This window comes from Pseudomonas sp. PAMC 29040 (genome assembly GCF_003994535.1).
In the GTDB taxonomy this organism is placed as follows: domain Bacteria; phylum Pseudomonadota; class Gammaproteobacteria; order Pseudomonadales; family Pseudomonadaceae; genus Aquipseudomonas; species Aquipseudomonas paraversuta.
This window is the reverse complement of the sequence record NZ_RZAA01000002.1, coordinates 403,701-519,043: the sequence shown is the minus strand read 5'-3', so window position 1 is coordinate 519,043 and position 115,343 is coordinate 403,701. Positions and strand designations below refer to the sequence as shown.

Here is a 115,343-nt window from a genome sequence, read left to right as displayed (position 1 = left end):
CGTTAGCAAGATCCCGTGACTGCCAATGGCAGGTTCAACTCGACCAGCAAGCCGTCAATTTTCGCAGCGAGGCCGAGGCTCGCGCCTTTGTGGACAAGCTGCAGTCCCGCCTGCAAGCCCCCCATGTACTGCCCGCACCTTTGGCGGGCTGATTCAGACCGGCTCTTGAGCGGCGATCCGGGCGCTATAGACACGCCGGGTCGCCATCCCGATAGCCACCGCCAAGACCCCGCACAAGGTGATCACCATCGCCATTGGCAGCGCCGTGCCATCGTGCAACACGCCGACCAATGAAGCTGCGGCTGCGGCCACACTGAACTGCAAACAGCCGAGCATGGCCGAAGCACTGCCGGCCCGCGCGCCCTGCCCGCTCATGGCGCAGGCAGAAGCGTTGGGGATGATGCAGCCCAGGCTGGCAATACAGATAAACAACGGGATCAGCAACGGCCACAGCTGCTCTGTGTGCAAGGCACTAATGCCCAGCAACACCAGACCGGCCGCCAGATAAACCCATACCGTACGCGCCAGCAAAAAGGCCGGCCCGCGTCTGGCCAGCAACCGGGCATTGACCTGCGCCACCAAAATAAAGCCCGCGGCATTGCTGCCAAACAGCCAGCCGTAATGCTCTGCCGGTACGCCGTAGAGTTTGATAAATACGAAAGGTGAACCCGCAATGTAGGCAAACATCCCGGCCATCGCGATCCCGCCGGTGAGTGCATGCCCCAGGAATTCACGGTCCTTGAGCAGGCGGCCATATTGACGCAAGGCCCCCGACAAAGGCTGGCGCGGCACATTGGCGGGCAGGCTTTCCGGCAGACCCAGCGCCACGGCCACGGCCGCCAGAGCACTGAACACCGTCAACACGATAAAGATCGACTGCCAGCCATGCAGATTGACCAGCAGACCACCGAGCATCGGCGCCAGAATCGGTGCCAGCCCCATTACCAGCATCAGTTGCGAAAACACCTTGGCCGAACCTACCGCGTCGCATTTATCACTGACAATCGCCCGCGATAGCACCATGCCCGCGCAACCGCCCAGCGCCTGAACGAATCGGGCACCAATCAACCATTCCAGGGTGGGGGCAAATGCACAGGCCAGGGAGGCCGCAGTGAACAGGCCGACACCCACCAGCAGCGGAATGCGTCGACCAAAACGGTCTGCGATCGGCCCATAGGCCAGCTGGCCGATGGACAAGCCCAGGAAGTAAACCGCCAGCGTTAGCTGGATATGTTGTTCATCTGTTGCAAAAGCCTGTGCCATCGCCGGGAAGCCCGGCAGATAGAAGTCGATTGCCAAAGGACCGAAGGCGCTCAGGGCGCCTAAAATCAGGATTGTTCTAAAGTTCATCAGGTATCCAAATCGAGCTGCGGTTGGCGCAGCCCGATAGTCTAGCTGTGGTTACAGAACTTGAACATAACGATAGCCAGCTAGCTAATAAACTAGACTGACCCAAGCGTTGCAGGCGCCACTGCGCGCCAGCAGAGGGCCTGCATTAATGGGCGGTACGCGCCTCGAATCCGGCATTGGTAATGGCGTCGATGATTTCCAGTGACGGCAGCACGCTCTCGACTTTTACGGTCTTGGTCTCCAGATCGACCTCAACTTTCGAATTCGGATCGATCCGCTGAATGGCGTTGGTTACCCCACGCACACAGCCACCACAGGTCATTCCGTCTACTTTGAATGTTTGCAAGATAATTGCTCCTTGGTTTGAGAGGCCTGCAGCTTTCACCTTCCCACCATGGCAAGGTCAAGCCCCGTGTTGCTATCGCGCGCTGGCAATCTGTCCCCCGCTCGGCCAAGCTGCAGCCATGGGATTTAACACAGGATACTTAGCCATGCGCTGGTCCGCTTTGAGCCTAGTCAGCCTTTTGGGTCTTGTCAGTGTGCCGCTATGGGCACATGCCGATCAGGACTACGGGGTTTTGATCATCTCCCGTGAGCGCCTTGAAGTACCGACCAGCTGCGAAGTCGGGGTGTATATAGATGACCAGTTGGCAGGGCGTTTGTTTCAGGAACAAACCCTGGCGTTCAATCTGCCGCCAGCCACTGTGGGTATCCGCCTCAAGCTTTTACCGGGCCAGGCGCCGGGCTGCTTGCCGGGCATGCTGGTACCGCCGGCCCAGCAATTCTCTTTAAAAGCCGGGGATGTGCGCAAATACCGCATCGCCCTGGGCAAGGACGGCATGTACCTCAAGCCCGCCAGGCTGGAATACTGATTGCGGTGCACACCCGGGAATCTTGAGTAATGAGGCGAGCGTCATGAATATAGGCCAGGCCGCAAGGCACAGTGGCTTGAGTGCCAAGATGATTCGTTATTACGAGTCCATCGGGCTGCTCAAACCCGCGAACCGCAGCGATAGCGGATACCGTCTTTACAGCGACGATGACCTGCACACACTGGCGTTTATCAAACGCTCCCGTGATCTGGGCTTTTCACTGGATGAGGTCGGCAAACTGCTGGCCCTCTGGCAAGACCGCCAGCGCGCCAGCGGCGATGTTAAAGCCCTGGCCCGTCAGCACATTGATGAGTTGAATCAAAAAATCCGCGAGCTGACCAGCCTGCGCGACACCTTGCATGAGCTGGTCGAAAGCTGCCAGGGCGACCACCGCCCCGACTGCCCGATCCTCAAGGATCTGGAATCGGGCGCCTGTTGTACTCACTGAAAACAGCCAGCCCCGGTGGGAGACGCCGCTGTTGCTCCCGTCGCCAGTAATCCGGGCACCGAGATAGTACGGCTCAAAACACTGTCATCAGCACTTTGCCGATCATCATGACGCTGACCAGCGCGCAGAGCACTGCAAACCCTTGCTGCATCAGGCGCTCGGAGACCTTCGGCGCAATCATCCGTCCGGCGATCATCCCGCCAAGGGTCGCACCGATAAACAGCGCCGCATCCCCCGAAAGACTGAAGCCCTGATACAACAGATGCCCCACAGTGCCCAGCGACACCAGCGCCACGACCATCAGCGACGTAGCAACAATGCCGTGCATAGGTACATCACTGAATTTCCGGAAGGCCGGGACAATCAAAAAACCGCCGCCTACCCCCAGCAATCCGGTGAGCCAGCCCGACACCGCACCAATGGCGGCCAGGGTGGTGGAGCACTTTACATCCCACTCCAGTCGCCCGGTGGAAGGGTTCACCCGACAGTTCTTGTGAGGCGCAGCCTCAGCCACGTGGGCGCAATCCGTTCTGGCCTGCATGAACATGCGCCCACTGACGAATACCATTACACAACCAAACATCGCCATCAGCGCGGTGCCCGGCAACAGCTTGGCCAGGTGCAGTCCGAACGGGGACGCCAGCCAGCCGGCACTTGCCATCAGCCCGGCCGCCTTGTAACGCACCAGCCCCTTGCGCAGACCGTCCAGCGCGCCCACTGCCGCCGCAATACCCACGGCCAGCAGCGCCACCGGAGTCGCCTCGAGCAGAGACCAGCCCAGGCCCAGCGTCAGCGCCGGGATGGCCAGAATCCCCCCGCCTGCTCCCGTCAGCCCGAGCAACAAGCCCACCAGCACACCCAACACGATGATCAACATAATCTGGCTCAGTCCGCCTTGCAGTCAGTGAACCACTCGCGCCCCTTGAGCATGCCGTTCCAGTAGAACCAGGGGAGCAAGGTTGCCTTCAGCAACCAGGCCGACTTGCGGGCCACCGTCGGGTCCAGCGGGAACGTCGGCAGCAGTTTGCCGCCATAACCGAACTCGGCCAGAATCACTTTGCCTTTTTCCACCGTCAGCGGGCAGGAACCGTAGCCATCGTAGCGCTTGGACAAGACGGCCCCATTGCGCAAGGCGATCAGGTTGTCAGCCACTACCACCACCTGTTTGCGGGCTGCTGCGGCAGTCTTGGCATTGGATGTGCCGCATACATCACCCAGGGCGAATATGTCTGGATAACGCGGATGCTGCAGGGTCGCCGGGTCGGTCTCAAACCAGCCGGCTTTATCCGCCAGCTCACTGCGCCGGATAACATCGGGGGCCTGTTGCGGTGGCACCACATGCAGCATGTCGAACTTCTTCTCGACCCGTGTCACGTTGCCGTCTGCGCCCGTCACATCAAACCAGGCGGTCCTGTTCGGGCCATCGACCTTGACCAGATTGGACTGAAAGGCCAATTGGGCGTTGTAGGCTTCAACGTATTTCATCAGCGCCGGGACAAACGCCGGGACGCCGAACAGCGCTGCTCCCGCCAGATTGAATTGCACCTCGATCGAATCCAGCACCCCCTGTTTACGCCAATGATCACAGGACAGGTACATGGCTTTTTGCGGAGCACCGGCACACTTGATCGGCATGCCCGGCTGGGTAAACAGCGCTTTGCCGCCACGCAGGGTGCGCACCAGTTCCCAGGTGTAAGGCGCCAGATCGTGGCGATAATTGGAGGTGACCGCGTTTTTGCCCAAAGTCTCTTCCAGGCCCTCGATGTTCTCCCAGGCCAACTGCAACCCGGGGCACACGATCAATTGCTGATAGCCAAGCTCGGAGCCATCACTGAGCAACACCACCTTGCGTTGCGGGGCAAAAGCGCTCAGTGACGCTTTAATCCATACAACCTGTTTGGGCATCACTGTCGCGGTGGGGCGAACCGTGTCCTTGACCTCGTAGGCACCACCGCCGACCAGTGTCCACGCTGGCTGATAATAGTGCTCGGTATTGGGCTCGATCACCGCGATGCGCAGGGACGAGTCGCGCTTCAACAGGCTTGCCGACACCGAGATGCCCGCCGAGCCACCGCCGACCACAACCACGTCGTACTGCTTGATTTCCGGGGTACCCAGAGTGGCCGCTTGATAGAGCTTCGAAGAGCGGTTACCGGTGCGACAGTAGGCCAGAACAGGGGTTGCCAGTTCGCCAAGCAGATGCTGCAACTGCTGCGCTTGCTCCGGTGTTGCGCCAGTGGTCTGTACCGGCAGGTAAACAAAACTCAGGCCCAGGGCTTCGGCGGCTTGCTGCATCGAAGTGTGCCCGGGTTGTTCTGGCCCGCCTTCATGATCCGGCCGGTTGCAGATCACACTGCGAAACCCCAGCGCGGCTAAAGTATGGAGATCAGACTGCTCGATCTGACCCGTCACAGAAAATGACTCGTCGATTCGCTTGATGCTTTGCTCCATTGAGCACTCCAGGCACAACAAAAATGAATGGAATAGGCAGGTGAGTAACCGTCACTTTTTAAGCGCTTGCCCACAGTACAAGCCTGACAGGGTTTGCATCACCGAGACCACTTCGAAGCTGGCGAGCGAGTAGAAAATATACTTCCCCATGCGACGGGTATTGACCATGCCTTCATCACGCAACACCCCGAGTTGCTGCGACAGCGTTGGCTGCCTGATGCCCGTCAGCGCCTCAAGCTCGCCGACATTGCGTTCGCCCTGGGTCAGTTGGCAAAGCAGCAGCAGCCGGTCTTCGTTGGCCAGGGCTTTGAGTAGCGTGCAGGCTTTGGACGCAGAGTCGCGCAGAAGTCCGATTTCTTCGCTGGTTAGCTGAGCAGACATGGAAAGCTCCGGGACGTGATGATCGACAGTCTACGACCCGATAATATATGTTTCAATATATTGAGTATTTACTGATCCATGGGAGGACCTTCATGCACACCGAAATTCAAGGTTTCTTCGACGCCGTAACGTCGACCGTGAGCTACGTGGTCTATGAGGCTGACGGTGGCGAGTGCGCAATCATTGACCCGGTACTCGACTACGATGCCGCTGCCGGGCGTATCAGCACGACAGGCGCCGACACGATCGCCGCCTTCGTCCAGGCCCATGACCTGAAGGTGCAGTGGTTGCTGGAGACTCACGCCCATGCCGATCATCTGTCTGCCAGCGCCTACCTCAAGCGTACCCTGGGAGGCCGGATCGGCATCGGCGCGCCGATCACCCAGGTCCAGAGTGTGTTCCGTGACATCTACAACCTTGAGCCGGCATTCAAACTGGACGGTTCGCAGTTCGACCATTTGTTCCAGCCCGATGAGGAGTTCCGCATTGGCCGCCTGCACGTACGGGCACTGCACGTTCCGGGGCACACCCCGGCCGACATGGCCTATCAGGTAGAACACAGCAACCTGTTTGTGGGCGACACCCTGTTCATGCCCGATGTCGGCACCGCCCGCTGCGACTTCCCCGGGGGCGATGCGCAACAGTTGTATCAATCGATCAGGCGGTTGCTGGCTCTGGCGCCAGAGACCCGACTATTCATGTGTCATGACTACCCGCCGGCAGGACGCGAAGCCACATGGTCAACCACCGTCGGCGAACAGCGCGCCAGCAATATCCATGTCAACGACAGCGTTGATCTGGCGGGTTTCGTCGACATGCGTACCGCCCGCGACGCCACGCTCGGGGTTCCGGCACTCTTGATTCCGGCCATTCAGATCAACATTCGGGCCGGTAACCTGCCGCCCGCCGATGACAGCGGTTTGTGCAGTCTGAAGATTCCCCTGAACCGGTTTTAAACCAGCCCGCCCCCTCATCCGCTCCTGCGGGGTTTGGGCCGCGCCCATAAAAAATCCGGCCTGGGCCGGATTTTTTATTCATCGAATTACTGCATCCAGGGTGGAGGCGGCTCTTCGGCTTTGCTCGGTGGCGCATCGTCCGCAGCACGTACGGCCTGACGGAACGCTTCGTCCAGACGAGCAGCTTCAATCTCGCGCATCACACCGCCAACATCGGCCAGCTCGTCCGGCTCGTCAAACTCACCGGTCAGCACGCTGCCCGGGTGCAACGTAGCCGCTTCGTAAAGCGCCCACATTTCCTTGGCGTACTTGGTGGTCTTGAGCTCCGGGGCAAAACGTCCGAAGTAGGAAGCCATGTTGCCCACGTCACGCTCCAGCATGCTGAACGCGTGGTTGTTGCCCGCAGCATCGACCGCTTGCGGCAGGTCGATGATCACCGGCCCGGTAGGCGTCAGCAATACGTTGAATTCGGACAAGTCACCGTGGACCAGACCGGTGCACAACATCAGCACTATCTGTTGAATCAGAAACCCGTGGAACTCGCGGGCCTGATCCGGCTCCAGCACCACGTCATTCAGACGCGGCGCAGCATCACCGTACTCATCGGCCACCAGCTCCATCAACAGCACGCCTTCCAGGAAGTCGTACGGCTTGGGAACCCGGACTCCGGCACCCGCCAAACGGAACAGTGCTGCCACTTCGGCATTCTGCCAGGCATCTTCGGTTTCTTTACGACCGAACTTCGAGCCCTTGGCCATCGCTCGGGCCTGACGGCTGTTGCGAACCTTGCGACCCTCCTGATATTCGGCGGCCTGGCGAAAACTACGTTTGTTAGCCTCCTTATAAACCTTGGCGCATCGCAGCTCATTGCCGCAGCGGACTACGTACACAGCTGCTTCTTTGCCACTCATGAGTGGGCGCAGCACCTCGTCGATCAGACCGTCTTCGATCAGGGGTTCTAAGCGTTTTGGAGTCTTCATCAGCTTTTATTGTGGGTCCTTTATTACCAAACACGCGAATGTCACTCGTTATACGGCAATCCACTCACCACGGGGAGAGGGGGGCCGTGTTAAGAGTCGCTTGTGTGCACTCCATGTGCCAACAAATCCGGAAAGTCGCTTCCTGCGCCAGCCGTCCCGAATGATAGACGAGCGCAAACTTTAGAGCATCGTCTAATCCAACCAGCGGTCGTGCCGCCCTCGCCGGGAGCGTTTTGTCCTTTGCAGGAGCATCCCGCATAACAAGCGAATCAATGCCTGAACAACTCGCCCGGGGTAAAGCCGAACATTTTTTTGAATGCAGCAATAAAGGCCGACGTCGAGTCATAGCCACAGGACAACGCGGCGCCCGTCACACTGCCACCCTCCTCCAGCACCCTGAGCGAGGACAGCAAACGCATGCGCTGACGCCAACGGCGAAAACTCATCCCGGTTTCACGGGCAAACAAACGCATCAGGGTTTTCTGCGAAGTTCCCAGGCGCTCAGCCCACAGGCTCAGGCTGACCTCGGCATCCGGGCATGCGATCAGCTCATTGCACAGGCCCAGCAACCGCACATGCCGGGGCAATGGCAGCGAGAAGCCGACCTGATTCAAGGCCGCCAGTTGATCAAGCAACACCTGCACCAGGCGCTGCTCGGGGCTGCCGCCTTCGGGGTACTCCACCGGCAACTCGCAGAAGTGCTTGATCAACTCCCGGGCCAGCGGCGTTACCTCCAGGACCCGGCAATGCTCAGGCGCCCACAGGCAATCCTGCCGGCGTATATACAGACTGCGCATTTCAGCCCGGGTCGAGGTGACTACCTCATGCTCCAGCCCTGCCGGTATCCAGATCCCCCACTGCGGCGGGGCAAAGAAACTGCCTTCATCCGTGTGCACCCCCAGCACGCCACTGATCGCGTACGAAAACTGCACCCAGTCATGCCGGTGACGCGGCGTCCATGAACCTGCCCCCAGACTTTCGGCACGGGCATACAGCGGCCGCGGCAAAACATCGAGCACCGGAATGGCACGCTGGGCGCTAGCTTGTCCGTTTGGCGGCATTGGTTGGCCTTATATCGCAAGACGTCAGATAAATCCGACGTTAGGCTAAGTCATCATTTCTTACAATATCGCGGTGCCCGGAATGCCTGTGCTCAAACATCTCAAACGAATGTTCACCGACTGGTTTCTGTGCGGGATGCTGCTAGCGACATTTCTGGCCTATGTATTCCCCCATTTCGGCAGCACCGGCGGCGCCATGCATGCCGAGTGGGTGATCAATATCGGCGTGTTCCTGGTGTTTTTCCTGCACGGGGTCAATCTGTCCAGTGAACAGATCAGCCACGGCCTGAAAAACATTCGCCTGCACTTCATGGTGCAAGGCTTCACCTTTATTGCCTTTCCGCTGATCTGGGTGGTGGCCAACAAACTGTTGGGCGCCCATATCCCGCCCTTGCTGATGCTGGGGTTCTTCTACCTGTGCGCGTTGCCCTCGACCATTTCATCCTCCGTGGCACTCACCGGGAGCGCGGGCGGCAACGTGCCGGCAGCGATTCTCAATGCCAGCCTGTCCAGCGTTCTGGGGATATTCCTGACCCCGTTACTGGTCAGCTTTGTGGTCGGCAGCGGCGCCGGCGGGATCGATCTGGGCTCAACCTTGCTCGATCTGTGCGCCATGCTGTTATTGCCACTGGTATTGGGCCAACTACTGCGCCCGCTGATTGGACGCTTCTTCGCCCGCCACAAGCGCTATACCAACATCGCCGACAAAGTGGTGATTCTGCTGCTGGTGTACGCCGCGTTCTGCAACTCGATGGTCTCCGGCATGTGGCAACAACAGGGTACTTCGGTGATATTCAGCGCCCTGGCCGGCAGTGCGCTATTGCTCGCAGTTATCCTGTGGCTGACCACCCGCACCGCTCGGGCCCTGAAATTCAGCACTGCAGATGAAATTGCCGCCGTGTTCTGCGCCAGCAAAAAATCCCTGGCCGCCGGCGCCCCCATGGCAGCGCTGATCTTTGGAGCCAACCCGGGGCTGGGCCTGATTCTGCTGCCGATCATGATCTACCACCCGCTGCAACTGATCGTCTGCTCGGTGATGGCTGAAAGCTACGCCACCCGTAACCGAGAACAAGCCGCCGCTCAAAACCAGGCCATCGCGCCCGCCCGCTAACCTGCACAATGCTCCGGGAGCTGGCTTGCCAGCTCCACTGGGTTCGGCTCAGCGCTCAATAATTGCCGTCACCCCCTGGCCGCCTGCGGCGCAAATCGAGATCAGGCCCCGGCCTTTGCCGGCGGTGGCGAGCAGCTTGGACATGTTGGTGAGGATCCGTCCGCCCGTCGCGGCAAACGGATGCCCCGCTGCCAGTGAACTGCCCTTGACGTTGAGCTTGCTGCGATCAATAGAACCCAGCGGGGCATCAAGGCCAAGCCGGGTTTTGCAATAGTCTGCGTCTTCCCAGGCCTTCAGGGTACAGAGCACCTGTGCCGCAAAGGCCTCATGAATTTCGTAGTAGTCAAAGTCCTGCAATGTCAGACCATTGCGCGCCAGCAGTCGTGGGACGGCATACACCGGGGCCATCAGCAAACCCTCCGCGCCATGCACAAAATCCACCGCTGCCGTTTCGCCGTCGCGAAAATACGCCAGAATCGGCAGACCACGTGCCCGGGCCCACTCTTCACTGGCCAATAACACCACAGAAGCGCCGTCGGTCAGCGGTGTTGAGTTGCCGGCCGTCAGCGTGCCCTTGGCGCTTCGCTCGAATACCGGTTTAAGGGCCGCCAGCTTCTCCAGGGTCAAGTCCGGACGCAGATTGTTATCGCGGCTCAAGCCCAGAAACGGCGTGATCAAATCGTCTTCCCAGCCCGCGTGATAGGCCGCCGTCAATGCCTGGTGACTGTGCAGGGCCAGCTCATCCTGCTCGATGCGGGGGATGTTCCAGGTTTGCGCCATCAGCTCGCAGTGCTGGCCCATCGACAGCCCGGTACGCGGTTCACCGTTACGCGGAAACTCGGGCTTCAAAAAGTGCGGCCGTAATTGCAGCAAGGTTTTGAACTTGTCCACAGGTGCCTTGGTGCGATTGAACTGCAGCAGCCATTTACGCAGCCCGTCATTCAGGCCGATCGGCGCGTCAGATGTGGTGTCGACGCCACCGGCAATCGCGCATTCGATCTGCCCCAAGGCAATTTTATTGGCCACCAGCAATGCAGCTTCAAGGCCCGTGCCGCAGGCCTGCTGCACGTCATAGGCCGGGGTTTGCGGCGACAGCCGGGAGCCCAGCACGCACTCGCGGGTCAGGCTGAAGTCGCGGGAATCCTTGAGCACCGCCCCGGCCACCACCTCCCCCATCCGTAGCCCGTGCAAGCTGTACCGCTCGATCAGACCCTCCAGAGCGGCGGTCAGCATGTCCTGATTACTGGCATTCGCATAAGGCCCATTGGAACGGGCAAACGGGATTCGGTTACCGCCAATAATGGCTACACGACGCAGACTCATACGATTCACCCTATTCTCTTACGGTCAATGTTCGTAACAAGCGTAGGTCTTATCGCTGATAACGAACGACCCACCCGTGTTTGTGGTCAACCCTTTGAACCCAATCTGTCGGAGAGTGTTCCATGTCAGACCGTTATATCGACTTCGTCAACTCATCCCTCGGCCAGCGTCTGGTCGGCGCGTTGGGGCTGCCGTCACCGGTGCGACTGGAACGCTGGCAGGCTGGACGGCTACGCCCCATCGAGGGGCCGCTCTTGATTGGCGGCGGTAGCCTGGCCGCAGAGGTCAACAGCTTTGCTTCCAAGCTGACCGACGCTGTATTCAGTTACGGGCCTGACCCCCTGGTCGCCACACCCTGGATTCCAGGTACCGGCCCCAAACTCAAGGCGGTGGTGTTCGACGCCAGCGAGCTCTTGCACACCGACCAACTCAAACAGTTGCGCGAGTTCTTTCAGCCCTTGCTGCGCAGCCTTGAGCACAGTGCCCATCTGCTTATTTTGGGCCGGGCGCCTGAAACATTGAGCGATCCATTCGCTGCCAGTGCCCAGCGCGCCCTTGAAGGCTTCAGTCGCTCACTGGCCAAGGAATTGCGCAACGGCGGCACCTTGCAGCTGCTGTATGTCGGCCAGGGTGCCGAAGACCAGCTTGAAGGCGCCCTGCGGTTCTTCCTGTCACCCAAAAGTGCTTATGTCAGCGGTCAGGTCATACGCCTTGGCACCTGCGCCACCCGGGTTCAGGACTGGACCCGGCCGCTGGCAGGACGCAAGGCACTGGTCACCGGCGCCGCCCGTGGCATTGGCGCGTCCATTGCCGAAACCCTGGCCAGGGACGGCGCCGAAGTGATCCTGCTGGATGTACCACCGGCCAAGACTGACCTCGACGCCTTGGCTGCACGCCTGGACGGACGCAGTATCACTCTGGATATATGTGCCGCTGACGCCGCCGCCCAACTTATCCAGCAGTTGCCGGACGGCATCGACATCGTGGTGCATAACGCCGGCATCACCCGTGACAAAACCCTGGCCAACATGACCCCCGAATTCTGGGACGCAGTGCTCGCGGTCAACCTCAACGCACCGCAAGTGCTGACCAAAGCCCTGCTCGACAGCGGCACCCTGCGCGATAACGGCCGGGTCATTTTGCTCGCCTCCATCAGCGGCATTGCCGGCAATCGCGGCCAGACCAACTACGCCGCCAGCAAAGCCGGGCTGATTGGCCTGGCGCAGGCCTGGGCGCCGCTGCTGAGTGAGCGCGGCATCAGCATCAATGCCGTGGCGCCGGGGTTTATCGAAACCCAAATGACCGCCCACATTCCGTTTGCCCTGCGCGAAGCAGGCCGGCGCATGAGCTCGCTGGGCCAGGGTGGCCTGCCCCAGGACGTTGCCGAAGCCGTAGCCTGGCTCAGCCAGCCGGGTTCGGGGGCCGTCAGCGGGCAAGCGCTGCGGGTATGCGGTCAAAGTATTCTGGGGGCATAAACCATGAGCGTGAATTGGCTGGATCTCGGTAACCCGCCGCATTTACCCGCGCTGTACGCCCATGCGGCGGCCAAACGTAAAATCACCGGCAACACCCTGCCAGAACAGGGTTTGCGCTGCTGGGTAGAGGTCCAGGCCAAACCGCTGGCCGCGTTCCGTGACATCTGCGCACTGGCGCCAGGGCCGCTGCTGCCGCCGACCTACCCCCATGTTCTGGCGTTCGGTCTGCAAATGCAGTTGCTGACCGACAAGAGCTTTCCCTTCCCCCTGCTGGGCTTGATTCACCTGACCAATCGCATTCGCGTGTTGCGCCCGATGGGCGGGGTAACGCAATTGCGCATCGGGGTATTTGTCCACAACCTGCAAAAACACGCCAAGGGCGCCACCTTCGATGTGGTCACCCAGGTTGACGACTTGATCGGGCCATTGTGGGAGGCCGACAGCACCTTGCTGTGCAAAGGCGTCGAGCTGCCGGGCGACGTAGCTCAACCCGGTGCACAGCAGCCGGTGGCGATGAACGAACTGACCCGCTGGTTCGCCCCGGCCAATATCGGCCGCCGCTATGCCAGGGTCTCGGGCGACTACAACCCCATTCACCTGAGTGCCGCCAGCGCCAGACTGTTCGGCCTTCCCAGCGCCATCGCCCATGGTTTGTGGCTCGAGGCCCGGGCCCTGGCGGCCCTCGACTCGCACCTGCCCAAGGCCAACGTCGAGATCAGCGTGGCCTTCAAAAAACCGGTACGTCTGCCCAGTGAAGTGATCCTGCTCAGTAGCGCGGCGGGCTCCAGCGGCGACTTCCAGCTCAACGGCCACGGCGATCTGCTGCACATGTCCGGCAACTGGCGGCCGATCAGCTAGCGCCCACAGGGTATAGCCACCGGCTAGTAGCGCCTTTCACTTGCGCCAACTTCTGTTCGGCCGCAAGCTTTGCGCCTTCTGGAGAGCACACCCTCGATGAACCTCGACGAACTGACCAAACGCCTGCACCGCATCCGCGATAACAATCACTGGAAACAGTTCCACAGCCCGAAAAACCTGGCCATGGCGGCCAGTGTTGAAATGGCCGAGCTGGTGGAGATTTTTCAGTGGCTGAGTGAAGACCAATCGCGCCAGCTCCCCGCCGACCAACTGGCCCACGCCGGGCAGGAGGTGGGGGACATCGTGCTGTACTTGCTGTTGCTGTGCAGCGAACTCGGACTGGACATGAACGAAGTGGTGCGCAACAAACTGGCCGACAGCGAAAGGCGTTTCAGCAAATGAGTGACCGTCACTTCGATCAACTGGCGACCCGCTTCGCCGAAAAAATCTACGGTGGCGCCAAGGGTGCCATTCGTCTGGCCGTACTTCAGGCCGATCTTACAGAGTCACTGCCCGCCCGCCCCCTGCGCGTGCTGGATATCGGCGCCGGGCTGGGCCATATGTCGCTATGGCTGGCCCAGCAGGGGCACGACGTAACCCTGGCCGAGCCGGCAGCGCCCATGCTCGAAGGTGCGCGCCAGCGCTTTGCCGACGCGGGCCAGAACGGCACGTTCATTCAGGCGCCGTGGCAAGAGCTGCTGGGCCAGCTGACCGAGCCTTACGACCTGGTGTTGTGTCATGCGGTGCTGGAATGGCTGGCCGAACCCCACGCCATTCTGCCCGTACTGCACCAGCTCACGGCCAGGGACGGCTGGCTGTCGCTGGCGTTCTACAACCGCGACGCGCTGATCTATCGCAACCTGCTCAAAGGCCACTTCCGCAAAATGCGCAAGAACGATATGGCCGGCGAAAAACAAAGCCTCACCCCGCAACAACCCCTGGACCCACGGGAACTGGCCACTGCGCTCGAAGGCTTGTGGCAGGTCGAAACCCAAAGCGGTGTGCGGGTATTTCACGACTACATGCCCGTGGAGTTCCAGGCCCGCGCCGAGCTGCAAGCGCTGGTAGAAATGGAGCTGGCCCACCGTCGCCACCCAGCCTTTGCCGGGTTGGGACGTTATCTGCATTGGGTGTGCCGCCCGGTTTGAACCGCCCGTTCGGGAGAACAACATGTATCGCCGTTTCGCCTTAGTTGTCTTGAGCCTCGGGCTGGTGGCTTGCCAGAGCCCGAACCCTTATACCCCGAGTGCACTGCCAATGCCGCCCGCTCCGGCCCAGACAGCCAACACCCTGGACTTGAGCGCCTACCCTGCGCCGCCACGGGATTACGGGCGCTATCAAAGCTGGGCCTGGCTCAATGGCCGCCTGCCGGCCGGCACGGCCTGGGCTGACCCGGCACAAATCGCCGAGGCGGTGAATAACGCCCTCGACCAGCGCGGCTTGCGCCCTGCCCAGCCGGGTCGCCCGGCAGACTTGTGGGTGAGCGCTGATTTACATACAGAAAAACGTCTGCGTCAGGTGCAGGACGACTATGGTTATGGAGCCGGTTACGGCAACAGTTATGGCCGTTACGGCAATCAGTACGGGATGTACAACTCGTTCCCCGTGGTACGCACCTACGAAGTTGAAGTCATGGTGGTGCGACTCAATTTCTACGACGGCAAAACCGGTCAACCCGTATGGAGTTCAAGTGCAGAAACCAGCAGCAAAGGCAGCCTGAGCGAACGTAGTGACGCCCTGCGCGAATCACTGAAAAAGGCAGTGCAGGCTTACCCACCTCAGTAAGTTTGAATGTTGAAGCGGAGATATCATCATGCTACGTCGCATTGCACTATTGGGCCTGGCCCTGCTGCTCAGCGCCTGCGAGTCCATGCAGGTCACCAGCGACTACAACCCTTCTGTCGATTTTGCCAGGTTTCAGACCTGGGCCTGGAAAGACCCGGCGCTGCAATACCAGCCCAATAGCCTGATGCTAAAAAGCGACCTGACCGAGCAACGGATCATGCAGGCCGTGAGCAGTGGCCTCGACCAGCGTGGCCTGCGCCCTGTGACGGCGGGCAACAAGCCGGACCTGCTGGTGCAAACCTATCTGATCGTGGCCAACCGCCAGGAACAAATTGTCACCAACTACGGCTATGGCGGCCCATGGGGCGGACCTTGGGGCTATGCCGGTGGCCCGTGGGAAGGTTACTGGGGCGCACCGATGTACAACGAAACCCGTAATGTGGTTTATCAGGTGGGCACCCTGCAAATCGACTTGATCGATGCCAAAGACGGCAGACTGGTATGGCGTGGCAGCGCAGAAAAAATCGTCGACAACAGCCCGACCCCTGCCGAGCGCAGCGCTGCCATCCATGAAGCGGTGAATAAAATTCTCGGCAACTATCCGCCCAAGTAAGGTTTGAGGCGTATCATTAATAACTTGCTCGCGATGTATACAAGTAAGAATGGATTAATACTTTCGCGAGCAAGTTAGCTGCTACACGTTTTATCTCTTCAGATATCAATGACTTTTGCACAGTTGTTCACATCACTCATATAAAACTGGCAACTGGCCAGCGCTTCGTCGACTTTTTGGCTACACTCGGTAAACTTTGGAGAGTTAGCGCTGGACCATGTTCCAGTATCAGGAGTGCTCGATGTCTCCCCGTCTAAGTGGTATCCGTTTTTCTGGCCCCCGACAGCAGCGCGGCGCAATCGGCTTGATGGCCGTAGTCGTCCTCGGCATGGTGCTGATTTTCATGTTGTTGGTGGTCGACAGCGGACGGCTTTACCTGGAGCAACGCAAATTGCAACGGGTGGCGGACATGGCGGTGCTGGAGACAATCAGCCGGGGAGGCTCGTGCGTAACCGGTACCGCACTGACCTACGCCAAGGACAGTGCAACCCGCAACAGCTTTATACCCGGGGCTGTTCAGCAAGTAAGCACCACCTGCGGCACCCTGGTGACGGGAAGCGACAACCTGCGCACTTTCAAGGCAGACAACAGCCAAACCGAGGCCATCCGCGTTATCGCCACCACCACCGTCCCCACCAGTGTCGCCGGCGGGTTGTGGAGCATGTTTTCCACGGGCAAGTTTAATTTCGATACCCATTTAACTGCGAGTGCAGTGGGGGCTGCACCAAAGGGGTTACTGGCTCAACTTACGATTCGCAGCACTGCCGTTAACATTGACTCTGCAAAATCCCAGGTACTTAACGCACTATGGGGCGGGCTGCTGGGAGGCTCGCTCAATCTAAGCGCTGCGGGCTGGCAAGGTCTGGTCGACAGCAAGATCAACTTGCTGAGTTATCTGGATCAGTTAGCCATTGATTTAAACATCAATGCCGGCAGTTATACCGATGTCTTGAACACTAAAATACAACTCACAAAACTTATCGACACGGCCATTAAAGTGCTGACGCTTAATGGCAATACCACCAGTGTGGCCGTTGACGGGCTCCTCGGACTTAAAGCTGCGGTGGGCAGTATTCAGGTCAAACTGGCCGATATATTGAAACTGCAAACGGGTACAAGTGGCGCGGGGCTGGACACCAACTTGAATGTCTTCCAGTTAGTAGAGGCTTTTGTCCAGCTCGCCAACATCAATAATGGCGTAGTGGCTACCGTCCCGCTGAACGTTCCGGGCGTGATCAATGGCGTGGTGAAATTAAAAGTCATCGAGCCACCTCAGCTTTCAGCCATTGGTGATCCGGCAAAGGCCAAGGCCAACCCTACCGATCCTGCGTCCCGGATCTACGTGCGTACTGCACAACTGCGGGCGGGGGTAAGCATCAGCCTGCCAGTGCTCGATACCCCGGCAGTCGCGTACGTTCTCAATAACCTGGTCGGCCCCCTGACCAATACGCTGAACAGTTTACTAAGCCTCAATCTGGCTGCCACCCTTGAGTCGGTCCTGTGCCTGGTGATACTTCCTTGCAAGCAAACCGACCTCAAAGTACTTCCTGCCTCCAAGATCGACATTATCCTTGAGCTCGCCAGCGCCAACTCCTATGTCACTGATTACTCATGCCCCAGTACGACCACAAAAAGCCTGACTGTCGCGAACAATGCAGCCCTGGTAAAGGTCAAGTTCGGAAGTATTGACATGACCAATGCCTTCTCTTCAACCGGCGATGTCACCATCAAGCCATTGCCCATCGTTGATATTGGTTCCGTCACCTGCTCGGGGCTGGTTCTATTCAAAGTATGCGACCCTAAAACCCGGGTACCTTTTTATGGTGGCGGGATTGGTCTAATGGTAGACACCAGTATTGGCAGCCTTACCGCTCCCTACCAGACCCATACTTACAATCAACCACCCGAAGTAAAACAGGAGCCGCTTTTTTTCACCGTAGAAGCAAAAGATCTGGTGGGCACGCTTAAAACCACGCTGCAAGGTATAAAGCTGGCGGTCTATAAACCCACAGGCACCAGCGCCCTGGGCAATCTGCTCGTGGGTATCGGCAATATATTGAACGGTTTAATTACGGCCATCAGTAATATCATCGGTACTTTGCTTAGCCCGATTGTCGACCCGCTTTTAAACAACATCCTTAATGTGCTGGGGATAACCATCGACAAGGTCGACATTGGCGCCAACCTCTCCTGCGGCCAGGGCGGACGCGCCCAACTGGTGCTCTGACCCGCAACACCTGTAGCCGCTACGGGAAACAAAGATGCGATGGGCAACCAAGCCCATCACATCTTCTGTCACACCTCGTCAGCGGCGGCTGGCCTCTAGCCTTCTGACACCGGCAACTCTACGCAAAACCGGGCCCCGGTTGCGCTGTTGCTCACGCTCAACCGCCCGCCCATGTTGTCGATAATGCCGTAGCTCACCGACAAGCCCAGGCCAGTGCCAATGCCGACGGGCTTGGTGGTAAAGAACGGTTCGAAGATGCGCTCCAGCAAACGCGGGTCGATACCGTCGCCGTTATCCTGGACCCAAAGGCGTACATGGCTGCTGTCTGCTTCGGCGCTCAGGGTTATCAGGGGCTGGAAGTCGTGGTCCGTCTCGCGTTTGCTCAACAAGGCGTCACGCCCATTGACCAGCAGGTTGATCAGCACTTGCTCCAGCTGATCAGCGTGGCCGCGCACCTGCACGCTACACACCAGCTCTTCAGTGCGAACTTCGACCCCTTTGCTACGCAGGCCTTCGCCCAGCAGGGCCAAAGTGCCTTCCAGTGCCTGCACCGGGTTGAATACTTGCTGCTCGATTTCGGAGCGCCGGCCGAATACCCGCATATGGTCCACCACCCGCGCAGCACGCTGGATTTGCGAATCGATGCGGGTGAGTTTTTCCGTCAGGTAATCAATCTGCACATCGCCGTTACCCAGGCGCTTGAGCACGTTGACGATCGCCATGCGCATCACATTCAGCGGCTGGTTGATCTCATGGGCCAGGCCGGTGGCCATTTCGCCGAGGGTGGCCATCTTCGCGCCATGGGTCAGTTGCTGTTGCGAGCGCCGTACTTCGGTGTTGTCGCGACCTACCGCCTGGATTTCGAGCAACTGGCCCTGGGCATCGAACACCCCGCGATCCGACCAGACCCACCACGCGTGTTCACGCCCGGGCAGTTGCAGGCTGATTTCAGCCGTGCTGACCGGAAACTCCGGGCTCAAGCTGGCAATCCGCCGGGCAAACAACTGACGCTGCTCCGATGAGAGCCAATCCCCCAGGCTGATCCCCGGCAATTGCTCCGGGGTGCATTCCAGATAAGTGGCCAGTGGCCGGTTGCCGAAAGTCAGGGTCAGGTCCGGCAAGTAGCGGCAAATCATCGCCGGGGAATCTTCGACCAGTATCCGGTAACGCTCCTCGCTGTGCTTGACCCGATCGGCCGCTTCGGTGGTCTCGGTGATATCCAGCCATAAACCCACCGCCTCGACGGGCAGCCCCAGGTCATCGCGTAATAGTTTGGCCTCATCCAGCAACCAGTGATACTCGCCACTGCGGTCGCGCAGGCGATAGCGGCTGCGGCTGCTGCCTTGGCGCAGCAGCTGGCGGGTACGTTCAAAATACTGCTCGCGGTCGTCGGGGTGAATCTTCTCGATCAAGGCGCCGCCTGCGCAGTCGTCCAGACTCCAGCCCAGCAAAGGCTGCAAGCTGTCGCTGAAGAAAGCGGGGAGCAAGGCGCCTTCGTCGTAGCGCTGTACGTAAATCACCGCGGGCGAGCTGGCAATCAGGTTGTCCAGTCGCGCATGGGCGGCAGCGGCTTGCAGTTGCTGGTTTTTAATGTCGCTGATATCGAGCATGTAACCCACTATGCGCCGACCTGCGCCAGCCCCCAGCACCTGGCCCTGTATCCGGTACCACCGCGCAGGCTGCCCGCCCTGGGGTTGATGCACCCGCGCGCACAACAGCAATGCTTTGCCGTGCTCCAGCAGCGCATTGAAACCGCTGCTGATTTCATCCCGGTCCGCTGGGTGAAACAGCGCCAGCCACGCCTCGCGGGTCAATGCCGCAGGCTCCAGCTCGGGCAACAGACTGGCGCTCAATTGTGCTGCCAGCTGAATCTGCCGGGAAGGCTGCAACCACTCCCACCAGCCCGTACCCAGCAGCTCTTGCAGCGCGACCATGCGCTCCTGTTGCGCAGTGTGCTGCTGATCGCGCAGACGGTCCTGCAAAGGCCCGGCCATCGCCGCACACACCAGCAACCAGTCGCTGTCACTCATCAACCGGCGCTGCTGCGCCGCCGGGTAAAAACCCAGCAGCAACCAAACAGACTGCCCGCGTTGATCACGGTATGGCACCAACAAACCGTCGGCATTGCCAAACAGGCTGTTGAGCAAAGGGGTACGGCTCCTCTCAAGATCCGCATTTATGTGCCGGGGCGCTGTTGCGTCAAGATCATCGAGAACCTCGCCAACGGTCTGCCCGGACGTCCACAACAGCGGCGCATCAAAAGCGTGATAAGCACTGTAAAGACGCCAGCCGAGGGCGGTATCACTGCGCACGGCCAGCGCCACGCAGGGCACACGCCACTGCTGGGCCACACACCGCAGGGCTTCATGGATCACTTCAGGCAGGCGGGCAGCGCTGCACTGGCGCAGCTGCTGAGTGATGCTGAGGGCCAGTTGCATGCATTGTTCGCGGCTGCCGGCTTGCTGACTGTGGCGCCGTAAATCGCTGATATCCAGCAACTGCAACAGCCAGTGATCGCCCTGGGGCTGCACCCAGCCCCGGGTGTTCAGCACGTTCAGGCCCGGCCCTTGAAAGTCCAGATCAAGGCTGTGCCCGGTCCAGTCTGCCGGCACACCTTCAAGGGCCTGAGTGCTGCCCGGCACCAGATAGTCCAGCAACAGACGCGGCGTTCCTTCACCTGTAGCCAGCCCCAGGCCAAAGCGCTGCAGACCATGGGCGTCAATCACCCGCCCCTGCGGATCGAGCACCAGCTGTATGCCAGCATCGGTTCGCCACTGCAGGCCAGGGGATTCGGGCGCCTGCTCGCCGAAGCCGCCGAGCAGGCGCCCGAAGAATCGTTCACCGTGAATCAAAATTTCATACTCGATGTCACCGTCAAGGAGCTCGGCAGATCAGGTACGGTAATAGTTCCAAATTTAAGTACCGGCATGATGCTGCGCAACGCAACGGACGGCAGACTGACAGTCGCAGTCAGTACCCCTTTGGTGGCGTCATAAGTTGCAGTTTTGACCAGGCTTGTAGCCACGGTTTTAGGGACCCAGCTCAGTTTGTCGTTCAGCACGCTGGTGGCCAATGCCTCAACTGTGGATTTATAAGTCGCCGCCGTCAGCGAAGGATCGACCGCCACACTGCGGCGCACCGCCTCGGCGGTGGCGTTATTGAATGACTGCATCAGCAACAACGGCAAGCTGTAACTTAGTACGCCATAAAGCACCGCAAAAAAAACAACAAATACCAGCGCGAACTCAATGGCAGCGGCGCCTTTTTGTTTTTTAGGAAGGCCTGTTTTCATGACTGCGTCCACCCTGTCAATCTAAAGTAATATCATCATAGAATCATTGGTAAAAAGGGATGTTAATTACGTGATCCATTTATCCGTTGTGTTTGTTTGGTTCTTCGCCTGCGCCACCCAAGACCTTATCCAGCGCCAGATTGCCAATATCCTGACCTTTGGGGGTGCGGCGCTGGCGTTGTTGTATCTGCTCTGGACGGGTAGCACCTGGCTTGGCGCCAGCGCCGGTGAAGGCGGCTGGGCGCTATTGATCGCTTTGTTACTGACACTTCCCGGCTATGCCCTGAACAAGCTGGGCGCCGGTGATGTAAAGCTGCTGATTGCCCTGGCACTGGCAACCGACCGTCTGACAATTTTAGGTACCGTGATCGGCGCCAGTTTATGTACTGCCCTGTGGTGGCTGCTAGCGTCAAAAATTCTGCCTGTTGTGAATCAACGATTTAAGTCAGACGCCAATAACGACAAAACCGCACTGTCAAAAAAACTTCCGTACGCACCCTTCTTGTTAGGTGGTTTCACCCTGACAGTGATGTTACTGCCATCGTCAGTTTGAGGGATTAACACCTTGTACATAGTCGTAAAGTAGGTCTACGTTTAAACCAGACACCTCAAGCGGGTGCCCAAGATGTCGCTGCAAGATGTCCATGATTGGTTTACCAGGATGGAGAACCGTGTGAAAACACCAACGTTCAAAATAAAAATACTCGTCGTCGATGATGAACCATTAATTGTCGAAGAGCTATGCGAGTTCCTGGAAAGCAGCGGCTATGGTTGCGTACCTTGCCAATCCAGTCGTGATGCCATAAGTGCTTTCACCGCCGACTCGAATATCAACCTGGTGCTGTGCGACTTGCACATGCCCGACATGGATGGAATCGAACTCACTCAACACTTGCAAAAAGTTGCCGGAAAACAGCGCGCCTTTGAAAGCATTTTATTGACTGGTCGTTCAGATAAAAAAGACGTGATCAAAGCGCTGCGTATTGGCATCGCCGATTACTATCAAAAGCCCGTCGATCTAAGTGAGTTACTTGAAGGTATTCAGCGTCAGGAAGAAATTCTTCGCGAACAGCACAAGAGTTACCAGTTGGGGCATCTGAACCAGAAGTTGCAATATCTGGCCGAGTCCATCGACGACCTCTATCAAGATATGGCAGCAGCTCGCCGCCCCTCCCAAATAACGTCTCCATCTTCGGGCGACAGTTCCGGGGTTCAGATCCCCTCCATTTTCAAACAACTGTCGCCACGCCAACTGGACGTTGCCAAGCTGGTGAGCAAAGGCCAGACCAACTACCAGATCGCCTGTGATCTGGGCATTACCGAAAACACCGTAAAACTCTACGTGTCGCAAGTGCTGCGCCTGACCCACATGAACAACCGCACCCAGCTGGCCCTTGCCCTGTCCCCCAACTCCTCCGGCCAACACCATCGGCAGATGGTTGACGGCTGATCAGTTATCCAGGCTATGCCCCCCTGTCCCGCACTGGATGGAACAGGGGCCTGAACCACATTGATCAATCCGACTTGCCGCTACCGCCTTCATCCTGTTTGTAATACTCAGGAATAGGGTGGGTGTAGCTGTCCAGCCAGCGTTGCAGGCTGAGCTCGCGCTCTTGCGGGGTGGCTGTCTGGGGGATCGGTGACTGGGCCCGGCCACTGACCTGAAGCTGCAGCCAGTTTTCGGTGTCCTGCTGGGCTCTGGACACAGGTCCCGGCCCGATGGCAAAGGCGCCAAGCGGCAGCACGGCCAACAACACACCGACTCGAATATAAAGACTCATGGCACACCTCCAACGCATTATTTGATCGCAGCCACTTGATTGCTGGCTGTCTTGGCTTGGGTTTTCAGGGCTTGCGCCCTGGCCTGGGCATCACCCACTTGCGCAGGGGTCAATTCGGCACGGTTCGCAAGTTCTGCGGCCTGGTTCCACTGATCCTGATAAATCAGCAAGGTCACCAGGTTCAGCGCCGCCAGCGAATCCGTCTGCTTGAGCTCCAGAGCAGTCAAAAACTCAAAGCGCGCTTCGTCTAGGCGCAGTTGATTGAGATACACCACCCCCAGATCGTTACGCACCTTGTCATCGGTCGGTGCCATGCGTGCCGCACGCTCCAGATAAGTGGTCGCCAGCGCGTTATCACCCCGCCCTGCTGCCAGCTGACCCAGGCCATGCTCACCTTCGGCGGCCAGACAGGAGCCCAGCAGCCCGCGATACAAAGGCTCGGCTTCACTGCGACCCAGTTGCCGGTAGATTCTGGCCTTGCGCAGTTGCACCTGGGCGTAACGCTCCGGCAGACCTTGCAGATTGGCCAGGCTGGCGTGCAGCTTGCCCTCCTTGGCCATGTCGTCGGCCAGGCTCATCGACAGTTCCTGATCATCACTCAACTTGGCGCAACTGCTGCCGGTCAGACTCGACCACGGCGAATTACCCTGCCCCCCTGTCGCACAACCGCCCAACATCAGCAGCGCACACGCGGCAATGACAGCTTTCATACTCATACTCCTGATCAAGAGGTAAAGGCCCTTGCGATAGCCATCAAACTCGGCCCGGCCAATACAATCATCAGCGCCGGAAACAGAAACACCATCATGACCACCGACATCTTGGCCGACATTTTCGAGATGTATTCCTCCAGACTCGTCATGCGCCGGTCATCGAGCAGCTCTTTAAGCGCCTGCAACGATTTCATCGCGCCGCCGCCCTGTTGAATCAATTGCTGCAGGATCACGCAGGTGTCGTTGAATTCGTCCACATCCAGCAAGGCTGCGGTTTTGTTGAGCTCCTGGCTCAACTCCAGGCCCGAGTCCACCCTGGCCAGCATCACCCGCAACTCTGCAGTAAGCACCGGCAGCAATTGCCGCCCCTCCAGGCTCAACACCCGCAGCGCCTGCTCGACTGCCATGCCGGATTCAAACAGGATGCGCAGTAACGGAATGAAGGTTGAAACCTCCACCGCCACTTCTTGCTGCCGCTTTTTCGCCACGTAGGCCAACATTCGCTTGGGAATCAGATACCCCAGGGCAAGCGCAAACAGCAGTACAAGCATCAGATTTCCCGAACCGGGAAAGAACAATTCATGCCCCAGAAAGATCAGCCCGGCAAAGGCAACCGGAGTACCGATCTGGAACGCGGCAAACAATGACCGCTGGCTGGCGGTGCGCCAGCCCACGCGGTTGAGCAGGACCTGGGTTTCGCTGTCCATCGAAACCGAGCGCTGGCCAAACTTGCTGCTGCCCACTGCCCGCATCCACAGGCTGAGTTTGCCGGGACCGGTCCTGTCACCCTCCAGACGCTGCATCACCCGCTGCTGGCTCAGCCGCTCCTGGATCACATGGTTAATTACCAGCCCCAGAGCGCCGATCAATAAAATCAAACAAATCAGCAAGGCCATGTCATACGCTCCGCACCATGCGCCACAGTCCCAGGCTACCGATAGCCTGCATTGCAAAGGCGGTGAGCAGCATGTGCTGACCGCTCGGATCCTGCCACACCTTGGTCAGGTAACTGGGGTTGGTGATCATGAAATAGCCCCCCACCAACAGTGGCAACACCGCCAGAACCACTGCCGTGATGCGGGTTTCACCGGTCAGGGCCTTGAGTTTACGGGCACCTTGTTCACGCTCACGAATCAGCACAATCAGGTTTTCCAGCAACTCACTGGCGCTGCCGCCGTAGCGATGGTTGACCTTCAATCCGAGGGCAAACATGCGAAATTCATTGCGTTCATACAGCTCGGCAAAATCCTCCACCGCATCGGGCAGACTCACCCCCAGGTGCACGTTGCGCGCCACCCGGCTGATGGCGCTTTTAAGCGGATCATTCGACGCCTCAATCGCGTGCAGCACCGCATCGGACAAGGTGCGGCCCGCCTTCAGGCTGCGCACACAGTGATCAAGTAACTGCGGCAATTGTTCGACCATGCGCCGCACCCGACGGTGGTATCGCCAGCTGACATAGAGTTTTAAAAGCAACGGCGGCAGCAGCAGCAACAGGAGGAAAAACCCCCAGCCGCCCATCAGCCCGGCCAACACTGCGACAGCGCCCCATATCGCCAACCACAACCCCAGACGTTCCGAAGGACGGCCCATACCGGCCTGCAAAAAGGCCCGGTCCAGCCATGCCACACTCAGAGGTGTTTCCAGCGGTCGCGGCTGGCCCTCACCCAAGCGGTCCAGCACCCTGTTGGTTGCCGGGTCTCGCAATGCGCGGTAGACCAGCGTCAATGACATCACGAACATCAAAAAGCTGATCAGAAAAAGTATCAAGGCCGGGATCATGGGCGCGCCTCAGCCGTTTGCATTCAAAATGGGGTCACGACGCAATTTGTCACCTGCCGGGTTCAAGGCTTCGCGCATAAAGCCAAAACCGGTGCGTTTATCCAGCCGGAACAGGGTGTTGGTGACATAAACATCGTCACGTACCCCGACCACTTCCAGTACCTCACTGACGCAGCGCCGGCCATCCGGCATGCGGGTCAGTTGAATGATCACGTCCAGCGCGGCACAGATCATCTGACGCAAGGTTTTTTCCGCCACCGTACGCCCAGTGAGACCCACCAGGGTTTCCAGGCGCAGCAACGCATCTTGTGCGGTGTTGGCGTGCACAGTACTCATGGAACCGTCGTGACCGGTGTTCATCGCGGTCAGTACGTCGAGCACTTCAACACCCCGAATTTCGCCAAGGATGATGCGGTCCGGGCGCATCCGCAGGGCGTTGCGGATCAGGTCGCTGGATTTGACTTCACCGTGGCCTTCAGCATTTGGCGGCCGGGTTTCAAGACGCACCACATGGGGATGGCCGAGCTGCAACTCCGCCACGTCTTCGATGGTGACCAGACGTTCGTGGGGGTTGATCAACTGGCTCAGAATATTGAGCAGCGTGGTTTTACCGGTGCCGGTACCGCCGCTGATCAAGATGTTGCAGCGCTTGCCTACCGCTTCCTGGAAAAACTCGTAGATCGGCTGATCAATGGTCTGCATCGCCACCAGGTCGCTGCTTTTGAGCATGTCCTTGCGAAATTTCCGGATCGACAGGCAAGGGCCGTCCAAAGCAATGGGCGGAATGATGGCGTTGACCCGGCTGCCGTCAGGCATGCGCGCATCGACCATCGGCGAGGACTCGTCAAGGCGCCGGCCCAGCGGCGCCAGAATGCGCTGCATCACCCGCTCGACGTGATGATCGTCGATAAAGCGCAGATCACTTTGACTGAGCAACCCCTCGCGTTCGACAAACACCCGGTGCGGTCCGTTGACCAGAATCTCGGTCACCGCCGGGTCACGCAGCAGCACTTCCAGGGGACCGAAACCGGTCAGTTCGTCGACGATTTCTTCAGCCAGGCGTTCCATCTCGTAACGGGAAATGGCCAGATGCAGGCGCAACACGTATTCAGCGACCCGCTCGGTGACAAACTGCGACAGGACCTGGCGTGAATCTTCCAGCAGGTTCTTCCCGGTCTCCTCGATGGCATCAATGATATAGCGATGCAGTACCAGCTTCAGACCGTCATGGTCCGCACGCCCGTCCTTGTACAGGCCCGAGCCGAACAACTGTTCCCCGGTCATTTCGGCCCCCACAGGCGGTTGAGCCAACTAGCGGATTTGGCCGGTGACTTGCCCGGCAGTTGCGAACGCCTGGCCAGCCGCTCACCGAGTTTTTGCAGACCCTGGCTCAGGGCTTCCCGCGGGCCCAGCTCAAACAGAGTGATGCCCTGGTTTTTCGCATTGATCCGTAATTCGGGACTCGCCGGTAATGTGGCCAGTACTGGCAAGCCAAAGCTTTTGGCCAGTGCATCGGCATCGGGAGCCACGCCACGCATATAGCGGTCGACCAGTAACCCCGCATGTTCAAGCTTCATGCCCTTGGTGCGCCAGACACCCAGTACCTCCAGGTTACGCCGGCAATCGAGTACGTTTTGATCGGTGTAAAACAGCAACTTGTCGCAATGGCTGACAAAGGTGCGCAGTGCTTCGCTGTCAGGCTGGCCCGTCAGATTGACCACGATATGCTGGAAGTGCTGCCGCAAGGCGCTGAGCAACATATACAACTCGGCGGCGCTGGTCTGCTCCAGAGGCTCGTCGTTGTCGCTGTGCACCAGGATTCGCAAGCCTTCCGGGGTTTTGGTAAATGCACTGTCGATCAAGGTGCTGTCCAGGCGGCGTAGATGACGCAGGGCATCCCCAAAGAAAAACGAGCTCTCAAGGCTCAACTGCGTCAGGCCATCGCCACGGGGCACCCCAAGATCGAGGAACAGGGTTTTTTGATCATGCTTTTGCACCACCAACCCCAGGTGGCAGGCGAGCAATGCACCGTCGGCATTGCATTGGGCACTGAACAGTACGGTCAGCCCCCCAAGCTCCGTGTTCGGAGTGACTGGCGGCAAGCGCTTGCTCAAGCGCCGTACCAGCCCGGCCACTTCACTGGAGCGCGAACCGTAGGCAACAAAGTCCCGCGCCCCGGCACGCATGGCATTGAGCACCAACTGGTTATCCATGCCATCGCCCAGGGCAACCACGGCCAGCATCGGCTTGGCTTCCAGCAGGCCCTCGATCAAGGCGCACTGAGACACGACTTTCTCGCGGTCCAGTCCTACAAAAACCAGGCCGGCGAAAGTGACATCAATCAATGCCAGCAACTCATCGAGACTGCTGGTGCCTGCGCCCACGACCTGGCCAAGTGGCGCCAGGGCGCCCTGCAGCCATTCAAGATCGGTATTGCTGCGCGTCAGCGCGAGAAAGGTCTGGCTCAGGCTTTGGCTCATTGTGACAACCCGCTACGGGTATTGAATTTACCGTTCTCAAGGAAATACAGGCGGTACCAGTTAGGGTCGTAGTTACGCAGCTTTTCGCCGGGCATGGCTGGCAATTGCGCATTCACGGCAAGCGGCTGGACCAGATGCGGGGTCACAATCATCAACAGTTCTTTTTCTTCACTGCTGGTGTTGGAGTCGCGGAAAAATGCACCCAGGATGGGGATATCCCCCAGCCCCGGGAATTTGTTCACTTGGGCACTGTTACGCGAACTGATCAGGCCGCTGATCACAAAGCTCTCGCCATCGGCCAGGGAAATACTGGTGTCGGTGCGGCGAACGTTAAGACCCGGTACTAATGTGCCGGCGATATTCACCGCATTGGTGTAGTCCAACTCACTCACTTCGGGTGCGACTTTGAGCATGATGCGGTCACGTCCGACCACGGTCGGGGTCAACGTCAGGCGGATACCGAATTCCTTGTACTCAATCGACACGTTGTCGCTGCCGCTGCTCGGGACCGGGATAGGCACTTCGCCACCCGCGAGGAAGGTTGCACTCTGACCGCTTAACGCCACCAGGCTCGGACGCGCCAGGGTGTAGGCAAAACCGCTGCCCTCCAGCGCGTTAATCATCGCCTTGACCCGGCCACCGCCGAAGCCGATGTTGAAATACTTGCCGTTAGCCACCGGGCCGCCGGTAATGATGTTTTCCGCACTGGAGATAAACGAACCGGGCGAGCCAAACAAAAAGTCTTTACCCATGCCAAAGATCTGGGTGCTGGCTTCCTGCATTTTGGTGCGATTGACTTCGACAAAGCGAATATCGGTCTGTACCTGGCTGGGCAGGGTCGGATCTGCCGAAGGCGGCAACGAAGCGCTGGTATAGCCGGTGGCGGCTTTGCCCTTGACGAACACCATGCTCTGACGCGGCGCCTTGGAGCAGGCGGTCCAGACCATCAGGCTGGTGGTTCCCGGCGCAACACCGGTGAGCAAAAAGGCGTTGCTGCCATTGGCGAGCACATCAGCCACGGCCGGGTCACCTACCGCAATACGGGTAATACTGACCGGCGAGTCCAGCGCTTGCTGGGCCCCCTGGGCCACTTCCAGTACCGAGGGTAACTGGCCGAGTGCAGCGCAATTATTTGAAGCAGCCAGTGCCATTTCAAATGGCAGGCTGCTTAAGATCAGCGTCCAGAAAGCTCGTTTGTACAGCGGAACGCAACGGTATCTCATGCTGGGCTTCCCTTGCAGATCATATTTTTATTGAGCGGGCCGTTGGGTGTTCTGACTGCCGCGAATGATTTCAATACCGCGCTCGCGCTGGGCCACGGGGTTACCTGCAACAGGTGCTCGCACCGGGCTGGCCATGGCTAACTGGTTAAACCGGTACAGGCTGCGCTTGGCGTTCTCAATATTGCTGGGCGACTCCTGCTGCCCTGCCCAGTACTTGCTCAAGCGCTTTTCCTCGGCGCTGCGTACGGCCAGACGCAAGGTGCCTGCCTGAGTGGCAAGCATCAGTTGATTGATCAAGGGTTCTGGAACCGCCAGCACCGCGGTGCGCGCAGTGGCACGGCGTTGCGCTTGCTTGAGGGCTTCTTCGGCATTCAGCGGTGGACTGGCCAGTTGGCCATCGTTGGTCAGGCCCAACTCATCGCCCACGCTCAACACCCGTACGGCTGGCAGGACGATTTGCGCGGACTGTTGCGGATTGGCGGTGTCCTCACGCAAAAAAAGCAGGATATCGACGTAATCACCCGGGGTTAACTGCCCTCCCGCGCCGGTCACTTCATCAATGGCCACGGCCAGTGCACGCTCATCAGGGCGAATCATGCGAGCCAGGGGCCCGCCCACTTCAAAACTCTGCTTGCTCAACCAGGTGCCCGCAGCAAGCGCTCGCCACGGGGTAAGGCCCACAGCCTGATCGATAGACGTCAGGCTGCCAACGGGCGCAGTCTGAAGTTTTTCCAGGGTCAGATCTTCGGCCGTCAAGGCCACATGGGGGGGAACATCACGGGCTAACACCACCACTGGCTGGCGGGTTGTATCCTCAACTGCGGCAACCTTCTGCTCGACCAGCTGGGTCACCGGCACTTCGGCAACCGGCTGCTGACGAGTCAATACCAGCCCCCAATAACCGGCCGCGATGGCACCGATAAACAAAATGGCCGCCAATACCAGACTGCGTCGATTGTTCATTAATAAACTCCCTTTACAACTGCACACCGCAGGTCAAAAATAAATCATTCGCAATCAGGCAGCCGAACCCAATAACGCTGTTTGAACCATTTCGCTATTTGAACGTAGCGCAGGCAAAGCAAAATGCCATTACCGGCTTTAAAAATCTCTATTTAATTGCGAATAGTTTGATTTACCACACATTTTCAGCGCTCTCATTTGGATTAATACTTTATGATTAGTGCTTTTTTACAGTTGCTTGAAAGTTATTTATTGCCAATGCTGTACTGGCAGATGGAAATCACGCAACTTTGAAGTTAAGCGGTGCCCGATCGGTGCACTAAGGAGATATCAGATGTTTTTAAATACTGTTCTGAAAGTGTACGTGCCGACCCAACTTTTCGTGGCGCGCCAGGTCAAATTATTTGCCCAACGCACCGAGGGCGCTTCAGGTATTGAATACGCACTTATCGCGGGCATGGTCGCCGTGGCAATCATCACCTTCGTCACGCCTATCAAAACGGCAGTGACATCGATCTTCCAGGCTATCTCTACTGAACTGACTTCTGTCGCCGGCTAAAGAGTGTGAGTCTTTCTTCTTCCCGCCAACAGCTTCTCCTAGTGGATGACGAAGAAGATGCACTGCTGGAGTTGACCGAACTGCTAGAGGGCGAGGGCTTTTGTTGCTATACCGCAACATCAGTCAAACTCGCCCTTTTGCAGTTGACCCGACATCCGGACATTGCGCTGGTCATCACCGACCTGCGCATGCCGGAAGAGAGCGGTATTGAACTGATCAAACGTCTGCGTGAACACACTTCGCGCCAGCACTTACCGGTGATTGTCATTTCCGGACATGCCGACATGGACGACGTAAGCGACCTGTTACGTTTGCAGGTACTGGATCTGTTCCGTAAACCCATCTACCACGTGCGCCTGCTCGACACCCTCGACAACCTCTTCCCGAAGCTCTAGCCGGCTGCGGCCTGCTGTGGCTCCTTGCCCAAAAATCTGTGGTTGTCTGATTGGCCACGGTTTGTGTATGTCACTCATACTCTTTGCAGCACAGACAATGCAGCTCACTCTAGTGAGCTGCATTGCCCACTGGTCAGCGGGCATTTAATGTCCATGCACCTGGAACGCCTGGATTCGAAAGCGCTCTGCTCTGATGTCAGAGATACATTTCATTGATCCAGACATCACAACCCCACAGGATTTCATAAACAATCTGTCACTTGGTATTAACGCCTTATATAACAAACTCCACAAAACCAAACACAGGCATGAAAACAAATAAGATATATAAAATAAAAAGCCCCGCGAACAGGGTTTCTCACTAAAGTTATTACACTATTTAATATACTTTAGCTTCTTCCAGGCATTCTCCCGAATCTTGTAACCTCGGGCGTTTTGCATAAACAGCCCCGCCGCCCCTCGTATTTCCCCCATAGCCGCAGCCCTTGTTGCTCGCATCACTGCACCACGCTGAACTCAACGCGCGCGGTTTGTCCGCTTTGGTCAAGCACGCTCAGCTCATAACGGCCCACGTGTTCAAGTGTGGTGTTGAGCGCCGCCTGATGCTCGCTGTCCCCCAAGGGTGCGCCATTGAGGAACCACCAGCGCCGACCGTCGCCACCCAGGGCAGAAACGCTGAGCCGCAGCGCAGCCTGACTTGCTGCTGGACGTCGCAGCCGGTCGCCATCGCGAACCCCTGCAATCGACAGCTCTGTCACCGAGCTCAAGGGCGGCGGCGGGCATTGCGTCGAGGCCATCGGCAGCCGTGCTTCACGCCGCTCAATGCGGGGCAACCAAGGCTCAAGCGGTGCTGGCCAGAGCGCCACTTCGCGCATCTGCGCGGTGCTGCATTGCGGGCCGACCCGCAAGCCCCGGGCATCGACCCAGATTTTCTCCCGCAACCCCACGCCCAACGGCTGATCGGCGGCGAGCAACGTCGGCGGCGTGGTGTGATCCAGGGTCCAGGCAAAGCGCTGACGCCGGCAATCGGGGTCCCTTTTGCTCAATGGCTGGCCCTGCGGCCAGCAAATAGCGGCCACTGCGACTGTATCCGGCACCGGCTCCACGGGGGTAACAATGCCGCGCTGGCTGTCGCGATTGCTCAGCACATCGTGGACTTGCAACATCAATGGCGCCGCCGACGCCAGGCCAAACTGTCCGGGCACCGGCGTGCCATCCGGACGCCCGACCCATACCCCGATCAAGTAACGCGGCCCGACCCCAATGGCCAGCGCATCACGAAAGCCATAGCTGGTGCCGGTCTTCCAGGCCAGCGACGGACGCTGTACCAGTTCGGCATGGGGGTCGCGATCCGGTCGCGCTTGCCCGCTGAGAATGCGCCGGATGATCCACGCCGAGCCGGGGGACAGCATGCGCCGCTCGCGCAGTTCATCCTGGGGCTGCAACCGCAGACGGGCGCTTTTGCCGCCACGGGCCAGTGCGCTATAGCCGCTCACCAGGTCCTCCAGACGGCTCCCGGCGCCGCCCAGAATCAGCGCCAGACTGGGCTCGGCCAACGCCGGCAGGCTCAGCGGCACGCCGCCGTTGCGCATGTCTGCGGCAAAGCGTTTGGGCCCATAGGCCTCAAGCAACTGCACCGCCGGCAGGTTCAGCGACAGGGCTAACGCCGAGCTGGCCGATACCGGGCCACTGAACCCCATGGAAAAGTTGCCCGGCCGGTAATCGCCATAACGCCGGGGTACATCCTGCAACAGAGACTCGGAGTGAATCAGCCCGGCGTCCATCGCCATGCCGTACAGGAACGGCTTGAGCGTGGAGCCTGGCGAGCGCATGGCGCTGATCATGTCGACATGGCCAAAGCGTCGCGCATCGTTGATATCGACCGAGCCCAGATAGGCCCGCACGGCCATGTTGCCGGTTTCGACAACCACAATGGCGGCCGAGGTGTGCTCGGGCAAACGGGCGCGCCAGCCCAGGAGCAAGTCTTCAAGGCGACGCTGCAAACTGGCGTCAATGGTGGTACGAATCAGCGGCGGGCTATGGGGCCGGTTTAGCCGTCGTGCCAGCAGCGGGGCCAGACTCGGTTCCAGCCGCGGGGCCAACAACAGAGGTTCTTCAAGCGCCTCGTTGACCGCCGACTGTGGCCACACCTGATACTCGGCCAGACGCCGCAGTACCTTGTCCCGCGCCACTTGCGCCCGCCCCGGGTGACGGTCGGGACGCAGCCGGCTGGGCGCCTGGGGCAGCACCGCCAGCAGCGCCGCCTCGGAGCGCGTTAGCTGCTGCGGCGATTTGCCAAGGTAAGCCCAACTGGCCGCGGCCACCCCTTGCAGCGTGCCGCCGAAGGGCGCGCGGTTGAGGTACAGATTGAGGATCTGATCCTTGGACAGATGCCATTCCAGCTGTGCCGTGCGCCACAACTGCCGATACTTGCCAAGCAAGGTGCGCTCATGGGGATCGAGCAGGCGTGCCACTTGCATCGACAGAGTGCTGCCCCCCGACAACACCCGGCCACCGCTGAGGTTTTGCCAGACGGCGCGGCCCAGCGCCAGCGGATTGACCCCCGGATGCTGATAAAACCAGCGGTCTTCGTAGGTCAGCAACGCCTCGAGGTAATACGCCGACACCTCCCCCGTCTGCACCGGGTAACGCCACACCCCATCGGCGTCGGCAAAACGCCACAGGGGCGTGCCGTCTTCGGCCAGCACCACACGGGCCAGGCCATCTTCAGGCAAGGGCAACGGCCAGATCCGGTCTGCCAGCCACAGCAACGCGCACACCAGCACCACGCTGGCGATGCTCCAGCCCAGTATTTTTCCAGTTCTAGAACCCACTAACATTCACTCGCTACGCAACTTTGCATCATGACTGGTTGCCCAATGGGTATCTCTGGCACAGTTGCCATCTTATTGATCGGGACATACCCATGCACGTCGAAAGCTTTGTTGGAAACCTGGGCCTGTGGCTAGGTACTTTTGTCCGTTTTATCGTAGAGAGCCTGAACGGCCTGTTCACTGCCATCACCCAGGCTGGCAGTAACTTCATCGACGGCATGGCTCGCGCGCTGGGCATGGACACATCGATCGTGAGCATTGCCGTGCTGGTGATCGGCCTGCTGTTTTTGTACAGCGCCGTACGCGCGTTCATGCGTGCCTCGATCATTGCCGGGGTGATCTGGTTACTGCTGGGGTTGTGGGTGCTGAGCTGGATTATCAGCTAAGTACCCAACCCTTGTAGGAGCAGCCGGTCGACGCTCGATGGCCTCGCGATCTTTTGATCTTGAAAAGCTCGCGAGGCAATCGAGCGTCGACCGGCTGCTCCTACAGGTCAGGTCAGGGTCAGCGGCCCTTGATCACCATCTCCCCCGGGGTCTCGCCCACGGCTTGCCAGTTGGGGCGATACATCGACTCCACTTGCGGCGGCGGTACCCGGTAGGTGCCCGGGGTCACGGCGCGGGCCAGGTACAACAGGTGCGTGGTGCCGGAACCTTCCAGCTTCAGCGCAGCCACGTAGCGATCATCCCGATACTCCTGATGTTGCACATTGGCGTTCTGCATCGACTCGCGCCATTGCTTGACCTGGGTACTGGCATTTTCAAGACTCGCGGCACTTTGCCCAAGGTTCTGGTTTTCCAGCTCCAGACCCGCAGGCAGCAAATCCACCACCAGCGCGTCCGGTACCTGCTGCTTGGCCGTCACCGCCAGATGCACCAGCACCAGATCGCCACTTGCCAGGCTGTCGATATTCAACGGCTCGCCATTCATGCCCAGGTAGTCGCGACGAATGCTCATGTTCTCGCCACCCGCCAGCGGCGCCTGCTGTGGATAACCGGAAATCGTCAGCTGTTGATAAACCGCTTCGCTACCTTCATTGCGCAGGGTCAGCGGCGTGTCCAGCAACGCCCCGTCCAGCTTGAGCCCCGGCTGGCTGTTGTTCAGCTCTCGAGTCTGGCTACCGCTGGCCAGCGTGGCCGTCCAGCTGGCTTCAGGTTTGCCCAGCAAATTACGTCCCGCCAGGAACAGAGAATTACTCTCCTGAGTCGACAACCATTGGCTGGCCGCCAGTTGATCTGACAAATCAAACAAGCGCTGTTCACGCTGGCCGCCGAGCAGATTGTTCTCTTCCAGCAGCGCCAGTATCAGCGCCTGATCACGCAGCGGACTGCCATAATCCCCCAACCACTGATCGCCCTTACGGGTGGCCGCCAGACCGGCCAGCAACGCCTGATCGGCCCGCGGCTGATCGCCCATCTTCTGCAGGGCAATGGACAGTTGCACCAGCGGCAACCCGGATCGGGCATCGCTGCGCCGTTCAAAGATGCCGCGTAACGCCCCCAATGGCGCCTGTTGGCTGCGGGCCAGAACCAGCGCGGCATAGGCTTGCACCGCAAAGCGGGTGTGATCGAGGTTGTCGCTGTAATCCGCCTCGATCAGGTTGCGCTCCTGCACGTAACGCAGCAGGCGCTCGCTGGCTTTTTTCAAGGCTTCAGCCGGCACCGCGTAGCCCTGGTCCCGGGCACGCAGCAGGAAGTCGGTGACGTAAGCGCTCAGCCAGTACTCTTCTTCACCGTCAGCCCCCCACAAACCAAAGCTGCCGTTAAAACGCTGCATCCCCAGCAGGCGCTCGATACCGAGTTCGATCTTGCGCTTGCGATCGGCATCCGGTTCGCCTTCAAGGCCCAGCCGCTTGAGCAACGCCGCATCTGCATACAGCGCCGGGTACAGGCCGCTGGTGGTTTGCTCCGAGCAGCCATACGGGTACGCCTTGAGTGCGCGGATTTGCTCACCCAGGTTCAGCGGCGGCCGGCTCGACAAACTCAGCAAGGCTTCACGCCCCGCCGGTTCAAAGGCTTGCAGCGCATCTTCCGGCAGGCTCCAGGGCTGATCCTTGAGTACCGCGCGGTAATGCTTGAGCATCGCCGGGTACGCCGGGCGAATACCCAGGGTCCATTCGCGGGTGAACGGCGCCAGTGTTTCCCCTGGCAGTTCGAGGCCATTGACCGTGACCTTGACCGCTCCGGTGCCGAAACCGCCCAGGGCCTTGACCGGGATCTGCAAGGTGCTGCGCTGGCCGGGGCTCAAGGTGACAGGTTGCGCGGCAGTGCCCGACAGGCTCAATTGGCCCCGGGTCTCGAGTTTGACCTCAAGTGTCTGCGGCTTGTCGGTGAGGTTGGACAGGTCCAGCGCTAACCGGGTCTCATCCCCCGGGGCCAGAAAGCGTGGCGCCGCCAGCTCTGCCACCAGGGGTGCGGCGACCACGGTTTTACCTTCGGCCATGCCGTAGCTGTCATCGCTCCAGACTTGCGCCATCAGGCGCAGTTCGCCGTTAAAGTCGGGAATATTGACGCTGACTTCACCTTCACCCTGCTCATTCAGGGTCACGGGTACGCTTTGCAACGCCACGATGTTCACGCTGGTGGCTGGCCGCTTGCCGCCTTTGGCCAGCGCCGCATCACCGCCGAACGCCAGGCTGGCCAGACGGCCCTGCCCGGCCTCGATCAGCTGCCCGTAAATATCCAGCTGATCCGCGCCGTAGGCCTTGCGCCCGAACAGGCTGGTGTAGGGATCAGGGGTCGGGTAGCCGGTGATATTCAGCACCCCCACGTCCACCGCTGCCAGCAGTACATGGGCCTGTTCGGGAATGCTGCCATCGGCGTTTCTGGCGGTAAATTTCACGCTCAACGGCTGCTTGGGACGCATTTTTTCGGGCGCATCAAGGGTCAGCGCCAACTTGCGCGCCGTGCGGTCGAGCGGCAGATGCAGCACGCCCACGGCCCGCTTGGGAGTGATATTGGTCTTGCGCTCGCCCGGGCGGATAACCAGCGCGCTCACGTACAGATCGTGACGGGCCCACTTCGGATCGAGTTTGATATCGAAGGTTTTGCCTTCGGCCGGCACCTCGATTTCTTCCCACCACAGCGGGCCATCACTGCCTTCAAGCAGCAGGTAACCCTTACCGGCTGCGGGCGGCGTAACCGTTACCCTGGCGGTGTCACCATCGGCATAGGCGGCCTTGTCCAGCGCCAGCTTGACCTGATCGGGGCGCACGGCGCCGCCTTCGGCATTGTCCTGGGCGCGATAACCGGCCCAGAAACGCAAGCTGCTGATCAGCCCGGTTTGCGGGTCTTCAACTTCAACCCGGTATGGGCCCCACTCCACCGGGAAACTGACCTTAGCCGTTTCTCCGGCTTTAACGCTGACGGTTTCCTCGTTGAGATTGAGAAATTTCTCGTTGTAGTGATAGCTCCAGCCGTCGTTGTCCGAGTAGTTCCAGTAGTAATCGCGGCGCTCACGCACCAGCCTTACCTTGAGGTTTTCAGCGGCCAGTTTGTGCCCTTCGCTGTCAGCCACCAGTAACTCGAACTCCGCCGGGCCATCGCCATCGGTTTCAGTGCCGGCAAACAGACCGCGCACCCCCGGCAAGCGCTCGGCGGGCCACACGGGTTGCACCAGACGCCGGGTAATCGGGCGCCCGCCCGACTCCTGCAAACTGGCTTGCACTATCAACTGCAGCGGCGATTTGGCATCGCTCCACTGGCTTTCCAGGCTGATGGTTTCCTGGCCTTCAGCGTTCAGCACGCTTTCGTCCAGCTCCAGATCCTGGGTCAGTTCCGGCTCTGTCACTGAGCCGAACTGATAACCCGGCAAGGCACTGACCGCATCACGCAATGGACGCACATAAACCTGGCCGCTGAGGCGATTGCCTGACGCCGGGGCGCCGTACAAATAACGACCGCTGACTTGAATTTCTGCGGTCTGATCAGGGCGCAGCGGTGCGTCACTGCCCTTGAGTTCCAGCGCCAGGCGCTCGGGCAGGAAGTCTTCAACCTGAAAGTCATACCACAGCGGCTGGCCGTCCCCCAGATCAAAGATCAGTAGCCAGCGCCCGGTCGGCGCCTCCTCGGCCAGTTGCAACGGGTACTGATATAAACCGGAAGCATCGGGCGACCAGACAAACTTGCGGCTGACCTCATTACCCGGACGACGCACCTCGACACTCACCGGCTGCGGCTTGACCGGTCTGCCGTCGCGGTCGCGCAACAAGGCATTGAGCAGCACGGTTTCGCCGGGGCGATACAGATCACGCGGGCCAAACACAAAAAATTGCAGCGGGTGAGCCTGCGGACCGCCAATGTCGAATTCGGCCAGATCCAGCGCCGCGCTGTTCAAACGCAGCAAACTGGTCTGGTCGCCCTGACGCGCCACCAGCACTTCAGCGTCGGACGGCAACGCCAGTTCCGCGTGCCCTTGTTTATCTGTCTTGCCCTGGGCCAGCATCTTGCCCTTGCGGTCAAGCAACTCCAGATCCACATTGGCCAGTGCGCTGCCACCTTCCAGCGCCTGGGTGAACACATCCAGACGCTTCTGATAACGATGTACAGAAAGGCCGATATCGCTGAGGGTGAACAACGTTGCAGGTGTCGAATAGTTGTAACTGCCGGACGCCTTCATCACCGCCAGGTAAACCCCCGGCTGCTGCAAAGGCTTGACCCCGGAAATCGGCAGGATCAACGTCTCACGGGTATTGCGTGCCGGGTTCAGGTCAAAGCGAGCGCTGTAAACCAGATCGGCCATGCTCAGCAGATCCTTGGCGTCGTAGCTTTGCAGGCTGCTGTTGCCGCCCCAGCGGCTAAGAAAGTTCGGTAACGATTCGGGTTTGACCCGGAAGAACTCGACATCCACCTTGTCGACGTTCAACGCGATCACCGGCAAGCCTTCAGCCAGGCGGGTGGGTAACAGGTTGCCACGGCTGGCGAAGCCGACAGTGGGCTGCAAGTCACGGGTTTCCAGGCGGCTGACGTACTCGGCGGCGAGCCTGGTGTCGTTGACACCGCGCAGGCCGGGATCGACGGTAAGGATCAACTTGCGCTGCGGCTCCAGGTGCCGCAAACGCAGTTCCATCAGGTTGTCCGACAGCTCCCAGGCGCCATCGACCTTGCCGGATTTAGCGTCAACCAGATGCAATTTTTCGGCGAAGTTCTGCTCCGGGTCCAGAGGCACCGAAAAACTCACGGACAAGGTGCTGGCGCCGTCCAGTTGTACTTCGGAAACATCCACCACACTCAACTCGCGTCCGGCATAGCGCTCGGCCAGTACCTTGACGTCCGGTTTGGCCGCCTGGACGCTGACAGCCGGTGGCGCCCCGGGCTTGTCGGTTGACGATGAATCACAGGCGCTCAGCAGTGCCAGCGCACAAGCCAGGAACAGTCCTTTGTTAAGCATGGTGTACTCGTTGACTAGGCATTGAAGGGAATGACTATATATCAGCGCGCCATGAACAACTTACGCACCGGTCAGATTGACCGGTAAACGGGCGATTGGTTGCGCTGCCCCATGAGCAACACAAAAACGCTGGGAGCTGGCTCGCCAGCGATGCAGGCGCCCCGGTTTGCCGGGTGTTGATGCCATCGCCGGCAGCCGGCTCCCACGGTGGAACTGCCCTGAACTGAAACCCGGCTCCCACACAAATTCTGCGGCCCCGCTACAATGCACTCCCCCAAGGAGCCTGCATGTCTTCCCTATTAGCTGACTGGCGTGACCGTCCTACCCATCGCCGGGTGTGGGCGCTAGCAGCACCTATGATTTTGTCGAACATCTCGGTGCCGCTGGTTGCGCTGGTCGACAGCACTGTAATCGGCCATTTGCCCCACGCCCATCAACTGGGTGCCGTGGCCGTAGGCGCCAGCCTGTATATCTTTCTGGCCTGGATGATGGGCTTTTTGCGCATGGGCACCACCGGCTTCGCCGCGCAGGCCGCCGGGCGTGACGATGGCACCGCCCTGCGGCAAATCCTGGTGCAAGGCTTGCTGCTCAGTGTGCTGTTGTCGATGCTGCTGGGGGCGATAGCTGTCCCCTTCAGCGGCCTGGCCTTGAGCGTGATGCAACCGTCCGCCGAGTTACATGCCCTGACCCTGGATTTCTTCCATACCCGTCTGTTTGGCCTGCCCGCAGCTTTGGCAAGCTATGCGCTGGTGGGCTGGTTTCTGGGCACGCAAAACGCACGGGCGCCGCTGGCCATTCTGCTGACCACCAACCTGGTCAACATAGCCCTTAACCTGTGGTTTGTCCTCGGTCTGGACTGGGGCGTAGTCGGGTCGGCCCGGGCCTCGGTGATTGCCGAGTGGAGCGGCGCGCTACTCGGCCTGTGGCTGACCCGCGGCGCCCTGGGCAAATTCCCGGGCACGGTCATGTGGGCCGCCTTGCGGGTATGGCACAACTGGAAGCCGCTGCTGGGGGTCAACCGCGACATTTTCATTCGCAGCCTGATGCTGCAACTGGTGTTTTTTTCCATCACCTTGCAGGGCGCCCGGCTGGGGGATGCCACCGTGGCGGCCAATGCGCTGTTGCTCAATGGCTTGCTGCTGGCCGCCCATGCGCTGGATGGCCTGGCCCATGCCGTGGAGGCACTGTGCGGGCATGCCATCGGCGCCCGTGATCGCCTCGCGTTGCGCCGTTCGATGGTGGTTGCATGCGGCTGGTCATTGATGGCCAGTACCGCGTTTGCGCTGCTGTTCCTGTTTGGCGGGCATCTGTTTGTCGAGATGCAAACCGACATTGCCAGCGTGCGGGAAACCGCCTTCCAGTACTTGCCGTATCTGGCGTTGTTGCCGCTGATTGCGGTGTGGAGCTACTTGCTCGACGGGCTGTTTATCGGTGCCACCCGCGCCCGGGAAATGCGCAATGCGATGCTGATCAGCGTCGTTATCGCCTTCCCCGCAGCCTGGGCGCTGCACGGTTATGGCAACCATGGCCTGTGGATAAGTTTTCTGCTGTTTATGATGCTGCGCAGCCTGACCCTGGGGGTGTATGCGTGGAAGATGCAGCGCAAGGATGAGTGGTTTACTCCAAGAGCGTGATCCGGATCAGTGATCACTGACGAACTCGCCAATGTTATCCAGCACCGGGGCCAACCAACGTAACGGACGTGAAAGCGCCGCCACCAGGGTTACGTGGCTGGTGCGCGTGAAATAGAGTTCCTGGACCGGCACCCCGGCGCCCCGCAACGCAGTCGCCAGCCCCCCGGTATTGCGCGTCGGGTTGACCAGCGTGTCCGTCCTGGCGGCCATCAACAAGGTCGGCGGCGCCTGGCGGCTCACGTGCCGCACAGGCTGCGACTCGGGTGGGGAGTCCGGGTAGAAAAATACTGGCCGCACCGCTTCGTCCTTGATCGGCAAAAAGTCATAGGGCCCGGCCAGGCCAATCCATCCGCGCAAACTGGCAGGACTCATGCCTACAGCCCGTAACCATTGCGGATCAAGGGCAAGCATTGCTGCGTTGTACGCCCCGGCGCTGTGGCCCATCAAAAACAGACGCTGCGGGTTGCCGCCATATTGTGCGATGTGTTGATAAGTCCAGCCTGTGGCCTGAGCGCTATCTTGCAGAAACTGCGGATAACGCACCTGTGGATAAAGTCGGTAATCGGCGATAACCGTGGTTATCCCCCGCGAAGCCAATGCTTCACCGACAAACAGGTAATCGCTGCGCGAGCCGCTGTTCCAGCTGCCGCCATAGAAAAAAATCACCACGGGGGCTCCGGGGGCGGGCTGCCTGGGGCGATAGATATCGAGGGCCTGCCGCGGGTCTGCGCCGTAGGCAATATCACGGGTCATGTCGAAGCTGGAGGTGGGGGTCAGGCCGTTGATGATGCGTACCGGCGAGCAGGCGCTGAGCACCCAGCCCATCAGCCCGGCGCAAGCCAGTCCCGCTGCACCCTTGAAGCTGATCGACATGGGGTACGACCTCCGGGCAAAAAAAAACGCTGACCTGCACACATGGCACAGATCAGCGTAGTTCAGTCACCGGAGACCTGGTCGGGCTATCAGTGGCTCGACAGGTACGACGAACGGGTCAGGCCAAGACGCAGTGCATCGAGGTACTGGGTACGCTCTTTGGCACTGATGTTGGCGCTGGCCACTTTGTCGCGGTAGTGGTTCATCAACTCTTCCGGCGACAAGTGCACGTAGCGCAGCATGTCCTCGATAGTGTCGTGGGTCTCGATCCCGGCGTGGTACACGCTGCCGTCGTCGTTCTGGTAGATGTTCACCGAGTCGGTATCACCGAACAGGTTGTGCATGTCACCCAGGATTTCCTGGTAAGCGCCCACCAGGAAGATACCCAGCAAGTAATCCTCGCCTTCATTCAGCCCGTGAACCGGCAGGCTGGTTTCGATGCTCTGCTCGTCCACGTACTGCTTGATCTTGCCGTCGGAGTCGCAGGTCAGGTCTTGCAGTACGGCGCGGCGCAGCGGCTCTTCATCAAGACGGTGCAACGGTAGAATCGGCAGTACCTGGCCAATCGCCCAGGTGTCCGGCAGGCTCTGGAAAACCGAGAAGTTGCAGATGTACTTGTCGGCCAGCTTGTCGTTGAGTTCGTCGAGCACCTGGCGATGGGAACGCTGACGCGCTTTCAACGAGTTGTGCAAACGACGGCACACGGCGAAGTAGCACTGCTCGGCCAGGGCTTTTTCAGCCAGGGTGATTTTGCCGTCGGCGTACTGGGCAGCGATGTCGCTCATGTAGTGCGTGGCGCGCCAGTAGGTTTCGGTGACCATTTCAATATCGGTCGGGCCCAGCAGGTCCACCAGCCATTGCACGGTCTCGGGCAGGATGTCCTTGTTCTCGATTACCGGTACGTCGTCGTTGTGCTTCTCGACGTCGGTCACCTGCACCACCAGCATGGCGTGGTGCGCGGTCAGGGAACGGCCGCTTTCCGAGAAAATGTTCGGGTGCGGCAGGTTTTGCGCATCGCAGAACTCTTTGAGCATGCCTACGACAACGCCGGCATAGTCGTCCATGTCGTAGTTGATCGAGCTGGCGTTGCGCGAGTGCGTGCCGTCGTAATCCACCCCCAGACCGCCGCCCACGTCGATGTGGTCAACCGGCAGGCCGAGGTTGCGCAGTTCGCCGTAGTAGCGGATCGCTTCCTTGAAACCATGCTGGTAGTCCGCCAGGTTGGCGATCTGCGAGCCCATATGGAAGTGCAACAGACGGATGCCCTGATCCAGACCGGCCACCCGGAAGCGCTCAACCACCGACAGCAACTGCGCGGCAGACAAACCGAACTTGGATTTCTCACCGCCGGTGTCAGCCCACTTGCTCGATGCCAGGGACGACAGGCGCACGCGCAGGCCAACCTGTGGCTTGACCTTGAGCGAGGCCGCTTCTTCGATCACCAGGTCTACTTCGGATTCTTTCTCGATCACGATAAACACGTTGTGACCGAGCTTCTGCCCCATAAGCGCCAGACGAATGAACTCGCGGTCCTTGTAACCGTTGCAAACGATGGTGCCACCCTTGGGGGCCAGCGCCAGCACGGCCAGCAGCTCAGGCTTGGAACCTGCTTCAAGGCCGATCGACACGTCTTTGGTGGCGATGATGTTTTCGATCACGGCTTCTTGCTGGTTAACCTTGATCGGGTACAGCGCGGTGTACTTGCTCTGGTATTCCAGACGCTCGATGTTGGCATCGAAAGCGCCGGTCAGCTGACGTACACGGTCTTGCAAAATATCGGGAAAACGCACCAGCAATGGCAAGGACAAGCCACTTTTGCGCAGTTCGTCGACTTGCTCGTACAGATCGATGGGCGAGCTGTTCGGGCCGTTCGGACGTACTTCTACGCGACCGGCTTCATTGATCGCGAAATACCCGGCCCCCCAATGGCGAATCCCGTAAACACTGCGGCTGTCCGCAACTGTCCATTGGCTGCCATCGTCTTTGCGTGTGCGTCGTACGGACATCGAAGTCCCCTATAAAGAAGTCAAATAGCCCAACCTGAAGGCAGGCTGGCGCAGTCTAAAGAGTAAATATGAAGATTAGTCTGCGCAGGGGTAGACCCTGACAACAGCGCGGAGTTTAGAAACCGGTCAGAACAGGCTCTGTGAAAACCATGGCGAGCGACAAAAAGCACTTGGCGGTGGTCTTCACAGAAGCTGCTAGCCGCCGGACTTCTTGGCTTTGAACCCGTGCTTGAGCAGTTCGGCCAACAGCAATTCGACGTGATCGCCCTGGATCTCGATGATGCCGTCTTTCAACGCACCACCGGTGCCACAGCGTTTTTTCAACGTCGTCGCCAAATCCTTGAGCGCGTCTTCCGCCAGCGGCACTCCGGTCACAGTGGTGACTGTCTTGCCGCCACGGCCCTTGCTTTCGCGACGTACGCGAGCAATGCCATCGCCATCGGGGATACGGGTTTGTTTGCAGGTACAGGCGTCCACCGGCTGACGACAGTCCGGACAGTGACGACCTGCGTCGGTGGAAAATACCAGGCCACCAAGGGCGGCGAAGGATGCGGCTTTTTTGGCCACCGGCAATCCTCATATGGAGGACAAAAAATTGGCCGGTGCCTGACACTGTTGCGCCAAGGAGTACCGACCGCGAAGCCCCACTCTGGCAGGGGCAGCGCAACTCAGGCGGGAAAACCGCTTGAGTCTGAAAAAGGTCGCGCAGTGTAACGACAAATGCGCTGCTGCCCAATAGCCAATCGGCGGCAATTTATAAACCAGTCAACCGTAACTTTGCAGGAGCAAGCTTGCTCGCAAGCTTTTAACCTCAACCGCTCGCCCCTACGGCTTGATCTGCGCCAGATAGCGCTTGAGGGCTGCCAGCGAATCCGGGCAAAAAGGCTGTTGCTGACTCAGGCGCAATGCCTCGGCCACCGACATGAAGCAGGCCTGCTGCACCTCTTCAGGCTGCACCTGCAACGGGCCATCCCACACGGCGGAAAAAACGGCGCACCACAGGTGATTTTGTTCGCCTTCGAAGTAAAAGCGTTCATGGGCCGTCAGCGATACGCCGCTCACCCCCAGCTCTTCTGCAAGTTCACGGGCTGCCGACTCGGCGTAGCTCTCATCAACCCCTACCATGCCACCCGCCGCCACATCCCAGAACCCGGGATACAGCGCTTTGCTCAGGGTGCGCTGATGCACGCACAATTCACCGGCAGAGTTGAACAGCAAAATGAAAGTGCCGCGCCCGATCAAGCCCTGCTCACGCAACTGTTGTCGGGGCAAGCCGCCCAGCAGCCGGTCTTGAGGATCAACCCAGGCCACCATTTCGAGATCAGAGGCCGCACGGTGTGCGGCCTCCAGCGCAGAAATCGGCATCACTCAGCCCTGGGACAGCAATTGTCGAAGGTCCATGACCGCCGCGTTGGCGCGGGAAATATAGTTGGCCATGACCAGCGAGTGGTTGGCCAGAACGCCGTAGCCGCTGCCATTGAGGATCATCGGGCTCCAGACCGGCTCCTGGGCCGCCTCCAGTTCACGAATGATCTGACGCACACTGACCGTGGCATTCTTTTTCGCCAGCACGTCAGCGAAGTCGACTTCAATGGCCCGCAGCAGGTGCGACAGGGCCCATGCCTGGCCACGCGCCTCGTAGAACACGTTGTCGATTTGCATCCATGGGGTTTCTTCTATTTCTTCATCAACCACGGGTACCTGGCCGGGTTTCAGGCTTTCGGTCTTCAATGCGCCATTGAGCTTGACCCGGCCGACGCTGGCCGACAAACGCTGCGACAGCGATCCCAGACGAGTACCCACATCGCCCAGCCAGTTGTTCAGGTTATCGGCGCGCGCATAGAACAGGGCGTTCTTCTGGTTGGGATCAGACAAGCGCGCCTGGTAGCGGCTCAGGGAATTGATCCCTTCCTGGTACTCCGACTCGCTGGACGGCAGCATCCAGCTCTTGTTGTCGAAGTTGAAACGCGGTTCGGCCTTGGCCAGATCGGCGTCTTCGGCCGACTGCGATTGCGAACGGGCAAAGTCTTTACGCAAGCCGCGGGTCAGGTCACGCACCTGTACCAGCACGCCATATTCCCAGCTCGGAATATTGTCCAGAAACACGCCCGGCGGAAAACGGTCATTGGACAGATAGCCGCCCGGTTTATTGAGCAGGGTGCCGGCCACGGTTTTAAGGGTTTCAACGGTGGTAAAACCCGGAACCATTTGCTTGCCATCCCTCTCGGCAGCGAGCTGGGCGTTTTGCTGCACCGGGAACAAGTCCGGTTCCTGGCTCCAGTACCAGCCCAGACCCAGGCACACCACGACGAAGATCCCCACCAGCACGGCGATTGAGCGGCTAAACAGAATGCTTGTGAAATAGCCACGCGACGGGGCACGGGTCTCCCTGACCGACTCACGGGCACTGCTGCCCTCACGTTTTTTCCAGTCCAGCATGGCTATATCCTTTCAAATTCCAGGTTCAATCGTTCGACCACAACCCTACCTCATAGTGCCTAGGGTCTGTTGGCGTTTCATTGGCTACAGGCTTTTTAATCACGTCCGGGCCGTGCAGCTAGCAGGCCGGGCCAGTCCGCCCGGCACTATAGAACAAGCACGGACGAGCCATGGTAAATATGGCTGCGCGGCTGTCAATTTCAAGCGGGACAGCCTGATTGGAAACCGGGAGACCGCCTCGGGCCGAGAATCCAGCAATCAAGGCAAATAGCCACTATTTATGCGGAATACCCCCGCCCCGTCACATCGATGTCATACAAACGCCATAACTTCAGGCGCTTCTTACTGCGTAGTAGGCAAAACCCCGCATGCGCCTGAAGCTGCTAACCAACTTGAACACCCTGTTACTGGTCGCCGTATGCCTGGCGCTGGGCGCCACTTTATGGTGGTCGCAGCGGGCGCTGGAGCGTCCGTTCCTGTTGATGGAGCGCTACCTGAGCCTGTCGCAGCTGTTTCAGAATCAAGTTTCGCGCAACATTGAAGACTACCTGGCCAGTGGCGATGCCGTGCGCCTGAGCGAGGCCAACAGCGCGCTGGACAGGCTCCAGACAGCGCTCGACTCACTGCCCCCTGCTCTGGCCCAGGCCTGGCGCCCCAGCCTTGAAGAGCTGAGCCACTTCAGCAACAACCAATTGCTGGCTGCCGGCAAACTGGCCGCAGACCCACAAGCCCTGCTGCTACAGGCTGAGCGCGAGCTGGCCGGCAATCTGGAACAGCTCAGCCAGTATGCCCTGCAGGCCAGCACCCCCGAAGCCCGCCTTTATTCTGCGCCGTTGCTGACTGGCGCCCTGCATCTGGCCAGACTGTCCCTGAGCCGGGACAAACTGGTGAGCAGCGCCCGCAGCGAGCTGGCAGGCGAGGTGGAACGCGAACTCGCCAGCATCCGGGCCCAGGCACAGCAGATCGACGCCATGCCCTTACTGGGAGTAAGCGCGCAAAATACTTCCGGCAACGACGATTTCGCCGCGCTGATGGGGCTGCAAACCGAACCCACGACACAGGCCGAAGATACGGGGATCGGCCTCAAGCGAGAGCTGAACAACCTGCTGAACCGCTACCCCGCCGAACTCAAGCGCACCCAGACCCAAATAGAACAACGGGCCCTGCTCGGCAACAGCACCCACCTGAAACTCAACGCCGTGCAACAGGCAATTGCCGCGCTGGAACCGCAAGTGCGCGCCGAGCACGGGCAGATCCAGAGCGAGGTGAGGCTGATCCAGGGTCTGATGATTGGCCTGATTCTGCTGATCGCACTGCTGATCGACACTCTGCAACGTAGGCTGGCCAAGGTCCTGACCCATTTGACCGGGTCGCTGTCGACCTGGGCCGACGGCGACTTCAGCCGCGACATCCAGCTGGGCAAGACCAATCGCGAGCTGCATGACATTGAGGCGTCGCTCAATCGCCTGCGCCAGTACCTGGTGAATCTGGTGGGCACCCTGCGCCTGAATGCCCAACAGGTCGCCGGCAGCAGCCAGACCCTGGCCGAACTCAGCAACGGCCTGCACGGCGGCGCCGAACGCCAGGCTGTTGATACGGCCCAGATCCGTGACGCACTGGGCGAACTGGAGGCCACCATCACCCAGGTCGCAGGGGATGCCAGCCATGCTGCCGATGCCAGTCGCAGCGCCGGCCTGGCCGTTGCCCAGGGGCAGCGCGTAATAGACCAGAGCCTGACCGGGTTGCGCGCGCTGGTCGGGGAAGTACAAGGCAATGCACAGAGCATCGAACGCCTGGCAGAAGAGTCGGCGACCATTGGCGGGGTCTTGACCGTGATCCGCTCCATCGCCGACCAGACCAACCTGCTGGCACTCAATGCGGCCATTGAGGCCGCCCGTGCTGGAGAAATGGGCCGCGGCTTTGCCGTGGTTGCCGAAGAAGTCCGCTCCCTTGCGCAACGGACCGCAGGCGCCACCAGCGAGATCCAGACCCTGATTGGCGGGCTGCAACTGGCCGCCCGGCAATCGGTTGAGGGCATGCGCGCACAAGTGGAACATGCCCGGGCCACCGCCGAAAAAGCCCAGGACGCTGAAGGCGCGCTGGATGAGATTGTCGATGCGATTACCACTATCTCCGGCACCGCAATGCGCATCGCCGACGTCACCGCACAACAAGGCACGGCTGTGGGGGAGATTCGCAACCACAGTGAGCGCATTCACCAATTGGGCGACGACAACCTGCAACGCATCGCTGTTGCTCGGGACCAGAGCCAGCAATTGCTGGAGCTGGGCGGCAAATTGAACTCAGCCGTGCACAGCTTTCGCCTGTAAAAGCGAGCTTGCTCGCGAGCAAGCTCGCTGCTGCAGGGCATCTCAGCATTCACTCCGCTATCATGCGCCCACGTTTGATTTGCGAGATTCCTATGCGCCGCCTGTTCCTTGTTCTGTGTTTGCTGCTCGCCGTACCGGCCATGGCCGCCGGCCTGCTGGATAACCGGCCCAGCTCTACCCTGGGTGCAATCAATAACAGCAACGACTTTTTACCGGTGCGTGACGCGTTCAGGCTCAACCTGATCGACAGCACGCCCGAGACCATCAAGCTGCGTTTTGTCCCCACCGAAGGCTATTACCTGTATCGCCACAAGTTCGCCTTTAGCACCGAACCCGCCGATATCGCCCTGGCCACGCCACAGTTACCGCCCGGCGAGCAAAAGCACGATGAGTATTTCGGCGACGTCGAGGTCTATCACGGCATTCTTGATGTCGACATCCCGCGCCCGCCCGATGATCAGCGTCCGTTCACCCTGGTGGTCACTTACCAGGGCTGCGCCGACAAGGGTTTGTGTTATCCACCGGAAACCGAACGCCTGAGCATCGGCGGCACCCCGGTGTCGACCGCGACCGGCGACAGTGCCGCACCAGCCATCAATAGCTGGACCTGGCGCGAGCTGGCGCTGTTCTTCCTCGCCGGCCTGGGCCTGACCTTTACCCCCTGCGTGCTGCCGATGCTGCCGATTTTGTCGGGCGTGGTATTGCGTGGCCAGGTGGGCGGGCTGCGCGGCTTTAGCCTGTCACTGGCCTACGTGCTGCCAATGGCCGCCTGCTTTGCACTGCTCGGCGCGCTGATGGGGATGTTCGGCGCACAGCTCAACCTTCAGGCACGCCTGCAATCGGTGTGGGTACTGGCGCCCTTTGCCCTGTTCTTCGCGATTTTTGCCCTGGCCATGTTCGGGGTGTTCGAACTGAAGTTGCCGCAAGCCATCAGCAACCGCCTGGATCGCGTCGCCAACCGCACCCAGGGTGGCTCGCTGTGGGGCGCTGCCGTGCTGGGCGTGGTGTCCAGCCTGCTGGTATCGCCCTGCGTCTCGGCCCCGCTGGCGGGAGCATTGCTCTATATCAGTGCCAGTGGCGATGCCCTGGGCGGCGGTTTGAAACTCTTTGCCCTGGGGCTGGGCATGGGCGCGCCCCTGCTGCTGGTCGCAACCGGCGGTGCGGCCTGGTTACCAAAAAGCGGGCCATGGCTGGTCAGCGTCAAAAACGCCATTGGCGTGCTGTTGCTCGGTTTGGCCATCGCCCTGCTCAGCCGCGTGCTGCCGGGCCCCGTTACCCTGCTGTTGATTGGTCTGCTGGCGGCCGGGGTGAGTCTGTTTCTCGGCACTCTGGAGTTCGGCTACAAAACCCCGCGCCAACGTCTGGCGCAGTTGCTTGGGCTATTTCTACTGGTTTACGCCCTGGCCTGCTGGTACGGCGCCCTCAGCGGTCAAAGCGACCCGTTCAGGCCGCTTGGACACTGGCAGCCTGCGGCATCCGCCGCCGGCCCGGCCCAAAGCAGCAGTGAATGGCAAACCGTCAGCACCGCAGAGGAGCTGGACAAGGTGTTGGCACAAGCCAGTGCCGCCGGCCAGCCGCTGTTGCTGGACTGGTACGCCGACTGGTGTATCAGCTGCAAGGTGATCGAGCACGAGGTCCTGAACAACCCGCAGGTGCTGGACCGGCTCAAAGGCTACCGGCTGGTACGGTTTGACATGACTGCCAGCAATGCCGGGCAGCGCGCCCTGCTCGACCGCTACCAATTGTTCGGCCCTCCGGCACTGATGTTCTTTGGCAAAAACGGCAGTGAAAAAAGTGACTTGCGGGTCATCGGCGAGATCAATGCAGCAGACTTCGCCGAACGTGTCGACAACGCAAATGACCGGATCTAGAGAGCTGGTCACAAACTTTTCGCGAACATCGGTCATCGTGCTGGCTATTGCAGTTAACTGGACAGCGAATCCGCTTTTCGGCATAGTCGCCCGGCATTGATAACTGCACACACATAACAAGGAACAGCAGATGGCGACTTTTCTGGTTCTGCACGGCCCCAACCTGAATTTGCTCGGCACCCGCGAGCCGGGCGTCTACGGCGCTACTACCCTGGCGCAAATCAATCAGGACCTGGAGCAGCGGGCCCGCGATGCCGGTCACCATTTGCTCTATCTGCAAAGTAATGCCGAGTATGAGTTGATCGACCGGATCCACGCTGCCCGCGATGAAGGCGTGGACTTTATCCTGATCAACCCGGCTGCTTTTACCCACACCAGCGTGGCATTACGTGACGCGCTGCTGGCGGTGAGCATCCCATTCATCGAAGTGCATTTATCAAACGTGCACAAACGCGAACCTTTCCGCCATCACTCCTACTTCTCCGACGTTGCGGTAGGTGTGATCTGCGGCCTTGGCGCCAGCGGTTATCGACTGGCCTTGGAGGCCGCCCTGGAACAGCTTGAACTACAAGCTAAACGCCCCTGACCGACCCATTGGGAGTTGACGATTCATGGATATCCGTAAAGTTAAGAAACTGATCGAACTGCTGGAAGAGTCCGGCATCGACGAGCTGGAAATCAAAGAAGGCGAAGAGTCCGTACGCATCAGCCGTCACAGCAAGACTCCTGCTCAACAGTTCTACGCACCAGCGCCAATGCAAGCTCCGGCTGCTGCTCCGGTTGCTGTTGCTCCGGTTGCCACCGTGACCGAAGCACCTGCTGCACCAAAACTGAACGGTTTTGTGGTCAAGTCGCCAATGGTCGGTACTTTCTACCGTACCCCGGCACCTACCTCGCCAGCCTTCGTTGAAGTCGGCCAGACCGTTAAGGTCGGCGACACCATTTGCATCGTTGAAGCGATGAAAATGATGAACCACATCACAGCCGAAAAAGCCGGTGTTATCGAATCCATCCTGGTAGAAAACGGTCAACCGGTTGAGTTCGATCAACCGCTGTTCACCATCGTTTGAACCACGGGGAGCCAACGATGTTGAAGCCTCAGAAGCTGGAAAAAGTCCTGATCGCCAACCGCGGTGAGATCGCCTTGCGCATCCTGCGGGCCTGTAAGGAACTGGGCATCAAGACCGTTGCGGTGTACTCCACCGCCGACAAGGAGCTGATGCACCTGGGCCTGGCAGACGAAACCGTCTGCATCGGTCCGGCACCCGCCAACCTGTCCTACCTGCACATCCCGGCCATCATCGCGGCAGCCGAAGTCACTGGCGCCACGGCGATCCACCCGGGCTACGGCTTTCTGGCTGAAAACGCCGATTTCGCCGAGCAAGTCGAGAAATCCGGCTTCGCCTTTATCGGCCCGAAAGCCGACACCATTCGCCTCATGGGCGACAAGGTATCGGCCAAGCACGCCATGATCGCTGCCGGCGTACCGACTGTTCCGGGTTCTGACGGCCCGTTGCCGGAAGACGAAGCAACAGCCCTGCGCATCGGCCGCGAAGTCGGCTACCCGGTGATCATCAAAGCCGCTGGCGGCGGCGGTGGTCGCGGCATGCGTGTGGTGCACCGCGAAGAAGACCTGATCGAAGCAGCCAAGCAGACCCGCGAAGAAGCAGGCGCCTGGTTCAGCAACCCGATGGTCTACCTCGAAAAATACCTGACCAACCCGCGTCACGTGGAAGTTCAGGTCCTTTCCGATGGCCAGGGTCACGCGATCCACCTGGGCGACCGCGATTGCTCGCTGCAACGCCGTCACCAGAAAGTTCTGGAAGAAGCACCGGCACCGGGTATCGATGAAACTGCTCGTGCAGAGGTTCTGGCGCGCTGCGTCAAGGCCTGCATCGATATCAACTACCGTGGCGCAGGCACCTTCGAGTTCCTGTACGAGAATGGTCGCTTCTACTTCATCGAGATGAACACTCGTGTGCAAGTGGAGCACCCGGTTTCCGAAATGGTCACCGGCATCGACATCCTGAAAGAGATGTTGAGCATCGCGGCAGGCAACAAGCTGTCCTTCACCCAGGATGACGTGAAAATTCACGGTCACTCCCTGGAGTGCCGGATCAACGCTGAGGACCCGGCGACATTCATGCCGAGCCCTGGTCTGGTCAAGCATTTCCACGCACCGGGCGGCAATGGCGTTCGCGTCGATTCGCACCTGTACAGCGGCTACAAGGTTCCGTCCAACTACGACTCCCTGATCGGCAAGCTGATCACCTGGGGCTCGACCCGTGACGAAGCCATGGCCCGCATGCGCAATGCGCTGGACGAAATCGTGGTCGACGGGATTAAAACCAACATCCCGCTGCACCGCGACCTGGTGAATGACGAAGGCTTCTGCAAAGGCGGCGTCAACATTCACTACCTGGAACACAAACTGGCCAAGCAGTAAGTTTGATTCCAGATCAACCAGGCCGCCTTCGGGCGGCCTGGTCGTTTCTGCAACCTACCCACGCTTTGCGGGAGCTGGCTTGCCAGCGATTGTCCCGTCGCCAGCATCGCCGGCAAGCCAGCTCCCTGTGGCGATGTACGACGAGGGCTTTTCATCGTTTTTTGATTACCCGCACCGCCCTCGCTCGCGTAAACTGGCGCGCTTCTCGCAGCCCACCGGTTGCACACTCCTATTTTTCAAAGGTGCCCGCCATGCCTTGGCTGCAAGTACGCCTCGCCATCAGCCCGGAACAAGCCGAAACCTACGAAGACGCGTTCCTCGAAGTCGGCGCCGTATCGGTAACGTTCATGGATGCCGAAGATCAGCCGATCTTCGAACCTGAACTCAACACCACCCCGTTGTGGTCCCACACCCATTTGCTGGCACTGTTCGAAGGCGGCACCGAAGCCGACCTCGTTCTGTCCCATCTGGAACTGCTGACCGGCTCGCCCCTGCCCGAGCACCATGCCGAAGTCATCGAAGACCAGGACTGGGAACGCAGCTGGATGGACAACTTCCATCCGATGCGCTTCGGTCAGCGCCTGTGGATCGTCCCGAGCTGGCACGCCGCGCCGGAACCGGACGCCGTGAACCTGCTGCTGGATCCGGGCCTGGCCTTTGGTACCGGCACCCACCCGACTACCGCACTGTGCCTGGAATGGCTCGATGGTCAGGACCTGAAGGACTGCAGCGTGCTGGACTTCGGTTGCGGCTCGGGGATTCTGGCAATCGCCGCCCTGTTGCTGGGGGCCAGACAGGCCATCGGCACCGACATCGACGTACAGGCGCTGGAAGCCTCGCGCGATAACGCCGGGCGCAACAATGTCGCCGCAGAGCTGTTCCCGCTGTACCTGCCCGAAGACCTGCCACAGGTTCAGGCCGACGTGGTGGTTGCCAACATCCTGGCCGGCCCCCTGGTCTCCCTGGCCCCGCAGCTGTCGAGCCTGGTCAAACCGGGCGGTCGCCTGGCGCTGTCGGGCATCCTCGCCGAACAGGGCGAAGAAGTCGCCGCAGCCTACGCCGCAGACTTTGATCTTGACCCGATCGCCAATCGCGATGGCTGGGTGCGCATCAGTGGCCGTCGCCGCTAGAGCCTGTTGACCTTTGGTTGCGGCCGCGACGCGGCTCGCAATCAAACGGGTACAGCCCCTACAATGCACGCCTGCCCAATCCGGATGGCCACATGAGCGATAGCTTCGTTACCCAGTGTCCACACTGCCAGACCAATTTTCGCGTCAACCACGCCCAACTGAGCGCGGCTCGCGGCGTTGTGCGCTGTGGCGCCTGCCTGCAAGTGTTCAATGCTGCACAGCAACTGCTGAACAAACGCACTGAAAATGAACAACTGCCGACAGTAACGACCCCTGATGTTGCAGAACCCGAGGTCATCGAGCCGCCTGCCGGGCCCAAGCCCGTCAGCCCGGAACACTGGCAAGCAGCCGAACTCGATCTCGACCATCTGGATCTGGATGAAGAACTGGCCCGGCTCGAAGAGCGTGAGATCCAGCCCAGCAAAAGCTTTGGCCAGCCCCACAAGGCAAAAGACAGCTCACTGAGTGCCCGCCGCGACAGCCCGGACGCCGAAGAAAGCCAATGGGCAGACAGCCTGTTCAGCGATTCGGCGGCCGAACGCGCCGAAACCTCAGCGCTCGCCAGCAAAGCCGCAGAGAAGCTCAGCGAACCCGCCTCAACGGGGCGCACCGAGCCGTCATTATCACTGGACCTCGACGAGCCGGATGAAACGCCGCCGCTCAAGCTTTCGCTGGACGATGAGCTCGAGCCGGGACTGACCGGCGAACACCTGAGCGCGAGCGATGATGACGACGACGAGCCCCCTGAGCCGTTGCGCCTGAGCAAGCGCAGGCGCAACGAACCAAGAGTGCGTGAAGACGCACTGCTGGATCTGGTCGACGACCCGCTGCAGCTGGACTGGCAAAAACGCCGTACACCATGGGGCAAACGCCTGCTTTGGGTCTTGCTGATACTGCTGGCCGGCGCGGCACTGGCCGGCCAATATATTGCCAATCATTTCGATGAACTGGCCCGACAGGATCAATACCGCCCGATCTTCCAGCAACTGTGCCCGCATCTCGGCTGCACAGTGCCGTCCAGGGTCGATATAGACCGAATCAAAAGCAGCAATCTGGTGGTACGCAGCCATCCCGAGTTCGCCGGAGCGCTGGTGGTAGACGCCATCCTCTACAACCGCGCGCCGTTCTCCCAGCCTTTCCCGCTGCTGGAGCTGCGGTTCGCCGACCTGCACGGCAAAATGATCGCCAGTCGCCGTTTCAAGCCCGGCGAATACCTGATCGGTGATCTGGCCAAGGCCGAAATGCCGCCACAGACACCTATCCACATTGCCCTGGACATTCTCGATCCAGGCCCGAAAGCCGTGAACTACAGCCTGAGCTTTCATTCCCCGGAATGAGCGCGTGGCGCTTTTAGCTGCAAGAGGCAAGTTAGAAGTGAAATGCTGATTTGCTGTGTATTGCAGCTTGTCGCTTGAGGCTTGTGGCCAGCCTTCGGCTCCAATTGTTCAAAATTCATCCAATTGCGTCTTTATCCGGTCATCGAGAGCGGGTATCATGCCAACCCTTTTTCGAACTCCCAAGATCCGGCCCCACAACAGGGAAGTCCTATGTCGGCGGTACGCATCGGCCCATATACATTGCACAACGGTTTGATCCTCGCCCCTATGGCGGGCGTCACCGATCAACCTTTTCGTCAGCTTTGCCGACGGATGGGCGCGGGACTGGTTGTCTCGGAAATGGTCACCAGCGACATGAGTCTCTGGAATAGCCGCAAGTCACGCTTGCGCATGATTCACGACGGTGATCCCGAGCCCCGCTCGGTACAGATTGCCGGCGGTGACGCGCAAATGCTGGCAGATGCCGCCAGGGCCAATGTGGAACTGGGCGCGCAGATTATTGATATCAACATGGGATGCCCGGCAAAAAAGGTCTGCAACAAGGCCGCGGGCTCCGCGCTACTGAAAGACGAAGCATTGGTGACCGAGATCCTGCAGGCCGTCGTGGCTGCGGTTGATGTGCCGGTCACCCTGAAGATCCGCACCGGCTGGGACCGGGACAACAAAAACGGTCTGACCGTGGCGAAAATTGCCGAACAGGCCGGAATTGCTGCTCTGGCGGTGCACGGCAGAACCCGCGCCGACCTGTACACCGGTGAAGCCGAATACGACACCATCGCCGCGATCAAGCAGGCGGTGTCGATACCGGTATTTGCCAACGGCGACATAGATTCACCCCACAAGGCCCGGCACGTGCTGCAAGCGACCGGGGCTGACGGACTGTTGATTGGCAGGGCGGCCCAAGGGCGGCCCTGGATTTTCCGCGAAGTTGATCACTTTCTGCGTACCGGGCAACTCCTGCCGGCACCACAGATGAGCGAAGTGGAACGTATTCTGCTAGAGCATTTGGCTGCACTGCACACCTTCTATGGGGAGGTATTGGGGGTACGTATTGCCCGCAAGCATGTCGGCTGGTATCTCGCAACCTTGCCGGGCGCCAAGGAGTTTCGCGCCCACTTCAATCGTTTAGAAGATACGGAAGCACAATGCGCCAACGTTCAGGCGTTTTTCGCCGAACGACACAAGAGCCTGGGGACAGGGGACGAAGGATGGGTGGCCGCATGACGATGATGACCGAGACATTAGTGAGTGGAACAACGCCCGTGAGCGACAACGTCAACCTGAAACAGCACCTCAATACACCGAGCGAAGAAGGTCAGACCCTTCGTGGCAGTGTCGAAAAGGCGCTGCACAATTACTTCGCCCACCTGGAGGGCGCTGAAGTCACGGACGTGTACAACCTGGTACTTTCCGAAGTCGAGGCCCCGCTGCTCGAGTGCGTCATGAACTACGTCAAGGGCAACCAGACCAAGGCCTCAGAGCTGCTGGGACTTAATCGCGGCACCTTGCGCAAAAAACTCAAGCAGTACGATCTGCTGTAAGCATTCAATCAAACCTGAAAGGCGTCCCGGTAAAACGGGTCGCCTTTTTTGCTGACTCCTTTGCTTTTGATGGAAATCGAGATGACCGATCAGACTACCCGCCTGCCGATCCGCCGCGCTTTAATCAGCGTTTCCGATAAAACCGGAATCCTTGATTTCGCCCGTGAACTGGAAGCCCTCGGCGTCGAGATCCTCTCCACCGGCGGTACGTTCAAGCTGCTGCAAGACAACGGCGTAGCCGCTGTCGAAGTTGCGGACTACACCGGCTTTGCGGAAATGATGGACGGGCGGGTGAAAACCCTGCACCCGAAAATCCACGGCGGCATCCTGGGCCGTCGCGGCATCGATGACGACATCATGAACGAGCACGGCATCAAGCCGATCGATCTGGTAGCCGTAAACCTCTACCCCTTCGAAGCAACCATCAACAAGCCAGGCTGCGACCTGCCGACCGCCATCGAGAACATCGATATCGGCGGCCCGACCATGGTCCGTTCGGCAGCAAAAAACCACAAAGACGTAGCGATCGTGGTCAATGCCAGCGATTACGCCAACGTGCTGGAAAACCTCAAGGCCGGTGGCCTGACCTACGCCCAGCGTTTCGACCTGATGCTCAAGGCGTTCGAACACACCGCCGCCTACGACGGCATGATCGCCAACTACCTGGGCACCGTTAACCAGACAGCCGAAACCCTGAGCACCGAAGGCCGCAGCCTGTTCCCGCGCACCTTCAACAGCCAGTTCATCAAGGCCCAGGAAATGCGCTACGGCGAGAACCCGCATCAAAGCGCGGCGTTCTACGTAGAAGCCAAGCCGGCCGAAGTCAGCATCGCAACCGCCACCCAGCTGCAAGGCAAAGAGCTGTCGTTCAACAACGTGGCCGACACCGATGCCGCGCTGGAATGCGTAAAAAGCTTTGTCAAACCAGCCTGCGTGATCGTCAAGCACGCCAACCCGTGCGGCGTCGCAGTCAGCCCGGACGCCGAAGGCGGCATCCGTCAGGCCTATGAGCTGGCTTACGCCACTGATACCGAGTCGGCATTCGGCGGCATCATCGCCTTCAACCGCGAGCTGGACGCCGAAACGGCCAAAGCCATCGTCGAGCGTCAGTTCGTTGAAGTGATCATCGCCCCGTCCGTGAGCGAAGAAGCCCGCGCCATCGTGGCCGCCAAAGCCAACGTACGCCTGCTGGCCTGCGGCGAGTGGAGCGCAGACCGCGCACCGGCCTGGGACTTCAAGCGGGTGAATGGCGGCTTGCTGGTACAAAGCCGCGACATCCAGATGATCGGCAGCGAAGACCTGAAACTCGTCACCAAGCGCGCACCGACCGAACAAGAGATCCACGACCTGATCTTTGCCTGGAAAGTCGCCAAGTACGTCAAATCCAACGCCATCGTCTACGCCAAGAACCGTCAGACCATCGGTGTCGGCGCTGGCCAGATGAGCCGCGTAAACTCGGCCCGCATTGCCGCGATCAAGGCCGAGCACGCCGGTTTGCAAGTGCAGGGTTCGGTCATGGCATCCGACGCGTTCTTCCCGTTCCGTGACGGTCTGGACAATGCAGCCAAGGCCGGTATCACTGCGGTGATCCAGCCGGGCGGCTCGATGCGTGACAACGAAGTGATTGCTGCAGCCGACGAAGCCGGGATTGCCATGGTGTTCACCGGTATGCGCCACTTCCGTCACTAACTAGACGTCCCTTTCTGTAGGAACGAGCTGCTCGCGATCTTTTGACTGCTCGCGAGCAAGCTCGCTCCTACAGAGAAACAAAGCGTTTCCCAGAATTCAGCGTCATCCGAGGTTTTTGAAATGAATGTTTTGATCATTGGCAGCGGTGGCCGCGAACACGCACTGGCCTGGAAAGTAGCTCAGGACCCGCGTGTCGCCAAAGTATTCGTTGCCCCGGGCAACGCCGGCACCGCCATTGAAGCCAAGTGCGAGAACGTCGCTATCGACGTGCTGGCCCTTGAGCAACTTGCAGATTTCGCCGAGAAAAATGTCTCGCTGACCATCGTTGGCCCTGAAGTTCCACTGGTAGCCGGTGTGGTCGATCTGTTCCGCGCCCGCGGCCTGGATTGCTTCGGCCCGACTGCCGGCGCTGCCCAGCTCGAAGGCTCCAAGGCTTTCACCAAGGATTTCCTGGCACGCCACAAGATCCCGACCGCCGACTATCAGAACTTCACTGAAATCGAGCCGGCGCTGGCGTACCTGCAAAAAGTCGGCGCCCCTATCGTGATCAAGGCTGACGGCCTGGCAGCAGGCAAAGGCGTAATCGTCGCCATGACCCTGACTGAAGCCGAAGATGCCGTGCGCGACATGCTCGCGGGCAACGCATTCGGCGAAGCCGGTTCGCGCGTCGTTATCGAGGAGTTCCTCGATGGCGAAGAAGCCAGCTTCATCGTGATGGTCGACGGCAAGAACGTGTTGCCGATGGCCACCAGCCAGGACCACAAACGCGTCGGCGATGCCGATACCGGCCCCAACACCGGCGGTATGGGCGCTTACTCCCCGGCGCCAGTGGTCACTGCGCAAGTGCACCAGCGCGTGATGGATCTGGTTATCTGGCCAACCGTGCGCGGCATGGCCGAAGAAGGCAACGTCTACACCGGGTTCCTGTACGCAGGCCTGATGATCGACAAAGCCGGCAACCCGAAAGTCATCGAGTTCAACTGCCGCTTCGGCGATCCGGAAACCCAACCGGTGATGCTGCGCCTGCAATCGAGCTTGGTGCTGCTGGTAGAGGCTGCTCTGGCCCAGGCGCTGGACAAGGTAGAAGCACAATGGGACCCGCGCCCGAGCCTGGGCATCGTCCTGGCTGCAGGCGGCTACCCTGGCGACTACGCCAAGGGTGCAGTGATCCATGGTCTGGATGCTGCAGCCAAACTGGAAGGCAAGGTGTTCCACGCCGGCACCGCCCTCAATGCCGCTGGCGAAGTGGTGACGGCCGGTGGCCGTGTGCTGTGCGCGACCGCTATGGGTGACACCGTTGCAGCAGCTCAAGAACAGGCTTATGCACTGGCCAAAACCATCGAATGGGATGGTTGCTTCTACCGCAACGACATTGGCTACCGGGCCATTGCACGCGAGCGCGGCGAAACCCAGGAATAAGTAACCCATATGGACAGGCAAGGGATCAAACCCTTGCCTAACTATTCCAGCGCCGCGCATAGTTACCATCAGGCTTCAATATACGAAGGGATTTCAGCGTGCGCTGGCTTAGGATCGCCATAGGTATTACCGTCAGTCTACTGACTGCTTTGCTCTATTTAACGCCGGTGCAGGCGGCCCAAGGCAACCTTTGGTCTGTTCTTCTGGACCATAGTGGCGACCTGCAACTGAGCGATGTCAGTTCCCCCCGCTTAAGCAATCAATTCAGCCCAATCGAGCTCGAAGAGCTGACCGCGGCCAACCCCGATGAGGCGTTATGGTTGCGATTCCGGCTGCAGCCCAACAAGCATGAACAGATTTTGCGAGTCTTCGCCCCGGATCTTGCACGTCTTGACCTGTACGTTCTCGACGGCAAAAAACTGATCAGCGAAACCAGCGCCGGCAGTACATTGCCGACGTCCGACAAACCGCTGTCCAGCAGCGACTACCTGCTGCCCTTGCCCCAAAGCTCTCAAGAGCTGGATGTGTATCTGCGCCTGGTTTCGGAGCATCAGCTGCGCCCGCACATTACCCTCGATTCCGCCGTCATACTCGCCGCCAACCAGGGCATGACCCTGCTCTACGGGCTGTTGCTCGGCTGCCTGGCAATGCTGGTGCTGCACAACCTGATCCGCTTTGCTTTCACCCGCTCAGTCAGCAGCCTGTGGCTCGCTGCCTGCGAAGCCTTGCTCCTGATCAGCTCGGCGCTGTTCTTGAATCTGCTGGGTCCCTGGTTTCCCGAGTGGCACAGCGCCCACCCACCCGGGGCCTATCTGGCGCTGATACTGACGGCGCCTTGCGGGTTGATGTTCACCTACAGTTTCTTTGGCGCCCGCAGCGCCCACAGGTTGCAGAAACTGTTGCTGCTCAACACCCTGATTATCTGTATCGGCGGCCTGCTGGTGCTGTTCTTCGACACCCTGCCGTTAAACGTGATGACCTATGGCCTGGTCGGGCTTGCAAGCCTGAGCATCCTGCTGGTCTCGGTTCACCACTTGCAGCAAGGCTACCGCCCTGCCCGCCTGTTCGTGGTGGCCATGATTGTGTTCAACATCGGCACCCTGGTGATTCTCCCGACGCTCCTGGGCCTGACCCTGATCGCGCCCCAGGAGCTGATCCTGGCCTTGATGGCGGTGGTCTGTATCTGCGGCCTGCTGATGAGCATCGCCCTGAGTGAACGCGCTCGCAGCATCGCCGAGGACCAATTCAGCATCAGCCGTGACCTGGCCGCCAGTAACGCCGAAGTGAATGCCAAAGCCGAATTCCTGGCCAAGATCAGCCATGAAATTCGCACCCCGATGAACGGGGTACTGGGCATGACTGAACTGCTGCTGGGGACACCACTGTCGGTCAAACAACGTGACTACGTACAGACCATCCACAGCGCCGGCAATGAACTGCTGACGCTCATTAATGAAATTCTCGATATTTCCAGGCTCGAGTCGGGCCAGATCGAACTGGACGATGTGCAGTTCGACCTCAATGCCCTGATCGAAGACTGCCTGAATATCTTCCGCACCAAAGCCGAACAGCAAAACGTCGAACTCATCAGTTTCATTCAGCCACAGGTCCCGAGGGTCATCAGCGGTGACCCCACGCGCCTGCGCCAGACCCTGCTGAGCCTGCTCGAAAGCGCGCTGAAGAAAACCGTCGAAGGCGAGATATTGATTGTCGTGGCACTGGAAGAGCGCACTCAGCCGCCACGGTTGCGCATCGCCATCCAGGACTCCGGCCAGCCGATGGATGAACAGGAGCGCGAAGCCCTGCTCAGTGCCGAACTGCACAGCAAGAACTTCCTCGCCGCTACCCGCCTGGGCGGTCACCTGGGGCTGGTCATCGCCCGCCAGCTGATCAGCTTGATGGGCGGTGAGTTCGGCATAAAGCCGGGGCAAACCAGGGGCAGCAACCTATGGCTGACCCTGCCCCTGGACCCGCAACACCTCGAGCACCCGACCTCCGACCTGGACAGCCCGCTCAAGGGTGCACGGGTACTGGTGGTCGATGACAACGACACCTGCCGCAAAGTGCTGGTACAGCAATGCTCGGCCTGGGGTTTGAGTGTCAGCGCGGCGGCCTCGGGCAAAGAAGCCCTGGCCCTGTTACGCACCAAGGCGCATCTGCGCGACTACTTCGACATTGTGCTGCTGGACCAGAACATGCCGGGCATGACGGGCATGCAACTGGCGGCCAAGATCAAAGAAGACCCGAGCCTGAACCACGACATCCTGCTGGTGATGCTGACTGGCATCAGCAACGCCCCGAGCAAGATCATTGCCCGCAACTGCGGGATCAAGCGCATTCTGGCCAAACCGGTGGCGGGCTATACCCTGAAAACCACCCTGGCCGATGAACTGACCCAGCGCAACAAAGGCCAGGTCTCGGCGCAGCTCCCGGCCAATGGCCCGCCAACAGCGGTGACGGTGCCTGGCGACTTCCGCATCCTGGTTGCCGAAGACAACAGTATTTCCACCAAGGTCATTCGCGGCATGCTGGGCAAGCTCAATTTGCAGCCCGACACGGCCTGTAACGGCGAAGAGGCCTTGAAGGCCATGAAAGCGCAGCGTTATGACCTGGTATTGATGGATTGCGAAATGCCGGTAATGGACGGCTTCTCGGCCACTGAGCAATTACGCGCCTGGGAAGTCAGCCATCAACGTATCCGCACCCCGGTGGTGGCGTTGACCGCACACATCCTGGAGGAGCACAAAGAACGGGCGCGCCAGGCCGGTATGGACGGACACATGGCCAAGCCGGTCGAGTTGTCGCAACTGCGCGAGCTGGTGGAATATTGGGTGGCGCAACGGGAGTTGCGTGAATCCCAGGCGCAGCATTCCTAGGGCTCAACGCTGGCCGACAGACTGCCGGCGGCCTGATAGACTTTCGTCGCCTTTCTTCGGTGTGAGCTCAGACCATGCTCCATGTATTGTTCAGTGTGTATTTGAAGATGCTGGTGCTCTACAGCCCGTTCTTCGTGCTCTCATGCTTTATTAGCCTGACCCGTGGCTACTCCAACAAAGAGCGCCGTCGTCTCGCCTGGAAAGTGGCGCTGGCCACCTTGATATCCAGCGTCTTGCTCTACCTGTTCGGGCGGGCGATCTTCAGTGTTTTCGGGATTACCGTCGACGCCTTCCGCATCGGCGCCGGCAGCGTGCTGTTCATCTCGGCACTGGGCATGGCCCAGGGCAAATCGGCCGTGCAAACCGACAACGTGCAGCAGGATGTCACCATAGTGCCGCTGACCATTCCGTTGACGGTCGGACCGGGCACCATCGGTGCCCTGCTGGTCATGGGGGTCAGCCAGCCGCACTGGGATGACAAGCTGATGGCGATAGTCAGCATTACCCTGGCCAGCCTGACCGTCGGCGTAGTGTTGTACCTGTCCAACAGGATCGAGCGGATTCTGGGTGACCAGGGCCTGCAGATCGTCAGCCGCCTGATGGGCCTGTTCGTTTGCGCGCTGGCGGCGCAGATCATCTTCACCGGAATCCGCGGGTATCTGGTGCCCTGACCTCCCGCGCCCCGTCAGCGATTACAGAGCATGGCCCCATTGCGGGGCCATGCTGCCTGTCAGGGCTTTTCGCCGTACCAGCGTGGCGTGTACACCCACTGTGTGCCGTCGGCACGCGGGAAGGTGCAGGTGGTAGACGAGCCAATCAGCACCATGGTGCGCATATCCACCTGATCCGCAGTCAACGCGCCCAAAGTGATAGTCCGTAATGTCTGGCCCGGGCGGCCAATGTCGCGCCCCAGCACCACCGGCGTCTGTGGGCTGCGGTGCCGGGCCACGATTTCCAGCGCAACCCCCAGCTGCCAGGGCCGTGAGCGGGAAATCGGGTTGTAGAACGCCAGCGCCAGATCCGCCTCGCAGGCAAGGTCCAGACGCTTTTCGATGATGCTCCACGGCTTGAGGTTGTCCGACAGCGACATCACGCAGAAGTCATGCCCCAATGGCGCACCGGCCTGCGCGGCGGTAGCCAGCGATGCCGAAACCCCGGGCAGGATTTCCAGGTCGACGTTGTGCCACTGCGCATCACCAGACTCATGCAAGGCTTCAAGCACGGCGGCGGCCATGGCAAAAACCCCCGGATCACCCGAAGACACCACCACCACCGAGCGACCACTGGCCGCCAGTTCAAAGGCATGCCGCGCGCGCTGCATTTCTTCACGATTATCGGTGCAGTGCAGCACTTGATCGTCGCGAAACGGTCCGGCCATCCGCACATAGGTTTCGTAACCCAGCACGTCATTGGCCCGCGCCAGTTCGGCCTTGACCGCAGGCACCATCAATTCCGCAGCGCCGGGGCCAAGGCCGATGACTGCCAACCGCCCCCGGGCCCTGCCGATCTGTTGCGGGTCCAGAGGAACCGAAGCGACACCCAGGGCCAAACCACTGCCCGACTCGTGCCAGGCCACAGGTAGCGCCTGCTCCTCGGCACTCACAAAGCGTAGCGGCACAGCCAGCTCAGCCGCCGCCTCACGCAGTTGCAGGCTCGCCATCAAGGTGTCGTCGGCAACGATGCAGGCCAGCGATTGCCAGGCCAGCTTCACTGCATGCAACGCCTCACGGATCCCCTGCGCTGCAACAACGGAGCTGACCCGGGCTACAACATTGCGCGGGTAGATCAGCAGTTCATTGGCCGCGGGTTCACGCTCGGCACTGCTGACGCAGATCGCCAGCCGCGCCTGCGGGTTTTCAGGCAGTTGTGCACCGGCCAGCCAGGGCGCATCGCCTTCGATACGTACCGACTCGCCCGCGAGCAAATCCGAGACAAAGCGTTTGCCCACCTCCAGGTCGCCCAGGGCATAGCCCCTCGGCGGGTTCAGCAGGCAGGTGCCAAAACGCAATTCGCCGCTGGTGGTGATGGCCGGTGCAACCTGCAGACCGGCAGCGATTTCCCGCGCCATGTCATTCACCCCCCCCAGACCTCCCAGCAGCGGAACCACCGCGCTGGCGTCTTCGGCCACGGCCAGCACCGGCGGCTCAGCGCCTTTCTCCAGCAGCAGCGGAGCCAGGGTGCGAATCACAATCCCGGCGGCGCACAGCGCAATAATCGGCGTGTCTTGCTGATACAGCTGGCGCAGGGTCGCGCCAAAATCGCTGTAGCTGCGGTCTGGCGCGTCAACCCGCCCGGCCAGGCCGTAAATCAACGCCTGAGGGTAAAGCTGCTGGATGCGCCGGGCCGTTGCCAGGCTGCCATTGCCCAGAATCACAATGGCCGGGGCCGGGCGACTCAACCTTGCCACCGTTCGCCGGGCACGATGATCAACGAGAAATAAGGCGACGACATCGGCTCCACTTCATTGAGCGGGACGATTTTCTGGTTGCTCATGGTCGCGCGCTCGACGTACAGCGCACGCTCGGCCAGCCCCAGCTCCCCCAGAACCTCGCGCACTTTATGAAAGTTGCGTCCCAGCTTCATGATCACGGCAGCGTCGGCATCGGCCAGACGCCGCTTGAGCTCATCGTGGGGCAGCACCCCCGACAGCACCGACAGGCTCTGATTGCGATACACCAGCGGCACGCCGAGCACCGAAGCGCCGCCCAGCATCGAGCACACCCCCGGCACCACTTGCGCTTCAAAGCGCTCGGCCAGACGGTCATGCAAGTACATGTAGGAGCCATAGAAGAACGGATCGCCTTCGCAGATCACCGCCACATCACGGCCGGCCTGCAAATGCACGGCAACCTCTACGGCCGCCTGATCGTAGAAGTCGCTGATGATTTGTTCATACGACAGCGGTTCGGGCAACACCTCGGTGGTCACCGGGTACACCAGTGGCATCAAGGTTTGCGCGTCTTGCAGGTGCGCTTCGATGATGCCGAACGCGTTGCCTTTTTTGCCTTTGGCCACGAAGTACGCCACCACCGGCGATTCGCGCAGCAGGCGCAAGGCTTTAACGGTAATCAGCTCCGGATCGCCGGGACCGACGCCCAGACCGAGCAAACGTCCAGGTTGAGTCATCATTCGATCTCCGTGGCCAGTGCGTTGACCGCTGCCGCAGCCATCGCGCTACCGCCGCGGCGGCCCTGCATGATCACAAACGGCACGCCACGGCTGTCTGCCGCCAGCATCGCCTTGGATTCTGCTGCCCCGACAAAACCTACCGGGAAGCCCAGAATCAGGGCCGGTTTCGGTGCCCCGGCGTCAATCATCTCCAGCAGGTAAAACAGCGCGGTCGGTGCATTGCCAATCACCACCACGCTGCCTTCCAGATACGGGCGCCACAGTTCCAGGGCCACCGCCGAGCGGGTGTTGCCCTGCTCCAGCGCCATCTCGGCCACGCCTTCTTCCTTGAGCGTGCAAATCACCTGGTTATTGGCAGGTAAACGCGTACGCGTCACACCTTCAAGCACCATGCGTGCATCGCACAGAATCGGCGCGCCGGCGGCCAGCGCATCGCGCCCGGCCTTGCCCGCACCGGGGGAAAAACGCAGGTCTTCGATGGCGTCGACCATGCCGCAGGCGTGAATCACCCGCACTGCGAGTTTTTCCAGGTCTGCCGGGATGCTCTCGAGGTTGGCTTCGGCCCGGATAATGGCGAAGGAGTTGCGATAGATCTCTTGACCATCGCGGATGTAATCAATCATCGGTGTTGCTCCGTTGGCGGGCCTCAAGCCAGGCGCCTGCCGCTTCAATAGTAAGATTGCGCCCATGCAGAACACCGAAACCCGGCTGTTCTGGAGCACGTAAATAGAGGTCGTAATGACCGGGCGCCACGGCCAGCAGAGTGACCGGCGCAATATGGGCTGCCGCACATGAACGCCGGCAACCGGTCAGATGCACATTCAGCGGTTGGCGCAGACCCGCAGCGAGCTGGCGGGCATCCTGTTTGGTGTCCGCCTGGCCTTTCGCGCACGCCTCGGAGCCAGTGCAGGCCACCAGATGTGCCAGCGGCTGCGCCGCCTCACACAACAAACCCAGCGCCTCTAACTGGAGGGTCACAGCTGGCGCATCGCTGGTCTTGATCCCAGGCAGCAACACACTTTGCCAGGGGCTGAACCGCAGGGTGCCGTCACCAGATTCGTCAGCCAGTTGCGCCAGCCCCCGGAGCATGGCGGCATCCAGACGCCCCAGGCCGGGAACCGCGCCGATATACACCCGGCCCTGCTGGCGCTGGGCAAAAGTACCGATATGCCTCACCCCGGGCGCGACACCCCGTGGCCCCACGGCCAGCGGGATCAACCCCACGCCGAGCCGTTGCTGCAACTGCTCGATGAAGTGCTCGACGGCAACTTCCTCAAGCAGATGCCGCATTCTGGTTTGCTCAGGCCGGGCCAGATCGAGAAACAGCAACAGTACCGCCATCACCAGTTCATGGGCCTGTGCCAGCGGCACCGCAGCCAATGCCGGGTTGTGCGCCGGGCAGCCGGCCAGACCGAAGGCCATCACCAACTGACCGTCCAGCTCAATCACCGATAGCCACAGATCGTGCGGGTGCTCCAGCATCACCAGGGCTTCGCCAGCGTCCAGTTGCAGCGCGAACTTGGCTGACAACTCGGCCAGCCGCGGGGTGTTTTGCAGACTGGCAAGCAGCTCTGCGGCCAGCGGCCGGGTATCGATGCGCATCTGCGGGTCGATACCCGCAGACGGGCTCAGCATCAGGTTGCGCACATCGTCACCCGCTGCTGTCGCAGGCCCCAGACCTGCCGCCAGCAAGGGTTCAACCAGAGCCCGATGTTGCGCCCCGACCCCGCGAATCTGCAGGTTGCCACGGTTGGTCGCTTCAATGACGCCACTGGCATAGCGCTGCGCCACATCCGCCACGGCACGGGCCTGCATCGAGGTGATGCAGCCACCATCGAGCTTGACCCGGCAAATCCCGCCGTCCAGCGCCTGCACGATACGTAGCAACCCCGGGCAAGCCGTAGGGCGCACGGGCGTCATGACAGGGAGTTGAGGTGGCAAGGTCAAAGGTCGATCCAGGCAGGCAATGGGCTGTTGCAGGTGGCGCATTATGCCTGCTTTGGGCGACCGCATGAAAAGCTTGCCGGACGGAATACCCGCTGCGGGCACCCTTAAGCAGCATTACCTGCAACTGAGCCCGCCCGCCCGCTTTATGGGCGAGGCGCCGAGAGCCCAAGGCGCGCTATCATGGGCGCCCTGCCGGCGCGTCTTGCAACAGTGCTGGCGGATGGAAAAATCAGCGTTTACCAAGAGGATCGGCATGTCGCCCTGGCTAACAATTGTGGGAATCGGTGAAGACGGCTTCAGCGGCCTGGGCAAAAACGCCCGGCGCGCCCTGCTCAGTGCCGGCAACGTGTTTGGCGGTCCGCGCCAGCTGGACTTGCTGCCCGCCTGCATCCGCGCCGAACGCCAGGCGTGGCCGAGCCCGTTCTCACTGGCACCGGTCCTGGCCTTGCGCGGTACACCGGTGTGCGTGCTGGCCAGCGGCGACCCCATGTGGTTCGGTGTGGGGGCCAGTCTTGCCCGGGTGGTAGCCAGCGATGAAATGCAGGTGCTGTCTGCCCCGTCATCTTTCTCGCTGGCCGCCGCCCGACTGGGCTGGGCCTTGCAGGATGTACTGACGCTGTCGGTGGTGGCGCGGCCTGTCGCCGCGCTCAATGCTCATCTGCACAGCGGCGTGCGCCTGCTGGTGCTGAGCAACGACGCCAGCAGCCCCGCGGCCGTTGCTGCCCTGCTGCGTGAACGCGGCTTTGGCCCGAGCCGCCTGAGGGTACTTGAGCACCTGGGCGGCCCGGCCGAGCGGCGAGTCGAGGCCAGTGCCGATGACTGGAGCGACCCGCCCGTGGCGGCGCTCAACCTGATCGCCATCGACTGCCTGGCCGATACCGACACCCGGCCACTGTCACGAAGCGGCGGGCTGCCCGACAGCGCGTTCCGCCATGACGGCCAACTGACCAAGCGCGATGTACGGGCCATTACCCTGGCCCGCCTGGCGCCGTTGCCGGGGCAGTTGTTGTGGGACGTGGGCGCCGGCAGCGGCTCGATCGGAATCGAATGGATGCGCACTTACCCCAGCTGCCGCACCCTGGCCATCGAAGCCGATGCCGGGCGCCAGCAATTGATCGAACACAACCGCGATGCTCTGGGCGTCCCCGGCCTGCAACTGATCCGCGGCAAGGCTCCGCAAGCCCTTGAAGGGCTGGAGCGCCCGGACGCGGTCTTTATCGGCGGCGGCGTGACCCGCGAAGGGGTGCTCGACACCTGCTGGCAACAGCTCAAACCCGGCGGGCGCCTGGTGGCCAATGCCGTCACCCTGCAAAGCGAAATGCTGCTGATGAGCTGGCGCGAGCGTCACGGTGGCGAACTGACCCGAATCCATATCGCCCAAGCGCAACCGCTGGGGGAATTCGATACCTGGCGTCAGGCCTTGCCGATAACCCTCTTAGACGTGACCAAACCTCTCGATGCGTGACGAAACCGCCGAACAACCCGCGCCGCTGCGCAGCGGCCTGACCACCGGCAGCTGCGCCACAGCCACCAGCCTGGCTGCCGCGCGCCTGCTGCTCAGCGGGGTCAGCCATGACGCCGTCGCCATCACCTTGCCCAAAGGCAAGATCGTCACCATGCGCCTGGAGTTCTGCCGTCTGTGCGATCAGGGGGCCGAAGCCGGCACCATCAAGGATGCCGGGGATGACCCGGATGTAACCCACGGCGCGCTGCTTTACTCCCAAGTGAGTCTCAGGCCGGAACCGGGTATCGGCTTTGTCGCCGGCCTCGGAGTGGGCACCGTGACCCGCCCGGGTCTGGTACTGGCCGTGGGGGAACCGGCGATCAACCCGGTGCCGCGCAAAATGATCACCGAACACCTGCTGCTGCTGGCAGCCGAACTGGGCTACAGCGGCGGCTTTACCGTCACCGTCAACGTCCAGGACGGCGCGGCCCTGGCGTTGAAAACCATGAATCCGCGACTGGGGATCCTGGGTGGTCTGTCGATATTGGGCACCAGCGGCATCGTCCGCCCGTTCTCCTGCGCGGCTTACATCGCCTCGATCCATCAAGGCATCGATGTGGCCAAGACCAACGGCTACCTGCACATCGCCGCCTGCACCGGCAATGCCAGCGAAGACACCATGCGCCGGGTCTACAACCTGCCGGAAATTGCCCTGATCGAAATGGGCGACTTTGTCGGTGCCGTACTCAAGCATCTGCGCAAAGTACCTGTGGATAAGTTGAGCCTCTGCGGCGGCTTCGGAAAAATCAGCAAGCTGGCGGCCGGGCATATGGATTTGCACAGCCGCCACTCCAGTATCGACCTGCCGCAGCTGGCCGAATGGGCCGCCGCCAGCGGTGCCGACAGCGAACTGCAAGAGGCGATCCGCCAGGCCAATACCAGCCAGCAAGCCCTGGCAATGGCCAGTGCTGCGGGCATCGCCCTGGGTGATGCGGTGTGCCAGCACGCCCTCGACTTCGCCCGTAGCGTGGTGCCGGCACAGGTGCAGGTCGAAGTGTTTGCCATCGACCGCCAGGGCGGGATAGTCGGTCACGCCGGAGCCTTTGCATGAAACGAATCCTGTTGCTGGGCGGCGTCACTGAAGCGCTGGCCATGGCCCGTCGCCTGGGGCCGCAACACATTTACAGCCTGGCCGGCGTCGGCCGCGTGCCCGCGGACTTGCCCTGTGAAGTGCGGGTTGGCGGTTATGGCGGCGCCGAAGGGCTGGCACAGTACATACGCCAGCAGCGCATTGATTTGCTGCTCGACGCCACTCACCCCTACGCCGCACAAATCAGCCACAACGCAGTCAGCGCTGCCGCCCTCGCCGGTATCCCGTGCTGGGCCTTGCGCCGCCCGGCCTGGCAGCCCCAGGCCGGAGATAACTGGCGCGAAGTGGCGGACTGGGCCGAACTGGTCGAGGCGCTAAAACCGTTTCAGCGCCCGCTGTTCACCCTGGGCCGCGAGCCGCTTGAGCATTTGCATGAAATCCCCGAAGGACAGTTCTGGACTTTGCGCGCCCTGGACACTTACCCCGGCAATGCCCGTTGCGAAGTGATCGGCGCCCGGGGGCCATTTGTGATCGAAGATGAGCGCACCCTGTTCGCTCAACGCCGCATCGACGTACTGATCAGCAAAAACAGCGGCAGCAGCGCCACTGAGCCCAAGCTCGAAGTCGCCCGCGAACGCGGGACTCCGGTGTTGATTCTCAAACGCCCGCAGTTGCCAGAGGTTGACCGTGCATTTTTGACCGGCGATGAAGTGCTGCAGGCGCTGAAGCGGGAGAGTTATTTGTGAATATGGACCAATGTAGTGCTGTAAAAACCGCATGCTTGCAGCGTTGAAAAAGCTCGCGAGCAAGCTCGCTCCTACAGGGTTTACTGCGCCATTGTGGGAGCCGGCTTGCCGGCGCGCGGCACCTGCATCGCTGGCAAGCCAGCTCCCACAGCGAACGGGTAAGTTTTCAACCCCAGAACCAAGACAGCGTGAACTACACTGACGCGACATTTCGCCACACAGCCTGTGTTTTTACTTACGTCGGTCATTCAGGCTAAATAGCCGCCTTGATGCCATCACTCATGGAATTGTTCATGTCCCGACAACGCTTTGCATTTGCCTGGATCGCCTGCTTCGCAGTGCTGTTCAACATGCTCGCCATGTCGACGGCCGGAGCCATGGGCGGGGCAAGGCAAGAAGCGGGCGAACAGTTCATGTGGAGCAGCTTTTGCACCTCCACCGGCACCAAGATGGTTGCCGTGTCACTGGGCAAGCTTGACGCCGGCGACAGCCGCAAAGACGATCACTCGAACATGCAGCATTGCTGGTGCTGCTCGGGCGCGGCACCGCTGGTGGCTTTGCCGGCGCATATCCCGACTCTGTATTTCGCCGCCATCGAACATGGCCACAGCCAAGTCCCCGACCACCTCAAACGCCCCACCCCGCGCCAGCAATGGCCGAGCCTCAACCCCCGCGCTTCCCCTCTGGCCTGATTCATCCTCGCAACCATTTTGCGTTTGAATCGTTCCGGAGAATTGCCATGTTGAACCTGTCACTGGTCAAGAATGCCCTGATCGCGGCGGCTTTGCTGCTGCCTGCCTGTTTCGCCAACGCCCATGAATACCAAAGCGGCACGCTGCAAATCGCTCATCCGTGGTCCCAGCAGTTACCGCCCAATGCGCCGACCGTGGCCGCGTATTTCGTGATTCACAACACCGGCACCAGCGCCGACCGCCTGGTCAGTGTCGACACCCCCATTGCCGATAAAGCCGAGCTGCATCAGCACGTGATGCAGGGCGACTTGATGAAGATGCAACCGGTGCCCAGCGTCGAGGTTGCCCCCGGCGGCACCGTCACGTTCGCGCCCATGGCGTACCACGTGATGCTGCTCGGCCTCAAAGACCGCAGTCTGCTGCAGGACGGCAAACACTTCCCCATGACCCTGCACTTTGAAAAGGCCGGTGCCATCACGGTTGATGTGAACGTGCAGAAACAGGCGCCGCCCGCCAGCACGGAAGCCATGCACACCCACTAACGGTCACTGATCCCCGTGGGCGCCCCTCGCGCCAGGCACGCCATGTCGCAGATTCGCGGCAGCTGGCTGAGCCTGTTTGCCATGCTGATGATTTTTATCGGCCCGCTGATTTCCCAAGCGGTGCCGATGGATCATCACGCCTCCATGAACATGACGATGCCGATGTCGGCCGGCATGTCGATGCAAGACCACGGCGAGCACGGCAAACCGTCCGCCGATCACCACGCGATTTGGGAAAAGTGCGGCTATTGCACCCTGCTGTTCAGTTGCCCGGCACTGCCCAACGCCCCGACCCTGACCCTCCATACAGCCCCCCCTCCGGGCAACTATCTGGCGGCGACCACCCTGCTGGGCCATGCCCGGCAACCGGTCTTCCCCGGCGCCCGCTCCCGCGCCCCGCCAGCATTCCTTTAAGCACCGACCCCACAAACTCACAGGCCCGCCTGCCAGTGCTGCTTTAGACAGCCGCAGGCCGCTGGCCGTGTTGTATTCGCTTGAATATTGGAATGTTTATGTCCCGCTTTACTGTTGCCGCCCGTTTGCCCCACGCCCAAACGGTATTCCCTTTCGCCCTGAGCGCACTGTGCTGCGCATTGTTCGCACCTGCGGTCATGGCCGACGAACACGCAGAGCACGCCAACGAAATCAGCCCGCTGGTGATCACGGCCATCGCCCCCAGCTCGCCACTGACCATAGTCACCAACCCCAAGGACCCGCGCCAGCCGGTGCCGGCCAGTGACGGTGGCGACTACCTCAAGACCATTCCCGGCTTCGCCCTGGTCCGCAACGGTGGCACCAACGGCGACCCGGTATTGCGCGGCATGTTCGGTTCACGCCTGAACATTCTCACCAACGGCGGCATGATGCTCGGCGCCTGCCCCGGCCGCATGGACGCCCCCACTTCCTACATCTCGCCGGAAACCTACGACCAGCTGACCGTGATCAAGGGCCCGCAAACCGTACTCTGGGGCCCGGGGGCATCGGCCGGCACTATCCTGTTCGAGCGCGAACCGGAGCACTTCGGCGAACTGGGCACCCGGGTCAATGCCAGTGTCCTGGCCGGTTCCAACGGCCGCTTCGACAAGACCGTCGACGCCGCCGCCGGCGGCCCGCTGGGCTACGTGCGGGTGATCGGCAACACCGCGCACGCTGATGACTACAAGGACGGCAACGGCGACACCGTGCCGTCGCGCTATGACAAGTGGAACGGCGATGTAGCACTGGGCTGGACCCCGGACCCGGACACCCTGCTGGAGCTCACTGCCGGCAAGGGCGATGGTCAAGCCCGCTCTGCCGGGCGCGGCATGGACGGCAGCCAGTACCAGCGCGAAAGCCTGGGCCTGCGCTTCGAAAAATCAAATATCGGCGATGTTCTCGACAAGATCGAAGCACAGGTCTACTACAACTATGCCGACCACGTCATGGACAACTACAGCCTGCGCACCCCGTCGGGCACCGGCATGATGAGCGGCCCCATGGCCTCCAACGTCGACCGCCGCACCCTCGGCGCACGGATCAAGGCCACCTGGCACTGGGCCGACTACCAGTTGATCAGCGGTATCGATGCGCAGACCAACGAACACCGCAAACGCTCCGGCATGGGCATCGATACCTATAAGGATCAGAACTGGAGCAAGGACGCCGACTTCCATAACTACGGTGCTTTTGGCGAACTGACCTGGTACGCCGCCGAGCGTGACCGGGTCATTACCGGAGCCCGCCTGGACCGCGCCGCGGCCAAGGATTACCGCGCCCGGATCGGCTCCGGGATGATGAGCAAAGCCAACCCGACCCTGGATAAAACCCGCGCCGACACACTCCCCAGCGGCTTTGTGCGTTACGAACATGATCTGGCCGACAGCCCGGCCACGGTCTATGCCGGCCTGGGTCACGCCGAACGTTTCCCGGATTACTGGGAGCTGTTCTCCCCGACCTCAGGCCCGGCCGGCTCGGTTAACGCTTTCGATGCAATCAAGCCGGAAAAAACCACTCAGCTCGATGTGGGCCTGCAATACAAAACCCGCGATCTCGAAGCCTGGGTCTCGGCCTATGCCGGGGTCGTTCACGATTACATCCTGTTCGACTACGACTCGGGTTCGTCCCGGGCGCAAAACATCAACGCCCGGATCATGGGCGGCGAACTGGGTGCTGCGTATCAGCTGACTGCACACTGGAAAGCCGACGCCACCCTGGCCTACGCCTGGGGCAAGAACACCACGGACGGCAAGGCACTGCCGCAAATGCCACCGCTGGACAGCCGCCTGGGCCTCACTTACAGCCAGGACGACTGGAGTGCCGGGGCCTTGTGGCGGCTGGTGGCACCGCAAGACCGCATCGACCGTAATGCCGGCAATGTGGTCGGCAAGGACTACGACAAGAGCGCCGGTTTTGGCGTGTTCTCGTTGAACGGCGCGTACCGCATCAACAAAAACCTCAAGGTCAGTGCCGGCGTCGACAACCTGCTGGATAAAAACTACAGCGAGCACCTGAACATGGCGGGCAACGCCGGCTACGGCTACCCGGCAAACGACCCGACCCCGATCAACGAGCCGGGGCGCACCTTGTGGACCAAGGTTGATGTGAGCTTCTGACAACAATGGATTGCCCTGTGGGAGCTGGCTTGCCAGCTCCCACAGGGCTCAAGAGAATAATGACCTTGCGGAGCCGCTCCCGATGAGCCGACCAACCCCCTCTTTCTACAACCTGGCCTGGCGCTGGCATTTCTATGCCGGGCTGTTTGTCGCCCCCTTCATGATTCTGCTGGCGCTGACCGGGATCATTTACCTGTTCAAGCCCCAGCTCGATCCCTTGATGTATGACCACCTGCTCAATGTCACCCCCGGCCACCACCGCCTCAGTGCCGACGAGCAACTGCAGCGGGTGCGCCTCGATTATCCACAGGGCCGGATCAGCCAGTACCTGCCTGCGGTCAACCCCGAGCGCAGCGCCCAGTTCGTGGTCAGCAATGACGGGCGCCAGCTCAACGTGTTCATCAACCCGTACAGCGGTGAAGTGCTGGGCGAGCAGGATGCCAGGTTCAACCTGCAAGCCGTGGCCCGGGCGCTACACGGGGAGTTGATGATCGGCACAGTGGGTGACCGGCTGGTGGAACTCGCCGCCGGCTGGGGCGTGGTGCTGGTGGTTTCCGGCCTGTACCTGTGGTGGCCGCGCGGGCAATCGGCCGCCGGAATCTTATGGCCGCGCCTGAGCCGCCGCGGCCGCGTGTTGTGGCGCGACCTGCATGCTGTCACCGGTTTCTGGGGCGCAGCCCTGTTGTTGTTCATGCTGCTCAGCGGCATGACCTGGACCGGCTTGTGGGGCAAGCAATACGCCGACCTGTGGAACCGCTTCCCGGTGGCGATGTGGAATAACGTGCCGCAGTCGGATATTGAGGCCCGCAGCCTCAACACCCCTGCCCGCCAGACCGTACCCTGGGCGATGGAAAACACCCCGCTGCCGGTCTCCGGGGCCCACGCTGAACACATGGCCCATGCCGCCCACGCAAGCAGCCCGGCGGCCCCCGGCATCAGCCTGCAACAGGTGGTTGAAACGGCCACTGCACGCAAGGTCGAACCCGGCTACAGCATCACCTTGCCCACCACCGCCACCGGCGTATTCACCATCGCCGTGTTCGCTGACGACCCGCGCAACGACGCCACCCTGCATATCGATCAATACACCGGCCAGGTGCTGGCCGATGTGCGCTGGGAGCAATACGGCAACGTCGCCCGCGCCACCGAAATGAGCGTGATGCTGCATGAAGGCAAGCTGTTCGGCACCTTCAACCAGATCGTGATTTTGCTGGTGTGCCTGATGATCCTGCTGAGTTCGGTCAGCGCTCTGGTGATCTGGTGGAAACGCCATCCCCAGGGCCGTCTGGGGGTCCCGCCGCTGCGCCACGATTTGCCGACCTGGAAAACCGGGGTGCTGATTATCCTGGCACTGGCCATTGCCTTTCCGTTGGTGGGCGCTTCGCTGATCGCGGTGTGGTTGCTGGATCGCCTGCTGATGATTTTTCGCAAAACGCCACCACTTGAGCTGCGCTCATAAACAACATGAAGCATCCGAGATGCGCGATCTAGAGCCCTGGCTATACTGGCAAGCCAGTATCAAGCAGAAAACTATTGTTACTGTATAACAAAAGCCTTTAAGCTCCATCACCCGCCGCCAGGAGGCAGCGGGGACACCTCTTGAAATAAGCGACTCACTGCCCCGATGAACAAGTACCTTTTTTCCAGCCTCTGTCTGCTGGCGATCAACAGCGCCCACGCGGATGACTCCGCCCCGTCCCTGATGCTGCCGGCCGCGAACATTACCGCGCCGCAAGTCGATGCCGAACACATCGACCTCAAGACTGCCACCAGCGCCGGCTCACGCCTGAACCTCAACAGCCTTGAAACCCCGGCCAGCGTCGAAAGCCTGAGCGGCGAACGGATTCGTGCCCGCGGCGACCGCAGTGTCCAGGACGCGGTGACTCGTACCACCGGTATCACCAACACGGCTACCCCGGGCAACGGCGGCTCGTCGTACTCGGCCCGGGGTTTTGTCGGCCAGGGCTCGGTGATGCAGTTGTATGACGGGATTCGCATGTACAGCGGCGCCGGCACCGTGACCTTCCCGGTGGACGACTGGTCGGTGGAGCGCATCGATGTGCTGCGCGGCCCGGCATCAGTGCTGTACGGCGAAGGCGCGACCGGCGCGGTGATCAACGTGATCCCGAAAAAACCGTTCAGCGGCGAAATCGAAAATCATCTGCGGGTTGGCTACGGCTCCTACGACAGCCAGCAGCAAGCCCTGGACAGCGGCGGCTCGCTGACCGATACCCTGAGCTACCGGTTGAACCTCAACCACATCCAAAGCAATGGCTGGATCGACCACGGTGACTCCGAAAGCACCTTTATCAGTGCCGCCCTGCGCTGGCAGGCCCGGGATGATCTGGCATTTACCCTGAGCCACGACTACGGCGACCAGGAGCCGCAGAACGACTTCGGCGTCCCCCTGATCAATGGCCGTTATCACAAGAGCCTGCGGGACAAGAACTACAACGTGCGCGACGCCAAGCTGCATTACAACGATCAGTGGACGCGCCTGAACAGCGAGTGGCAGATCAACGACGATCTGGTTGCCAGCAACGAACTGTATTACCTCAAGGCCCAGCGTCGCTGGCAAAACGCTGAAAACCATGCCTGGGACCAGGACCGACAAACCTTGATGCGCAGTGGCTACTACAGCATCAAGCACCAGCAGGAACAGGTCGGTGACCGTCAGACGTTCACCCTCGACCACGATCTGTTCGGCCTTGAAAGCAAAACCCTGGTGGGCGCGGACTACAACCGTATCCACTTCGACCTGCACAGCAATGCGCCTTACAAGGATGTAGTGACTGGCGGTACACCGATTGACATGAACCACCCGGATCGCGGCGAGTTCACAAGCAATTCGCCCTACCGCGACCAGTTCAAGACCACCACCCAGCAAGTGTCGCTGTTTGCCGAAAACCGCACGCAACTGAGCGAGCAGCTGTCGCTGGTCACTGGCGTGCGGCGCGACATCGTGCACCTGGACCGCGACGACTTGATCGAAGACACCCGCAGTGATCGCAGCCTCTCGGCCAACAGCTGGAAAGTCGGCCTGGTGTATGAACTGACGCCGGACATGTCGGTGTATGCGCAACAGGCCACCAGCGTCGATGGCGTAGCCGGGCTGATCAGCCTGTACCCCTCCGAGCAAGGCTTTGACATGGCCCGCGCCCGCCAGACCGAAGTCGGTTTCAAGCAAATGTTCTGGGACCAGCGCGGCGAGTGGACCCTGGCCGCGTATCACATCGTCAAAAAGGACTTGCTGACGCCTGATCCGAACAACCCGGGCAACTCGCTGCAAGTCGGTCAGCAATCATCCAACGGCCTTGAGGCCAGCCTCGATCTGCAACTGCCGGACCGCTGGCAGCTGCAGGCCAATGCCGCGTTCGTGCGGGCCGAATACGACAAGTTCGATGACGAAGGCGTGTCCCGCAAAGGCAACCGCCCCACCGACGTACCGCGGCGCACCGCCAACCTGTGGTTGAGCAAAACCATCAGCGATGACCTGAATGCCGGGGCCGGGGTGCGTTATGTGGACTCGCGTTACGCCGACCTTGCCAACACCGTCGTACTGCCGAGTTACACCGTGGTGGACGCCACTGTCAGCTGGAAAGCGCTGCCAAAAACCACCCTGGGCCTGCGCCTGAATAATTTGTTCAACCGCCAGTACGCTGTAAGCCAATACAATGGCGGCCAGCAATGGATCATGGGCGAACCGCGCTCGTTCTTCGTCACGGCGGATTACACCTTTTAAAGCCCCAACCCCTGCAGGAGCGCGCTTGCTCGCGAGCCGTGAAAAAGCTCGCGAGCAACTCGCTCCTGCAGAGATCAGATCAACACCGGAATTTTATGACCCGCCTCACCCTCACTCAACTTGCCTGGACCCCGCTGGGCCACGGCCACTGCCATCACCAGTTCCAACTGCGTGATGCCAATCTGCACGTGGCCGCAGGCGAGTTCGTGGGGCTGATCGGGCCCAACGGCAGCGGTAAAACCAGCCTGCTGCGTTGCGCTTATCGCTTCAGCAAACCCGAGTCGGGCCAGGTTCACCTCGGTGCGCACAACCTCTGGCAGCAATCGCCACGCTGGTGCGCCCAACGCGTCGCCGTGGTGTTGCAGGAATTTCCGGACGCCTTTGGCCTGACCGTCGATGAAGTGGTCGCCATGGGCCGTACCCCCCATAAAGGCCTGTTCGACGGCGATACCGAGGCCGACCGCGAGCTGGCGAAAAAAGCCCTCGAATCCGTTGGCCTGCAGGGCTTCGAAGACCACGCATTCGCCACCCTGTCCGGCGGTGAAAAACAGCGGGTGATTCTGGCCCGGGCCCTGGCCCAGCAACCCGAACTGCTGATCCTCGACGAGCCGACCAATCATCTCGATCCACGCTACCAGCTGGAGCTGCTGCAACTGGTCAAACGCCTGAACATCGGAACCCTGGCCAGCATCCACGACCTCAATCTGGCCGCGGCCTTTTGCGACCGGCTGTACGTGATCGACCACGGCAGGATCATCGCCAGCGGCACCCCGCGCGAGGTGCTGACCGTCGACCTGTTGCGCGACGTGTTTGGCGTCGACGCGCTGATCGACGACCATCCGCTGTCCGGCTACCCGCGCATTACCTGGATAACCCAAGCATGAAACTGATCCGCCTCGCCCTCTGCCTGTGCGCATTGTCCGCTGCCCCATGGGCCCGGGCCGAAGCCAGCAAATACCCGCTGACCATTACCAGCTGCAACCGCGAGGTGACCTTCAACCAGGCACCCGAACACGCAGTCAGCCATGACATCAACATGACGCAAATGATGCTCGCCCTCGGCCTCAAGCCGCGCATGGTCGGCTACAGCGGCATCAGTGGCTGGAAGGCGGTGACGCCCGGGATGAAGGTGATTCTCGATGGCCTGCCGGAGCTGGCGAGCAAGTACCCCTCGGTGGAAACCCTGCTCAACGCCAACGTCGACTTCTTCTTTGCCGGCTGGGATTACGGCATGCGCGTCGGCGGCGACCTCACGCCGCAAACCCTGACCCCGCTGGGCATTAACGTGTACGAGCTGACCGAGTCCTGCGCCTTCGTGATGAAGCGCCCACCCGCCAGCATGGAAGACACTTACAACGACCTGCGCAACCTGGGCAAAATTTTTGACGTGCAAGACCGCGCCAACACGCTGATCGCTCAGATGCAGGAAAAAGTCGCCACCGTGCAAAAGAACCTGCCCGGGGCAAAGCCACGGGTATTCCTGTACGACAGCGGTGAAGACCGTGCCATGACCTCGGGCAAGCTGGGCATTCCCCACGCACTGATCGAAGCCGCAGGCGGCAACGACATCCTCAGTGATATCGACGCCAGCTGGACCCGTATCAACTGGGAGACCGTGGTCGAGCGCAACCCTGAAGTGATCGTCATCGTCGATTACAGCGAAGTCAGCGCCGAACAAAAACAGCGCTTCCTCGAAACCAGCCCGGCCCTGCAATCGGTCGACGCGATTCGCAACAAACGCTTCATCGTCATCCCTTACGTGCAAGCCACCCCCGGCATCGACAACGTGCTGGCCATCGAAACCCTGGCCAAAGGTTTCCACCCCCAATGATGACTCGCCGCTACGCCCTGCTGCTGGCCTGTCTCGGCGCCCTGCTGCTGGTGTCGTGCGTGATTTCCCTGGGCTTCGGCCCGGCGCGGGTGCCGGTGGACGTGGTGTGGCACATATTGCTCAACAAACTGTTCGGTATCGGTGAGGTCAGCTGGAGCGCCGGGCAGGAACATATCGTGTGGCTGATCCGCGTGCCGCGCATGCTGCTCGGGGCGCTGGTGGGTGCCGGGCTGGCATTGATCGGCGCGGTGCTGCAAGCCGTGACCCGTAACCCGCTGGCTGACCCGCACCTGCTGGGCGTGACCAGCGGTGCCACACTGGGGGCGGTGATTGTGGTGCTGCACGTGGGCCAGATCGTCGGCCTGCTGACCTTGCCCATCGCGGCCTTTATCGGTGCGTTGCTGAGCATGGTTCTGGTGCTGGCCATCGCCAGCCGCCAGGGCCGCCTGGACAGTGACCGGTTGCTGCTGTGCGGGGTGGCCGTGTCGTTCGTGATGATGGCCATCGCCAATACCCTGCTGTTTCTGGGCGACCATCGCGCCAGCTCCGCCGTACTGTTCTGGATGCTCGGCGGGCTGGGGCTGGCGCGCTGGGAACTGCTACTGGTGCCCAGCACTGTGGTGCTGCTGGGGCTGGTACTGCTGCTGGGCATGGCCCGCCCGCTCAACGCCTTGATGGCGGGCGAGCAAACCGCCGTCACCCTGGGCCTGAACGCACGCAATGTGCGGCTCAAGGTGTTTTTGATCGCCTCCCTGATGACCGGAGTGCTGGTGGCTATCAGCGGCTCGATCGGCTTTGTCGGGCTGATGATTCCGCACATTGCCCGGCGTCTGGTGGGAGCCGAGCACCGGCGTTTGCTGCCGGTGTCAGCACTGCTGGGCAGCGTGTTCCTGGTTTGGGTGGACGTTGCCGCGCGCACCCTGATCGCCCCTGAAGACCTGCCCATCGGGGTGGCCACGGCGGCGATTGGCGGCCTGTTCTTTATAGGGCTGATGCGCAAGCGCTAACCCCCCCTCCCGTAGCACCAACACGGCGCAGGCCGCGCACCAAAACCGCCTTCAGGCGCCGCACTGGTGCGCCGACACCTCAAAATTCGCCCTTGAGCCCCGTTCCAGAGCCTGCGCACCACTTCGGCACAGCCCTTGCTATAGACCTTCCCAGTGTCCCCGTCGACCCATTAGAAAAATCAGACATCTGGAGATCGCCCCATGAAGCGTCGCAGCTTGCTCAAAGCTTTCACCCTCACGGCATCCATTGCCGCCATGGGCATGACCTGGACGGTGCAAGCCGCCGAGACCATCAAGGTGGGGATTTTGCATTCGTTGTCCGGAACCATGGCGATTTCCGAAACGTCGCTCAAGGACATGGCGCTGATGACCATCGACGAGATCAACGCCAAAGGCGGCGTGAACGGCAAGCTGCTCGAAGCGGTGGTGGTCGACCCGGCGTCCAACTGGCCGCTGTTTGCAGAAAAGGGTCGCCAGTTGCTGACCCAGGACAAGGTCGCCGTGGTCTTCGGCTGCTGGACCTCGGTGTCGCGCAAATCGGTGTTGCCGGTATTTGAAGAGCTCAACGGCCTGCTGTTTTACCCGGTGCAATACGAAGGCGAAGAGATGTCGCCCAACGTCTTCTACACCGGCGCCGCACCTAACCAGCAAGCCATTCCGGCGGTCGAGTATTTGATGAGCGAGGACGGCGGCAGCGCCAGGCGCTTCGTGTTGCTGGGCACCGACTACGTGTACCCGCGCACCACCAACAAGATCCTGCGGGCCTTCCTGCATTCCAAAGGTGTGGCCGACAAGGACATCGAAGAGGTCTACACCCCGTTTGGCCACAGCGATTACCAGACCATAGTGTCCAACATCAAAAAATTCTCCGCCGGGGGCAAGACGGCGGTGATCTCCACGGTCAACGGCGACTCCAACGTGCCGTTCTATAAAGAGCTGGCCAACCAGGGCCTGAAGGCCACCGACGTGCCGGTGATTGCATTCTCGGTGGGCGAAGAAGAACTGCGCGGCATCGACACCAAACCGCTGGTGGGCAACCTCGCGGCCTGGAACTACTTTGAGTCGGTGCACAACCCGGTGAACCAGAAGTTTGTCGCCGACTGGAAAGCCTACGCCAAAGCCCACAACCTGCCGGGTGCGGACAAGGCCGTGACCAACGACCCGATGGAAGCCACCTACGTCGGTATCCACATGTGGGCGCAGGCGGCAGAGCAAGCCAAGTCCACCGATGTCGATAAAGTCCGGGAAGCCATGGCCGGCCAGACATTCGCCGCGCCGTCGGGCTACACCCTGACCATGGACAAGACCAACCACCACCTGCACAAGCCGGTGATGATCGGCGAGATCGAAGATAACGGTCAGTTCAACGTGGTGTGGCAGACCAAGGAGCCGATCCGCGCCCAGCCCTGGAGCCCGTATATCCCGGGCAATGACAAAAAGCCGGATTACGCAGTGAAGAGCAACTAAAGCCAATAACACAACCTCTGCAGGAGCGAGCTTGCTCGCTCCTGCAGGAAAAAGGCCCTGTCTATGCCAACTGCCCTTTACCGTTTTATCTTCGCCTGCCTGCTGTTGCTGCCCCCGGGGGCGTACGCCGACGACGCCGGCGACTTCGCAGCGGCCGACAATTCCCGCCAGGCCCAACTGCTGGAAAGCTGGGCGGCACAACCGACAGCTGAACGCGCAGCGCTGATCAACGACCTGCAACAAGGTCAGATCAGCGTCGACGGGCAAAGCAAAACCCTGCGCCTGAATAACCGTTTGCGCGGTTTGATTGAGACCGCCCAGGCCAGTCAGCAATTGCTCGCTCCAGACCCGAAACTGCGTCTGGCGGCCGCCCTGCAACTGCAAAAATCCGCCAAACCGGCACAACTGGCCTTCCTCGACCGGCAACTGGCCGGCGAAACCGACAGTACTGTACATAGCGCCCTGAGCCTGGCACTGGCCAACCTGCAACTGGTGGACCCCGACCCGGCAGTGCGCCTGGCAGCCGTGCGCCTGCTGGGTGAAACCGGCGAACCCCTGGCCCGCACCCGCCTCGAAACCCTGCTGCAGGACGGGGTCGAAACCGACGCCAAGGTACGCATCGCTGCCGAAACCGGCCTGGCCCAGGTCAAACGCAAACTGCTGATCGGTGACTTGCTGGGCCAGGCCTTCAGCGGCTTGTCCCTGGGCTCGATTCTGTTGCTGGCAGCCCTGGGGCTGGCCATCACCTTCGGCCTGCTCGGGGTGATCAACATGGCCCATGGCGAGATGCTGATGCTCGGCGCCTACTCGACCTACTGCGTGCAGTTGCTGTTTCAGCGCTTCGCCCCCGGCGCCATCGAGTTCTACCCGCTGCTGGCGCTGCCCGTGGCGTTCTTTGTCACGGCCTGCGTGGGCATGCTTGTGGAGCGCACCATCATTCGCCACCTCTATGGCCGGCCGCTGGAAACCCTGCTCGCCACCTGGGGCATCAGCCTGATCCTGATTCAATTGGTGCGGGTGCTGTTCGGCGCGCAAAACGTCGAAGTGGCCAACCCGGCCTGGCTCTCGGGCGGGCTGCAAGTGCTGCCCAACCTGGTGCTGCCGTACAACCGCCTGGTGATTATCGTCTTCGCCCTGGCCGTGGTGTTCCTGACCTGGTTGCTGCTGAACAAAACCCGGCTGGGCCTGAACGTGCGTGCGGTCACCCAGAACCGCAACATGGCGGCTTGCTGCGGCGTACCCACCGGCAGGGTCGACATGCTCGCCTTTGGCCTCGGCTCGGGGATTGCCGGGCTCGGCGGGGTGGCCTTGAGTCAGGTTGGCAACGTCGGCCCTGACCTGGGCCAGGGCTACATCATCGACTCGTTCCTGGTGGTGGTGCTGGGCGGTGTCGGCCAACTGGCGGGCACGGTGTACGCGGCCTTCGGCCTGGGCATCGCAAACAAGATTCTTGAACCGCAGATCGGCGCCGTGCTGGGCAAAATCCTGATCCTGGGGCTGATCATTCTGTTTATCCAGAAGCGTCCGCAAGGTCTCTTCGCGCTCAAAGGACGGGTGATCGACTGATGAATCAGCCTCTGCTGCTTACTGCCACGCAAAAGGCCGGGCCGGCCGTGACCGCCACTGTCGGCGGCCTGGTATTACTGGTGCTGCTGGCCCTGCCGCTGCTGTCGCTGCTGCCTGCCGACAGCCCGTTCCAGGTCTCGGCCTATACCCTGACGCTGACGGGCAAGATCCTCTGTTACGCCATCGTTGCCCTGGCGCTGGATCTGGTCTGGGGCTACGCCGGCCTGCTGTCGCTGGGCCACGGCCTGTTCTTCGCCCTGGGCGGCTACGCCATGGGCATGTACCTGATGCGCCAGGCTTCGGGCGATGAGTTACCGGCCTTTATGACCTTTCTGTCCTGGACCGAATTGCCCTGGTACTGGACCGGCACCGAGCATTTCTGGTGGGCCATGTGCCTGGTGGTGCTGGCCCCCGGTTTGCTGGCGCTGGTGTTCGGCTTTTTTGCCTTCCGTTCGCGGATCAAGGGCGTGTATTTCTCGATCATGACCCAGGCCCTGACCTTCGCCGGGATGCTGCTGTTTTTCCGCAACGAGACCGGTTTTGGCGGCAACAACGGCTTCACCAACTTCCGCAGCATTCTGGGGTTTGGCATCACCGAGCCCGGCACCCGCGCGGCACTGTTCTTCGCCACCGTGATGTTGCTGGTGGCCAGCCTGTTTCTCGGCTGGCGCCTGGCGCGCAGTAAATTCGGGCGGGTGCTGACCGCATTGCGCGACGCCGAAAACCGCCTGATGTTTTGCGGCTATGACCCCCGCGGTTTCAAGCTGTTCGTCTGGGTACTCAGTGCTGTTTTATGCGGCCTGGCCGGAGCGTTGTATGTACCGCAAGTGGGCATTATCAACCCCGGGGAAATGTCGCCCACCAACTCCATAGAAGCTGCCGTGTGGGTAGCCCTCGGCGGGCGTGGCACCCTGATCGGCCCGTTGCTGGGCGCGGGCGTGGTCAACGGCATGAAGAGCTGGTTCACCGTAGCCTTCCCCGAGTACTGGCTGTTCTTCCTCGGCGCACTGTTTATCGTCGTGACCCTGTACCTGCCCAAAGGCGTGATCGGCCTGCTGAAGAAAAGGGGCGAACAATGAGAATCACTGCAACGGCGGAATTTATGCTCGAACCCGCATTCGATCCAAACAAGGATGCCGGCAGCAGCCGCGACGCCATAGGTCTGGGCCAGGCTGCGGGAACCGGCCTCAATACCCGCCACGGCACCATCCTGACGCTGGAAGACATCAGCGTCAGCTTTGACGGTTTCAAGGCCCTGAACAACCTCAACCTGTACATAGGCGTCGGCGAGTTGCGCTGCATCATCGGCCCCAATGGCGCAGGCAAGACCACCATGATGGACGTGATCACCGGCAAGACCCGCCCCAGCGAAGGTCAGGCCTGGTTCGGTGAAACCCTGGACCTGCAGCAGATGAGCGAAGTACAGATCGCCCAGTCCGGGATTGGCCGCAAGTTCCAGAAACCCACGGTGTTTGAAGCCCTGAGCGTGTTCGAAAACCTGGAGCTGGCGCAAAAAACCGACAAGTCGGTGTGGGCCAGCCTGCGCGCCAGACTTACGGGCGAGCAAAGGGACCGCATCGCCGAAGTACTGGAGACCATTCGCCTGAGCACCTCGGCCCGGCGCCCGGCGGGGTTGCTGTCCCATGGCCAGAAACAGTTTCTGGAGATCGGCATGCTGCTGGTGCAAGACCCGCAACTGTTACTGCTGGATGAACCGGTGGCGGGCATGACCGATGCCGAAACCGAATTCACCGCCGAGCTGTTCAAAAGCCTGGCCGGCAAACACTCGCTGATGGTGGTGGAACACGACATGGGGTTTGTCGGTTCGATTGCCGACCACGTCACCGTGTTGCACCAGGGCAGCGTTCTGGCGCAAGGCTCGCTGGCACAGGTGCAGGCGGATGAACGGGTGATCGAGGTCTATCTGGGCCGCTAACGCCCCGCTGCAATCGCTGGCAAGCCAGCTCCCACAGGGTATTAGGGGATTCACGATGCTACGAATACAAAATCTGCATCAGTTCTACGGTGGCAGCCACATTCTTCGCGGCCTGTCGTTTGAGGTCAAAGTCGGCGAAGTCACTTGCCTGCTGGGCCGTAACGGCGTGGGCAAGACCACATTGCTCAAGTGCCTGATGGGTTTGCTGGCCGTCAGGGAAGGCAGCGTGACCTGGGAGGACAAGCCCATTACCACGCTCAAGCCCCACCAGCGGGTTCACGCCGGGATCGCTTATGTGCCCCAGGGCCGGGAGATCTTCGGGCGCCTGACGGTGGAGGAAAACCTGTTGATGGGCCTGTCCCGCTTCCCCGGTTCCCAGGCCCGGGAAGTGCCCGAATTTATCTATGAACTGTTCCCGGTGTTGCTGCAAATGAAGCATCGGCGCGGCGGCGATTTGTCCGGCGGCCAGCAGCAACAACTGGCGATCGGCCGCGCGCTTGCCAGCCGCCCGCGCCTGCTGATCCTCGATGAGCCGACCGAAGGGATTCAACCATCGGTGATCAAGGAGATCGGCGCGGTGATCAAGATGCTCGCTGCCCGGGGCGATATGGCCATCCTGCTGGTGGAGCAGTTCTACGACTTTGCCGAAGAACTGGCGGACCAGTATCTGGTGATGTCCAGAGGCGAAATCGTGCAACAGGGCCGTGGTGAAAATATGCAAACAGAGGGTGTGCGTGGACTGGTGACGATTTAGTCTGTAACTCTTTTTGATGAAAAAGCCGACCTATGAACCTGCCTGCCAACCCCGCATTGTTCACCCCCAGCTGGCACGCCGAGCTGGAGCTGGGCTATGGCCGTTTTGGCGACAGTACGCGCCCTACCCAGCGCCGCCATGTCGGTCCGTTGCGGGTGCAGAAGCACCTGTATGCCGAAGGCCCCGAGGTGTGCCAGCACATCATTGTTCACCCACCCGGCGGCATTGCCGGCGGCGACCGGTTGAACATCTGCGCCAGTGTCGGCCCGGATGCCTGGGCGCAACTCACCAGCCCCGGTGCCGCCAAGTGGTATCGCGCGGCCGGCCCGGCGTACCAGAGCCTGACCCTGAACGTGGCCGCCGGTGCGACCCTGGAATGGCTGCCGCAAGAAACCATAGTGTTCAGCGACGCCCGGGCCGAACTGACGACGCGCATTGAGCTTGAAGGCGACGGGCGCCTGTTTTACTGGGACATGGTGGCGCTGGGACGACTGGCCAGCGGTGAGCGTTTTGAGCACGGGCATTTTCAATCACAGCTGGATATTCGCCGTGACGGCCAGTTGCTCTGGCATGAGCGCCAGCGGGTTATCGGCGGCGACGGCTTGCTGGATTCGCCAATCGGACTGGACGGCAACCCGGTGTTCGCGACATTGCTGGTGACCGGGGAAATCAGTGCCGAGCTGTTGCAAACCTGTCGCGACCTGCCCAACCCGGTACGCGGTGACCTGACCCAGCTGCCGGGGTTAGTGGTCGCACGCTGCCTGGCGGTAGAAGCCTTGCAGGCCCGCGCCTGGCTGATCGAGCTGTGGCGCCTGCTGCGCCCGGCATTGTTGGGCCGTGAGGCACTGGCCCCGAGGATCTGGAGTACCTGAGAGCCGTCGCGATTTTTTTGAGGACCTCTGTGGGAGCTGGCTTGCCAGCTCCCACAGAGGTCCTCGACCCATAATCCTTAATTTAACAACGGACCCACCATGGACCTGACCTCACGCGAAAAAGACAAGATGCTTATCTTTACCGCCGGACTGCTGGCCGAGCGACGGCTGGCACGCGGGGTGATGCTTAACTACCCGGAAACCATCGCCTATATATCCGCCGCCCTGCTCGAAGGCGCCCGCGACGGCCGTACCGTCGCCGAGCTGATGCACTACGGCACCACCCTGCTGACCCGCGAACAAGTGATGCAAGGCATTCCGGAAATGATCCCCGACATCCAGATCGAAGCCACTTTCCCGGATGGCACCAAGCTGGTCACCGTCCACCAACCCATCGCCTGAGGCTGCTGCATGTCTTACCTAATTCGTGATGCCGTCGCGGCTGACCTGCCAGCGATTCTCGATATCTACAACGATGCGGTGCTCAACACCCTCGCAATCTGGAACGAGCAAACCGTCGACCTGGCCAATCGTCAGCAATGGCTCGCTGCCCGCCAGGCCCAGGGCTATCCGGTGCTGGTGATAGTCGATGAGCGCAATCTGACTCTGGGTTACGCCTCGTTTGGCGACTGGCGCCCCTTTGAAGGGTTCCGCCATACCGTCGAACATTCGGTGTACGTGCATCCCGAACAACGGGGCAAACGCCTCGGACCGCAATTGCTGGCAGCGCTGATTGAACGTGCCAGAGCGTGCGGCAAGCACGTGATGGTGGCGGCCATCGAGAGCGGCAATGCGGCCTCGATCCATGTGCATAAACAGCTGGGTTTTGTCACCGGCGGGCGCATGCCCCAAGTCGGGATCAAGTTTGGCCGCTGGCTGGACCTGACCTTTATGCAACTGATGCTCAACCCCGGCGCGCTGCCGCCACAGGAGTGCGGCAAATGAATAACGAACAAGTGCTGCAGCTAACCGCCCGCAGCTTTGCCGAATATCGCGACGGGCTGATTACCTTGCTGCTGGATGCAGTGCGCTACGGCGCGTCCGTGGGATTCATGGACGATCTGGACCTGCCCCAGGCCAGCCACTATTTCAACGAAGTACAGGCCCAGCTGGAGCAAGGCACTCTGCTCCTGTGGGTGTTGATTGAAGACGGCCGGGTGCTGGCCAGCGTGCAACTTGCCCTGTGCCAGAAGCGCAACGGGCTCAACCGTGCCGAGGTCCAGAAACTGCTGGTGCTCAACGAAGCCCGGCGCCGTGGTCTGGGCCAGATAATGATCCACGCCCTGGAGCAAGGGGCGCGGGCACAAAAGCGCGGCTTGCTGCACCTGGACACCGAGGCCGGCTCGCCCGCAGAAAACTTCTACAGTGCCCTGGGTTACACCCGGGTCGGCGAGCTACCCAACTATTGCCGCAGCCCCGACGGTCACTACAGCCCTACGGCCATCTACTACAAAACCTTGAGTGAGCCGCAATGATTCCCGGCCAATACCGCATTGCAGCCGGTGACATCGAGCTGAATGTCGGCCGTCGGACCCTGAGCCTCAGCGTGTCCAATCGTGGCGACCGCCCGATCCAGGTGGGTTCGCACTATCACTTTTTCGAAACCAACGATGCCCTGATGTTTAACCGTGCTGACAGCCGTGGCATGCGCCTGAATATCCCGGCGGGCACCGCCGTGCGTTTCGAGCCGGGGCAGACCCGCGAAGTGGAACTGGTGGAACTGGCCGGGCTGCGCCGGGTGTTCGGCTTTGCCGGCCGGGTCATGGGCAATCTGGATTAACCCCAATCCCCTAATCCCCTGTAGGAGCGAGCTTGCTCGCGAGCTTTTTCTCAAGAGCGCTCAAGGGCTCGCGAGCAAGCTCGCTCCTACAGGGGGTTGGGGGATGGTTTATATATTTAGGAACTCACTATGAAAATTTCCCGCCAGGCCTACGCCGACATGTTCGGCCCTACCGTTGGCGACAAGATCCGCTTGGCCGACACCGAGCTGTGGATCGAGGTCGAGCAGGACTTCACCATCTACGGCGAAGAAGTGAAGTTCGGCGGCGGCAAGGTGATCCGCGACGGCATGGGCCAAAGCCAGTTGCTCGCCAGCGAGGTGGTGGACACGCTGATTACCAACGCCCTGATCATCGATCACTGGGGCATCGTCAAAGCCGACGTGGGCCTGAAAAACGGCCGGATCCACGCCATCGGCAAAGCCGGCAACCCGGATATCCAGCCCGGCGTGACCATCGCCATCGGCGCAAGTACTGAAGTGATCGCCGGCGAAGGCATGATCCTCACGGCTGGCGGTATCGACACCCATATCCACTTCATCTGCCCACAACAGATCGAAGAGGCATTGAACAGCGGGGTCACCACCATGATCGGCGGTGGCACCGGCCCGGCCACCGGGACCAATGCCACCACCTGCACCTCGGGGCCGTGGCACATGGCGCGCATGCTGCAGGCCGCCGATGCATTCCCGATGAACATGGGCTTTACCGGCAAGGGCAACGCCAGCCTGCCGCAACCGCTGATCGAGCAGGTCGAAGCCGGGGCCATCGGTCTCAAGCTGCACGAGGACTGGGGCACTACGCCCGCGGCCATCGACAACTGCCTGAACGTGGCCGATCTGTATGACGTGCAAGTGGCAATTCACAGCGACACGCTGAACGAGTCGGGCTTTGTCGAAACCACCCTGGCCGCATTCAAGGGCCGCACCATCCACACCTATCACACCGAAGGCGCGGGTGGCGGCCATGCCCCGGATATCATCAAGGCCTGCGGCCTGAGCAATGTATTGCCCAGCTCGACCAATCCGACCCGGCCGTTTACCCGCAATACCATCGACGAGCACCTCGACATGCTGATGGTCTGCCATCACCTCGACCCGAGCATCGCCGAGGATGTGGCCTTCGCTGAAAGCCGTATCCGTCGTGAAACCATCGCCGCCGAGGACATCCTGCACGACCTCGGCGCGTTTTCGATGATCAGCTCCGACAGCCAGGCCATGGGCCGGGTCGGCGAGGTCATCACCCGTACCTGGCAAACCGCCGACAAGATGAAGAAACAGCGCGGCCCGCTGCCCGAAGACGCACCGGGCAATGACAATTTTCGCGCCAAACGCTACATCGCCAAATACACCATCAACCCGGCGATCACCCACGGTGTCAGCCATGAAGTGGGCTCGATCGAGGTGGGCAAGTGGGCCGACCTGGTGCTCTGGCGACCGGCGTTCTTCGGGGTCAAGCCGACCCTGATTCTCAAGGGCGGGGCGATTGCCTCGAGCCTGATGGGTGATCCGAATGCGTCGATCCCTACCCCGCAGCCGGTGCACTACCGCCCGATGTTTGCCAGCTACGGCGGCTCGCGGCATGCCACCTGCCTGACCTTTATCAGCCAGGCGGCGGCGGATGCCGGGGTACCCGCGGCACTGGGGCTGAAGAAGCAAATCGCGGTGGTCAAAGGCTGTCGCGAAGTGCAGAAAACCGACCTGATTCACAACGGTTACCTGCCCGAAATCGAAGTCGATCCGCAGACCTATCAAGTCAAGGCCGACGGGGTGCTGCTGTGGTGCGAACCCGCTGATGTATTGCCGATGGCACAGCGCTATTTTCTGTTTTGAGGACTGCGGGCAGTTCCCCTGGCTGGCAGGGGACTGTACCGGCAAGCGGTTGTATAGAAAGCTGTCGTTAGGGGCTAAGATGCGACACCTTAATTACTATCGCTCTTGCAGCAGGGTCTGGCTATGCGCCTATCTGAATTCATCGTGCACAACGCTGATCGTATCGTCGATGAATGGGAGCAGTTCGCCGAAACCATCACCCCGGCTGCCGAATCAATGGACAGCGTGGCCCTGCGCGATCATGCCAAGGCCATTCTGCTGGCCGCTGCGCGGGACATGAACACCGCGCAAACCGCCAGCGAACAACAGGCCAAGGCCGAGGGCGAAGGGCCGGAAAAAACCCCGAGCCTGGACGTTGCCGCCGCCAGCCATGGCGAACTGCGCCATACCGTGGGCTTTGATCTGGTGCAGATGACCTCCGAGTTCCGGCACTTGCGCGCCTGCGTGATCCGCTTGTGGGTCGCCAGCCTCGAAACTCTGGAGCTGAGCTACTTGCAGGACATGATCCGGTTCAATGAGGCCATTGATGAGGCGCTGGCCGAATCCACCGAGGCCTACGCCGAGCAGGTCAACCGCTCGCGGGATATCTTCCTGGCGATTCTGGGCCATGACCTGCGCGCGCCGTTGCAAGCGGTGAGCATGTCCACCGAAATGCTGGAACGCAAAATTACCCTGGATGCCAACGCCCTGAATTACGTCAAGGCGATCAAGACCGGGGCGCGCCACATGCAGGCGATGGTCAGTGATCTGCTGGAGTTTGTGCGCAGCCGCCTGGGTACGCAGTTGCCTGTGGAACCCTGCGCCATGAACCTGGCCCAGGCTTGTCAGACCGCACTGGACCAGGCCGGCGCCGGACACCCCAAGTGTGAGCAGAGCTTGCAAGTTAACGGCAATGTTGAAGGCCACTGGGACCCTCGACGCCTCGACCAGTTGCTGCAGAACCTGATCGGCAATGCGTTGCAGCATGGCGCCAGCGAAGGCGCGGTGACCCTGATCCTGAACGGAACTGACGACCACGTGACCCTGCGGGTGCACAACAACGGCACCCCGATTGCAGAGGAGGCGCTGGCCACCCTGTTCGACCCGTTGGTACGCAGCCCGAGCGAAGACATTGGCCACCCGGGCGCATCCACCAGCCTTGGCCTGGGCTTGTTCATCGTCAAGGAAGTGGTAGACGCGCACCATGGCAGCATCGAAGTGTCCTCGACCGAAGCCGAGGGCACGACGTTTACCGTGGTGTTGCCCAAACAGATCTGACAAATAAAAAACCCGTAGGAGCGAGCTTGCCTCGCGAGCTGTATCTGGCGTGCTGCACGCTACTGTGAACAGCTATCTGAAAAGATCGCGAGGCAAGCTCGCTCCTACAGTACGGTCGCGGCTACAGGTCGCCGACAAAGCGGCCCAGTTGCTGCTTGAGCCGCTGGTTCTCGGCCCGTAATTGCTGCACTTCCTCGATCAGGTCCAGCGCCAGTGCGACGCCTTCCCACTCCATCTCCAGGTCGTGGTGCAGCTTGGTCGCACGCTGTGCGATGGCCAGCTCGTAGTCTTCAAAACGCCACACGTCCGGCGTGCGGCCCTGAGGTTCGATAATTCCGTGTTCGACAATCTCTATCACGTAAGTGGCCGGGATGCCGGCCTCTTCGCAGAACCTTTCCATGTCCAGCTGAACGATCAGGGTGCTGCTCATGATCAGTTACTCCATTGGGCTCTCGGATCGAATGCCGATTTGTCGGCCAGGTCTTGCCACAGGGCTTTTGTGGCCTCGTCGCTCTGTTTCGGCATGACCACTTTCAATTGGGCATACAAATCACCACGCTCGCCTTGCTTGTTCGCCAGGCCATGGCCTTTGATGCGCAAGCGTTGACCGCTCTGGCTGTCCGGACGGATGGTCAGGTTGATTTTGCTGGTCAGGGTCGGCACGGCCACTTTGGCCCCCAGAGCAGCTTCCCACGGCGCCACTGGCACCGTGATCACCAGATCATGACCTTCAACATCGAACTTCGGATGCGGAGCAAAGCGGATGATCAGGTACAGATCGCCATTGGCACCGCCACCCACGCCCGGACCGCCCTGCCCTTTAAGGCGGATGCGCTCACCGTCGGTGACACCGGCCGGGATTTTCACGTTAAGGGTCTTGTTGGCGCCGCCAATCTGGAAGCTGATCTGCTTCGATTCGCCGGACAGGGTTTCTTCAAGGAAAATCGGCAGTTCCATTTCTACATCCTGTCCACGACGTCCCGCACTGCGGCCGCTCTGGCCGCCGAAGCCATTACCGCGCGAACCGAAGATCGAGCTGAAAAAGTCTGAAAAATCGCCCTGATCCTCGAAACCACCGCTCGAGTGCCCTTGCCAGCCCGGCGGCCCCTGGAATGGCTGCCCATGTTGACCGTACTTGCGCATTTCATCGTATTCGGCGCGCTTGTCGGCACTTTTCAGGGCTTCATACGCTTCGTTGACGTCCTTGAATTTCTCCTCGGCGTCCTTTTCCTTGCTCACATCCGGGTGATACTTGCGCGCGAGCTTGCGATAAGCGGTCTTGATCGCCTTATCGTCAGCCGTGGGCTCGACACCCAGGATTTTGTAATAGTCTTTGAAGTCCATGTAAGGATCACCATCCGTTATCAATATCGCGCAGCTCGAAGCCACCCAGAATGCTCTGGTTAACCGGCCCGGGGGTTGACCGATCTCAATCCTGTGACTGACCAGCGCTGCAAAAGTTTATCGGCAGCCTTGAGACCGCCAAACCAATGTCTGGAAGTTTGGGGGTGAAGGATAGTCTTTCAAGGGGATTAAAACCTGCGATTTAAAGAATCGTCGCGCTTCGATTCTGCGAGCGTCTGGCATACACTGCGCGGCCGTTTTTTAACCGGAACTCGAAAGACATGAAAAGCGCCACTCCAGCACGTGCCTGCGGCATCGACTTTGGCACGTCCAACTCCACCGTCGGCTGGCTGCGCCCAGGCGTGGAAACCCTCATCGCGCTGGAGGACGACAAGATCACCCTGCCCTCCGTAGTGTTCTTCAACATTGAAGAGCGCCGCCCGGTGTATGGCCGTCTGGCGCTGCATGAGTATCTGGAAGGCTACGAAGGCCGCCTGATGCGCTCGCTCAAGAGCCTGCTGGGTTCCAAGCTGATCAAGCACGACACCAGCGTTTTGGGCACGGCCATGCCGTTCAAGGACCTGTTGGGGCTGTTTATCGCCCAGCTTAAAAAGCGCGCCGAAGCAACCGCGGGCCGTGAATTTGAAGAAGTGGTGCTGGGCCGCCCGGTGTATTTCGTCGATGACGATCCGCTGGCCGACCAGGAAGCCGAAAACACCCTGACCGACGTGGCCCGCGCCATCGGCTTCAAGGAAGTCTCGTTCCAGTACGAGCCCATTGCCGCAGCGTTCGACTATGAGTCGACCATCCAGCGCGAAGAGCTGGTGCTGATTGTCGATATCGGCGGTGGTACCTCCGACTTCTCGCTGGTGCGCCTGTCCCCTGAGCGCCGTGGCATGGACCACCGCCAGGACGACATCCTGGCCACGGGCGGCGTGCACGTGGGCGGTACCGACTTCGACAAGCAACTGAGCCTGCAAGGGGTCATGCCGCTGTTCGGCTACGGTAGCCGGATGAAAAGCGGGGCCTACATGCCCACCAGTCATCACATGAACCTGGCGACCTGGCACACAATCAACTCGGTGTATGCACAGAAAACCCAGATCGCGCTGAACAGCATGCGCTACGACATCGTCGATACCGGCGGGATTGACCGCTTGTTCAAGTTGATCGAACAGCGCGCCGGTCACTGGCTGGCGATGGAAATCGAAGAAACCAAAATCGAACTGACCCACGCCCAGAGCCGTCATGTGCCGCTGGACCGGGTAGAACCGGGGCTAAGTGTCGAACTGAGCCGGGCGCTGTTTGAAGCCTCCATCGACAACCAGCTGGAGCGCATCCGCAACAGCGTGACTGACTTGCTCAGCAGTGCGGGCGTGGGTGTCGAGCAGGTGGATACGGTGTTCTTCACCGGCGGCTCGAGCGGTATTCCGGCGCTGCGCCAGAGCGTCGCGGCCATGCTGCCCAACGCCCATCACGTCGAAGGCAACATCTTCGGCAGCATCGGCAGCGGTTTGGCGATTGAAGCCAAAAAGCGTTACGGCTAAAACCACACCCTTGTCGCTGCCGCAGCCTGCGGCAGCGACTAGGGATTGCGGGTTAGACCAGCTCCATCTGCTTGAGCTCACTCTTCAGATACGCATAGTAAATCGGCCCGGCCACCACCCCCGGCAGGCCGAAGGCTGCCTCGAATACCAGCATCGCCAGCAGTAGCTCCCAGGATTTGGCACTGATCTGGCCGCCAACGATCTTGGCATTGAGGAAGTATTCCAGCTTGTGGATAACGATCAGATAGCCCAGAGCCCCTACCGCGACCCAGATCGACAGGGACAAGCCGACGATGGTGATCAGGGTGTTGGAGATCAGGTTACCTATCACTGGCAGCAGCCCCAGCAGGAAGGTCAGCACAATCAGGGTTTTGGTCAGCGGCAAATGTACGCCGAACAGCGGCAGGATCACCGCCAGAAACACCCCGGTGAACACGGTATTGAGCAGCGCGATTTTGATCTGCGCAAACACGATGTTGCGAAACGCCTGCACCAGCAGGTGCAAACGGTCGAACAGCGCGGCTGACAGGGGCTTGCGACGGCTGACATCCGGGATGCGCTGCAACGCGATGATGGCGCCCAGCACCATGCCAATCAGCAACGTCACGAACATGTGCGCGGCGTCTTTGCCCACCAGTTGCAGATCGCTGAGGTGTTTGTTGCCCCATTCGCCGATCGCCACCCTGAACTCGGCCGCGCTGGCCGGCAGATAGCTGTCCAGAAACGGCGGCAATTGACCCCGCGCCCGGTCGACCACGACCATGAATTTATTCAGCGATGCCCCGGGGTTTTCTGCTTCGTGCAGCAAGAAGCTGATGGCGCCGGCAAAAATCAACGCCAGCACGCTGACCACCAGAGTGCCCAGCAATGCCACCGCCAGCCAGCGCGCCCGGCGCCCGGCGATCAGCCGCTGCAGTTGTGGCGTGAGCATGTTGACCAGTTCGTAAACCAGCAACCCGGCCAGCAGGCTGGGCAACAGGCGCAACGGAAAAACCAGCAACAAGCCGCCAGCGATGATGAGGTAACTGGCGAACAAAATGTGACGCTGAGAAAACGATGGCATACAGCCTCAAAACAAGCAGCGCGAAAGGACAGGCAGTCTGCCAGCCTTCAGCGGGCAGCACTAGAAGTTGTGACGTTGCCCTGCTACCTGCAGGCGCGGCTTGCCCGCGATTGCAGCGGATCTGCAGGCGTCGCGAGCAAGCCCGTTGCTGCCGGGGGCTTTATTTCTTCTTCAGGCAGTCGCTCATAAAAGCTTTGCGTGCATCGCCTTTGAGGGCCTGGGTGCCGGCAGTGGCGTTACAGGTTTTCATTTTTTCCTGCTGAGTCGCAGGGGCCGCCGGGGCGGCTTTAAGGCAAGTGCTCATAAACGCTTTGCGCTCATCGCCCTTGAGGGCCTTGGCACTCGCATCGGCATTGCAGGTGGTCATTTTGTTTTGCTGGGCCGTGGCCGCAAAACCCTGGGAGCACAGCAACAAGCCCATCATCAGCAGAGGAATACGCAGCTTCGTCATGGAGTTTTCTCCTTATGGCCGCACCGAGTGGCAGCGGACTGCTCTGGAGTGTAGACAAACTCTGTTACATCACGCCCCGGGCCTGACGCCGATATTGCTCCGGCGTGCAGCCGGCCTGACGGGCGAACATGGCGATAAACGCCGATGAGGTGCTGTAGCCCAGATCAAAACCCACGTCCTGCACGCTGCGCGAAGACTCCAGCGCTTCAATCGCCGCCAGAAACCGCAGGCGTTGCCGCCACTCGCCGAAGCTCATGCCCAGTTCCCGGACAAACAGTCGCGCCAGGGTCCGCTCGCTGACATGCACCTGAGCGGCCCACTGCCCAAGCGGCCGATTGTCGCCGGGCTGGCTCTGCAGGGCCTCAAGGACCACCTGCAGGCCTGGATGACGGGCGTAAGGCAAATAGCACTGATGCACAGGTGCCTGGCGCAACTGATCGACCAGAACCTGGGCCAGTCTCTTGTCGGACTCGCTTTGGGGAATGTTGATGTCGCGCCGGGCAAAGTCGCTGAGGATGGCTTTGAGAATGTCGCTGATGGCCAGCGTTACCGGAGTCTTGGGCAGGTGCCGGCAATGGACGACATCCAGGTAGACCGAACGATAGACAATCGCCTGCGGGTTATAGGCGCTGTGCTCGGTATGGGGCGGGACCCAGACCGCGTACTGCGGCGGTGACATGAAGCGCTGGCCGTTGACCTCGTAGCGCATCACCCCGTGGGCCACATAGTCCAGCGAGCCCCAGGCATGGACATGGGGCGCAGCATGGCTGTCGGCATCAAATTCGGCATAACGGAAGTACACCGGGGCCGGCAAGCCGTCGAATTCGGGAACGTTGATCAGATTCTTGCGCATGCTGTCTGGATTCAGGGGGAGATTGGCCGGATCGAAGTATAGGCTTGCAGACAGACAGGCGGATAATCGCTGCTCATTAACCCTGTGGTTGTTCCTGATGCAATACGCTTACCCGCTACTGGCCATTTTTATCTGGGCCGGCAATACCGTAATCAACAAACTCGCGGTCGGCGCCATCTTCCCGTCCGAGATCGGCTTCTATCGCTGGCTGCTGGCCGGCCTGCTGTTCACCCCGTTCATGCTCAAACCGGTGATCGCCAACTGGTCGGTGATCCGCCCCAATCTGGGCAAGATCTTTGTCCTCGGCGTGCTGGGCATGGCGATTTATCAAAGCCTGGCCTACTACGCCGCAGCCCGGACTTCGGCCACCAACATGGGGATCATCCTGTCGTTGATGCCGTTGATGGTGCTGGCCATGTCGATCATCAGCCTGGGGCAGCGTCTTACCGCCGGAGCCCTGGTCGGCGCGATCGTATCCTTTGTCGGCGTGCTGGTGGTGGTATCGAGCGGCAGCTTCAGTGCCCTGCTTGACCACGGCCTCAACCTGGGCGACGCGATGATGCTGATTGCCACTCTGGCCTATGCGATCTACAGCACCTTGCTGAAAAAATGGCAGTTGCGCCTGCCGCCCCTGCAGATGCTGTACATGCAGATCCTGGTGGCGATTGTGGTGTTGCTGCCGTTGTACCTGATGTCACCCAAGACCGGCCTTACGGTGCACAACATCGGGCTGGTGCTGTATGCCTGTATTCTGGCCTCCATGCTGGCACCTTTGGCCTGGATGAAAGCCGTCACCGTGCTGGGCCCGAGCCGCACCACGCTGTTCTTCAACCTGTTGCCGCTGATCACGGCGCTGATTGCCGCGGTGGTGCTCAAAGAGCAACTGCATGCTTACCACCTGATTGGTGGCGCACTGACCCTGGCCGGGGTAATCCTCTCGGAACGCTGGACCACGCCCCTGAGAAAGACACCAAAAATCGGATAAAACTTTCTCCTCGCGCTGAACTCACAACTTGTGAACCGATCTTGCCAGCAGAGCAAGGCGGCAACCTGATGAGTAAGGAGATTGAAATGAGCGACATGCAATTAACCGATAAAAAGACCCTGCGCGAACGTGCCCGCAAGAACGTCGAAGAAGGTGCTGTCACTGAAGGCTACAGCGCCAACCGCGAAGAGATCCTTCGCCTGCTCAACGAATCCCTGGCCACCGAGTGGGTGTGCGTGCTGCGCTACAAGCGCCACTACTTCATGGCTACCGGGATCAAGGCCCACGTGGCCGCGCAAGAGTTCCTGGAGCACGCCACCCAGGAGATGGAGCACGCCGACAAACTGGCCGAGCGCATTGTGCAACTGGGTGGCGAACCTGAATTCAACCCCGACCTGCTGTCGAAAAATTCCCACGCCCAGTACGTCGCGGGCAAAAACCTGAAGGAAATGGTTTACGAAGATTTGGTGGCCGAGCGCATTGCGGTCGACAGCTATCGCGAAATCATTCAGTACATCGGCGACAAGGATCCGACCACACGCCGGATTTTCGAAGAAATCCTCGCCCAAGAGGAAGAGCATGCCGATGACATGGCGGATCTGCTCAAAGGGCTGTAAACAGACCCGCAAATGCAAATGCCCGCCCCCATGTGATGAGGGGCGGGCATTTTTTTGTCTGGATCAAGCCGCCAGCACTGGCCTGCAGGAGCGAGCTTGCTGGCGATCTTTTGATCTTAAAAGCTCGCTCCTACAGGGTTTGTGGGGCTACTTCACCGTTTTCGGTACCTTGCCCTGCTGCATCTGTTGCAGCAGCGGTGCGCACTGGTTGGGTTCGCCGCCGCTGGGGGCGATCAACGCCAGCAGACCGGCCGCCGGGCCGGCAATCACGCCCAGCGCCACCATGCCTGCACCGCGCAGTAGCAGCGGTACCGCTTCCACACCCGCCGAAGGGTTGCCAAAGGTGCCTTTTACGTACAGCGGTGAACGCAGCGAAAACAAACGCAAGCCCTTGGACTCGGGGGTGATTTTAAGGTCGAGCTGTTCGGTGGCAAAGTTGGCGGTGCCGTCGATGTAGATGATCGCGTTCTCGGTATCAAACACAAACAACTGCGAAGTGGCCAGACCATCCTTGATCCCGAAGTCCGCCGCCGCACAGTTGATCTTCACGTCTTCGTCGCCGAATATTTTGCCCACCACATAGTTACCGACGTTCAGGCCGGCAATTTCCATAAGGCTGCGGCTGATGGCGCCATCGTTGATGATCATCTTCAAGCCGCCATTGGCCGTGCCCAGTAACTTGGCCACCGAGTTGCCGGTGCCCGACAGCGTGGCATCGCCATTGAGCTCACCAAAGCTGGTTTTCATCGGTTCAAAGGTCGGGAACAGCTGCTTGAGCTTGAAGTTGCGCGCGGTCAATTTGGCCCGCCCCAGCATCGGCGTACTGCGCCCGTTGAGGTTGATTTGCGCATCCAGCTTGCCGCCCGCAACGCCAAAACGCAGTGGTTCGAGTTTCAGCTCGCCATTGTCCAGCACCACATGGGTGTACAGGTCAGTGAACGGCAGCTCGGCACTCTGGACGATGCGCTTGCCGGTGAATTCCACATCGGCATCCATATCGCGCCAGCGTTCAGTGCGGAACTCTTCAACCGGCAACACTTTGCCCGCCGGTTGTTTGCTGTCGCCGCCACGGGCTTTTTGCTTGGCGTTGGAGTCCGCGCCAATCAACGGGGCCAGGTCAGCCATCAGCAATTGATTGGACACCAGTGCGCCGCTCAGCTTGGGCCGTGGCTGGCTGGCGACGTATTTCAGGTTGCCATGAATATCGCTGCTACCGATTTTGCCGTTGAAGTTTTCGTAAGTGAAAACTGCGCCGTCCGGCTCATGCAGTTTGGCAATCAGGTGACCATCGGTTGAGTACGGCGGCGAGTCAGGCAGGGTTACGCCGGTCAGTGGATAAAGGTTGGCCAGGCTGCTGCCTGCCAATTTCAGGCGCAGGTCCAGCGCCCCCAGGTTGAGCGGGTCGGTCAGGGTCCCGGCCAGCGCGACTTTGGTGTCGGCAATGCTGACTTGCGCCTGCAACGGGAAGGGTTTGGCCGCGTCCTGCAAGGCCAGCAGGCCGCCAATTTTGCCGGTGCCGTCGAGGTTCTGGCCGTGGTACTGACCTTTGACCTTCAGCGCGAATGCGTAGTCTTGTGGCGCAGAACCTTTCTCCAGCGCTTTTTTCGCCGCGCTCTGGCCGACGATGTCGCTGAACGGGATGGGTTTGCCCAGCGGATCGATCACTACATCCAGACGGGTTTTGAGGGTCTGGTCATTGAGCGTCACATGGCCCTTGTCGAAACCTATGGCGCCAATGTCCACCTTCCAGTCCGAGGGTTTTTCGTTCGGGTCTTTGGGGTCTAACTTGAATGTCCAGTTCGCCCGGCCATCGGCCAGACGCTCCAGGCTGGCCGATGGCTCGGTCAGGTCGATACGCGGGATATCCACGGTCTGCGTCAGCAGCGCCAGCGGTGAAAGACGCAACTCCACCTTCTTCAGGCCGACCATTTGCGGTTCTTTTGACCACTCGGGATTGCCCAGGCTCAGGTCTTCGGCAATCACATGGGGCCAAGGCACCCAGGCACGCCAGCCACCCTCGTCCGCTTCGCGCTGCCAGCGCACGGCCAGGTTGCCGTTAATGGCAAATGGGCGATGGAGGATGTCAGACACTTTGGTATTGATTGTGGGCTTGATCCGGTTCCAGTCGAAGGTAGCGAGGATCACCACCAGGACCACCACCAGCAGAAGCAAAATACCGCCAATCCAGGCAAGGACTTTACGGGTGCGTGTCATTTAACGGCTCCTTATTACGGCTGAACGTCCCAACTGCGGCGTTTTACAATGGCTGCGACGCTAATAAAAGTACGACTGTCAAAGACTGCCCAAGGTTTAACCGGAGGCCGACTTTCATGAAAAAAACACCCGAAAGCCGCAAGCCAGAGCACTCGCGCCTGAACAATCAATTGTGTTGATTATCACCATTGGCCGTATGAACTTTGATATCGAAGATCCAAGCGTAGCATTGCTTACCTGACTAACTAATTGCCCTGCTACGGAGCACCGATATCATGAAACGCCCATTACTGCTTGGTCTTGGCCTCTCACTGTTGGCCATCAACGCCTTTGCGATGCCCGCCGACGACGAGCAAACCCCCATGGTGCAGCCTGCTTCCAGCAGCTTGAGCCAACCGCTGAATCCTGTGGCTGAAGACGGTGCCCAACGCACCCTGAACCAGCAGAACCGCGTAGCTGAGGACGGTGCACAACGCACTCTCAACCAGCAGAACCCCGTGGCTGAGGACGGCGCACAACGCACTCTGAACCAGCAGAACCGCGTGGCTGAAGATGGCTACGACCGCACTCAACGCCAGAGCAACCTGGTGGCGGAAGGCGGCGCGGATCGTCTTGCCGAAAGGAATCAACGTGCCAGCTAATCAAGTGATTGCAGGAGCCCGACGGCAACTGATTGCTCGCGATCTGTTTACGCAGTAATAGAGCTCGCGAGCAAGCTCGCTCCTGCAGAGTCTCCATTGCAGTTCGACGTCATCAAAGCCGATTTGCTAGAGTGCGCCGCTGTACTTGTCTGGAATACCAGCTCCGATGCTGCCTCGCGCCGAACAGAAGCAACAAACCCGCCTTGCGCTGATGGATGCCGCCCGCCACTTGATGGAATCGGGTCGCGGCTTTGGCAGCCTGAGCCTGCGCGAAGTCGCAAAAACCGCAGGCATAGTGCCCACCGGCTTTTATCGGCACTTCAGCGACATGGACCAACTGGGCCTGGCGCTGGTCAGTGAAGTCGGTCAGACCTTTCGCGAAACCATTCGTCTGGTGCGACACAACGAACTGTTTATGGGCGGTGTGATCAACGCTTCGGTACGGATCTTTCTCGATGTGGTGCAGGCCAACCGCTCGCAGTTTCTGTTTCTGGCCCGCGAGCAATACGGCGGCTCACAGCCAGTGCGCCAGGCTATCGGGGCGCTGCGCGAAGACATCACCTCGGATCTGGCCGCCGACCTCGGGTCCAAGCCCAAGCTGCAGCACTTGAACCACGCAGGCCTTACGGTAATTGCCGATCTGGTGGTTAAAAGTGTGTTCGCGGCCTTGCCCGATGTCATCGATCCGCCCGCCGAGGCGCTCCCCGACTACCTGCAACCCCAGGCAAAAATCAGCCAGCAGCTGCGCTTTATCTTTATCGGGCTCAAGCACTGGCAAGGCCTGGGCAGTACCGAGTAAAGATGCGCACCTTGTTGGTGCGAAATAAAACTCATAGCGCACCATTATCGCTCGCCGCAGCCCCTTTCCCTTCCCAGGATCACTCGCCTTTGTTGTGCAACCCAAGGTTGGCAAGCCCCTTGCTCTGATCAAGGCATTGTCAATTGCAGGAAGCCTACCGATGTTGGTGATTCATCGCAGAGTTCAGCCCCACCCCGTGTGGAGCGCTGAGTTACACCTCAACTTCGAAGCCCGGAGCAAAAGCCGTTTGCGTTGCTTTAGCAGTGACGCCGAGGACGTCGGCCTGTTCCTTGAACGCGGACAACCGCCCCTGCATGACGGCGAATTTCTGCAAGCCCAGGACGGGCGCATCGTGCGGGTGTGTGCCAGCCCCGAAAAGTTGCTGCACGTGACCTGTCTCAATGCCTTTGAGTTGACCCGCGCGGCCTATCACCTGGGCAACCGCCATGTTGCCCTGCAAGTCGGCGATGGCTGGCTGCGCCTGCTCGATGACTACGTACTCAAAGCCATGCTGGAACAATTGGGCGCGCAGACCGAAGCCATTGAGGCGCCGTTCCAACCGGAGCATGGCGCCTACGGCGGCGGTCATCATCATTCCCGCGCAGGCGAAGAAGACTTCAACTACGCCCCGCGCCTGCATCAGTTTGGTGTGCGTTTGTGAGTCCGGCATGGGCGCTGTTGCGCCTGGCCAGCCCACAGCTGCCGATTGGCGGCTACAGCTATTCCCAGGGCCTGGAAATGGCCGTCGAGAATGGCCGGGTATCCAGCCCGGCAACTGCCAGCCGCTGGATCAGCGATCAATTGCTGCTCAATCTGGCGCGCTTCGAGGCTCCGTTGCTGCTCGCCCATTGCCGGGCGGCGGCCGACGAAGACTGGAGTGCCTTGCAGCAGTTTTGCGACGAACACCGCGCCAGTCGTGAAACCCGCGAATTGCATCAGGAAAGCCGGCAAATGGGCTACTCCCTGCAGCAACTTCTGATGGGGTTGCCCGAGCTGGATGAGCCTGCACGGCTATTTCTCACCCAACAAGCCGAGCCGCACCTGGCACTCGGCTGGGCACTGGCTGCCCGGGCCTGGGGCATCAGTGCGTCAGACGCGCTGGCAGCCTGGCTGTGGAGCTGGCTGGAAAACCAATTGGCGGTGCTGATGAAAACCCTGCCGCTGGGCCAGCAGGCCGCTCAACGCATGACCAGCGAGTTATCCCCGGCGCTGCAGCAGGCACAACAACACGCCAGCAACCTCGACTTATCCCGTTTGGGCAGTGCCGCTTTCGGCCTGTCATTGGCGAGCATGGCCCACGAGCGCCAGTACAGCCGTCTGTTTCGTTCCTAGGAGAATGCAATGAACACACAACCTTTGCGGGTCGGCATCGGGGGCCCGGTGGGCTCCGGCAAAACTGCCCTGACCCTGGCCCTGTGCCTGGCACTGCGGGACAAATACAACCTGGCGGTGGTCACCAACGATATTTATACCCGCGAAGATGCCGATTTTCTGGTGCGTAACCAGGCGCTGGCACCGGAGCGGATCATCGGTGTAGAAACCGGCGGCTGCCCGCACACCGCCATTCGTGAAGATGCATCGATCAACCTCGAAGCCGTGGATCAGCTGAACCGGCGCTTCCCCGGGCTGGACCTGATTCTGGTGGAATCGGGTGGGGATAACTTGTCGGCCACCTTCAGCCCGGAACTGTCCGACCTGACGATCTACGTGATCGATGTATCCGCAGGGGACAAGTTGCCGCGCAAGGGTGGACCGGGGATTTGCAAATCCGACTTGCTGGTGATCAATAAAATCGACCTCGCACCGCTGGTGGGCGCATCGCTGGAGCTGATGGACAGTGACACCCGGCGCATGCGCGGGGCAAAGCCCTTTGTGTTCAGCAATCAAAAAACCGGCCACGGCCTGGATACCATCGTGAGGTTTATTGAACGGCAGGGACTGTTGATCTCATAACCCGCGATCTTTTGTGGGCCTGAAGCTTTAAAAGCTCGCGCCTACAGAGTTGGACGTCACGGTGTATCATGTCGCGCAAACGCCCCAGCCGTGACGACGCCTGCCAATGCCCCATGTAGCCAGCTCCGCCTTCCCGCTCGAACTGACCGCCCTGTTTGCGGCGGTACAGCAGCATTTTCGCCAGGTCATTGTGCCGCTCTGGCAAGGCCCCGGCTGGAATGCCGAACTGGAACTGCCCTATGAGGCACTCAGCCCCGAGCACCGGCCACTGACGCCCCAGCGCTATCGCGCCATGGCCTGCGCCCGTCAGCTATATCTATTCGCCAGCTTGATCGATGACCCCGCCTTCCCCGGCGCTGCCGAGCGCGCAGGCAGGTTGTTCCGCTCGCTGCAAAGGCACTTTTACGACGCCGTACACGGCGGCTGGTTTTACAGCATCGACCCCGACGGCGCGCCGCTGGATCAGCGTAAAGACCTGTATACCCACGCCTTTATCATCTTTGCCTGCGCCCATTACTGGGGCAAGGTGCGCGAGCCGGCGGTGGAATCAGTGCTCAATGCCGCGCTGAAAGTCGTCGCCGAGCGCTTCAGCGATGGTAATGGCCTGTACGAAGCCAGCCTCGAGCGGGACTGGTCAACGCTGGACACCGGCCCGCTGCAAAACCCGTTGATGCATCTGGCCGAGGCGTTTCTGGCGACTTTGTCGGTGCGCGACGATGCGCCGGTACACAGCGCATTGCTGGCGCTGGCCGATGGCATGCAACAGCGCTTTATCGAGCCTGTGCATAACGCCTTGCTCGAAAAACCGCTGAGGGCTGTGGATAACTGGTTTGAACCCGGGCATCAGTTTGAGTGGTTCTACTTGCTGGAGTCCTCGCCACTGCTGCGTCAAACAGCCCTGCACGACTCGCTTGCGCTCGCCTTCGACTTTGCCGAACAGGTTGGGGTCGACCCGCAGACCGGGGCGGTCTGCGGCATGCTGGCCCCGGATGGCACCTTGCGCGATGGCACCCAGCGCATCTGGGCCCAGGCCGAGTACCTGCGCGCCCTGACCTTGCGTCCGGCGCCCCTGCCCCGCCTGCAACGCCAGTTGCTGGCGTTGCAGCAGAACTTTTTACATGCCGGTGGCTGGTATGAATGCCGGGATGCGGCAGGCAACGTCAGCCGCCTGGACATGCCGTCGACCACACCGTATCACCTGGCCACCTGCTACAGCGGCCTGGCGCAACTCCTGTAGGAGCGAGCTTGCCTCGCGAATATGTAAAGAGCTCGCGAGGCGAGCTCGCTCCTACAGGGGCAAGGTCAGGCAATCCACTTGCGATCGCCGGTAAAGCTGATGGTCAGCCAGCGCGCACTGTCGGCCGCGCCCAACATGCCTGATATCTCTTCACGAAACCCGTCCAGGGTCTTGATGCTGGTTAGCGGATATCCCGCCGGCAACACGATATGGATCTCGATAAAACGCGCCCTTCCGTGCTTTTGCACATAGGTTTTGTAGCCCTCAAAGCCATGGCGCGCCGACATTTCCTCTAGCACATCCCGCACCTTGTCATCGAGCTTGTCCGGGGCAATACCCAGGACGTCGCGCAATGCCGGGCGCAGGATTTTGAACGCCGGAGCCAGCATGCTGAAAGCCAGCAAAATCAGGATCGCCGGGTCGACATAGGCGGCCCAATGGGCATAACCCTGTTGTTTCAGAATCAGCGCCGTGACAAAACTTATCAACAGCCCCACCGACAGCATCGCGTCCACCAGCCAGCTGATGTTGTCGAACTGGATCAGGCTGGACTTGAGCTTGCGGTTTTTACGCCGGACCCAGAAGTAGTAGGCAAACTCGATTACGGTAAACACCGCCGCGTAGATGATCACCAGGCCCAGCTCAATTTCGCGCCCGCCATTGATAATGCCGAACACGCCATTGAGAAAGGCATAGATCGCAATCAAAAACAGGAAACTGCCTTCGATCAGCAGCACCATGGGCTCAAGGTGCCAGAAGCCGAACTGGAAACGTTCGTTGCTTTCCTTGGCGATCAACTGTGCCGTGATCAGCATCAGTACTTTGATAAAGGTCGCGATCAAAGAGAAGAACCCATCGAACAAGATGGATTGCGAACCCGATATAACACCCGTCACGATGCCGGCGATGGCCACCGCGAACATCAGAACGGTCGATTGTTTGAGCAGTTTCTGCTCACCACTGTTACTCACAAAAACTCCTTTTCAGCCCTGTTGAATACGGCCCCCTCAGGAGGTCGCGGGCAGGCTGCCAGGCGTGAGTTTACTCTGTGGCGTGGCGTTCGATGGCAAAACCGCTCCAGGACTGCGTGACGGGCATCAGTTCAAGGCGATTGATGTTGATGTGGGCCGGCGTATTGAGCACCCAGAAAATCGTCTCGGCGATGTCTTGCGGCTGAATCGGCTCAGCACCCTGGTAGGTGGCGTCATAGCGGGCCTTGTCGCCGCCGAAGCGCACCATCGAGAATTCGCTTTCACACAGACCCGGTTCAACGTTGCTGACCCGCACGCCCGTGCCCTGCAAGTCGCAGCGCAGGTTCAGGGAGAACTGCTTGACGAAGGCTTTGGTGCCGCCATAGACATGGCTGCCGGGGTACGGGTAGCTGCCGGCGATAGAGCCCAGGTTAACGATACCGGCACCGCGGCCGTAGGCAATCAGCCGGGGCAGCAGCAGGCGCGTGGTGTAGAGCAGCCCCTTGATGTTGGTATCGACCATGGTTTCCCAATCGTCGAGGTCGCACTTGGGCGCCGGATCGGTGCCCAGCGCCAGCCCGGCATTGTTGATAAGTCCGCGCAGCTTGCTGAACGACGGTGGCAGATTGGCAATTGCCTCTTCCATCGCCTTGCGATCACGTACATCTACTACCAGGCCATGGACTTCGGTCTGGCTGGACAGCTCTTCGCACAGGGCATCCAGACGCTCTTTACGGCGGCCGGTCAGTACCAGTTTCCAGCCTGCCTGCGCAAACTTGCGAGCGCAGGCCTCACCAAATCCGGAAGTGGCGCCCGTAATAAACAGGGTGGAAGTCATAGCGTTCTCCTTGGCTGGCGGGCATCGGCCGCCGTTGAATAAGACGGGAAGCAGCATGCCCCGGCTGCGATTTGGCGGCAACCCGGCACATGATCCCGGACAAAACCTGTACGAAAAACAACCAACTCCCTGCAGGCCATGCCAGACAAGGGCTGGAGCCATATGCACTCACGTTATCCACAGGCCCGTCCACAGTCTTTGGGGGCAACTCCAAAATGGCCAAAGCCTCTGGCCACAAGGGGTTGAGCGCTGATTGAAGAGTTTTTAGCTTGACCTGGACGCAGGCAACATGCAGACGCCCCAAAAAGGTGCAACCCGGTAAAACCTCTGAGATAGCCAGAGGCCAGTAATTCCGCCGCTCAGGGCATTCCTTCCAGAGTTTAACCACAGACTTATCCACAGGTTGGTTATCGACTAATGACTATGTTTATAACTGAACAAATCTGTTGACAAATCCTGCAGGAAGCCAGGTAAAAAACACTGATCAAAAAACAACCACACCCGTGCAAGCCACGTAAACAAAGGCCTGCAGCCAACTACTCCCACGTTACCCACAGCCACCTCCACAGCAAACGGGGACAAGTCAAAATGATGTTAAAACAGGTATTTAGAGCGGCTTTATGTCGCGCTTTCGCGGGTCTGGAATATTGTTTTCCACAATTTCAAAAGTGCGCTGTTGAAAAACAAAAAGCCCCTGGAAAGGGGCTGCGAAAATTGCAGGAGCGAGCTGGCTCGCGAGATTTGCAAAGCGCTCGCTCCTGCAGGGTGAACCCTTTAGTGCCCGCCTAAATACGCGTTGCGTACTTCTTCGTTGCTCAACAGTTCCTTGCCGGTTCCGGTCAGGCGGATTTCACCGTTGACCATCACGTAGGCCCGGTCCGACAGGCGCAGGGCGTGGTTGGCGTTTTGCTCGACCAGAAAGATGGTCATGCCGGTGGTAGCCAGTTCACGCAAGGTCGCAAAAATCTGCTTCACCACGATCGGCGCCAGCCCCAGGCTGGGTTCGTCCAGCAACAGCAACTTGGGACGGCTCATCAGGGCGCGGGCGATGGCGAGCATTTGCTGCTCACCGCCCGACATGGTCATTGCCCGCTGATTACGCCGTTCCTTGAGCCTGGGGAAGAGTTCGAACATGCGCTGCATGTCTTCGTCGACATGCTTGTCGCCGATGGGGATGGTGCCCATCAACAGGTTTTCTTCCACCGTCATGTCCGGAAATACGCGACGGCCTTCCGGTGACTGGGCGATGCCGTGGGAGGCAATGTAGTGCGAGGACTTCTGAGTGATGTCCACGCCCTGGTAGAAGATCTGCCCGCCACTGGCTCTGGGCTGGCCGAAGATCGACATCAGCAACGTGGACTTGCCCGCACCGTTGGAGCCGATCAGGCTCACGGTTTCGCCTTCCTCGATGTGCATCGAGACTTTTTTCAGGGCCTGGATCGGCCCGTAGTGAACGTCCAGTTCCTTGAGTTCGAGGATAGTGCCCGTCATATCAGCTCCTCTTCGTCGGCGCCAAGGTAGGCCGCGATCACTTTCGGGTCGTTGCGAATGGCTTCCGGCCCGCCCTGTGCGATCACGTTGCCGTGGTCGAGCACCACTATGTGATCGGAAATACTCATGACCATCCCCATGTCGTGTTCGATCAATACCACGGTCAAGTCGTGGTCGTCCCGCAGCAGGCGAATCATCGCACTGAGCGCTTCGGTTTCCTGCGGGTTAAGCCCGGCCGCCGGTTCGTCCAGACAGATGATTTGCGGCCGCGTGCACATGGCCCGGGCAATTTCCAGGCGCCGCTGCTGGCCGTAAGACAACTCCCCGGCCAGGCGGTTGGCACAGTTCACCAGGTCGACGACTTCCAGCCAGTAAAACGCATGGTCCAGCGCATCGCTTTCGGCCTTGCGGTAGCCCTTGGTGTTGAGGATGCCCGCCAGCATGTTGCGGTTGACCCACATGTGCTGCGCCACCAGCAGGTTTTCCAGCACCGACATTTCCTTGAACAGACGAATGTTCTGAAACGTGCGCGCCAGCCCTGCACGGTTAACCAGATGGGTGCCGCCGAACATTTTGTAGTACAGGCGGCTGGCAAAGGCTTTGGGCGAGACAAAGTCCGTCAGCCTGAATGGCTCCCCCAGCAGCTTGATGACATTGGTCCGCGCACCACGGGCATTGAGTTCGATTCTGCCGCCACTGGCTTTGTAAAACCCGGTCAGGCAGTTGAACACGGTGGTTTTCCCCGCCCCGTTAGGCCCGATCAGGGCAAAGATTGAATTGCGTTTGACCTTGAGACTGACATCGCTCAGAGCCTTGATCCCGCCAAAGTGCATCATCAGCTTGTCGACCGAGAGCACTACTTCGTCGTTGCTGGAGAGGTCTTTCATGGCGCGACTCCCTTACGTGGCGTGACCCCGACACGGCTGACCCGGATCAGGCCCCGTGGGCGCCAGATCATCATCAGCACCATCAATACGCCAAACAGCAGCACCCGGTACTCGGCAAAACTGCGTAACAGTTCCGGCGCCACGGTCAGGACAAATGCAGCAATCACCACCCCCACGGTCGAGCCCATACCACCGAGCACCACAATGGCGAGGATCAGCGCCGACTCGAAGAAAGTGAACGACGACGGGTTGACGAACCCTTGGTAGCTGGCAAAAAACACCCCGGCCAGACCTGCCGTAGAAGCGCCGAGGGTGAATGCTGAAAGTTTGACCAGAACGTGATTCAGGCCCATGGCGCGGCAGGCGATTTCGTCTTCACGCAACGCTTCCCAGGCCCGGCCAATCGGCATGCGAGTCAGGCGGTGCTTGATATACAGCACCAGCAGCACCACCAGAAACAGCACGATGTAGATAAACAGGAATTTGATATTGGGGTTGTAGTCCAGACCGAAGAACTGATGGAACGGTACCCCGCCGTCCTTGGCCACGCGACCGAACTCCAGGCCGAAAAACGTCGGCGATGGTACCGGCATGCCGTTGGGGCCGCCGGTAAATGACAGCCAGTTGTTGAGCACCAGGCGAATGATTTCACCAAAGCCCAGGGTCACGATGGCCAGATAGTCACCGTGCATTCGCAACACCGGGAACCCGAGAATGCATCCGGCCATCGCTGCCGCAATCGCCGCCAGCGGCAGCACCGACCAGAAACCCAGCCCCAGATACTGATAACCCAGTGCCAGCCCATAAGCGCCGATGGCATAGAAGGCCACGTAGCCCAGGTCGAGCAGCCCCGCCAGGCCCACCACTATGTTCAGCCCCAGACCGAGCAACACGTAGATCAGGCCGAGAATGACCACCGTCAGAATGTATTTGTTGGCGAAAAACGGAAACACGATGGCAATCACGATCAGCAACGGCACGATCCAGCGCAGCCGCGATTTGTAATCCGGGGGCAGTACGTGCACGCCGGAGCCGGTGGACTCGAACCCCTGAAGGATTTTCAGGCCCCTGGCCGTTTGCAGGAACAGGCTCAGAACAAAGCGCCCCACCATCACAATCGCAACCAGCCAGCCGACGCGCGCCGGTTGCAGGTTAAAGCTGTAGCCGTCGAGCACCACCCCCACGATAGGTCCGAACACAATCAATGAAATCAACCCGGCAAGGATCGAATCAACGACGCTTTTTTTGATATCAATCGGTTTGTTAATGGCTGCAGACATACTTACACCTTCGCCACGAGAGGACGACCCAGCAGGCCCTGGGGACGGAAAATCAGGATCAGCACCAGCAATGAGAAACTGAACACGTCCTTGTAATCCGAGTTAACCAGGCCGGCAAATAGTGATTCGGAAATGCCCAGGATGATTCCGCCGAGCATGGCCCCGGGCAGGGATCCGATCCCGCCGAGTACCGCAGCCGTGAACGCCTTGATCCCGATAATGAAGCCGGCGTAAAAGTCGAACGTGCCGTAGTTCATGGTAATCAGCACCCCGGCCAACGCGGCCATGGCGGCACCTATTACAAACACGTAGGAGATCACCCGGTCGGTGTTGATGCCCAGGATCGACGCCATCTTGCGGTCTTGCTGGGTAGCACGACACATGCGCCCCAGCTTGGTGTACTTGATGATGTAGGTCAGCAGGCCCATGCCTGCAAAGGCCGCGATCAGAATGAAGACTTTGGTGTAGGTCAGTTGTACAAAACCGGTGCCGATATCGACGCGCCAGGAACCACTGAGCAGTGTCGGGACGCCTTGTTGCCGCGAGCCCTGGGCAATTTGCACATAGTTTTGCAGGATCAGGGAAATACCAATGGCGCTGATCAGTGGCGCCAGCCGTGTGGAATTTCGCAGAGGTTTGTAAGCCACACGTTCAATCACCCAGCCATACACGCCAGTGACGATGACGGTGAAGACCAGGGTGCCCAACATCAGCAGCGGGAAGGATTCAACGCCGAAGTATGCCAACAGAGCCAGACTGATAGCCGCGAGGTAAGCGGAGATCATGTACACCTCGCCGTGGGCGAAGTTGATCATGCCGATGATGCCGTAGACCATTGTGTAGCCGATGGCAATCAGGCCGTAAACAGACCCGAGGGTCAGGCCGTTCAGCAGTTGCTGTAGGAATATACCGTCCATAACGCAATCTCACGCACTTGAGCCATTGCGCAAACCCGCCCGCAGGGCAAGGTTTGCGCCGCTCATGGAAAAGAAGACAGGTGATGCAGACATGCCTGATGCCCTTTCTCCGTAGGACCGAGCTTGCTCGCGATCTTTAACAGCTCGCGAGCAAGCTCGCTCCTACAGGAGAAGGCAGAGCGGCTTATCTCACTTCTGTTTTTCCAGCTGGTGATATTTGCCGTCCTTGTCCCACTGGTAAACCACGTAGTCAGAGACTTTGAGATCGCCTTTGGCGTCCCATTCCTTCTTGCCCATTACGGTTTCAACCGGGTTGGCCTTGAGCCACTTGGCAGCGTCTTCGCCCTTGTTGGACTTGGCGCCATTGAAAGCGTCAGCCAGGGCCTGAACCGAGGCGTAGGCATACAGGGTGTAGCCTTCCGGTTCGGTGCCGGCTTTACGGAACTGCTCAACCACCGCTTTGCTGTCCGGCAGCAGGCGCGGGTCGGCGCCGAAAGTCATGTACACGCCATCGACGTACTGCGGGCCGCCAGCAGTGGCGACCAGTTCGTCGGTTACAACACCATCATCGGACATGAACTTCACATCCTTGAGGCCAGCCTCACGCAGTTGACGCACCAGCGGGCCCGCCTCTGGGTGCAAGCCGCCGAAGTACACCACATCGGCGCCCAGCGAGCGGATTTTGGTGACCAGGGCACTGAAGTCCTTTTCACCACGGGTAAGGCCTTCTTCCAGGACCGGTTTGACTCCGCGCTTGGTCAGTTGCGCACTGGTGGCATCGGCAAGACCTTTACCGTAGGTGTCCTTGTCGTTGATAACCGCGACTTTCTTGCCTTTGAGCACGTCGACAATGTAGTCACCCGCCACGATGCCCTGCTGGTCATCACGCCCGCACATACGGAACACCGCGTCCAGCTTGCGCTCGGTAACCTGCGGATTGGTCGAGCCCGGCGTAATCATGATCACACCCGCATCGGCATACACATCCGACGCCGGAATGGTGTTCGAAGAGCAGAAGTGACCTACAACCCCGATTACTTTGTCCTGATCCACCAGGCGGTTGGCAACGGCTACAGCCTGCTTCGGCTCACAGGCATCGTCGCCCGCCACCAGCTTGATCTGCTCACCGTTAATTCCGCCCGCCTTGTTGATTGCATCCGCAGCCGCCTGCGCGCCCTTCATGTACTGCTCGCCAAATGCCGCGTTGGCACCGGTCATCGGGCCCGCCACACCGATTTTCACATCAGCCTGAACAAACGAAGAAACACCCAACGCTGTTGCTACCGCGAGGGCCAGAAAACCTTTCTTGTAGAACGTCTGCGACATGAGGTGGTGCTCCTGAGGTTTTGTTAGATGGCACTTCGACTTCAGGTGAAGCTCAGAGCAAGCCGCGTGCCATTGGTTTTTTATTCTTAAAAAAGCCGCTGTCTTGTTGTTATATCGGCTGTTTCGAGTCCATTTTCATTGGACGTGCAACCGTCTAGACCAAGGAAGGTAAAACTGTTTTTGATGGGTGGGTGTTACCTGAAACGACAAGGGTTGCAACCGGGTTGCCCGGCTCCGGACAACCACTCTGTAACCACTTACGTCACCTAACTGCACACTCCCGGTGCGCTACTGCTACAGGCCGCACCATTTGAGGCTAGTCGATGCCGGGGCAGATGCGTCCGGGAGCCTGCAAAAGCTTTGTCAGATGACAATCCGCAAGCATTGACCGGCGTGGTACAGCGAAAAACCGGCTTCGTACAGACAGCTGCGCAGCCCCGTGCCAGACAGTGGCCGCATCGGCGCAAAGGGTATCGGCAGGGCTTTGGCATCGCCGTTACACAGGTAATCGGCGAATGCTTTGCCCACCACAGTGCCCGTGGTCACGCCCCGGCCGTTGTAACCGGTGACTGCCACCAAACCGGGCGCGGGCTCGAACAGACGCATCAAATGATCGGGGGTGAAGGCGATGCAGCCGGTCCAGGTGCATTCCCATTCAACCCCTTTGAGGTACGGGAAGTAATGCTGCTGCACGCGATCGGCCCAGGCTTTGAGAAACCAGGCCGGTTTTTGATTGCCGTTGCCCAGGCTGCCCAACAGCAAACGGCCTTCGGCATCACGGCGAATACTGCTCAACACCTGGCGGGTGTCCCAT

Annotated in this window: 107 protein-coding genes (2 of these 107 cut by a window edge); 64 read left to right on the top strand and 43 right to left on the bottom strand. The window is 60.3% G+C overall.

The annotated features are described in order from the left end of the window. Window positions 1-152, top strand: partial view of a hypothetical protein gene (locus tag WG29040_RS24300; protein ID WP_003439315.1) — the 3' portion only. The gene continues 19 nt to the left of window position 1, outside the view; the window shows 152 of its 171 coding nt (coding positions 20-171); its start codon lies beyond the left edge, outside the window; the stop codon is at window positions 150-152. A gap of 1 nt (window position 153) precedes the next feature. Here the strand turns inward: WG29040_RS24300 and WG29040_RS05280 are convergent, their stop codons facing one another. Further along, window positions 154-1,350: a multidrug effflux MFS transporter gene (locus tag WG29040_RS05280; protein ID WP_003439313.1), complete on the bottom strand. Its 1,197-nt coding sequence runs from the start codon at window positions 1,348-1,350 to the stop codon at window positions 154-156. Window positions 1,351-1,495: 145 nt separating this feature from the next. Further along, complete coding sequence (locus tag WG29040_RS05275; protein WP_003439311.1) at window positions 1,496-1,696, bottom strand: heavy-metal-associated domain-containing protein; 201 nt, start codon at window positions 1,694-1,696, stop codon at window positions 1,496-1,498. 145 nt (window positions 1,697-1,841) lie between these two features. Here WG29040_RS05275 and WG29040_RS05270 point away from each other — a divergent pair, with 145 nt between their 5' ends. Continuing rightward, entirely contained in the window at window positions 1,842-2,222 is a 381-nt protein-coding gene (locus WG29040_RS05270; protein WP_003439309.1) for a hypothetical protein, read from the top strand. Between the two features lie 43 nt (window positions 2,223-2,265). Next, on the top strand, window positions 2,266-2,670 hold the full coding sequence (gene cueR / locus WG29040_RS05265; protein ID WP_003439306.1) for a Cu(I)-responsive transcriptional regulator: 405 nt from the start codon (window positions 2,266-2,268) through the stop codon (window positions 2,668-2,670). Window positions 2,671-2,743: 73 nt separating this feature from the next. Here cueR and WG29040_RS05260 read toward each other — a convergent pair whose 3' ends face one another. The 3 genes from WG29040_RS05260 to WG29040_RS05250 are packed head-to-tail and all read right to left on the bottom strand — an operon-like array spanning window position 2,744 to window position 5,502. Then, window positions 2,744-3,547: a sulfite exporter TauE/SafE family protein gene (locus WG29040_RS05260; protein WP_003439305.1), complete on the bottom strand. Its 804-nt coding sequence runs from the start codon at window positions 3,545-3,547 to the stop codon at window positions 2,744-2,746. Window positions 3,548-3,555: 8 nt separating this feature from the next. After that, window positions 3,556-5,121: a bifunctional protein tyrosine phosphatase family protein/NAD(P)/FAD-dependent oxidoreductase gene (locus WG29040_RS05255; RefSeq protein WP_127195761.1), complete on the bottom strand. Its 1,566-nt coding sequence runs from the start codon at window positions 5,119-5,121 to the stop codon at window positions 3,556-3,558. A 51-nt stretch (window positions 5,122-5,172) separates the two neighbouring features. Further along, window positions 5,173-5,502, bottom strand: a complete 330-nt coding sequence (locus tag WG29040_RS05250; RefSeq protein WP_003439303.1) for a metalloregulator ArsR/SmtB family transcription factor — start codon at window positions 5,500-5,502, stop codon at window positions 5,173-5,175. A gap of 92 nt (window positions 5,503-5,594) precedes the next feature. On the opposite strand from WG29040_RS05250, the gene WG29040_RS05245 reads away from it, so the two are divergent. Next, entirely contained in the window at window positions 5,595-6,458 is an 864-nt protein-coding gene (locus WG29040_RS05245) for an MBL fold metallo-hydrolase (protein ID WP_003439302.1), read from the top strand. 86 nt (window positions 6,459-6,544) lie between these two features. On the opposite strand, the gene WG29040_RS05240 is transcribed toward WG29040_RS05245, so the two are convergent. Continuing rightward, window positions 6,545-7,438, bottom strand: coding sequence for a PA4780 family RIO1-like protein kinase (locus WG29040_RS05240; RefSeq protein ID WP_003439301.1), 894 nt, complete (start codon window positions 7,436-7,438; stop codon window positions 6,545-6,547). A 269-nt stretch (window positions 7,439-7,707) separates the two neighbouring features. Continuing rightward, a complete protein-coding gene (locus WG29040_RS05235; RefSeq protein ID WP_003439300.1) occupies window positions 7,708-8,499 on the bottom strand; it encodes a helix-turn-helix domain-containing protein in 792 nt (263 codons plus the stop codon). 82 nt (window positions 8,500-8,581) lie between these two features. On the opposite strand from WG29040_RS05235, the gene WG29040_RS05230 reads away from it, so the two are divergent. Beyond that, the gene (locus tag WG29040_RS05230) at window positions 8,582-9,610 is read left to right on the top strand and encodes a bile acid:sodium symporter family protein (RefSeq protein ID WP_010656215.1); all 1,029 of its coding nucleotides are present in this window, start codon (window positions 8,582-8,584) and stop codon (window positions 9,608-9,610) included. 48 nt (window positions 9,611-9,658) lie between these two features. Here the strand turns inward: WG29040_RS05230 and WG29040_RS05225 are convergent, their stop codons facing one another. Further along, window positions 9,659-10,933: an acetyl-CoA C-acetyltransferase gene (locus tag WG29040_RS05225; RefSeq protein WP_003439295.1), complete on the bottom strand. Its 1,275-nt coding sequence runs from the start codon at window positions 10,931-10,933 to the stop codon at window positions 9,659-9,661. Window positions 10,934-11,055: 122 nt separating this feature from the next. Here WG29040_RS05225 and WG29040_RS05220 point away from each other — a divergent pair, with 122 nt between their 5' ends. The 7 genes from WG29040_RS05220 (at window position 11,056) to WG29040_RS05190 (ending at window position 17,891) form a co-directional block, all read left to right on the top strand. Continuing rightward, window positions 11,056-12,408: a 3-oxoacyl-ACP reductase gene (locus WG29040_RS05220; protein WP_127195760.1), complete on the top strand. Its 1,353-nt coding sequence runs from the start codon at window positions 11,056-11,058 to the stop codon at window positions 12,406-12,408. Window positions 12,409-12,411: 3 nt separating this feature from the next. Next, a complete protein-coding gene (locus tag WG29040_RS05215; RefSeq protein WP_003439291.1) occupies window positions 12,412-13,266 on the top strand; it encodes a MaoC/PaaZ C-terminal domain-containing protein in 855 nt (284 codons plus the stop codon). A 96-nt stretch (window positions 13,267-13,362) separates the two neighbouring features. Then, on the top strand, window positions 13,363-13,668 hold the full coding sequence (locus tag WG29040_RS05210) for a MazG-like family protein (protein WP_003439290.1): 306 nt from the start codon (window positions 13,363-13,365) through the stop codon (window positions 13,666-13,668). Beyond that, entirely contained in the window at window positions 13,665-14,414 is a 750-nt protein-coding gene (locus WG29040_RS05205; protein ID WP_003439288.1) for a methyltransferase, read from the top strand. Before WG29040_RS05210 ends, WG29040_RS05205 begins: the two co-directional genes overlap by 4 nt. 22 nt (window positions 14,415-14,436) lie before the next feature. Further along, entirely contained in the window at window positions 14,437-15,051 is a 615-nt protein-coding gene (locus WG29040_RS05200; protein ID WP_003439287.1) for a DUF4136 domain-containing protein, read from the top strand. 28 nt (window positions 15,052-15,079) lie between these two features. Further along, window positions 15,080-15,664 carry a DUF4136 domain-containing protein gene (locus WG29040_RS05195; RefSeq protein WP_003439285.1) on the top strand — a complete coding sequence of 195 codons (585 nt, stop codon included), beginning with the start codon at window positions 15,080-15,082 and terminating at the stop codon, window positions 15,662-15,664. A 241-nt stretch (window positions 15,665-15,905) separates the two neighbouring features. Then, window positions 15,906-17,891 (top strand): pilus assembly protein TadG-related protein, encoded by a 1,986-nt coding sequence (locus WG29040_RS05190; protein WP_127195769.1) that lies wholly within the window; start codon window positions 15,906-15,908, stop codon window positions 17,889-17,891. 95 nt (window positions 17,892-17,986) lie between these two features. On the opposite strand, the gene WG29040_RS05185 is transcribed toward WG29040_RS05190, so the two are convergent. Further along, window positions 17,987-20,743, bottom strand: coding sequence for an ATP-binding protein (locus WG29040_RS05185; protein ID WP_127195759.1), 2,757 nt, complete (start codon window positions 20,741-20,743; stop codon window positions 17,987-17,989). Beyond that, entirely contained in the window at window positions 20,740-21,183 is a 444-nt protein-coding gene (locus WG29040_RS05180) for a TadE/TadG family type IV pilus assembly protein (protein ID WP_010656221.1), read from the bottom strand. The genes WG29040_RS05185 and WG29040_RS05180 overlap by 4 nt, the downstream gene beginning before the upstream one ends. Window positions 21,184-21,253: 70 nt before the next feature. On the opposite strand from WG29040_RS05180, the gene WG29040_RS05175 reads away from it, so the two are divergent. Continuing rightward, a complete protein-coding gene (locus WG29040_RS05175; protein ID WP_127195758.1) occupies window positions 21,254-21,736 on the top strand; it encodes a prepilin peptidase in 483 nt (160 codons plus the stop codon). Window positions 21,737-21,844: 108 nt separating this feature from the next. Further along, window positions 21,845-22,633: a response regulator transcription factor gene (locus WG29040_RS05170; protein ID WP_003439273.1), complete on the top strand. Its 789-nt coding sequence runs from the start codon at window positions 21,845-21,847 to the stop codon at window positions 22,631-22,633. Window positions 22,634-22,697: 64 nt separating this feature from the next. On the opposite strand, the gene WG29040_RS05165 is transcribed toward WG29040_RS05170, so the two are convergent. From WG29040_RS05165 to cpaB, 8 genes are read right to left on the bottom strand one after another with little or no spacing between them, the layout of a single operon-like run. Then, on the bottom strand, window positions 22,698-22,964 hold the full coding sequence (locus WG29040_RS05165; RefSeq protein WP_003439272.1) for a DUF3613 domain-containing protein: 267 nt from the start codon (window positions 22,962-22,964) through the stop codon (window positions 22,698-22,700). Between the two features lie 17 nt (window positions 22,965-22,981). Next, a complete protein-coding gene (locus WG29040_RS05160) occupies window positions 22,982-23,674 on the bottom strand; it encodes a tetratricopeptide repeat protein (RefSeq protein WP_127195757.1) in 693 nt (230 codons plus the stop codon). Window positions 23,675-23,688: 14 nt separating this feature from the next. Continuing rightward, window positions 23,689-24,573, bottom strand: coding sequence for a type II secretion system F family protein (locus WG29040_RS05155; protein ID WP_003439262.1), 885 nt, complete (start codon window positions 24,571-24,573; stop codon window positions 23,689-23,691). Between the two features lies 1 nt (window position 24,574). Next, on the bottom strand, window positions 24,575-25,459 hold the full coding sequence (locus WG29040_RS05150; RefSeq protein WP_127195756.1) for a type II secretion system F family protein: 885 nt from the start codon (window positions 25,457-25,459) through the stop codon (window positions 24,575-24,577). Window positions 25,460-25,468: 9 nt separating this feature from the next. Further along, complete coding sequence (locus WG29040_RS05145) at window positions 25,469-26,743, bottom strand: CpaF family protein (RefSeq protein ID WP_003439258.1); 1,275 nt, start codon at window positions 26,741-26,743, stop codon at window positions 25,469-25,471. Then, complete coding sequence (locus tag WG29040_RS05140; protein ID WP_003439255.1) at window positions 26,740-27,939, bottom strand: pilus assembly protein CpaE; 1,200 nt, start codon at window positions 27,937-27,939, stop codon at window positions 26,740-26,742. The genes WG29040_RS05145 and WG29040_RS05140 overlap by 4 nt, the downstream gene beginning before the upstream one ends. Then, the gene (locus WG29040_RS05135) at window positions 27,936-29,162 is read right to left on the bottom strand and encodes a type II and III secretion system protein family protein (RefSeq protein WP_003439253.1); all 1,227 of its coding nucleotides are present in this window, start codon (window positions 29,160-29,162) and stop codon (window positions 27,936-27,938) included. Before WG29040_RS05135 ends, WG29040_RS05140 begins: the two co-directional genes overlap by 4 nt. Before the next feature lie 27 nt (window positions 29,163-29,189). Beyond that, window positions 29,190-30,125 (bottom strand): Flp pilus assembly protein CpaB, encoded by a 936-nt coding sequence (gene cpaB, locus WG29040_RS05130; RefSeq protein ID WP_010656224.1) that lies wholly within the window; start codon window positions 30,123-30,125, stop codon window positions 29,190-29,192. 334 nt (window positions 30,126-30,459) lie between these two features. Here cpaB and WG29040_RS05125 point away from each other — a divergent pair, with 334 nt between their 5' ends. Beyond that, window positions 30,460-30,684 carry a Flp family type IVb pilin gene (locus WG29040_RS05125; protein ID WP_003439249.1) on the top strand — a complete coding sequence of 75 codons (225 nt, stop codon included), beginning with the start codon at window positions 30,460-30,462 and terminating at the stop codon, window positions 30,682-30,684. 5 nt (window positions 30,685-30,689) lie between these two features. Continuing rightward, window positions 30,690-31,079, top strand: a complete 390-nt coding sequence (locus tag WG29040_RS05120; RefSeq protein WP_177412923.1) for a response regulator — start codon at window positions 30,690-30,692, stop codon at window positions 31,077-31,079. Window positions 31,080-31,576: 497 nt separating this feature from the next. Here WG29040_RS05120 and pbpC read toward each other — a convergent pair whose 3' ends face one another. Beyond that, window positions 31,577-33,919, bottom strand: coding sequence for a peptidoglycan glycosyltransferase PbpC (pbpC, locus tag WG29040_RS05115; RefSeq protein ID WP_127195755.1), 2,343 nt, complete (start codon window positions 33,917-33,919; stop codon window positions 31,577-31,579). 86 nt (window positions 33,920-34,005) lie between these two features. On the opposite strand from pbpC, the gene WG29040_RS05110 reads away from it, so the two are divergent. Beyond that, entirely contained in the window at window positions 34,006-34,299 is a 294-nt protein-coding gene (locus tag WG29040_RS05110; protein ID WP_003439243.1) for a hypothetical protein, read from the top strand. A 118-nt stretch (window positions 34,300-34,417) separates the two neighbouring features. Here the strand turns inward: WG29040_RS05110 and WG29040_RS05105 are convergent, their stop codons facing one another. Then, the gene (locus WG29040_RS05105) at window positions 34,418-39,301 is read right to left on the bottom strand and encodes an alpha-2-macroglobulin (RefSeq protein ID WP_127195754.1); all 4,884 of its coding nucleotides are present in this window, start codon (window positions 39,299-39,301) and stop codon (window positions 34,418-34,420) included. 287 nt (window positions 39,302-39,588) lie between these two features. On the opposite strand from WG29040_RS05105, the gene WG29040_RS05100 reads away from it, so the two are divergent. After that, window positions 39,589-40,935: an MATE family efflux transporter gene (locus WG29040_RS05100; protein ID WP_127195753.1), complete on the top strand. Its 1,347-nt coding sequence runs from the start codon at window positions 39,589-39,591 to the stop codon at window positions 40,933-40,935. 6 nt (window positions 40,936-40,941) lie between these two features. On the opposite strand, the gene WG29040_RS05095 is transcribed toward WG29040_RS05100, so the two are convergent. The 5 genes from WG29040_RS05095 to WG29040_RS05075 form a co-directional block, all read right to left on the bottom strand. Continuing rightward, complete coding sequence (locus WG29040_RS05095; protein ID WP_127195752.1) at window positions 40,942-41,808, bottom strand: alpha/beta hydrolase; 867 nt, start codon at window positions 41,806-41,808, stop codon at window positions 40,942-40,944. Window positions 41,809-41,897: 89 nt separating this feature from the next. Further along, window positions 41,898-43,814, bottom strand: coding sequence for an arginine decarboxylase (speA, locus tag WG29040_RS05090; protein WP_003439236.1), 1,917 nt, complete (start codon window positions 43,812-43,814; stop codon window positions 41,898-41,900). A 195-nt stretch (window positions 43,815-44,009) separates the two neighbouring features. Then, entirely contained in the window at window positions 44,010-44,381 is a 372-nt protein-coding gene (locus WG29040_RS05085) for a translation initiation factor Sui1 (RefSeq protein ID WP_003439233.1), read from the bottom strand. Window positions 44,382-44,639: 258 nt separating this feature from the next. Beyond that, entirely contained in the window at window positions 44,640-45,179 is a 540-nt protein-coding gene (locus WG29040_RS05080; RefSeq protein ID WP_003439230.1) for an NUDIX hydrolase, read from the bottom strand. A gap of 3 nt (window positions 45,180-45,182) precedes the next feature. Next, complete coding sequence (locus WG29040_RS05075) at window positions 45,183-46,253, bottom strand: DUF2333 family protein (protein WP_003439227.1); 1,071 nt, start codon at window positions 46,251-46,253, stop codon at window positions 45,183-45,185. A gap of 368 nt (window positions 46,254-46,621) precedes the next feature. On the opposite strand from WG29040_RS05075, the gene WG29040_RS05070 reads away from it, so the two are divergent. The 13 genes from WG29040_RS05070 (at window position 46,622) to WG29040_RS05010 (ending at window position 63,563) form a co-directional block, all read left to right on the top strand. Then, window positions 46,622-48,583 carry a methyl-accepting chemotaxis protein gene (locus tag WG29040_RS05070; RefSeq protein WP_127195751.1) on the top strand — a complete coding sequence of 654 codons (1,962 nt, stop codon included), beginning with the start codon at window positions 46,622-46,624 and terminating at the stop codon, window positions 48,581-48,583. A 92-nt stretch (window positions 48,584-48,675) separates the two neighbouring features. After that, window positions 48,676-50,454 (top strand): protein-disulfide reductase DsbD, encoded by a 1,779-nt coding sequence (locus WG29040_RS05065; protein WP_127195750.1) that lies wholly within the window; start codon window positions 48,676-48,678, stop codon window positions 50,452-50,454. Between the two features lie 130 nt (window positions 50,455-50,584). Then, complete coding sequence (gene aroQ, locus WG29040_RS05060) at window positions 50,585-51,040, top strand: type II 3-dehydroquinate dehydratase (RefSeq protein WP_003439222.1); 456 nt, start codon at window positions 50,585-50,587, stop codon at window positions 51,038-51,040. A gap of 25 nt (window positions 51,041-51,065) precedes the next feature. After that, entirely contained in the window at window positions 51,066-51,524 is a 459-nt protein-coding gene (accB, locus tag WG29040_RS05055; RefSeq protein ID WP_003439221.1) for an acetyl-CoA carboxylase biotin carboxyl carrier protein, read from the top strand. A gap of 17 nt (window positions 51,525-51,541) precedes the next feature. After that, window positions 51,542-52,900: an acetyl-CoA carboxylase biotin carboxylase subunit gene (accC, locus tag WG29040_RS05050; protein WP_003439219.1), complete on the top strand. Its 1,359-nt coding sequence runs from the start codon at window positions 51,542-51,544 to the stop codon at window positions 52,898-52,900. 251 nt (window positions 52,901-53,151) lie between these two features. Further along, the gene (prmA, locus tag WG29040_RS05045) at window positions 53,152-54,030 is read left to right on the top strand and encodes a 50S ribosomal protein L11 methyltransferase (RefSeq protein ID WP_003439217.1); all 879 of its coding nucleotides are present in this window, start codon (window positions 53,152-53,154) and stop codon (window positions 54,028-54,030) included. 92 nt (window positions 54,031-54,122) lie between these two features. Continuing rightward, a complete protein-coding gene (locus WG29040_RS05040) occupies window positions 54,123-55,367 on the top strand; it encodes a DUF3426 domain-containing protein (protein ID WP_127195749.1) in 1,245 nt (414 codons plus the stop codon). 210 nt (window positions 55,368-55,577) lie between these two features. Further along, a complete protein-coding gene (dusB, locus tag WG29040_RS05035; RefSeq protein WP_003439212.1) occupies window positions 55,578-56,591 on the top strand; it encodes a tRNA dihydrouridine synthase DusB in 1,014 nt (337 codons plus the stop codon). After that, window positions 56,588-56,908, top strand: coding sequence for a DNA-binding transcriptional regulator Fis (gene fis, locus WG29040_RS05030; protein WP_003439210.1), 321 nt, complete (start codon window positions 56,588-56,590; stop codon window positions 56,906-56,908). The genes dusB and fis overlap by 4 nt, the downstream gene beginning before the upstream one ends. A gap of 81 nt (window positions 56,909-56,989) precedes the next feature. After that, entirely contained in the window at window positions 56,990-58,597 is a 1,608-nt protein-coding gene (gene purH, locus WG29040_RS05025; protein WP_127195748.1) for a bifunctional phosphoribosylaminoimidazolecarboxamide formyltransferase/IMP cyclohydrolase, read from the top strand. A gap of 120 nt (window positions 58,598-58,717) precedes the next feature. Then, the gene (gene purD, locus WG29040_RS05020) at window positions 58,718-60,016 is read left to right on the top strand and encodes a phosphoribosylamine--glycine ligase (RefSeq protein ID WP_003439206.1); all 1,299 of its coding nucleotides are present in this window, start codon (window positions 58,718-58,720) and stop codon (window positions 60,014-60,016) included. Between the two features lie 98 nt (window positions 60,017-60,114). Next, window positions 60,115-62,892: a hybrid sensor histidine kinase/response regulator gene (locus WG29040_RS05015; protein ID WP_010656233.1), complete on the top strand. Its 2,778-nt coding sequence runs from the start codon at window positions 60,115-60,117 to the stop codon at window positions 62,890-62,892. Between the two features lie 74 nt (window positions 62,893-62,966). Next, the gene (locus WG29040_RS05010) at window positions 62,967-63,563 is read left to right on the top strand and encodes a MarC family protein (RefSeq protein ID WP_003439201.1); all 597 of its coding nucleotides are present in this window, start codon (window positions 62,967-62,969) and stop codon (window positions 63,561-63,563) included. A gap of 59 nt (window positions 63,564-63,622) precedes the next feature. Here WG29040_RS05010 and cobJ read toward each other — a convergent pair whose 3' ends face one another. The 4 genes from cobJ to cobG are packed head-to-tail and all read right to left on the bottom strand — an operon-like array spanning window position 63,623 to window position 67,941. Then, window positions 63,623-65,290 (bottom strand): precorrin-3B C(17)-methyltransferase, encoded by a 1,668-nt coding sequence (gene cobJ / locus WG29040_RS05005; protein ID WP_127195747.1) that lies wholly within the window; start codon window positions 65,288-65,290, stop codon window positions 63,623-63,625. Next, window positions 65,287-66,021: a precorrin-2 C(20)-methyltransferase gene (locus WG29040_RS05000; RefSeq protein ID WP_177412922.1), complete on the bottom strand. Its 735-nt coding sequence runs from the start codon at window positions 66,019-66,021 to the stop codon at window positions 65,287-65,289. Before WG29040_RS05000 ends, cobJ begins: the two co-directional genes overlap by 4 nt. Beyond that, the gene (locus WG29040_RS04995; protein WP_003439197.1) at window positions 66,018-66,644 is read right to left on the bottom strand and encodes a precorrin-8X methylmutase; all 627 of its coding nucleotides are present in this window, start codon (window positions 66,642-66,644) and stop codon (window positions 66,018-66,020) included. Before WG29040_RS04995 ends, WG29040_RS05000 begins: the two co-directional genes overlap by 4 nt. Further along, entirely contained in the window at window positions 66,637-67,941 is a 1,305-nt protein-coding gene (gene cobG / locus WG29040_RS04990) for a precorrin-3B synthase (protein WP_305955220.1), read from the bottom strand. Before cobG ends, WG29040_RS04995 begins: the two co-directional genes overlap by 8 nt. 280 nt (window positions 67,942-68,221) lie before the next feature. On the opposite strand from cobG, the gene WG29040_RS04985 reads away from it, so the two are divergent. From WG29040_RS04985 to WG29040_RS04870, 24 genes are all read left to right on the top strand, one after another. Further along, the gene (locus WG29040_RS04985) at window positions 68,222-69,433 is read left to right on the top strand and encodes a bifunctional cobalt-precorrin-7 (C(5))-methyltransferase/cobalt-precorrin-6B (C(15))-methyltransferase (protein WP_003439193.1); all 1,212 of its coding nucleotides are present in this window, start codon (window positions 68,222-68,224) and stop codon (window positions 69,431-69,433) included. Beyond that, on the top strand, window positions 69,426-70,523 hold the full coding sequence (locus tag WG29040_RS04980; RefSeq protein WP_127195745.1) for a cobalt-precorrin-5B (C(1))-methyltransferase: 1,098 nt from the start codon (window positions 69,426-69,428) through the stop codon (window positions 70,521-70,523). The genes WG29040_RS04985 and WG29040_RS04980 overlap by 8 nt, the downstream gene beginning before the upstream one ends. Next, complete coding sequence (locus WG29040_RS04975) at window positions 70,520-71,248, top strand: cobalt-precorrin-6A reductase (protein WP_010656236.1); 729 nt, start codon at window positions 70,520-70,522, stop codon at window positions 71,246-71,248. Before WG29040_RS04980 ends, WG29040_RS04975 begins: the two co-directional genes overlap by 4 nt. 293 nt (window positions 71,249-71,541) lie before the next feature. Next, window positions 71,542-71,940, top strand: a complete 399-nt coding sequence (locus WG29040_RS04970) for a DUF2946 domain-containing protein (RefSeq protein ID WP_003439179.1) — start codon at window positions 71,542-71,544, stop codon at window positions 71,938-71,940. Window positions 71,941-71,987: 47 nt separating this feature from the next. Further along, window positions 71,988-72,482, top strand: coding sequence for a copper chaperone PCu(A)C (locus WG29040_RS04965; protein ID WP_003439177.1), 495 nt, complete (start codon window positions 71,988-71,990; stop codon window positions 72,480-72,482). 42 nt (window positions 72,483-72,524) lie between these two features. Next, complete coding sequence (locus WG29040_RS04960; RefSeq protein WP_127195744.1) at window positions 72,525-72,896, top strand: DUF2946 domain-containing protein; 372 nt, start codon at window positions 72,525-72,527, stop codon at window positions 72,894-72,896. A gap of 98 nt (window positions 72,897-72,994) precedes the next feature. Beyond that, window positions 72,995-75,073 (top strand): TonB-dependent copper receptor, encoded by a 2,079-nt coding sequence (locus tag WG29040_RS04955; RefSeq protein WP_029612517.1) that lies wholly within the window; start codon window positions 72,995-72,997, stop codon window positions 75,071-75,073. An 82-nt stretch (window positions 75,074-75,155) separates the two neighbouring features. Then, the gene (locus tag WG29040_RS04950) at window positions 75,156-76,532 is read left to right on the top strand and encodes a PepSY domain-containing protein (protein WP_127195743.1); all 1,377 of its coding nucleotides are present in this window, start codon (window positions 75,156-75,158) and stop codon (window positions 76,530-76,532) included. Window positions 76,533-76,697: 165 nt separating this feature from the next. After that, window positions 76,698-78,815, top strand: coding sequence for a TonB-dependent siderophore receptor (locus tag WG29040_RS04945; protein ID WP_003439166.1), 2,118 nt, complete (start codon window positions 76,698-76,700; stop codon window positions 78,813-78,815). A 95-nt stretch (window positions 78,816-78,910) separates the two neighbouring features. Continuing rightward, a complete protein-coding gene (locus WG29040_RS04940) occupies window positions 78,911-79,699 on the top strand; it encodes an ABC transporter ATP-binding protein (protein ID WP_003439163.1) in 789 nt (262 codons plus the stop codon). Continuing rightward, window positions 79,696-80,646 (top strand): ABC transporter substrate-binding protein, encoded by a 951-nt coding sequence (locus WG29040_RS04935; RefSeq protein WP_003439161.1) that lies wholly within the window; start codon window positions 79,696-79,698, stop codon window positions 80,644-80,646. The genes WG29040_RS04940 and WG29040_RS04935 overlap by 4 nt, the downstream gene beginning before the upstream one ends. After that, a complete protein-coding gene (locus WG29040_RS04930) occupies window positions 80,643-81,653 on the top strand; it encodes an iron ABC transporter permease (protein WP_003439158.1) in 1,011 nt (336 codons plus the stop codon). Before WG29040_RS04935 ends, WG29040_RS04930 begins: the two co-directional genes overlap by 4 nt. Window positions 81,654-81,854: 201 nt before the next feature. Next, window positions 81,855-83,120, top strand: a complete 1,266-nt coding sequence (gene urtA / locus WG29040_RS04925; protein WP_003439155.1) for an urea ABC transporter substrate-binding protein — start codon at window positions 81,855-81,857, stop codon at window positions 83,118-83,120. Window positions 83,121-83,183: 63 nt separating this feature from the next. Then, entirely contained in the window at window positions 83,184-84,686 is a 1,503-nt protein-coding gene (gene urtB / locus WG29040_RS04920; RefSeq protein WP_127195742.1) for an urea ABC transporter permease subunit UrtB, read from the top strand. Beyond that, window positions 84,686-85,765, top strand: a complete 1,080-nt coding sequence (gene urtC / locus WG29040_RS04915) for an urea ABC transporter permease subunit UrtC (protein ID WP_003439149.1) — start codon at window positions 84,686-84,688, stop codon at window positions 85,763-85,765. The genes urtB and urtC overlap by 1 nt, the downstream gene beginning before the upstream one ends. Continuing rightward, window positions 85,762-86,622, top strand: coding sequence for an urea ABC transporter ATP-binding protein UrtD (gene urtD / locus WG29040_RS04910; protein ID WP_010656242.1), 861 nt, complete (start codon window positions 85,762-85,764; stop codon window positions 86,620-86,622). Before urtC ends, urtD begins: the two co-directional genes overlap by 4 nt. Before the next feature lie 55 nt (window positions 86,623-86,677). Next, a complete protein-coding gene (urtE, locus tag WG29040_RS04905) occupies window positions 86,678-87,376 on the top strand; it encodes an urea ABC transporter ATP-binding subunit UrtE (RefSeq protein ID WP_003439143.1) in 699 nt (232 codons plus the stop codon). A 32-nt stretch (window positions 87,377-87,408) separates the two neighbouring features. After that, entirely contained in the window at window positions 87,409-88,248 is an 840-nt protein-coding gene (locus WG29040_RS04900) for an urease accessory protein UreD (RefSeq protein ID WP_003439139.1), read from the top strand. A gap of 99 nt (window positions 88,249-88,347) precedes the next feature. Then, window positions 88,348-88,650, top strand: a complete 303-nt coding sequence (gene ureA / locus WG29040_RS04895) for an urease subunit gamma (protein ID WP_003439136.1) — start codon at window positions 88,348-88,350, stop codon at window positions 88,648-88,650. A 9-nt stretch (window positions 88,651-88,659) separates the two neighbouring features. Beyond that, the gene (locus WG29040_RS04890; RefSeq protein ID WP_003439134.1) at window positions 88,660-89,193 is read left to right on the top strand and encodes a GNAT family N-acetyltransferase; all 534 of its coding nucleotides are present in this window, start codon (window positions 88,660-88,662) and stop codon (window positions 89,191-89,193) included. Further along, complete coding sequence (locus WG29040_RS04885; protein WP_003439132.1) at window positions 89,190-89,723, top strand: GNAT family N-acetyltransferase; 534 nt, start codon at window positions 89,190-89,192, stop codon at window positions 89,721-89,723. The genes WG29040_RS04890 and WG29040_RS04885 overlap by 4 nt, the downstream gene beginning before the upstream one ends. Further along, a complete protein-coding gene (locus WG29040_RS04880; RefSeq protein WP_003439131.1) occupies window positions 89,720-90,028 on the top strand; it encodes an urease subunit beta in 309 nt (102 codons plus the stop codon). Before WG29040_RS04885 ends, WG29040_RS04880 begins: the two co-directional genes overlap by 4 nt. A 129-nt stretch (window positions 90,029-90,157) precedes the next feature. Then, window positions 90,158-91,858 carry an urease subunit alpha gene (gene ureC, locus WG29040_RS04875; RefSeq protein ID WP_003439130.1) on the top strand — a complete coding sequence of 567 codons (1,701 nt, stop codon included), beginning with the start codon at window positions 90,158-90,160 and terminating at the stop codon, window positions 91,856-91,858. A gap of 123 nt (window positions 91,859-91,981) precedes the next feature. Next, complete coding sequence (locus WG29040_RS04870; RefSeq protein WP_003439128.1) at window positions 91,982-93,115, top strand: sensor histidine kinase KdpD; 1,134 nt, start codon at window positions 91,982-91,984, stop codon at window positions 93,113-93,115. Window positions 93,116-93,236: 121 nt separating this feature from the next. Here the strand turns inward: WG29040_RS04870 and WG29040_RS04865 are convergent, their stop codons facing one another. Both WG29040_RS04865 and cbpA read right to left on the bottom strand, forming a co-directional pair. Next, window positions 93,237-93,545 carry a chaperone modulator CbpM gene (locus WG29040_RS04865; RefSeq protein WP_003439125.1) on the bottom strand — a complete coding sequence of 103 codons (309 nt, stop codon included), beginning with the start codon at window positions 93,543-93,545 and terminating at the stop codon, window positions 93,237-93,239. Between the two features lie 2 nt (window positions 93,546-93,547). Next, on the bottom strand, window positions 93,548-94,459 hold the full coding sequence (cbpA, locus tag WG29040_RS04860) for a curved DNA-binding protein (RefSeq protein ID WP_003439123.1): 912 nt from the start codon (window positions 94,457-94,459) through the stop codon (window positions 93,548-93,550). Window positions 94,460-94,740: 281 nt separating this feature from the next. Here cbpA and WG29040_RS04855 point away from each other — a divergent pair, with 281 nt between their 5' ends. After that, window positions 94,741-96,006 carry an Hsp70 family protein gene (locus WG29040_RS04855; RefSeq protein WP_003439118.1) on the top strand — a complete coding sequence of 422 codons (1,266 nt, stop codon included), beginning with the start codon at window positions 94,741-94,743 and terminating at the stop codon, window positions 96,004-96,006. Between the two features lie 52 nt (window positions 96,007-96,058). Here the strand turns inward: WG29040_RS04855 and WG29040_RS04850 are convergent, their stop codons facing one another. The 3 genes from WG29040_RS04850 to WG29040_RS04840 all read right to left on the bottom strand — a co-directional run bounded on the left by WG29040_RS04850 (window position 96,059) and on the right by WG29040_RS04840 (window position 98,373). Beyond that, a complete protein-coding gene (locus WG29040_RS04850) occupies window positions 96,059-97,069 on the bottom strand; it encodes an AI-2E family transporter (RefSeq protein ID WP_003439115.1) in 1,011 nt (336 codons plus the stop codon). 160 nt (window positions 97,070-97,229) lie between these two features. Further along, window positions 97,230-97,520, bottom strand: coding sequence for a PsiF family protein (locus WG29040_RS04845; protein ID WP_003439112.1), 291 nt, complete (start codon window positions 97,518-97,520; stop codon window positions 97,230-97,232). 64 nt (window positions 97,521-97,584) lie between these two features. Beyond that, window positions 97,585-98,373: a helix-turn-helix transcriptional regulator gene (locus WG29040_RS04840; RefSeq protein WP_010656246.1), complete on the bottom strand. Its 789-nt coding sequence runs from the start codon at window positions 98,371-98,373 to the stop codon at window positions 97,585-97,587. A 97-nt stretch (window positions 98,374-98,470) separates the two neighbouring features. Here WG29040_RS04840 and WG29040_RS04835 point away from each other — a divergent pair, with 97 nt between their 5' ends. Beyond that, on the top strand, window positions 98,471-99,358 hold the full coding sequence (locus tag WG29040_RS04835; protein ID WP_010656247.1) for a DMT family transporter: 888 nt from the start codon (window positions 98,471-98,473) through the stop codon (window positions 99,356-99,358). Window positions 99,359-99,444: 86 nt separating this feature from the next. Next, window positions 99,445-99,975, top strand: coding sequence for a bacterioferritin (locus WG29040_RS04830; RefSeq protein ID WP_003439105.1), 531 nt, complete (start codon window positions 99,445-99,447; stop codon window positions 99,973-99,975). Between the two features lie 147 nt (window positions 99,976-100,122). Here WG29040_RS04830 and WG29040_RS04825 read toward each other — a convergent pair whose 3' ends face one another. Continuing rightward, entirely contained in the window at window positions 100,123-102,189 is a 2,067-nt protein-coding gene (locus WG29040_RS04825) for an AsmA family protein (RefSeq protein ID WP_003439103.1), read from the bottom strand. Between the two features lie 275 nt (window positions 102,190-102,464). Here WG29040_RS04825 and WG29040_RS04820 point away from each other — a divergent pair, with 275 nt between their 5' ends. The 6 genes from WG29040_RS04820 to WG29040_RS04795 all read left to right on the top strand — a co-directional run bounded on the left by WG29040_RS04820 (window position 102,465) and on the right by WG29040_RS04795 (window position 106,819). Further along, window positions 102,465-102,830: a hypothetical protein gene (locus tag WG29040_RS04820; protein ID WP_127195741.1), complete on the top strand. Its 366-nt coding sequence runs from the start codon at window positions 102,465-102,467 to the stop codon at window positions 102,828-102,830. A 166-nt stretch (window positions 102,831-102,996) separates the two neighbouring features. Beyond that, window positions 102,997-103,629: a TetR family transcriptional regulator gene (locus tag WG29040_RS04815; RefSeq protein WP_003439093.1), complete on the top strand. Its 633-nt coding sequence runs from the start codon at window positions 102,997-102,999 to the stop codon at window positions 103,627-103,629. Between the two features lie 160 nt (window positions 103,630-103,789). Then, the gene (gene ureE, locus WG29040_RS04810; RefSeq protein ID WP_003439091.1) at window positions 103,790-104,290 is read left to right on the top strand and encodes an urease accessory protein UreE; all 501 of its coding nucleotides are present in this window, start codon (window positions 103,790-103,792) and stop codon (window positions 104,288-104,290) included. Further along, window positions 104,287-104,961, top strand: coding sequence for an urease accessory protein UreF (locus tag WG29040_RS04805; protein WP_003439089.1), 675 nt, complete (start codon window positions 104,287-104,289; stop codon window positions 104,959-104,961). Before ureE ends, WG29040_RS04805 begins: the two co-directional genes overlap by 4 nt. 9 nt (window positions 104,962-104,970) lie before the next feature. Further along, window positions 104,971-105,582, top strand: coding sequence for an urease accessory protein UreG (ureG, locus tag WG29040_RS04800; RefSeq protein WP_003439087.1), 612 nt, complete (start codon window positions 104,971-104,973; stop codon window positions 105,580-105,582). A gap of 106 nt (window positions 105,583-105,688) precedes the next feature. After that, on the top strand, window positions 105,689-106,819 hold the full coding sequence (locus tag WG29040_RS04795) for an AGE family epimerase/isomerase (RefSeq protein ID WP_127195740.1): 1,131 nt from the start codon (window positions 105,689-105,691) through the stop codon (window positions 106,817-106,819). A gap of 65 nt (window positions 106,820-106,884) precedes the next feature. Here the strand turns inward: WG29040_RS04795 and WG29040_RS04790 are convergent, their stop codons facing one another. From WG29040_RS04790 to WG29040_RS04750, 8 genes are all read right to left on the bottom strand, one after another. Continuing rightward, window positions 106,885-107,790 carry a cation diffusion facilitator family transporter gene (locus WG29040_RS04790; RefSeq protein ID WP_003439083.1) on the bottom strand — a complete coding sequence of 302 codons (906 nt, stop codon included), beginning with the start codon at window positions 107,788-107,790 and terminating at the stop codon, window positions 106,885-106,887. Window positions 107,791-107,860: 70 nt separating this feature from the next. Then, window positions 107,861-108,628, bottom strand: coding sequence for an SDR family oxidoreductase (locus WG29040_RS04785; RefSeq protein ID WP_003439076.1), 768 nt, complete (start codon window positions 108,626-108,628; stop codon window positions 107,861-107,863). A gap of 774 nt (window positions 108,629-109,402) precedes the next feature. Beyond that, the gene (locus WG29040_RS04775) at window positions 109,403-110,119 is read right to left on the bottom strand and encodes an ABC transporter ATP-binding protein (RefSeq protein ID WP_003439073.1); all 717 of its coding nucleotides are present in this window, start codon (window positions 110,117-110,119) and stop codon (window positions 109,403-109,405) included. Then, on the bottom strand, window positions 110,116-111,006 hold the full coding sequence (locus WG29040_RS04770) for an ABC transporter ATP-binding protein (protein ID WP_003439071.1): 891 nt from the start codon (window positions 111,004-111,006) through the stop codon (window positions 110,116-110,118). Before WG29040_RS04770 ends, WG29040_RS04775 begins: the two co-directional genes overlap by 4 nt. Further along, complete coding sequence (gene livM, locus WG29040_RS04765; RefSeq protein ID WP_010656249.1) at window positions 111,003-112,286, bottom strand: high-affinity branched-chain amino acid ABC transporter permease LivM; 1,284 nt, start codon at window positions 112,284-112,286, stop codon at window positions 111,003-111,005. Before livM ends, WG29040_RS04770 begins: the two co-directional genes overlap by 4 nt. 2 nt (window positions 112,287-112,288) lie before the next feature. Continuing rightward, window positions 112,289-113,203 (bottom strand): branched-chain amino acid ABC transporter permease, encoded by a 915-nt coding sequence (locus tag WG29040_RS04760; protein ID WP_003439067.1) that lies wholly within the window; start codon window positions 113,201-113,203, stop codon window positions 112,289-112,291. Between the two features lie 189 nt (window positions 113,204-113,392). Beyond that, a complete protein-coding gene (locus tag WG29040_RS04755) occupies window positions 113,393-114,529 on the bottom strand; it encodes a branched-chain amino acid ABC transporter substrate-binding protein (RefSeq protein ID WP_003439065.1) in 1,137 nt (378 codons plus the stop codon). 363 nt (window positions 114,530-114,892) lie between these two features. Beyond that, on the bottom strand, window positions 114,893-115,343 hold the end of the coding sequence (locus WG29040_RS04750) for an FAD-binding oxidoreductase (RefSeq protein ID WP_003439063.1). Its footprint extends 833 nt past the window's final position; 451 of the gene's 1,284 nt are visible here — the last part of the coding sequence; the start codon falls outside the window, past its right edge — the gene reads right to left on this strand; it ends in the stop codon at window positions 114,893-114,895.

Coding starts and splice junctions, on each gene's coding strand:
- WG29040_RS05280 (WP_003439313.1), bottom strand. CDS start 1,350: ATGAACTTTAGAACAATCCTGATTTTAGGCGCCCTGAGCGCCTTCGGT.
- WG29040_RS05270 (WP_003439309.1), top strand. CDS start 1,842: ATGCGCTGGTCCGCTTTGAGCCTAGTCAGCCTTTTGGGTCTTGTCAGT.
- cueR (WP_003439306.1), top strand. CDS start 2,266: ATGAATATAGGCCAGGCCGCAAGGCACAGTGGCTTGAGTGCCAAGATG.
- WG29040_RS05260 (WP_003439305.1), bottom strand. CDS start 3,547: ATGTTGATCATCGTGTTGGGTGTGCTGGTGGGCTTGTTGCTCGGGCTG.
- WG29040_RS05255 (WP_127195761.1), bottom strand. CDS start 5,121: ATGGAGCAAAGCATCAAGCGAATCGACGAGTCATTTTCTGTGACGGGT.
- WG29040_RS05250 (WP_003439303.1), bottom strand. CDS start 5,502: ATGTCTGCTCAGCTAACCAGCGAAGAAATCGGACTTCTGCGCGACTCT.
- WG29040_RS05245 (WP_003439302.1), top strand. CDS start 5,595: ATGCACACCGAAATTCAAGGTTTCTTCGACGCCGTAACGTCGACCGTG.
- WG29040_RS05240 (WP_003439301.1), bottom strand. CDS start 7,438: ATGAAGACTCCAAAACGCTTAGAACCCCTGATCGAAGACGGTCTGATC.
- WG29040_RS05235 (WP_003439300.1), bottom strand. CDS start 8,499: ATGCCGCCAAACGGACAAGCTAGCGCCCAGCGTGCCATTCCGGTGCTC.
- WG29040_RS05230 (WP_010656215.1), top strand. CDS start 8,582: ATGCCTGTGCTCAAACATCTCAAACGAATGTTCACCGACTGGTTTCTG.
- WG29040_RS05225 (WP_003439295.1), bottom strand. CDS start 10,933: ATGAGTCTGCGTCGTGTAGCCATTATTGGCGGTAACCGAATCCCGTTT.
- WG29040_RS05220 (WP_127195760.1), top strand. CDS start 11,056: ATGTCAGACCGTTATATCGACTTCGTCAACTCATCCCTCGGCCAGCGT.
- WG29040_RS05215 (WP_003439291.1), top strand. CDS start 12,412: ATGAGCGTGAATTGGCTGGATCTCGGTAACCCGCCGCATTTACCCGCG.
- WG29040_RS05210 (WP_003439290.1), top strand. CDS start 13,363: ATGAACCTCGACGAACTGACCAAACGCCTGCACCGCATCCGCGATAAC.
- WG29040_RS05205 (WP_003439288.1), top strand. CDS start 13,665: ATGAGTGACCGTCACTTCGATCAACTGGCGACCCGCTTCGCCGAAAAA.
- WG29040_RS05200 (WP_003439287.1), top strand. CDS start 14,437: ATGTATCGCCGTTTCGCCTTAGTTGTCTTGAGCCTCGGGCTGGTGGCT.
- WG29040_RS05195 (WP_003439285.1), top strand. CDS start 15,080: ATGCTACGTCGCATTGCACTATTGGGCCTGGCCCTGCTGCTCAGCGCC.
- WG29040_RS05190 (WP_127195769.1), top strand. CDS start 15,906: ATGTCTCCCCGTCTAAGTGGTATCCGTTTTTCTGGCCCCCGACAGCAG.
- WG29040_RS05180 (WP_010656221.1), bottom strand. CDS start 21,183: ATGAAAACAGGCCTTCCTAAAAAACAAAAAGGCGCCGCTGCCATTGAG.
- WG29040_RS05170 (WP_003439273.1), top strand. CDS start 21,845: ATGGAGAACCGTGTGAAAACACCAACGTTCAAAATAAAAATACTCGTC.
- WG29040_RS05165 (WP_003439272.1), bottom strand. CDS start 22,964: ATGAGTCTTTATATTCGAGTCGGTGTGTTGTTGGCCGTGCTGCCGCTT.
- WG29040_RS05160 (WP_127195757.1), bottom strand. CDS start 23,674: ATGAAAGCTGTCATTGCCGCGTGTGCGCTGCTGATGTTGGGCGGTTGT.
- WG29040_RS05155 (WP_003439262.1), bottom strand. CDS start 24,573: ATGGCCTTGCTGATTTGTTTGATTTTATTGATCGGCGCTCTGGGGCTG.
- WG29040_RS05150 (WP_127195756.1), bottom strand. CDS start 25,459: ATGATCCCGGCCTTGATACTTTTTCTGATCAGCTTTTTGATGTTCGTG.
- WG29040_RS05145 (WP_003439258.1), bottom strand. CDS start 26,743: ATGACCGGGGAACAGTTGTTCGGCTCGGGCCTGTACAAGGACGGGCGT.
- WG29040_RS05140 (WP_003439255.1), bottom strand. CDS start 27,939: ATGAGCCAAAGCCTGAGCCAGACCTTTCTCGCGCTGACGCGCAGCAAT.
- WG29040_RS05135 (WP_003439253.1), bottom strand. CDS start 29,162: ATGAGATACCGTTGCGTTCCGCTGTACAAACGAGCTTTCTGGACGCTG.
- cpaB (WP_010656224.1), bottom strand. CDS start 30,125: ATGAACAATCGACGCAGTCTGGTATTGGCGGCCATTTTGTTTATCGGT.
- WG29040_RS05125 (WP_003439249.1), top strand. CDS start 30,460: ATGTTTTTAAATACTGTTCTGAAAGTGTACGTGCCGACCCAACTTTTC.
- pbpC (WP_127195755.1), bottom strand. CDS start 33,919: ATGTTAGTGGGTTCTAGAACTGGAAAAATACTGGGCTGGAGCATCGCC.
- WG29040_RS05110 (WP_003439243.1), top strand. CDS start 34,006: ATGCACGTCGAAAGCTTTGTTGGAAACCTGGGCCTGTGGCTAGGTACT.
- WG29040_RS05105 (WP_127195754.1), bottom strand. CDS start 39,301: ATGCTTAACAAAGGACTGTTCCTGGCTTGTGCGCTGGCACTGCTGAGC.
- WG29040_RS05100 (WP_127195753.1), top strand. CDS start 39,589: ATGTCTTCCCTATTAGCTGACTGGCGTGACCGTCCTACCCATCGCCGG.
- WG29040_RS05095 (WP_127195752.1), bottom strand. CDS start 41,808: ATGTCGATCAGCTTCAAGGGTGCAGCGGGACTGGCTTGCGCCGGGCTG.
- speA (WP_003439236.1), bottom strand. CDS start 43,814: ATGTCCGTACGACGCACACGCAAAGACGATGGCAGCCAATGGACAGTT.
- WG29040_RS05080 (WP_003439230.1), bottom strand. CDS start 45,179: ATGCCGATTTCTGCGCTGGAGGCCGCACACCGTGCGGCCTCTGATCTC.
- WG29040_RS05075 (WP_003439227.1), bottom strand. CDS start 46,253: ATGCTGGACTGGAAAAAACGTGAGGGCAGCAGTGCCCGTGAGTCGGTC.
- WG29040_RS05070 (WP_127195751.1), top strand. CDS start 46,622: ATGCGCCTGAAGCTGCTAACCAACTTGAACACCCTGTTACTGGTCGCC.
- WG29040_RS05065 (WP_127195750.1), top strand. CDS start 48,676: ATGCGCCGCCTGTTCCTTGTTCTGTGTTTGCTGCTCGCCGTACCGGCC.
- aroQ (WP_003439222.1), top strand. CDS start 50,585: ATGGCGACTTTTCTGGTTCTGCACGGCCCCAACCTGAATTTGCTCGGC.
- accB (WP_003439221.1), top strand. CDS start 51,066: ATGGATATCCGTAAAGTTAAGAAACTGATCGAACTGCTGGAAGAGTCC.
- accC (WP_003439219.1), top strand. CDS start 51,542: ATGTTGAAGCCTCAGAAGCTGGAAAAAGTCCTGATCGCCAACCGCGGT.
- prmA (WP_003439217.1), top strand. CDS start 53,152: ATGCCTTGGCTGCAAGTACGCCTCGCCATCAGCCCGGAACAAGCCGAA.
- WG29040_RS05040 (WP_127195749.1), top strand. CDS start 54,123: ATGAGCGATAGCTTCGTTACCCAGTGTCCACACTGCCAGACCAATTTT.
- dusB (WP_003439212.1), top strand. CDS start 55,578: ATGTCGGCGGTACGCATCGGCCCATATACATTGCACAACGGTTTGATC.
- fis (WP_003439210.1), top strand. CDS start 56,588: ATGACGATGATGACCGAGACATTAGTGAGTGGAACAACGCCCGTGAGC.
- purH (WP_127195748.1), top strand. CDS start 56,990: ATGACCGATCAGACTACCCGCCTGCCGATCCGCCGCGCTTTAATCAGC.
- purD (WP_003439206.1), top strand. CDS start 58,718: ATGAATGTTTTGATCATTGGCAGCGGTGGCCGCGAACACGCACTGGCC.
- WG29040_RS05010 (WP_003439201.1), top strand. CDS start 62,967: ATGCTCCATGTATTGTTCAGTGTGTATTTGAAGATGCTGGTGCTCTAC.
- WG29040_RS05000 (WP_177412922.1), bottom strand. CDS start 66,021: ATGATGACTCAACCTGGACGTTTGCTCGGTCTGGGCGTCGGTCCCGGC.
- WG29040_RS04995 (WP_003439197.1), bottom strand. CDS start 66,644: ATGATTGATTACATCCGCGATGGTCAAGAGATCTATCGCAACTCCTTC.
- cobG (WP_305955220.1), bottom strand. CDS start 67,941: ATGACGCCCGTGCGCCCTACGGCTTGCCCGGGGTTGCTACGTATCGTG.
- WG29040_RS04985 (WP_003439193.1), top strand. CDS start 68,222: ATGTCGCCCTGGCTAACAATTGTGGGAATCGGTGAAGACGGCTTCAGC.
- WG29040_RS04980 (WP_127195745.1), top strand. CDS start 69,426: ATGCGTGACGAAACCGCCGAACAACCCGCGCCGCTGCGCAGCGGCCTG.
- WG29040_RS04975 (WP_010656236.1), top strand. CDS start 70,520: ATGAAACGAATCCTGTTGCTGGGCGGCGTCACTGAAGCGCTGGCCATG.
- WG29040_RS04970 (WP_003439179.1), top strand. CDS start 71,542: ATGTCCCGACAACGCTTTGCATTTGCCTGGATCGCCTGCTTCGCAGTG.
- WG29040_RS04965 (WP_003439177.1), top strand. CDS start 71,988: ATGTTGAACCTGTCACTGGTCAAGAATGCCCTGATCGCGGCGGCTTTG.
- WG29040_RS04960 (WP_127195744.1), top strand. CDS start 72,525: ATGTCGCAGATTCGCGGCAGCTGGCTGAGCCTGTTTGCCATGCTGATG.
- WG29040_RS04955 (WP_029612517.1), top strand. CDS start 72,995: ATGTCCCGCTTTACTGTTGCCGCCCGTTTGCCCCACGCCCAAACGGTA.
- WG29040_RS04950 (WP_127195743.1), top strand. CDS start 75,156: ATGAGCCGACCAACCCCCTCTTTCTACAACCTGGCCTGGCGCTGGCAT.
- WG29040_RS04945 (WP_003439166.1), top strand. CDS start 76,698: ATGAACAAGTACCTTTTTTCCAGCCTCTGTCTGCTGGCGATCAACAGC.
- WG29040_RS04940 (WP_003439163.1), top strand. CDS start 78,911: ATGACCCGCCTCACCCTCACTCAACTTGCCTGGACCCCGCTGGGCCAC.
- WG29040_RS04935 (WP_003439161.1), top strand. CDS start 79,696: ATGAAACTGATCCGCCTCGCCCTCTGCCTGTGCGCATTGTCCGCTGCC.
- WG29040_RS04930 (WP_003439158.1), top strand. CDS start 80,643: ATGATGACTCGCCGCTACGCCCTGCTGCTGGCCTGTCTCGGCGCCCTG.
- urtA (WP_003439155.1), top strand. CDS start 81,855: ATGAAGCGTCGCAGCTTGCTCAAAGCTTTCACCCTCACGGCATCCATT.
- urtB (WP_127195742.1), top strand. CDS start 83,184: ATGCCAACTGCCCTTTACCGTTTTATCTTCGCCTGCCTGCTGTTGCTG.
- urtC (WP_003439149.1), top strand. CDS start 84,686: ATGAATCAGCCTCTGCTGCTTACTGCCACGCAAAAGGCCGGGCCGGCC.
- urtD (WP_010656242.1), top strand. CDS start 85,762: ATGAGAATCACTGCAACGGCGGAATTTATGCTCGAACCCGCATTCGAT.
- urtE (WP_003439143.1), top strand. CDS start 86,678: ATGCTACGAATACAAAATCTGCATCAGTTCTACGGTGGCAGCCACATT.
- WG29040_RS04900 (WP_003439139.1), top strand. CDS start 87,409: ATGAACCTGCCTGCCAACCCCGCATTGTTCACCCCCAGCTGGCACGCC.
- ureA (WP_003439136.1), top strand. CDS start 88,348: ATGGACCTGACCTCACGCGAAAAAGACAAGATGCTTATCTTTACCGCC.
- WG29040_RS04890 (WP_003439134.1), top strand. CDS start 88,660: ATGTCTTACCTAATTCGTGATGCCGTCGCGGCTGACCTGCCAGCGATT.
- WG29040_RS04885 (WP_003439132.1), top strand. CDS start 89,190: ATGAATAACGAACAAGTGCTGCAGCTAACCGCCCGCAGCTTTGCCGAA.
- WG29040_RS04880 (WP_003439131.1), top strand. CDS start 89,720: ATGATTCCCGGCCAATACCGCATTGCAGCCGGTGACATCGAGCTGAAT.
- ureC (WP_003439130.1), top strand. CDS start 90,158: ATGAAAATTTCCCGCCAGGCCTACGCCGACATGTTCGGCCCTACCGTT.
- WG29040_RS04870 (WP_003439128.1), top strand. CDS start 91,982: ATGCGCCTATCTGAATTCATCGTGCACAACGCTGATCGTATCGTCGAT.
- WG29040_RS04865 (WP_003439125.1), bottom strand. CDS start 93,545: ATGAGCAGCACCCTGATCGTTCAGCTGGACATGGAAAGGTTCTGCGAA.
- cbpA (WP_003439123.1), bottom strand. CDS start 94,459: ATGGACTTCAAAGACTATTACAAAATCCTGGGTGTCGAGCCCACGGCT.
- WG29040_RS04855 (WP_003439118.1), top strand. CDS start 94,741: ATGAAAAGCGCCACTCCAGCACGTGCCTGCGGCATCGACTTTGGCACG.
- WG29040_RS04850 (WP_003439115.1), bottom strand. CDS start 97,069: ATGCCATCGTTTTCTCAGCGTCACATTTTGTTCGCCAGTTACCTCATC.
- WG29040_RS04845 (WP_003439112.1), bottom strand. CDS start 97,520: ATGACGAAGCTGCGTATTCCTCTGCTGATGATGGGCTTGTTGCTGTGC.
- WG29040_RS04840 (WP_010656246.1), bottom strand. CDS start 98,373: ATGCGCAAGAATCTGATCAACGTTCCCGAATTCGACGGCTTGCCGGCC.
- WG29040_RS04835 (WP_010656247.1), top strand. CDS start 98,471: ATGCAATACGCTTACCCGCTACTGGCCATTTTTATCTGGGCCGGCAAT.
- WG29040_RS04830 (WP_003439105.1), top strand. CDS start 99,445: ATGAGCGACATGCAATTAACCGATAAAAAGACCCTGCGCGAACGTGCC.
- WG29040_RS04825 (WP_003439103.1), bottom strand. CDS start 102,189: ATGACACGCACCCGTAAAGTCCTTGCCTGGATTGGCGGTATTTTGCTT.
- WG29040_RS04820 (WP_127195741.1), top strand. CDS start 102,465: ATGAAACGCCCATTACTGCTTGGTCTTGGCCTCTCACTGTTGGCCATC.
- WG29040_RS04815 (WP_003439093.1), top strand. CDS start 102,997: ATGCTGCCTCGCGCCGAACAGAAGCAACAAACCCGCCTTGCGCTGATG.
- ureE (WP_003439091.1), top strand. CDS start 103,790: ATGTTGGTGATTCATCGCAGAGTTCAGCCCCACCCCGTGTGGAGCGCT.
- ureG (WP_003439087.1), top strand. CDS start 104,971: ATGAACACACAACCTTTGCGGGTCGGCATCGGGGGCCCGGTGGGCTCC.
- WG29040_RS04795 (WP_127195740.1), top strand. CDS start 105,689: ATGCCCCATGTAGCCAGCTCCGCCTTCCCGCTCGAACTGACCGCCCTG.
- WG29040_RS04785 (WP_003439076.1), bottom strand. CDS start 108,628: ATGACTTCCACCCTGTTTATTACGGGCGCCACTTCCGGATTTGGTGAG.
- WG29040_RS04775 (WP_003439073.1), bottom strand. CDS start 110,119: ATGACGGGCACTATCCTCGAACTCAAGGAACTGGACGTTCACTACGGG.
- WG29040_RS04770 (WP_003439071.1), bottom strand. CDS start 111,006: ATGAAAGACCTCTCCAGCAACGACGAAGTAGTGCTCTCGGTCGACAAG.
- livM (WP_010656249.1), bottom strand. CDS start 112,286: ATGTCTGCAGCCATTAACAAACCGATTGATATCAAAAAAAGCGTCGTT.
- WG29040_RS04760 (WP_003439067.1), bottom strand. CDS start 113,203: ATGGACGGTATATTCCTACAGCAACTGCTGAACGGCCTGACCCTCGGG.
- WG29040_RS04755 (WP_003439065.1), bottom strand. CDS start 114,529: ATGTCGCAGACGTTCTACAAGAAAGGTTTTCTGGCCCTCGCGGTAGCA.